The sequence below is a fragment of the Rhodococcus sp. NPDC127527 genome (assembly GCF_042672245.1).
Classification (GTDB): Bacteria; Actinomycetota; Actinomycetes; order Mycobacteriales; family Mycobacteriaceae; genus Rhodococcus_G.
Genome location: NZ_JBHXVP010000002.1, coordinates 379079 through 491197, shown reverse-complemented (window position 1 = coordinate 491197; position 112119 = coordinate 379079). Strand labels below are relative to the sequence as shown.

Genomic DNA, 112119 nt, shown 5'->3' with positions numbered 1-112119 from the left:
CCCAACCGGATCATCTCCGCCAGCCCCCGGGTGATGATCGAGGCGTTGGTGTTCTCCCCCAAGCCGAGGCCCGACGCCATGCCGCAGGCCAGCGCGATGACGTTCTTGCACGCCCCCCCGACCTCGCAACCCACCACGTCCGTATTGGTGTAGGGCCGAAAATAGCCTGTGGCACAAGATTTCTGAATCTCCACCGCACGAGACTCGTCGGTGCACGCGACGACCGTCGCGGCAGGTTGGCCGGCCGCGATCTCGCGGGCCAGGTTGGGCCCGGACAGCACCGCGACCCGGGACGGGTCGGCGCCGGTGACCTCGCTGATCACCTCACTCATCCGCAGCAGAGTGCCGCTCTCGATGCCCTTGGCCAGCGACAGCAGCGACGAGTCGGGGCCGATCGAGGGCGTCCACACGGCCAGGTTCTCGCGCAGCGACTGCGAGGGGACCGCGAGCACCACGATGTCCGCGCCGTCGAGGGCCCGCTCCGGATCACTGGTGGCCGTGAGTGCGGCCGGTAACTCGATTCCGTCGAGATAGAACGGATTCACGTGACCGTTCGAGATCGCCTCCGCCACTTCCGCTCTACGCGCCCACATCGTGACGTCGGTACCTGCGTCCGCCAGCACCTTCGCGAACGCAGTTCCCCACGAACCCGCTCCCAGGACCGCCGCTCTCCCCATCTAGCTCCTCCGCCCGCTCCGTCCACAACTCTCCGCATTCTGTCAGCAATCGACGGCAAGGGGGGCTGCGGCCGACCGACCGACTCACCGGTGCTGGCAGGATTGACCCATGGACGTCGCGCACCCCACACCGCCGAGCGGGCGGGCGCACGTGCTCATCGCCGTCAAGGGCCTCGAACGGGCCAAGAGCAGGCTGGCGCCGCGCCTCGGGCCCACGGACCGGACCGCACTGGTCCTGGCCATGCTGCGCGACACCCTGGCCGCCGCCCGCTCGGCACCCGCGGTCGGCGATGTCACCGTGATCACACCGGACCCGACGGTCGCCGAGGTCGCCGAGGCCACCGGGGCCCGCTGGCACCGCGACCCGGAGGAACCCGGCCTGGACCGGCTCAACGCGGCGCTGCGTGCGGCGTCGAGGACGGCGGCCCTCGACGCCGAGGGTCCGCTCGTCGCGCTGCAGGGCGACCTGCCCTGCCTCTCCGGGACCGAGCTGTCGGAGGCACTCGATCGAGCACGGCCGCATCCACGCGCGTTCGTGGTGGACCACCACGGCACGGGGACCTCCGCGCTGATCATCAGCGACGCGCGGGCGGCGCTCGACCCACGCTTCGGCTCGAGCTCGGCCCAGCGCCATCTCGACTCCGGCGCAACGGCATTGGCCGGGAACTGGCCCGGGTTGCGGCTCGACGTGGACACGGCGGCCGACCTCGACGCGGCGGCGGCGCTCGGACCCGGTCCCGCAACCGCCGAGACCCTGCGCCGAATCGGCTGGCGGGCCGAGTCCGCGCGGAGAACAGAATTCATCTGACATCGACGTTGTCGATTGTCGCCGACCTTCGATCTGAGGGATGATCGACCGGTGAGCAACGGCGAGAGCGTGAGACAGGACATCGGAGAACAGGCGGCGACGAATGGGGTGCGCGACGCCGGCCGCGCGACGATCAACCACCTGCCGGTGATCCCCACCGCGCCCCCCGCCGCCACCCCGCTCGCCGTCGACGGTTCCGTGACCGCGCTGCCCGAGGACCGTTACCTCAATCGTGAACTCAGCTGGCTCGACTTCAACTCCCGAGTGCTCACGCTCGCCGAGGATCCCTCGCTCCCCCTGCTCGAACGCGCCAAGTTCCTGGCGATCTTCGCCTCGAACCTCGACGAGTTCTACATGGTGCGCGTCGCCGGTCTCAAGCGACGCGACGAGACGGGCCTGTCCGTGCGCTCCGCGGACGGCCTGACGCCGCGCGAGCAGCTGACCCTGATCAATCGGCGCTCCCAGGAGATCGCCGAACGCCACGCCCGCACCTTCCTCGACAAGGTGCTCCCCGAGCTCGCCGCGGAGGGAATCTCGATCATCAAGTGGTCCGACCTCGACGCCACCGACGAACGCCGGCTGTCGGAGTACTTCATCGACCAGGTGTTCCCCGTGCTCACGCCGCTCGCCGTCGATCCTGCGCACCCGTTCCCCTACATCAGCGGCCTGAGCCTGAACCTCGCGGTGACCGTGAAGGACTCGTCGAACGGCGGGGAGCACTTCGCCAGGGTCAAGGTCCCCGACAATGTCGATCGATTCGTCCGGGTCGACCGAGCCGACTCGCCGTCCGCCATCCCGGCGTTCCTACCGATGGAGGCCCTGATCGCGGCGCACCTCGGCGTCCTGTTCCCCGGCATGGAGATCGTCGAGCACCACGCGTTCCGGATCACCCGCAACGCCGACTTCGAGGTCGAGGAGGACCGCGACGAGGACCTGCTCCAGGCTCTCGAACGCGAACTCGCCCGCCGCCGGTTCGGTTCGCCGGTCCGGCTCGAGGTCGCCGACGACATGACCGACCACATGCTCGAACTCCTGCTGCGCGAGCTGGACGTGAACCCGGGCGACGTGATCCAGGTGCCCGGGCTGCTGGACCTGTCGTGCCTGTGGCAGGTCTACGGGGTCGACCGCCCCAACCTGAAGGACGCTCCGTTCGTGCCCGCCACGCACCCGGCCTTCGGTGAACGCGAGACACCCAAGAGCGTCTTCTCGACATTGCGCGACGGGGACGTCCTGGTGCACCACCCGTACGACTCCTTCTCCACGAGCGTGCAGCGATTCATCGAGCAGGCCGCCGCGGACCCGCACGTGCTGGCCATCAAGCAGACGTTGTACCGGACCTCCGGCGACTCACCGATCGTCAACGCACTCGTCGACGCCGCCGAGGCCGGCAAGCAGGTGGTCGCGCTGGTGGAGATCAAGGCACGCTTCGACGAGCAGGCGAACATCAAGTGGGCGCGCAAGCTGGAACAGGCCGGCGTGCACGTGGTGTACGGACTGGTCGGTCTCAAGACACACTGCAAGACGTGCCTCGTGGTCCGACGCGAGGGTTCGACGATCCGTCGCTACTGCCACATCGGGACCGGCAACTACAACCCGAAGACCGCCCGACTCTACGAGGACGTCGGTCTGCTGACCTCTTCACCCGAGATCGGCGCGGACCTCACCGACCTGTTCAATTCGTTGACCGGGTATTCGCGAAAAGCCAAGTACCGCAACCTTCTGGTCGCTCCGCACGGGGTACGTGCCGGCATCGTCGCGCGCATCCAGGCGGAGACCGAGGCCAAGCTCGCCGGCAGGCCCGCCGGAATCCGGCTCAAGGCCAACGCCCTCGTCGACGAGCAGGTGATCGACGCCCTCTACCGCGCCTCGCAGGCCGGGGTCCCCGTGCAGGTCGTCGTCCGGGGCATCTGCGCCCTCAAGCCGGGCGTCCCCGGACTGAGCGAGAACATCGAGGTGCGTTCGATTCTCGGCCGCTTTCTCGAGCACTCGCGCATCCTGCACTTCGTCGGTGCGAACGAGTTCTGGATCGGCAGCGCCGACATGATGCATCGCAATCTCGACAGGCGGGTCGAGGTCATGGCTCAGGTGAAGGATCCGCGCCTGACCCGTCAACTCGGCGACATCTTCGACTCCGCACTCGACCCGACCACTCGGTGCTGGGTGCTGCAGTCCGACGGCAGCTGGGCGGCCTCGCCCGCGCGGGGCGAGCAGGTACGCGAGCACCAGCAGGAATTGATGCGCGGCCGCCGCGGCGGCGCGTAGGCCCTTCTCCCGATCGCAGGAAGGCAACTTGTGACCTCGAATTCGGATCGCCCGATCAAGGCCAACATCTTTGCGGCGGGGGCAGTCCTGTGGCGCAAATCGCCGACAAATCCGTACGAGATCGAGATCGCACTGATCCACCGCCCGAAGTACGACGACTGGTCCTTTCCGAAGGGCAAGCTCGATCCTGGTGAGACACCGGTGGTTGCTGCGCTGCGCGAGGTGGAGGAGGAGACCGGCCTCGAGGTGCAACTCGGCAGGCACGTCACCCGCGTGAGTTACGAGGTGCCGGGCCACCGCAGGCGCAAGCGGGTCGACTACTGGGCTGCGGAGGCCCGGGGTGGGGAGTTCGTCCCCAACAACGAGGTCGACGTGCTGCGCTGGCTCGCGCCGGACGACGTGTTCGGCGCGCTGTCCTACTCGGTGGACCACAAGGTCCTGCGCCGTTTCCTCAAGGTCCCCGCCGACACCACGACCGTGCTGATGGTCCGGCACGCGAAGGCGGGGCGCAGCGATCGGTCCTCCGGTGACGACACGCTCCGCCCACTCGACAAGAACGGCAGGACGCAGGCCGCCGCGTTGAGCACACTGCTGCAGGCATTCGGGGCGACGGAGATCCACTCCGCGGATCGCACCCGATGCATCCAGACGGTCGAGCCGCTCGCACAGGCGATCGGGGTGGACATCGCGGTCGAGCCTGCACTCTCCGAGGAGGCCTACGCGAAGGATCCCGCGGCCGCCCAGGCGGTGGCCCGAAAGATCGCCGCGCGCGGCGGAGTTCAGGTCGTCTGCAGCCAGGGCAGGGTGATACCGCCGCTGTTGCAGTGGTGGGCCGAACGCGACGGGGTGGAGCTCCCGGCCGCGCGCAACCGGAAGGGCAGCACGTGGGTGCTGTCGTTGTCGGGCGGCAAACTGGTCGCCGCCAACCACATCGACAGCGCGTTGCCGGACATCTGAGCCGGCGCTGGCGCCACCAAGTAACGAACCTCCGACACGAACGAACAGGGGCGGCGACGGGAAATCCCGTCGCCGCCCCTCTTTCGCGCAGTCGGTGTCAGCGCTTGCGGGCCGGAGCCTTCTTGGCCGGAGCCTTCTTGGCCGGAGCCGCCTTCTTCGCAACCGTCTTCTTGGCGGGTGCCGCCTTCTTCGCGACGGTCTTCTTCGCCGGGGTGGCCTTCGCGACCGTCTTCTTCGCGACGGTCTTCTTCGCCGGGGTGGCCTTCGCGACCGTCTTCTTCGCGACCGTCTTCTTGGCGGGTGCCGCCTTCTTCACGACCGCCGCCTTCTTCGCGGGAGCCGCCTTCTTCACGACCGCCGCCTTCTTCGCGGGTGCCGCCTTCTTCGCGGGTGCCGCCTTGGCCACGGTCTTCTTGGCTGCCGCCTTCTTCGCGACGGTCTTCTTGGCTGCCGCCTTCTTCGCCGGGGCGGCCGCCGAGCCGCGCTTGACGGCGGGTCCGCTGGCCGGCAGCTTCTGCTTGCCCGCGATCACGGCCTTGAACTGAGCACCGGGACGGAACGCCGGCACCGACGTCGGCTTGACCTTGACGGTCTCACCGGTGCGCGGGTTGCGCGCGACGCGCGCCGCTCGGCGACGCTGCTCGAAGACACCGAATCCGGTGATCGTCACGTTCTCGCCCGCATGCACCGCGCGAACGATGATGTCGACGATGTGCTCCACGGCTTCGGTCGCACCGCGGCGGTCCGAATTCAGTCTCTCGGTGAGCTGATCAATGAGCTCCGCCTTGTTCATTGGATGTACCTCCGCATACCAATGGCCCATTGTCGGACCGACTAGCAAATACGGTAAACCGGAAAAGCGCAAGAGTCTATGTGCCACGCCAATTCTCATGCCGTTCTCAGCGGCGTGGCACCCCTTGTCCGGCTACCGATCTGCTTCGTTCGCCTACCGGTCGCCCTCGGCGACTCGCTCCGGAAGTGTCACAGGTTTCCATGACGGCCTTGACTTTTCGAACTCGGAAATCGCCTCTACCTGGCGCAACGTCAATCCGATATCGTCGAGGCCCTCCAGCAGACGCCATCGCGTGTAGTCGTCAATGGTGAAGGGCACCACTAGAGTTCCGGCGCTGATCGTCCGATTCGTGAGATCCACGACAATTTCGAGTCCGGGCTGTTCCTCGAGCAACTTCCACAGCAACTCGACGTCCGTCTGCTCGACCTGAGCGGCGAGCAGACCCGCCTTGCCGGCGTTGCCGCGGAAGATGTCCGCGAATCGAGAGGCGATCACCACCCGAAAACCGAAGTCCGAGAGCGCCCACACCGCGTGCTCGCGGGACGAGCCGGTACCGAAGTCCGGGCCCGCCACCAGAACGGAGCCCTTGTCGTAGGGCGGAATGTTGAGAACGAACTCCGGATCGTTACGCCAGGCAGCGAACAGCCCGTCCTCGAAACCGGTACGTGTCACTCGCTTTAGGTAGACCGCGGGAATGATCTGGTCCGTGTCGACATTGGATCGCCGCAGGGGGACGCCGATGCCCTTGTGAGTGGTGAAGGCTTCCATCGATTTATCTCCTGTCGCTTCCGAGTCTCAGTCCAGGTCCGCAGGCGCGGACAGCGTTCCGCGCACGGCGGTCGCAGCTGCCACCAGCGGCGAGACGAGGTGCGTCCGGCCGCCCTTACCCTGTCGACCCTCGAAGTTCCGGTTGGACGTCGAGGCCGAACGCTCTCCCGACGCCAGCTGATCCGGGTTCATGCCGAGGCACATCGAGCAGCCCGCCTGGCGCCATTCGGCGCCTGCCGCGACGAAAATGTCACCCAGACCTTCCTTCTCGGCCTCCGCACGGACACGCATCGAGCCGGGCACCACGAGCATGCGCACGCCCGGCGCCACCTTGCGACCCTTCAGCACACTCGCCACGGCCCGCAGATCCTCGATCCGCCCGTTGGTGCAGGAACCGACGAACACCGTGTCCACGGCGATCTCACGCAGCGGCGTTCCCGCCTCCAGTCCCATGTAGCCGAGCGCCTTCTCCGCCGCGGCCCGCTCGCTCTCGTCGACGATGTCCGCGGGATCGGGCACGTTCGCGCCGAGCGGAGCGCCCTGACCGGGATTCGTGCCCCAGGTCACGAACGGGGTCAACGTCGACGCGTCGATGGTCACTTCGTTGTCGAAAACTGCGTCGGCGTCGGTCTTCAACTGCTCCCAGGACGCCACCGCCGCGTCCCAATCCGCGCCCGACGGGGCGTGCGGACGGCCCTTGATGAATTCGTATGTCGTCTCGTCGGGGGCGATCATGCCCGCCCGCGCGCCCGCCTCGATCGACATGTTGCAGATCGTCATTCGGGCTTCCATCGACATGTTCCTGATGGCCTCGCCGCGGTACTCGAGCACGTAGCCCTGACCGCCACCGGTCCCGATCTTCGCGATCACGGCGAGGATCAGGTCCTTGCTCGTGACGCCGGGCGCCAGGTCGCCCTCGACGTTGATCGCCATGGTCTTGAACGGGCGCAGCGACAGCGTCTGCGTCGCCATCACGTGCTCGACCTCGCTGGTTCCGATTCCCATTGCGAGAGCACCGAAAGCGCCGTGGGTGGAGGTGTGGCTGTCACCACACACGACGGTCATACCGGGCTGGGTCAGCCCCAGCTGCGGACCGACCACGTGCACGATGCCCTGGTCCAGGTCGCCCATCGGGTGGAGCCGGACGCCGAACTCCTCGCAGTTGCGGCGCAGCGTGTCGACCTGCGTGCGCGAGACCGGGTCAGCGATCGGCTTGTCGATGTCGACCGTCGGCACGTTGTGGTCCTCGGTCGCGATGGTGAGGTCGGGACGCCGAAGCGGACGGCCGGCCAACCGGAGTCCGTCGAACGCCTGCGGACTGGTGACCTCGTGCACCAGATGCAGATCGATGTAGATGAGGTCTGGCTTGCGTGCCGATCCCTCCCCCTCTCCCTTGACGACGACGTGCTCGTCCCACACCTTCTCCGCCAGGGTGCGCCCTGTGCTGGCCATGTTCTCCACCTCTTTGTGATTCGTCCCGTCCCGGGGATCAGACGGGCCCGGTCGGCGCCCGACTTCCATCATCTCTCGGTTCGTGTCGATCGCACCGTCCCGAATTTCCATCTCACAATACGAGACGATAGTATCGACCTATGAGACAGCATAGCGGCTCCACCGCCACCAGCGGGATCGGGGTGCTCGACAAGGCCATGTCGGTTCTGTACGCCGTCGCCGAGCAACCGTGCAATCTCGGCGAACTGTGCGCCCGCACCGGATTGCCGCGTGCGACAGCGCATCGTCTCGCCGTCGGACTCGAGGTGCACCGACTTCTCGCGCGTGACTCGGACGGCCTGTGGCGACCGGGCCCCGGACTGTCCGAGCTGGCGCCCGCAGCGAACGACAGTCTGCTCGAGGCCGCCGCACTGGTGTTGCCGCGACTGCGTGAAATCACCGGAGAGAGCGTCCAGCTCTATCGCCGGGAAGGGCTGCAGCGGGTCTGCGTCGCGTCGATGGAGCCGCCGACCGGGCTGCGCGACACCGTGCTCGTCGGCGCCCGGATGCCGATGACCGCCGGCTCCGGAGCCAAGGTGCTGCTCGCCTGGGCCGATCCCCAGGTGCAACGACTCGTCCTGCCGGACGCCTTGTTCAGCGAACGGGTGCTGGTGGAGGTCCGCAAGCGCGGTTGGGCGCAGAGCGCCGCCGAACGCGAACCCGGCGTCGCCAGCGTCGCAGCCCCGGTACGCGATCGCACCGGAGCCGTGGTCGCGGCCATCTCCGTCTCGGGCCCGATCGACCGCATGGGCCGACGCCCGGGCGCTCGGTGGGCCGCGGACCTCCTCGCGGCCGCCGAGGCTCTGCACAAGCGCCTCTGACATCTCCTCCCGCCCACCCGCCCGAACGTGGCACAGTGCTTGCGACAACAGGTTCCGATCCCAATGGGAGGACGTCGCAGTGGGCACCAACCAACGGTCTCAGATCACGATGACCGAGACCGAGATCACGGAGTTCGTTCAACGCAGCAGGGTGGCCACCATGGCGACCGTCGGCCACAACGGAGCGCCGCACCTCATCGCGATGTGGTACGCGCTCATCGACGGCGAACTCTGGTTCGAGACGAAGGCCAAGTCGCAGAAGGCCGTCAACCTCCGTCGAGACGACCGGATCACCGTCATGATCGAGGACGGGCAGACCTACGACACGCTCCGCGGGGTCTCGTTCGAGGGCACGGCGGAGATCGTCGACGACGCCGACGCCCTCTGGCAGGTCGGCGTGAGCATCTGGGAGCGCTACACCGGCCCGTACTCCGCCGACGTCGACCCTGCCATCGAGATGATGCTGAACAAGCGCGTCGCGGTGCGTGTGCGACCCGACCGGGTGCGCTCCTGGGATCACCGCAAGCTCGGCCTGCCGCAGATGCCGATCGGCGGCAGCACCGCGCAGTATCTCTGACCGCGCCGGGAAATCAGCGCGACTCGACGCCTCGACAGCGGTACGGTCACGATGCGACCGACAATGGGAGGAACGCATCGTGACCGACTCCGAGAACGAACAGATCAAGCAGCAGTTCCGTGAGGCGCTCGACCGCAAGAATCAGAAGAACGCGGCGCCGGCGTCCAGTACGGCCGGCGACTCGAAGATCCATCACACCCACGGACCGGCAGACCACAAACGCGAGTTCCGCCGCAAGAGCGGCTGAGCTCACACCGAGAACGACGAAGACCCTCCGGAGAACCGGAGGGTCTTCTCGTTGTAGCCCCGACGGGATTCGAACCCGCGCTACCGCCTTGAGAGGGCGGCGTCCTAGGCCGCTAGACGACGGGGCCAGGAACATGACAGTCACAAAGTGACGATCACTGGTTCGGCACGCTCTCCGTGGTAGCCCCGACGGGATTCGAACCCGCGCTACCGCCTTGAGAGGGCGGCGTCCTAGGCCGCTAGACGACGGGGCCAGGGAACGTGCCGTGTACTGCTTGGACAGTCCGGCGAAAAATCACTGAACTCACCGCTGGGGTACCAGGACTCGAACCTAGAATGGCGGTACCAGAAACCGCTGTGTTGCCAATTACACCATACCCCAATGACCTCGGCGGCTCGCTCAACCTTGCGGCTTCGCTCTCCGTTTCGGACGAGGAGAACAATAGCAAAGCCCTAGGGTCATTCTCCAAATCGGCTGGTCAGAGGGCCGAAATCGACCCCCTGACCGACGACCGCAGGTATTACTGGGCGACCTGCGCGCGGGCGGCGCGCAGCCGGGCCATCGTTTTCTCCCGACCGAGCAGCTCCATCGACTCGTACAGCGGCGGGCTGATGTGCGAGCCGGTGACCCCCACACGCACCGGCGCAAAGGCCTTGCGCGGCTTGAGTTCCAGGCCGTCGATGAGGGCGGCCTTGAGGGCCTCCTCCAGATCGGCGGTTGCCCAGGTCGCCACACCCTCGAGTGCGGCGACTGACGCGTCGAGCACCGGCCCCGCGTCGGCTCCCAGGTTCTTCGCCGCGGCGGCCGGATCGATCGCGAAGTCCGCCTCGTCGACGAACAGGAACTTCAACAGGTCCCAGGCGTCGGAGAGCACGACGATGCGGGTCTGCACGAGCTCGGCCGCCACCGCGAAGTCCTGCGCACCGAGGGCGTCCACGGGATGGTCGTGTGTGGTGAGGAACTCCCGGAGCCGGGCCGCGAAGTCGTCCGGCTCCAGCAGCCGGATGTGCTCGGCGTTGATCGCGTCGGCCTTCTTCTGGTCGAAGCGCGCGGGATTCGAGTTCACCTTCGAGATGTCGAACGCCTCGACCATCTCCGCGAGGGAGAACACGTCGTGGTCGTCGGCGATGCTCCAGCCCAGCAGCGCGAGGTAGTTGAGCAGACCCTCGGGGATGAATCCGCGGTCGCGGTGGATGAACAGGTTCGACTCGGGATCACGCTTGGACAGCTTCTTGTTGCCCTGACCCATCACGAACGGCAGGTGGCCGAACTCGGGGGTGAACTCGGCCACGCCGATGCGCTGGAGCGCCTCGTAGAGCGCCAGCTGACGCGGCGTGGAGGACAGCAGGTCCTCGCCGCGCAGCACGTGGGTGATCTTCATCAGCGCGTCGTCGACCGGGTTGACGAGCGTGTAGAGCGGGATCCCGTTTCCGCGGGTGAGCGCGAAGTCCGGCACGGTGCCCGCCTTGAAGGTGGTCTCGCCGCGCACGAGATCCACCCAGGACAGGTCGTGGTCCGGCATCCGCAGCCGCACGACGGGCTTGCGCCCCTCGTCGAGGTACGCCTGGCGCTGCGCCTCGCTCAGGTCGCGGTCGAAGTTGTCGTAGCCGAGCTTGGGGTCGCGGCCGGCGGCCTTGTGCCGAGCCTCGACCTCCTCAGGCGTGGAGAACGACTCGTAGGCCTCGCCCGCCGCGAGCAGCTTCGCGACCACCTCGAGGTGCTGGTCCCGGCGCTGGGACTGCCGGTACGGCTCGTAGGGGCCGCCGACCTCCGGGCCCTCGTCCCAGATCAGCCCGAGCCACCGCAACGCGTCGAGGATCGCCTGGTACGACTCCTCCGAGTCGCGGGCCGCGTCGGTGTCCTCGATGCGGAAGACGAACTTGCCACCGTGATGCCGTGCGTAGGCCCAGTTGAACAGGGCCGTACGGATCAACCCGACGTGCGGGGTTCCGGTGGGTGACGGGCAGAAACGAACACGCACTTCGCTGGTGGTCATGGCTCACTTGGCTCTAGGGGGTCGAATCGGTCCCCTACAGGTTAGTCCCCCACCGCTGGCCCCGTTCGGAACGGACGGCGCGCCGCTCAGCCCTTGGCCGCGACCGGATTGGTGAGGGTGCCGATGCCCTCGACCGTCACGCTGACGGTGTCGCCTGCCACGATCGGGCCGACGCCCTCGGGGGTGCCGGTGAGGATCACGTCACCCGGCAGCAACGTCATCACCGCGGAGACCCATTCGATGATCTTCGGGATGTCGTGCAGCAGAAGCGATGTCCGGCTGCGCTGCTTGAGCGCGCCGTCGACCTCGGTCTTGATCTCGAGATCGGACGCGTCCAGCGACGTCTCGATCCAGGGTCCGAGCGGGCAGAAGGTGTCGTGGCCCTTCGCCCGCGTCCACTGCCCGTCGTGACGCTGGTGGTCGCGCGCGGAGACGTCGTTGGCCACGGTGTAGCCGAGCACCACGTCGAGCGCCTTCGCGGCGGGCACGTCCTTGCACGGACGGCCGATCACGATGGCCAGCTCACCCTCGTAGTGCACCTCGTTGGAGCTGGGCGGCAACAGGATCGGCGCCCCAGGTCCGACGATCGAGGTGTTGGGCTTGAGGAAGATGACCGGATCCTCGGGTGCCTCGCCGCCCATCTCGGCGGCGTGCGCGGCGTAGTTCTTGCCGACGCAGACCACCTTGCTGGCCAGGATCGGCGCCAGCAGCCGGACGTCGACGAGCGGCCAGCTGCGGCCCGTGAAAGTCGGCGTGCCGAAGGGATGCTCGGCGATCTCCTTCGCGGTCTGCGCCTCACCCTCCCCCTCGATGGACACAAAGGCGACCCCGTCCGGGCTGGCAATTCGACCTAGGCGCATGCCGGAATCCTAAGCCCGTCCAAATTATGAGATCCATATTTCAGTGGCTGAGACAGTTCTCGTAACGTGGGGGAATGACCACAACCGCGCCGCCCACCGTCAGTACCACCCGACGCTGGTCGATGCTCGGCCTCGGCGTGTTCGCACAGACCGCGGGCGGCGTGTTCGCCAACGCCCCCGCCTTCCTCATCCCGACGCTGCACGACCGGGCCGGACTGACTCTCGCGCAGGCGGGCGTCATCGCCGCGATGCCGACGGTGGGGTACCTGGTCAGCCTCATCGCCTGGGGCGCAGTGGTCGACCGCATCGGCGAGCGCCGAGTGCTCGGCATCGGCCTCGGTGCGGCCGCAGTGGCCTCCGCCGCGGCCGCAGCCACCTGCGACATCTCACTGGTCCTGCTCGGCGCCTTCCTGTTTGTCGGCGGCACCGCTGCGTCCAGCGCGAACGCCGCCAGCGGGCGGGTTGTCGTCGGCTGGTTCCCGGCGCACCAACGCGGACTCGCCATGGGAATCCGGCAGATGGCGCTGCCACTGGGCGTCGCGGTGGCCGCACTGACCGTCCCGAGGATCGCCGCCGATCACGGAATCGCTTGGGCCATGGCACTTCCCGCCGCATTCTGCGCACTCGCCGCGGTGTGCTGCCTGACCCTCGTGATCGACCCGCCCCGGCCGAGCCGGGCCGATGCCGCGGATCAGGGACTGCTCGACAATCCGTACGTCGGACGTAGCGTGCTGTGGCGGATCCACGCGGTGTCGGTGCTGCTGGTGGTCCCGCAGTACCTGGTGTGGACGTTCGCGCTGGTGTGGCTGATCACCGACCGGCACTGGTCGGCGACGTCGGCGGGGGTGCTCGTCACCGTCGCGCAGCTGCTCGGGGCGGTCGGACGCATCGGCGCCGGCGCGTGGTCGGACCGGGTTGGCAGCCGGATGCGCCCGCTGCGTCAGGTCGCGTTGGCGGCCGCGGTCGCCATGGCCGCGCTGGCCGTGACCGACTGGCTGGACTCGCCGATCTCCGTCGCCGTCCTGCTCGTCGCGTCGGTGATCACGGTGGCGGACAACGGGTTGGCGTTCACCGCCGTCGCCGAGATCTCCGGGCCCTACTGGAGCGGCCGGGCACTGGGCGCGCAGAACACCAGCCAGTACCTGGCGGCCTCGGTGGTGCCGCCGCTGTTCGGCGCCGTGATCGGGGTGTTCGGATTCCCGGCCGCTTTCGCGCTGTCCGCACTGTGCCCCGTGGTCGCCGCTCCCCTGGTCCCCCAGGACCCCACCGACCCCACCAATCCCATGCAATGAACGGAAGTTCAGTTGCGTCAGAGCGAGTGAACGGAAGCGTTCACTCGATCTGACGCAACGAACGTGCCGTTCACTCCGGTCACTCCGGCGGGCGGCGGGCGGCGGGCGGCCGGCGTCCGAGGTGCTCCGCCGACGTCCGAGGGTGCTCAGTGCGACTGCGGTTCAGACACCACCGCCCGCGAACCTGTCACGGTTCGCGGGCGGCGATGTACGAAAGCTGCGCAGTCCGGGTCAGACGGCGGCGGCGATCCGGTCGCCCACCTCGGTGGTGACGATCGGGCCGTCGCCGCGGGAGGCGAGGTCGGCCTCGACGGCGCGCTCGACGCGGGCGGCGTCGTCCTCACGGCCCAGGTGACGCAGCAGCATCGCGGCCGACAGGATCGCGGCGGTGGGATCGGCGATGCCCTGGCCTGCGATGTCGGGAGCCGAGCCGTGGACGGGCTCGAACATCGACGGGTTCGTGCCCGACGCATCGATGTTGCCGCTCGCGGCCAGACCGATGCCACCGGTGACGGCGCCCGCGAGGTCGGTGATGATGTCGCCGAACAGGTTGTCGGTGACGATCACGTCGAAGCGCGTCGGATCGGTGACCATGTAGATGGTCGCCGCGTCGATGTGGCAGTACGCAGTCTCGACGTCGGGGTACTCGGCACCGACGGTCTCCATCGCACGGGTCCAGATGCGACCTGCGTTGGAGAGCACGTTGGTCTTGTGGATCAGCGTCAGGTGCTTGCGGCGGGTCTGCGCCAGCTCGTACGCGGCGCGGACGACGCGCTCGGCACCGAACCAGGTGTTGACCGAGACCTCGGTGGCGACCTCGTGCGGGGTGCCGACGCGGATCGAGCCACCGTTTCCGGTGTACGGGCCCTCGGTGCCCTCACGGACCACGATGAAGTCGATGTCCGGGTTGGCGGCCAGCGGCGAGCTCGAGCCCGGGTAGGTGCGTGCCGGGCGCAGGTTCACGTGATGGTCGAGCAGGAACCGCATGTTCAGCAGCAGGCCGCGCTCGAGGATGCCCGGCGCGACGAACCGCGGGTCGCCGATAGCGCCGAGCAGGATCGCGTCGTGCTGACGGATCGCGTCGAGCTCCGCGTCGGGGAGCAGGTCGCCGGTCTCGTTGTAGCGCTTGGCACCGAGGTCGAACTCGGTGGTCTCCACGTCGGGAACCAGCTTCCGCAGCACCTTCAGCGCTTCCGCCGTGACCTCGACACCGATGCCGTCGCCGGGGATGACCGCAAGCTTCATGGACACACTCTCTTCCTCGATGATTCGACGGTGGCCGCGACCGTGCAGTCACGATCGCGGCCACCGGGCAATGCTTGTTACTCGAACGTCAGGACAGGTCGACCTGGGCGACACGCGCGTCGAGCTGAGCGACGATCTGCTCGACCTCGGCGTCCCCGACGACCTGGTCGACGCGCAGGATGACGGTGGCGCCCTCGCCCTCGACGTCCTGGCTCAGCGCGGCGGCCTGAATGTCGATCCCCGCGGTGCCCAGCACGGTGCCGAGAACACCGAGCACGCCCGGACGATCCGCGTAGTGCACGACGATGTTGTGGCCCTCGGCGCGCAGGTCGAAGCTGCGGCCGTTGACGTTGACGATCTTCTCGACCTGCTGCAGACCGGTCAGCGCGCCGGCGACGGCGGTGACGGTGCCGTCGGCCGCGACCGCGCGCACCTCGACGGCGCTGCGGTGCGTCTGCGCCTCGCTGTGCTTGTCGACCTCGACGCCGACACCGCGCTGCTCGGCGAGCTGCGGAGCGTTGACGAAGGTGACGGCCTCGTCGCTGCTGGCGGAGAACAGTCCGCGCAGCGCGGCCAGGCCCAGGATCTCGACGTTCTCGGCGGAGAGCTCACCGCTGACGACGACCTGCACGTTCTGCACGGCCTCGGGCGACAGGGTGCCGGCGATCAGGCCGAGCTTGCGGACGAGCTCGAGCCACGGCGCCACCTCTTCGCCGACCGGTCCGCCGGAGACGTTGACGGCGTCGGGCACGAACTCGCCGGCCAGGGCCAGCAGGACGCTCTTGGCGACGTCGGTGCCGGCGCGGTCCTGCGCCTCGGACGTGGAGGCGCCCAGGTGCGGGGTGACGACGACGTTGTCGAGGTCGAACAGCTTCGAGTCGGTGCACGGCTCGGTGTTGAACACGTCGAGGCCGGCGGCGCGGACCTTGCCGTTCACGAGCGCGTCGTACAGCGCGTCCTCGTCGATGAGTCCGCCGCGGGCGGCGTTGACGATGATCACGCCGTCCTTGGCCTTGGCCAGGCGCTCGGCGTTGATCAGGCCGGCGGTCTCCTTGGTCTTGGGGAGGTGCACGGAGATGAAGTCGGCGCGCTCGACCAGCTGGTCGATGTCGACCAGCTCGATGCCCAGCTGCGCGGCGCGAGCCGCGGGCAGGTAGGGGTCGTACGCGATGACGTTGGTCTCGAACGCGGCGAGGCGCTGCGCGAACAGCTGGCCGATGCGGCCCAGGCCGACGACGCCGACGGTCTTGCCGAGAATCTCGGTGCCGTTGAAGCTCGAGCGCTTCCAGGTCTTCTCACGCAGGGTGCGGTCGGCGGCCGGGATCTGACGCGCGGTCGAGAGCAGCAGCGAGACCGCGTGCTCGGCGGCCGAGTGGATGTTCGAGGTGGGCGCGTTGACGACCATCACGCCGCGCTCGGTGGCTGCCGGGATGTCGACGTTGTCGAGGCCGACGCCCGCGCGACCGACGATCTTCAGCTTGGACGCCGCGGCGAGGACCTCAGCGTCGACGGTGGTGGCGGAGCGGACCAGCAGGGCGTCGGCCTCGGGGACCGCGGCGAGCAGCGCGGGACGGTCCGGGCCGTCGACCCAGCGGACCTCGACGCCGTCACCGAGCGCATCGACGGTCGATTGCGCGAGCTTGTCGGCGATCAGAACAACGGGACGGCCTGGCTGGCTCACGAGTGAACTCCCCTGCGGTTTAGGTGTGGGCGGATCGTGCCCGGTCCGAGGCGCCGCGGCGGCGCCCACGTGAACCGTGACCCGAACAGCTTAGTGCGCGCGGGCCGCCGAACCCACCTCGCGGGTCTCCGATACCACATGGTGGACGCCGCAGGAAGGGCCGGAGCTACCGGGAGGTCTCGCTCCGGAACGCCTCGACCGCGGTGTCGAGGGTCGGAAAGAAGTGGTCCGGGCCGAACCGCTCCCCCAACCCCAGCTGCCGCAGCTTGTCCTTGACCGGATCCTTCATCTCCGCGAACACCAGCCGAATTTCGTTGCCGGACAGGTACTGATCGAGTTCGACGAGCTCGTCCATCGCCGTCGTGTCGAGCCCGGTGATCGGTTCGGCCGCGACAATCACCCAGCGGACCGGATCGGGCGCGTCGGTGACGAGCCCACGCACGTAGTCGTCGAAGAGCGCCCCGTTCGCGAAGAAGAGCTGTGCGTCGAACCGGGCGACGACCAGTCCGGGGATCCGGTGCCCCTCGGGGTGCCGGGCGAGGTCGTGGTACCCGTCGAGGCCCGGCACCACCACCAGTTCCGCCCGGTACGGCTGCCACGCGTGCACGACCACCGCCACGAACGACAGCCCGATCGCGATGACGATGCCCTCGAGGACGCCGACGAGCGCGACCCCGAGGAACGCGGCGATCGCCAGCCCGGTCTCGATCCTGCTCATCGACCACATCGAGGTGAGGCTGCGGATGTCGACGAGTGAGGTCGCCGCGACGATCACGACCGCGGCGAGCGCCGCCGTCGGCAGGTAGCCGGTCAGGCCAGGCGCGACGAGGATGAACACGACGATCAGGACCGCACCGACGACTCCGGTGAGCTGCGTCTTGGCGCCGTTCTGTTCGGCGACCGGGGTGCGGGAGGAACTCGCCGACATCGGGAATCCGCCGAGGACGCCGCTCGCGACGTTGGCGGTGCCGATCGCGCGCATCTCCTGGCTCCCGTCGACGGACTCGCCTCGCCGTGCCGCGAAGGTGCGCGAGAGCACCCCGGTGTCGGCGAACGCGACCAGGGCGATACCGGCCGCGGGGCCGATGAGGTCGAGCACGTCGGACCACTGCAGCCCGCCGAGCGCCGGCGCGGGCAGTCCGTGCGGCAGCGCTCCGACCATCGGGATCTCGTCGTCGAGGCCGAACGCGTAGGCGACGGCAATGGATCCGATCACGGCGACGAGCACACCGGGGATGCGACTGTGGAACAGCTTGAACGCCAGGATCACCACGATGCCGCCGACGCCCACGGCCGCCGCGGTGGCGTCGATCTCGCCGCCGGCGATCGCGGACACGGTCTGCCGGACCTCGTCGATCAGGTTGACGCCGTCGACGGAGAACCCGAGCAGTTTGGGGATCTGGCTGATGATCACGACCAGGGCGATGCCGTTGAGATAGCCGAGCCGGATCGGCTTGGACAGCAGGTCGGTGACGAAGCCGAGTTTGAGCAAGCCGCCGGCGATGAGGATCGTGCCCATGATGATCGCGAGCAGTCCGGCGAGGGCGACGGCCCTGGCCGGGTCCCCGGCCGCGAGCGGGAGGACGGCCGCACCGATGATCGGGGCGAGCGAGGAATCCGGTCCGAGTACCAGGATCTTCGACGGACCGACGAGGGCGTAGACGATCAGCGGCACGATGGTGGCGTAGAGGCCGGTCTCCGGCGGCAGGCCCGCCGCCTGCGCGTAGCCCATGCCCGCCGGGATGAGCAGTGCGGTGAGCGCGATACCGGCGGTGATATCGGTCCGCAGCCAGGACCGCTCGTAGTTCCGGGCCACCGCGATGCCAGGAAGCCACGACCGCAGCGTCGACTGTTGTGCCATCCACCACCTACCCGGACAACGCACAGGGCCCGATGCCCTCCGTGACAGTGTGCACCGTCACGGGGTGACATCGGGCCCCGAATTGCGCTTCGCGCCCCGTGAGTCTTGTCGGCCCCGGACGGGACCGAAGGACTCACGGGTGGCGCAGCCGCCTAGGCGGTTTCGGTGATCGGGCGATCGACCCAGCTCATCAGGTCGCGCAGCTTCTTGCCGGTGACCTCGATCGGGTGCTCGGCGTTGGCCTTGCGCAGGCCCTCGAGCTCGGTGTTGCCGTTCTCGACGTTGGCGACCAGGCGGCGGGTGAACTCGCCGGACTGGATGTCGGCCAGGATCGCCTTCATGCGCTCCTTGGTGCCGGCGTCGATGACGCGCGGGCCGGAGAGGTAGCCGCCGAACTCCGCGGTGTCGGACACCGAGTAGTTCATCCGGGCGATGCCGCCCTCGTACATCAGGTCGACGATGAGCTTGAGCTCGTGGAGGACCTCGAAGTAGGCCATCTCCGGCGCGTAGCCGGCCTCGACCATGACCTCGAAGCCGGTCTTGACGAGCTCCTCGGTGCCACCGCAGAGCACGGCCTGCTCACCGAACAGGTCGGTCTCGGTCTCTTCCTTGAAGGTGGTCTTGATGACGCCGGCGCGGGTGCCGCCGATCGCCTTCGCGTAGGACAGCGCGAGCGCCTGGCCCTCGCCCTTCGGGTCCTGGTCGATGGCGATCAGGGCGGGAACGCCCTTGCCGTCGACGAACTGGCGACGCACCAGGTGGCCGGGGCCCTTGGGGGCGACCATGCCGACGGTGACGAACTCCGGGGCCTTGATCAGGTCGAAGTGGATGTTGAGTCCGTGTCCGAAGAACAGCGCGTTGCCGTCCTTCAGGTTCGGCTCGATGTCGTTGGTGAAGATCGACGCCTGCGCGGTGTCGGGCGCGAGCACCATGATCACGTCGGCCCACTCGGCGACCTCGGCCGGGGTGCCGACGGTCAGGCCCTGCTCCTCGGCCTTCGCGCGGGACTTCGAGCCCTCCTTGAGGCCGATGCGGACATCGACGCCGGAGTCGCGCAGGCTCAGCGAGTGCGCGTGGCCCTGGCTGCCGTAGCCGATAACCGCGACCTTGCGGCCCTGGATGATCGACAGGTCGGCGTCATCGTCGTAGAACATCTCGACTGCCACTGGTATTACCTCTCCTCTGGTTTAACTTCAAAGCCTGGCTGAATTTGTCTAGAAGGTACTACCGGGCTGCGGTGATGGACTTCGGACCACGTCCGACCGCCACCACCCCGGACTGCACGATCTCCCGGATTCCGTAGGGATCGAGCATCCGCAGTAGCGCGTCGAGCTTCGACCGGGTACCGGTCGCCTCGACGGTCACCGACTCGGGCGAGACGTCGATCACCTTGGCGCGGAACAGGTTCACCGTTTCGATGACCTGAGTCCGCACGCTTGCATCGGCCCTGACCTTGATCAGGACCAACTCGCGTGCCACCGACGCCTCGTTGTCCTGCTCGACGATCTTGATGACGTTGATCAGCTTGTTGAGCTGCTTGGTCACCTGCTCGAGCGGGAACTCGTCGACGGTCACGACGATGGTCATGCGGGAGATTTCGGGCAGCTCGGTGCCACCGACCGCGAGGGACTCGATGTTGAAGCCCCGGCGCGAGAACAAGGCGGCCACACGGGCCAACACTCCCGGCTTGTCCTCGACGAGAACACTGAGGGTGTGGCTGGTGCTCACTGGTTGTCCTCCGCTTCCGTGGCAGCAGCGGCCTCGCCGTCGCGCTGCTCGCGTTCCATCGCCTCGTGGATGACGGCCGGCTCGGCGGCCGCCTCATCGTCGTCGAACAGCGGGCGGATTCCGCGCGCCGCCTGGATCTCGTCGTTGCTGGTGCCCGCGGCCACCATCGGCCACACCTGGGCGTCCTTGCCGACGATGAAGTCGATGACGACGGGCTTGTCGTTGATCGACTGCGCCTCGCGGATCGCCGCCTCGACGTCCTCCTCGCGCTCGACACGGATTCCGTGGCAGCCCAAGGCTTCCGCGAGCTTGACGAAGTCCGGGATGCGGACCGCGCCGTGCGTGCCGAGGTTGGTGTTGGAGTACCGCTGGTCGTAGAACAGGGTCTGCCACTGACGGACCATGCCGAGGTTGCCGTTGTTGACGAGCGCAACCTTGATCGGCACGCCCTCGACGGCGCAGGTGGCCAGCTCCTGGTTGGTCATCTGGAAGCAGCCGTCGCCGTCGATGGCCCACACTTCCTTGTCGGGCATGCCCATCTTGGCGCCCATCGCGGCGGGCACCGCGTAGCCCATGGTGCCCAGGCCGCCCGAGTTGAGCCACGTGCGCGGCTTCTCGTACTTGACGAACTGTGCGGCCCACATCTGGTGCTGGCCGACGCCCGCGCAGTAGATCGCGTCGGGTCCGGCGAGCCGGCCGACGGCCTCGATCACGAACTCGGGCGAGAGCGCGCCGTCGGACGGCTTGCCGTACGCGAGCGGGTACGTCTTGCGGATGTCGTCGAGGTAGGCCCACCACTGCGTCAGGTCCAGTGTGGTGCCGGTCGCCTTGTCCGCCTTGATCGCCTCGATCAGTTCGGTGATGACCTCACCGCAGTCACCGACGATCGGGACGTCCGCGTACCGGTTCTTGCCGATCTCGGCGGGGTCGATGTCCGCGTGGATCACCTTGGCGTCCGGCGCGAACGAGTCGAGCTGCCCGGTGACCCGGTCGTCGAAACGGGCACCCAGGGTGATCAGCAGGTCGCTGCGCTGCAGGGCCGCCACCGCCGCGACGGTGCCGTGCATGCCGGGCATGCCGCAGTGCAGCGGGTGGCTGTCGGGGAAGGCACCGCGGGCCATCAGGGTGGTCACGACGGGGATGCCGGTCAGCTCGGCGAGCTCGAGCAGCTCGGCCGAGGCGTCTGCCTTGATGACGCCGCCACCGACGTAGAGCACCGGGGACTTCGACTCGGCGATGAGCCGGGCCGCCTCGCGGACCTGCTTGCCGTGCGGCTTGCTGACCGGGCGGTAGCCGGGCAGCCGCATCTCCGGCGGCCACGAGAACGTCGTCTGGGCCTGCAGCACGTCCTTGGGAATGTCGACCAGGACCGCACCCGGGCGACCGGAGGACGCCAGGTAGAAGGCCTCGGCCATGATCCGCGGGATGTCGATGCCGTCGGTGATCAGGAAGTTGTGCTTGGTGATCGGCATGGTGATGCCGGAGATGTCGGCTTCCTGGAACGCATCGGTGCCGATCAGACCGCGTCCGACCTGACCCGTGATCGCGACGACCGGGACGGAGTCCATCTGCGCGTCGGCCAGCGGGGTGACCAGGTTGGTGGCGCCGGGACCGGAGGTCGCCATGCAGACGCCGACCCGGCCGGTGGCCTGGGCGTACCCGGTGGCGGCATGGCCGGCACCCTGCTCGTGCCGGACCAGCACGTGTCGGACCTTCTTCGAGTCGAAGAGCGGGTCGTAGACGGGGAGGACAGCGCCACCCGGAATGCCGAACACGGTGTCGACCTCGAGCTCCTCGAGGGCCCGCACCACGGACTGGGCGCCGGTGACCCGCTCCGGGGCGACCTGACGACGGGTGCCGGGCTGGGGTGCCGCCGTCGCGGGGCTTGGCTGACCTTGGCCCCCCGACTTGCGCGGCGTGGGCTGCGGCCGTGCTGTTGGTGCGCTCACTGGTAATCCTCTGGTCATTGACGGTCTCTAGCTGACTCCGGGCAATAAAAAACCCCCGTCAGCATTCACTGCTGTACGAGGGTGGCGCGTCGTGCTTGCGAGTTGACTACGAATCGACTCAGGCGACGACGCGCCGGCCGATTACGAGCAACTCATTCTGCTTCACGCGCTCGAAGGTAGGCGCGTCAAGGGTAAACAGTCAACTTTGGTGAGTATGCTGTCCCAGAATGTGAGAAGCGCTGGCGTCGATGCGAAGATGGTGCTGTGTCATCCCCATCGCAGCCCGTGCCACCACGACCATCCTCCCACACCGCCGATCCGGCCGAGCAGTCCATCCACATCTCGAAGCTCGGACTCCTCGCCGTCGCACTGCTCGCGTTCGGTTTGACCTTCGTCATCTTCCCGAGCCCGCCGTACGTCTCGGCGCTCTGGCTGATTCCGGTCCTCGTCGCGGTGTGGATGCTCCGGGTCCGGACCGTCGCCGACTCGGACGGACTGCGCCTGCGCCGGATGTTCTCCACCCGGAGCCTGACCTGGAGCGAGATCAAGGGCTTCCGGTTTCCCAAGCGTGGCTGGGCCCGCGCCGAGCTCACCGACGGCAGCGAGGTGACCCTGCCGGTGGTGACCTTCGGGCGGCTGCCCCAACTGGCCGCCGCGAGCGGCGGCCGCGTCACCGATCCGTATGCGGCCGCCGACCGCGCGGCCCGCGAACAGCGGGAGCGCGAACAGTCCGAGCAGCACGACACCGGAGCGGAGCCCACGGAGCGACCCGACGACACCGGAGCGGAGCCCGCGGAGCGAGCCGAAGACGCGGATCGGGACGCGAACTAACACGCGAGTACCGTTGGCGGCAAGCACCCGACGACAGTCGGGCGGTCCGCCCACCCTCTGCGACCGCTCCTCCGCGGCAGCCCCCGCGCGTCGGGTTCCCCCGATCACGGCACGCTCGACCGTGCCCCGAAGTTGAAGGACACGCCCATGCCCCCGTTGAGGTCACGCACCACCACCGTCGGACGCAACGCGGCCGGAGCGCGCTCGCTGTGGCGCGCCACCGGCATGACCGACTCCGACTTCGGCAAGCCCATCGTCGCGATCGCGAACTCGTACACCCAGTTCGTGCCCGGCCACGTGCACCTCAAGAACGTCGGCGACATCGTGGCCGAGGCCGTGCGCGCCGCGGGCGGCGTGCCGCGCGAGTTCCACACCATCGCCGTCGACGACGGCATCGCGATGGGTCACGGCGGCATGCTCTACTCGCTGCCGAGCCGCGAGATCATCGCCGACTCCGTCGAGTACATGGTCAACGCGCACACCGCCGACGCGCTGGTGTGCATCTCGAACTGCGACAAGATCACGCCCGGCATGCTCAATGCCGCCATGCGCCTGAACATCCCGACGGTGTTCGTCTCCGGCGGTCCGATGGAGGCGGGCAAGGCGGTCGTCGTCGGCGGCGTCGCCCAGGCCCCCACCGACCTGATCACCGCGATCTCCGCGAGCGCCAACGATTCCGTTTCCGACGAGGGACTCGACGAGGTCGAGCGCAGCGCCTGCCCGACCTGTGGGTCGTGCTCGGGCATGTTCACCGCCAACTCGATGAACTGCCTGACCGAGGCCCTCGGCCTGGCGCTGCCCGGCAACGGCTCGACGCTGGCCACGCACGAGGCGCGCCGCGCGCTGTTCAGCAGGGCCGGCACCACGGTCGTCGAGGCCGCACTGCGCTATTACCGCGACGAGGACGATTCGGTGCTGCCGCGGAACGTCGCCACCCCCAAGGCATTCCGCAACGCGATGGCGCTCGACGTGGCCATGGGCGGCTCCACCAACACCGTGCTGCACACGCTCGCGGCCGCGCAGGAGGGCGAGGTCGACTTCGACCTCGACACCATCGACGAGATCAGCCGTCGAGTGCCCTGCCTGTCCAAGGTCTCCCCCAATTCGGACTATCACATGGAGGACGTGCACCGGGCCGGCGGCATCCCCGCGCTGCTCGGTGAGCTCCGTCGCGCCGGACTGCTCGAGACCGACGTCTCGACCGTGCACACCGCGAGCTTCGACGAGTGGCTCGACACCTGGGACATCCGCTCCGGCAAGGCCTCCGAGGAGGCACTCGAACTGTTCCACGCCGCACCCGGCGGCGTGCGCACCACCGAACCGTTCTCCACGAACAACCGGTGGAGCGCACTCGACACCGACGCGGTGGGCGGCTGCATCCGCGACAAGGAGCACGCCTACACCGTCGAGGGCGGCCTGGTCGTGCTGCGCGGCAATGTCGCGGTCGACGGTGCCATCCTCAAGACCGCAGGCATCGACGAGGAACTGTTCACCTTCCAGGGCCCGGCGCTGGTCGTCGAGTCGCAGGAGGAGGCCGTCTCGGTGATCCTGCAGAAGAAGATCAAGCCGGGCGACGTGCTCGTGGTGCGCTACGAGGGACCTAAGGGCGGCCCGGGCATGCAGGAGATGCTGCACCCCACCGCATTCCTCAAGGGCGCCGGCCTCGGCAAGGAGTGCGCGCTGATCACCGACGGCCGGTTCTCCGGCGGCACCTCGGGTCTGTCGATCGGCCACATCTCCCCGGAGGCCGCGGCCGGCGGCGTGATCGGTCTCGTCGAGAACGGCGACCAGGTCCGCATCGACGTCGCGACCCGCACCCTCGAGATCCTCGTCGACGACGTCGTGCTCGCCGAGCGCCGCGCCAAGATGGAGGCCTCCGAGCGGCCGTGGCAGCCGGTCGACCGTCAGCGCACCGTCACCACCGCGCTGCGTGCGTACGCCGCGCTGGCCACCTCCGCCGACAAGGGTGCCGTTCGGCAGGTCCCGTAGCCGCCCTCACGTCCCGAGTGAACGTGCCGTTCGTTCGATCTGATCGAGTGAACGGTTCAGTTCACTCGGGACGGGGCCGGCAGGCTCAGGCCGCGGCGCGCACCTCCGCGATCCGCTTACGCGCCAATGTGATGGCCGCGGCGTCGGGGTCCGTCCCGGTCGCCGCCGCGTGCCGAAGGATCTCGTCGACGACCCCGCCGATCCGGTCGACCCGATCCAGGAATTCCGTCTCGCCGCTGACCTCTGCGGCGCAGGAGATCAGCCCGCCGGCATTGGACACGAAGTCGGGGACGTGGACGACGCCACGAGCGGTCAGTGTCGCCCCGACCCCCGGATCGGCGAGCATGTTGTTCGCCGCCCCGACAACGGCGCTCGCCCGCAGACTCCCCGCGATCGCCTCGGTCACGACCAGACCGGGTCCGGCGGGGCACACGACGTCGACGTCTGCGAGCAGGATCTCGTCGAGCGCGGTGGCGCTCGCCCCGTGACGCTCGACCGCCAGCTGGACCCGGGCGGGATCCGGATCGGCGACCAGCACACGGGCGCCGCGCTCGGTGAGCTGCTCGACGATCCCGAGGCCCACGTTCCCGATCCCCTGCACGGCAACCCGAAGCCCGTCGAGTCCGTCGTGCCCGATCCCGTTGCCGGACAGTCGGTTCGCCACGGTGAGGATCGAGGCGACCACGCCACGCGCCGTGTACGGCGACGGGTCGCGGCCGTCGCTCGACACCTGCGGCGCGTACCGCCCGATCACCTCGAGGTCGGCCGGACCGGTTCCCATGTCGGCACCCGGAATGTAGCGACCGCCGAGCGCCGCGACGTGCCGCCCGTGCTCCTCGAGCAGGTCACGGGACTTGTCCTCGCGCGGGTCTGCGTTGATCACCGACTTGCCGCCCCCGAGCGGCAGTCCCGCGAGGGCAGCCTTGAACGTCATCGCCCTGGCCAGCCGCAGCGCGTCCGCAGCGGCGAGGTCGTCGCTGGCGTACTTACGAATCCGCACACCCCCGAGTGCCGGGCCCAGCGTGGTGTCGTGCACGGCGATGATGCTCGCGAATCCGCCGGTCAGTCGCCGGATGGACAGTTGCTCGAAGTCCTGTTCGGCGAGGGTGTTGACGGCGCTCATTGCTGCTCCTTCACTGACGGCACCCACCACGACGCCACCCTCGTGGGGCGACCGCGCTGTGGGGCAATGGATACGGGGATTCCCGCGGTCTGAACTGTAAGCCGCGTCACACGATTGTCAACAGGTGTGGGCAAGACGCAGCCCCGCCCGCGGATCGAGTGATCACCGTGCTCAGCTGGACACCGACGCCCACGGCCGATGCTGAGCAAGGCGCACAACTGCGCCGCTCGGTGTTGCACGGATCTGCGGCCGGTGCTTTTCTCATCTCGCCAGTGAGACCCACGTCACACCTGGTGGCCACGATCACCGGCCCACGAGGCCGTACGGAGCGAACCGAGGAGCCCACCCATGCCCGGAAGCGGTATCTGGCGCACGAAATCAGTCGAACAGTCGATAGCGGACACCGACGAACCCGGCACACGGCTACGGCGCGAATTGACAGCCCGTGACCTGACGGTGTTCGGCGTGGCCGTCGTGATCGGTGCAGGCATCTTCACGCTGACCGCACGAACCGCGGGAAATGTTGCCGGGCCGTCGATTTCGCTGGCATTCGTGCTCGCCGCCTGCGCCTGCGGCCTGGCGGCTCTCTGTTACGCCGAGTTCGCCTCCACCGTCCCGGTGGCCGGCAGTGCCTACACCTTCTCCTACGCGACCTTCGGCGAATTCGTCGCGTGGATCATCGGCTGGGACCTCATACTGGAGTTCGCCCTCGCCTCCGCCGTGGTCGCCAAGGGGTGGTCGCTGTATCTCGGCAATGTCTTCGGGGCCAGCGGTTCGACCACGGCTCACCTCGGCCCGATCGACTTCGACTGGGGCGCACTGCTGATCATCGGCGCCCTGACCATCGTGCTCGCGGTCGGAACCAAGGTGTCCTCGCGAGTCTCGGCGATCGTCACCGCAATCAAGATCATTGTCGTGCTGCTCGTGATCGTGGTCGGCGCCTTCTACATCAACAAGGACAACTACGCGCCGTTCATTCCGCCCGCCGAGGGCGCGGCCAGCACCGCCGCAGGCATCCATCAGTCGCTGCTCTCGTTCTTCACCGGCGCAGGCGGCAGCACCTACGGCTGGTACGGCCTGCTCGCCGCCGCCGGCCTGGTGTTCTTCGCATTCATCGGGTTCGACGTCGTGGCCACCACCGCCGAGGAGACCAAGAACCCGCAGAAGGCCCTCCCGCGGGGCATTCTCGGCTCCCTGGCCATCGTCACGGTCCTCTACGTGGCGGTCACCCTCGTACTGACCGGCATGGTCAAGTACACCGACCTGCGCACCGGCAGTCCCCTGGTCGGCGACAGCAGTGCGACCCTGGCCACCGCCTTCGAGGCGCACGGAATCACCTGGGCGCAGATGGCCATCAACTTCGGCGGCCTCGCCGGGTTGACCACCGTCGTCATGGTGATGATGCTCGGGCAGACCCGGGTGCTGTTCGCGATGTCCCGCGACGGGCTGATGCCGCGGGGCCTCGCCAAGACCGGAGCCAAGGGCACCCCCGTCCGCATCACGCTGCTCGTCGGTCTCGTCGTCGCGGTACTCGCCGCGGTCTTCCCCATGGGCACCCTCGAGGAGATGGTCAACATCGGCACCCTGTTCGCCTTCGTCCTGGTGTGCCTCGGCGTGCTGGTGCTCCGCCGGACCCGGCCCGACCTGCCGCGGGGCTTCCGGGTACCGCTGGTCCCGCTCGTCCCGCTGCTCGCCGTGGCCGCCTGCGGATGGTTGATGCTGAACCTGTCGGTGGAGACCTGGATCCGGTTCGTGGTGTGGATGGTCATCGGGGTCGCGGTGTACTTCGCCTACGGGTACCGCAAATCGGTCCTGGGCAGGCGGCTGGCCGCACCCCGTGAGCCCTCGCCCCAGCCTGCGCCCGCGCCGACGACGCTCACCGTCTGACCTTCCGACCGTCCGACGGCTCGAATCCCCCGACTCAGGTCAGGGGGTTCGAGCCGTTGAGGAAGACCCACAGGCACACGCCGCCCGCCACACCCAGAATCAGTGCCAGCGAGGATCCCACGTGCGGGCGGGTCGCCCACCTGCGCCGCCCGTCCACCGAGATCCGCCCCGGGCCGGTGAGGATCAGCGCCACCAGCGCCGCGCCGAGCACGGTCTCCAGCTCGACGCCGCCGGGCGCGAAGAACTGGAATCCGGGTTCGGCGGCCTGGCGCACGCACCACGCGTTGATCATCAGCGCCAGCAGACCCGCCGCGGCCAGCGGGGTCAGCAGCCCGACGACCAGGCAGATTCCGGCCGCCACCTCGCCGACCGCGCCCACCACCGCCAGGAGTCGCGCCTGCTGGAAGCCGGCGTCGAGCAGGTAGGTCTCGAACCCGTCCATGCCGGGTCCGCCCCAGACGCCGAAGAGCTTCTGCAGTCCGTGCGCCACCGCGACAGCACCGAGCGCCACCCGCAGCACCAGCAGTCCGAGATCCAGGGTGCCGCGTGGCGTTGCGGCGACCGGAGCAGGCGCAACCACCTCGGGCACCGCCTGGGCGGCGGCGAACGTCGCAGCCAGTTCGCGGTCGTACGAGTCCGCCGTGCGCAGTTCCTCGGTGACGTTGTCGCGCCGCATCACCTCGGTGTCGTTGTCGGCGCGGCCGTCGTCGACACCGTGGTCGTCGAATCGCATCTGCTCGACCACCGGCTCTACCGCACCGATCGGCGGCAGCGAAGCGCCGCGGTACGTCGGAATCTGCTCGGTCGGCAGCAGCCCCAGGTCCTCGTCGGTGGTCGGGATCCGCTCTGTCGCTCGGTCGAACGGGCTCGAGACCGATCGCTCGGCGGCGTCACGGTCGGGGGTCTGTCGCGGCTTGTCGGTCACGGACCCAGGGTAGAGCGCGAGGAAGTTCGACGCGGGGGTCGAGGGTCGGCGCGCCGAACCCGCCCGCGGCTGCGTACCGTTCGAAGGCATGGGACTGCAGTCGATTCGCCGCGCCACTGCCGCATCGCTGTCGGTGTGCCTGGCGGGCCTGGCCGTCGTCGGCTGCGCGAGGTTCGACGACGCCGCCTCGACACCCTTCAGCACCGTTCCGACATTCTCCGCGGGCGGCGAGGTGCAGCCCCGTCAGCAGGCTCCGACGTCGAGCCCCACCACCGGCCCCGACGAGCCGCCGCGGCCTCTCGTGCCCTGCGAGGACCCCGATCCGAACGTCGTGGCCACCTGCCTGGACTCCACCGGCGGACTGGCGATGTTGCCGGGCGGCCAGTCTGCCCTGGTCACCGAACGAACCACCGGACGTATCCTGCGGGTCGCGCCCGGCGCCCCGCCCGAGGAGATCGCCCGCCTCGACGTCGACGGCTCCGGCGACGGGGGCCTACTCTCGATTGCCCTGTCACCTTCCTACGTCGAGGACAACCTGCTCTACGCCTACGTGAGCACCCCGAGTGACAACCGGGTGGTGCGGCTCGCGCCCGGTGACACCCCGAAGGCCGTGCTCACCGGCATCCCTCGCGGCGCCTCCGGCAACGCGGGCTCCCTGGCATTCACCGCACCGAACGAACTGATGGTGCTCACCGGCAACACCGGGAACCCCTCCGCTGCAACCGATCCCGCCTCGCTGGCCGGAAAGCTGTTGAGGGTCACCGCGCTGACCCCCGACCTGCCCGGTGGCCAGCCGCAGCCGCAGATCGCCCTGTCCGGCATCGGTACCGCGGGTGGCGTCTGCGTCGATCCGCACGGCGGCACGGTGTGGGTGACGGACCGGACACCGCTCGAGGACCGGCTGCAGCGCGTCGCCCCGAACGGCGCCGCCGGCGCTCCGGTGTGGTCGTGGCCGGACCGTCCCGGCGTCGCCGGCTGCGTCGCGGACTCCAGCGCGGTCGCGGTGGCGTTGACGGCGGGAAAGGCACTGGCGGTGGTCGCGCTCGATCCGCACACCGGCTCCGCCACCGCTGCACCGTCCCTGTTGGCGCAGAACAAGTACGGACAGCTCGGCGGCGCCGCCCTGGGCGACAAGAACGAAGTGTGGGTCGCCACAGTCAACAAGTCCGGGAATACGGCCGGACCCACCGACGACCGGGTCGTCAAGATTCCGGCACCCCAGGGCGGCGGCGGATTCGACTGAACGCTAGAGCGCCGCGCCCTCCTTGGCCTTCGGCGCGAGTAGCGAGGCGGCCAGCGGCAGCAACAGCACCGTGATGGCGCCCGCCGCAACGAGAATCGAGGCGTTGGCGGTGGACATCTGGCCCGCGTCGACCGCCACCTGGGTCACCGCCACGATGAGGGGCAGGCCGGTCGCAGCGTAGAGCGCCACCTGCCCCCGTTCGCGGGTGGTCGGTGGGGCCTGGGTGCCGTCCGGCCCCCGGTCGAACCGTTCGGCGAAGAAGACCGGGAGCCCGCGCACCACCAGGATCAGCACGAAGAAGGCCACCAGCACACCGGGTTTCGCGGCGACTGCGGAGACGTCGATCGCCATCCCGGAGGTGACGAAGAAGATCGGGATCAGCAGCCCGAACGCCAGTCCGTCGAGCTTGGCCTCGAGACGCTCGTTGCCGCCGGGGAAGGCCCTGCGCAGGATGAAGCCGGCAGCAAAGGCGGCGAGGATGCCGTCGACGTCGAAGACGCTCGCCAGCGCGCCGAGCGCGACGAGCAGCAGGATCGTCAGCCGCACCGTCGTCTGCGCCGTGGTCTCGGAACCGAGCCGGATGATCGACAGCAGTTTCGATCCCTCGCGGCGCACTCCCGCCGGGATGAACGCGACGCCGACCGCGGCGGCCGCGAACGCCGCCAGCACTATCACCGAGCCGATCGTGCCGCGCGATCCGAGCAGCACCGCCATCGCGACCACGGGACCGAGCTCGCCGAACGCACCGTGATTGAGAACCGCCCGGCCGAGCGGGGTCTTGACCACCCCACTGTCCTTGAGGATCGGCAGCAGCGTCCCGAGCGCGGTCGAGGTGAGGGCGATCGCGATCTCCGCGTTGATCACCCCGGTCAGTCCGAGCAGCCCGACCACCGTGAATGCCGACGCCAGGCACACCAGCCAGGTGATCAGGGCGCGGCGACCGCCGCGCCCGGTGACCTCGTCGGTGTCGATCTCGTAGCCCGCGAGCAGGAACAGCATGCCCAGTCCCAGTTCGCGCAGCAGCCCGATCTCCGGTCCCGCCGCCGCGAGATCGAGGACGTGCGGGCCGATCACGATGCCGGCGATGAGCAGCAACACCACCTCGGGTACCAGCTTGCGCGGCACCAGACCGGCGATCAGCGGTGCGATCACCGCGCAGAGCGCTATCCAGAACAGGGAGGCACCGACCGAAGGCATTTCCTGATTCTGCCTGGGCGCACGTCCCGATACGCGTGAAGGTCCGCGCCGTGTCGGGCGCGGACCTTCGGTGGTCGCGTTCGCGGGGCGTCGGACCTAGGAGCAGGCCTCGATGACCAGTTCCTTGACCCGAGCCGGGTCGGCCTGCCCCTTCGTGGCCTTCATCACAGCACCGACGATGGCGCCGGCGGCCTGCACCTTGCCCGCGCGGATCTTGTCCGCCACAGACGGATTCGCGGCGAGCGCCTCGTCGACCGCGGCCTTGAGCAGGCTCTCGTCACGGACGACCACCAGCTCGGGGTGGTTGGCGACGACCTGCTCGGGGTCGCCCTCACCGTCCAGCACGTAGTCGACCACCTGGCGTGCGACCTTGTTGTTGAGCTTGCCGCTTTCGATCAGCGCGACGACCTGCGCGACCTGTGCGGGGGTGATGGGCAGCTCACCCAGCTCGACGCCGCGGGTGTTCGCCTGCTGCGCGAGATACGAGACCCACCAGGACCGAGCCGCCTCCGGGGAGGCGCCCGCCTCGGCGGTCGCGATCACCAGGTCCAACGCGCCCGCGTTGACCAGGTCACGCATCACCTCGTCGGAGACACCCCAGTCGGCCTGGATGCGGGCGCGGCGGATCCACGGCAGCTCGGGCAGGGTGCCGCGCAGCTCCTCGACCCACTCGGCGCTCGGTGCGACCGGCTCGAGGTCCGGCTCCGGGAAGTATCGGTAGTCCTCAGCAGTCTCCTTGCGGCGGCCTGCCGAGGTGGTGCCGTCGGCCTCCTGGAAATGCCGGGTCTCCTGGATGACCTCGCCACCGGAGCTGAGAACCGCCGCCTGCCTGCGCATCTCGTAGCGCACGGCCACCTCGACGCTCTTGAGGGAGTTCACGTTCTTGGTCTCGGTACGGGTGCCGAACTCCTTGGCGCCGATCGGCATCAGCGAGATGTTGGCGTCGCAGCGCATCGAGCCCTGGTCCATCCGGACGTCGGACACGTCGAGGGACTTGAGCAGATCCCGCAGCGCGGTGACGTATGCGCGAGCGACCTCGGGGGCGCGTTCGCCCGCGCCCTCGATCGTCTTGGTGACGATCTCGACGAGCGGGACACCGGCGCGGTTGTAGTCGAGCAGCGAGTGGCTGGCACCGTGGATGCGTCCGGTCGCGCCGCCGACGTGCAGCGACTTCCCGGTGTCCTCTTCCATGTGCGCGCGCTCGATCTCGACCCGGAAGGTGGAGCCGTCGTCGAGGACCACGTCGAGGTAGCCGTCCGTCGCGATCGGCTCGTCGTACTGGGAGATCTGGTAGTTCTTCGGCTGGTCCGGGTAGAAGTAGTTCTTCCGCGCGAACCGACCCCACGGGGTGATCGAGCAGTTGAGCGCGAGGCCGATGCGGATAGCCGACTCGACGGCCTTCTCGTTGACCACCGGCATCGACCCGGGCAGGCCGAGGCACACCGGGCAGACCTGGGTGTTCGGCTCGGCACCGAAGGTCGTCGGACACGGGCAGAACATCTTGGTCGCGGTGTGCAGCTCGACATGCACCTCCATGCCCATCACCGGCTCGAACTTCGCGAGCACCTCGTCGTAGTCGAGAAGTTCTGTCGTGGTCGCCACCCGGCCGGCTGCAGTCATGGTCACGAGTTTATGCGTCGCGTACCGGGAGCAGCAGATCGGCCAGGTTGTCGATCTGCTCGTGCACCTCCGGCCAGGGGTCGCCGGAGCCGTCGACCTTCGCCAGCCGCAGGGCGACCATGCCGTGCACGGCGCTCCACAGGTGCATCGCGAGCATGACGGTGTTCGGGTCGTCGACGGGAAGGCCCAGGTAATTGCCGATCTCCGCGGTGATCAGTGCGATCGCCCGCTGTGCATACGAGCCCGTCACCGAGCGCCCGGGCACGGGTGTCAGGTTGGCGACGAAGAACACCCGGTAGTGGCCGGGATTCTCGAGGCCGTAGGCGACGTACGCGTGCCCCATCGCGCGCAGTCGGGCGGCTGGATCGTCGCCGGCCTGCCGGGCCGCGGCCACCACGGTCTCCGAGAACTCCTCGAATCGCAGTTCACGCACGGCTCGGTGCAGCTCGTCGCGGTCCGCGAAGTGCAGGTAGATCGAGGTGGGAGTGACGCCGACACGACGCGCGACACCGCGCAGGGAGACCTCGTCCACGTTCCCGGTCTCGCCGAGCATCTCGCTGGCGGCCGCCAGAATCTCGGCGCGCAGCGAGTCGCCGTCCCCACGACGGGAGGGCGTGCGGCGGGGTTTCTTCCTGGTGGAGATCACCCCGACCACCTTAGATATGACCCGGAACCGGGTGCGGCCGGACGCCGAGAGCGACCCGGCTCACATTGACACCCTTAGGGCTACGGCTGTTACTTTACGCCCGTAGCCCAAACATTCCGTACTCGATCCGCGCGCCCGCGCAGGAGGCCCGATGGCGATCACCGACGCGCCCGCATCGTCCGAGGCCACCACCCGATACCCCACCGCCACGCTGGTGACCGTGTGCATCGGCATGTTCATGCTGATGCTGGACATGACGATCGTCGCCGCCGCGCTGGCGAACATCCAGTCCTCACTGGACGCCTCGCTCAGCGGACTGCAGTGGGTGGTCGACGCGTACACGCTGCCGGTCGCCGCGCTGCTGCTGACGGCCGCGACCCTCGGTGACCGGATCGGCAGGCGCAGGCTCTACATCGCGGGCATGACCGTGTTCACCCTCGCCTCGCTCGGGTGCGCGCTCGTGGGCAGCGTGGCGGTGCTCAACACCGTGCGCGCGGTCCAGGGTGTCGGCGCCGCACTGCTCTTCGGCGTTTCACTCCCCTTGGTCGCCGCCGCATTCCCGGAGCCCACCAAGCGGGCCAAGGCAATCGGTGTCTACGGCGCGGTGATGGCGGCGGCGACCGCGGCCGGCCCCCTCGTCGGCGGGGCGCTGGTGACGGCGTTCGGCTGGGAGTGGATCTTCCTGATCAACGTGCCCATCGGCATCGGTGCGATCGCCCTCGCCTGCCGCTATGTCACCGAATCACGTTCGGCCAGTGCGCAGCCCGCCGACTGGATCGGCACCGGCCTGCTCACCCTCGGCCTATTCCCCGGCGTCCTCGCACTGATCCAGGGCAACGACTGGGGCTGGTCGTCGCCGCGGGTGCTCGTCCTCGGCGCGGTCTCCGCACTGTCGACGGTCGCGTTCGTGATTCGCGAACTTCGGGCCAAGTTCCCGATGCTCGACGTGCGCCTGGTGGTCCGGCCCGCGTTCGCGGCCAATGCCCTCGCCGCGGCCGCCTCTGCCGGAACCTTGGTGGCCGCCACCAACTTCCTGGCGCTGTACTTCATCAACACGCTCGGCCACGATCCTTTCCAGGCCGGGCTGCGGGCGCTGCCCCTCACGCTGGCGGGCCTGCTCGTCGCGCCGCCGGTCGCAATCCTGCAGCACCGGTGGCCGCCGCGCTGGTCGCTGCCGATCTCGCTGGGCGCGGTGGCGATCGGCCTGTGGCTGTGCACCGGGTCGGACGCCGGAACCACGTGGACCCACTTCGTCGCCGGCTCGATCGTCGGCGGCGGCGGCCTCGGTGCGGTGACGGTGATCGCCTCGCAGACCGCGCTCACCTTCGTGTCCGACGATCGGGCGGGGATGGCGACCGGTGCCGTCAACACCGCCCGCCAGATCGGCACCGTGATCGGGGTCGCGGGACTCGGCGCGGTGTTCTCGCACGCGGTCGCGAGCGAAGCACGCGCCGGGCTCGCCCACCTCGCCGTCGGGTCGATGACCGTGAACGTCCCCGCGCCGCAGGCTCAGGCCGTCACCGAGGGCCTGGCCGCGGGTGGCGGCCTGCGCATCCTCGAGTACGTGCCCGAGCAGTTCGCCGCCGCGACGCCGGCGTTGTCGGTGCTCGCCCGAGGTGCCACCGCGCACGGCCTCGACGCCGTCATGGCCACCGGATCGGCGATTGCCGCAGTCGCCGCCGCCGCGGTGTTCGTGCTCTGCCGGGTCGGCCGCCCGTAAGGTCCTGCTTCGTGAGCGAACAGCGAGAGCACATGTCGCGAGGAGGCCTCTACCCGCGACAACGATGACGAACTGGTCGCCGATCGCAAGGCGTGCCAACGTCTCCTCGAGTAGCGTGGCGAGGACGCGCTCGGGTCCACCCTGCCGTAGACGTCCGGGCTGATCACCGGAGGCTGCTTCGCACGACGCGGTCGATCAACTCGCTCTCGTTCACACCTGCGACGGCGAGCTCGAGCGATCCGGTCGACGAGAGCACTGCGATTCCATGGATTCCGACCCACAGCGCGGCGGCGGTCCCTTCCGGATCTGACGTGGTTGCGGACTGTTCGACCAGGTGGACCACCCAGTTGAACATCGGTTGGGAAACGGTTCGCAGTTCGGCTCCCGACCCTTCGAGCAGGTCGTGACGGAAGATCAGGGTGAACATTGCCGGCCGACGACGGGCGAACCCGACATAGGAAGTGGCCACCTCCGCGACGTCGTTTCCTGACCGCTCCGCCGCCGCTGCGAGAGCGGCACCAAGGTCGTGCAGGCCCTGTTCTGCGATCGCCGCGAGGAGGCTGCGATGCGTCGGGAACCACCGTCGTGGCGCGCCGTGAGAAACGCCCGCCTTCCGCGCGATCGCACGCAGGCCGATTTCTGCCGAACCGGTCTCTTCGAGCAGTTCGACTCCAGCTCTCACCAGCGCCGACCTCGTGTCTGTCGCCTTCATGTAGACAGTGTCTCCTATCGTTGTGTAGACACTGTCTATGTCCAAGTGGGGTACCTGTTTCTATCGGCTGTGCCGACACGTCTTGGTCGGTCCGGCGCTGCATCTGCGAGGACGACCGAAGGTCTTGGGGCGCAGGAACATTCCGCGGCGCGGGGCAGTCATCGTGGCGGCCAACCATCTCGCGGTCCTCGACTCGTTCTATCTGACCCTGGCAGCGAGGAGGCAGGTCACGTTCCTGGCGAAGAGTGACTACTTCACCGGCGGCGGCGTCACGGGTCGTCTCAAACGTTGGTTCTTCTCTGCTGTGGGCCAGATCCCGGTCGATCGACGGGGCGGGGGCGCAGCGTCGCCGGCGCTCGAAGCCGCGGCCCGGATCGTCGAGCGCGGCGGGGCGTGGGGCATCCATCCGGAGGGGACACGATCGCCCGATGGGCGTCTCTATCGGGGACGGACAGGCGCTGTCCGCATCGCGATGGACACCGGAACACCCCTCGTGCCGGTGGCAATCACGGGCACCCGGCCCGATCGACGTGGGCCGTGGTGGCGACACAGGGTTGTGGTCGAGTTCCTCGAGCCGTTGGACCTGACGCCATATCGGAATGCCGGCGGCGACGGCGTCCGCGCAGCCACGGATGCCTTGATGCTGGCAATCGGATGCAGAACAGGCCAGGAGTACGTCGACACATACGCGAAGGCGTGGACGACCCCGACATCCGGACCCGAGGCTGCGGTGAGCCACGTGGTCGGAGCCTGGGCAGGCTCCGACTAGGCGTGGGATGCGATCGTTGTCTCGCCGGCGCCACGGGACGGTTCGATGTCGCGCCGCTTGACGAGGAGGATGATCGCGAGGATCGGGTAGGCCAGCAGAGGCGCGAAAGTACCGACGTACGCCTGCTGGTCCACAAGGATGACGGCCCCGGTGAGCAGCGAGAAGTCGAAGAGTCCGTGCATGACGGAGTTCAGTGCGTTGCTGCCCGAGACGCGCCGGGTGAGGTAGAAGAAGTATCCCGCGAGGCTGACGATGATCGCCTGCGGGATCGCGGAGGCGCCACCGCCCGTGAACGCGTTCGACAGGTGCACCACGCCGAAGACGAGGCTGGACCACAGGGCGACCCGGCCCTCACTGAGGCCGTGCCGGCGCAGCACCGTGACACCGATGCCGCGGAACATGCCCTCCTCGCCCCAGCCGACGAACTGCGTGGCGACCAGGAGACAGACGACGAACAGCCAGCCCTTTTCCGACAGCGCGCTGTAGTTGATTCCCAGCAGGATCGCGGCGAGGAGAATCCCGGGCACGACCCAGACCCATCGGTTGACCGGGCGGTCGTCCTTCATCACCGGCCGCCACCACCCCAGCGCGGCGATGACACCGTAGGTGAAGATGACGGAAAGTCCGAGCGGGATCAGCATCGTGAAGACCACCCCTCGGGTGGTCAGGGTGTCGTCCTCGTCGGCCCAGCCGCCGATCAGCGTGCCACTGATCTTGATGACCGCCAGGTACGCGACGACGATCACGGCGAAGGCCAGGTAGGAGAGGCTGCGCCCGGTGACAACTGCCGGCGCCTCGTGCTTCGGAGTACTCACAGCGCCAGACTAGAGTCCCAAAGGCCAAGGCGCAGAGGAAGACCTATCCGAAGATGATCCGCATCTCCTGGTAGCGGTGCTCCGGCACCGACTTGTGGTCGACCAGCGCCTCGTCGAACCCCACCTCGACGATCTCGGTGCCGTGCAGTGCCACCATGTGTCCCCACCGCTGCGCGGCAACCAGATCGGTCACGGCCATGCCCAGCCGGGTGGCGAGGACGCGGTCGAAGGCGGTGGGCACGCCGCCGCGTTGGATGTGACCGAGCACGGTCGCCCGAGTCTCGATTCCGGTGCGTTCCTGGATCAGCGGGGCGAGGACCTCGGCGATGCCGCCCAGCCGCGGGCGGTCGAACCCGTCCGGCCCCTTGGTCGAGTGCGCGGTAGCCATGTCCGGCAGCGTGAAACCCTCCGCGACGACCACCATCGGGGCCCGGCCGCGGTCGCGGACGCTGGTGACCCAGGCGCAGATCTGTTCGAGGCTCTCGGGATGCTCCGGGATGAGGATCGCGTGCGCGCCCGCGGCGGTGCCCGAGTGCAGCGCGATCCAGCCGGCGTGCCGGCCCATCACCTCGAGCACCATGCAGCGCTTGTGGGAGTTGCCCGTGGTGCGGAGTCGGTCGATCGCCTCGGTCGCGATCTCGACGGCGGTGTCGAACCCGAAGGTGTAGTCGGTCTGGTCGAGGTCGTTGTCGATGGTCTTGGGCACCCCGACGATGTGCAGGCCCTCCTCGAAGAGGCGCTGGGCCGCGGCGGCGGTACCCTCGCCGCCGATCGCGACCACGGCATCGACACCGAGCCGGTCCAGCGTGGCGGCGATGTTCGCCGCTCCCCCGTTCGGACCCTGGAACGGTCCGATCCGGCTCGTGCCGAGGATCGTCCCGCCCTCGTGTGAGAGGCCGCGGACGCGGCTGCGGTCGAGCGGGATGGCCTCGCCCTCGACCAGTCCTCGCCACCCGTCCAGGAACCCGACGAAGTCCTGCCCGTGCACCTCGGAACCCTTGAGCACGGCTCCGCGGATAACCGCGTTCAGTCCGGGGCAGTCACCACCGCTGGTGAGAATGCCGATCGTCGTCATCGCGCCCCCGTTCGCTCGGGTGACCGTGCTGGTGTCCCTCAATACTGCACGCGGTCGGGCGCGGCGGCATCCGGTGACCGGGCGATCACCCGGGAGTGACCACCCCGGTCTCGTAGGCGAGCACCACCGCCTGGGCCCGATCGCGCAGGTTCAGCTTCGCGAGCACCTTGCCGACGTGGGTCTTGACGGTCTGCTCCGCGACGAAGAGCGACTCGGCGATCTCGGTGTTCGACAGGCCGCGGGCGATCAGCTCGAGCACCTCTCGCTCCCGGGGAGTCAACGCAGACAGACGCGCGGGTTCGGGCCGCCGCGCCGCGCGCCTACTCGTGACGTCGGCGATGAGCCTGCGCGTGACGGTCGGCGCGAGCAGCGCCTCGCCGTCCGCGACCACCCGCACCGCGCGCACCAGTTCCTCGGCGGGCGCGTCCTTGAGCATGAAGCCACTCGCCCCCACCCGCAGCGCCTCGTAGACGTAGTCGTCGATGTCGAAGGTGGTCAGCATCAACACCCGCACCGGCGGGTCGAGCCGCGCCGACAGGATCCGTTCGGCGGCCTCGAGCCCGTTCATCTCCGGCATCCGCACGTCCATCAGGACCACGTCGGGCCGCAGCCGCAGCACCTCGTCGACGGCGACCTTCCCGTCGGGGGCGTCGCCGACGACGCTGATGTCGGGTTGGGCTGCGAGCAGCGCCCCGAATCCCTGCCGCACCATCGCCTGATCGTCCGCAATGAACACCGTGATCGCCACCCGGCCACCCTATGCCGGTGCGGTGTTCGCCTCGAATCCCGCCGGTGCCGCGGGGATCCGGGCCCGGACCTCGAATCCACCGTCCGGGGTGGTGATCGCGGTCAGAGTGCCGCCGACCGACAGCGCCCGGTCCTGCATACCGATGATGCCGTGACCTCCGGAGCGGCCCGTCGCTGGTGCAGCCACGCTCGGCGGGCAGTCGTTGGTCACGGTCAACACGGTCGACGCGTCCTCCCCCGTCAGCATGACCCGCACCGCCGCGCCGGGTGCGTGCCGAGCCGCGTTCGACAGCGACTCCTGCAGGATCCGGTAGATCGCGAGTCCGGCGGTGTCGGTCATCCCGGTCGGCAGCCCGGACCGCTCGATCGACACCGTCATCCCGGCCCGCCGGCCGCCCTCGATCAGTTCGTCGATGCGGCCGATGCCCGGGACGGGAGCGTTCTCGGCGAGCTGCCCGTCGCTGCGGAGCACGCCGAGCATGCCGCGGATCTCGTTGAGCGCCTCGCGGGCCGTGGCGCCGATCGACTCGAACTCCGCCTTCGCCTCCGGAGACACGCCGTCGATCCGGTAGGGCGCACTCTGCGCCTGCACCACCACCAGCGACATGTGGTGGGCGACCACGTCGTGCAGGTCTCGGGCGATGCGCGCCTTCTCCTCGAGGATCGCGCGCCGGGCGCGCTCGACCTCGTTGACCTCCTCCTGCTGGGCGAGCTGGCGCCGGGAGAGCACGAGCCAGCGGATCAGCAGTCCGAACAGGACCAGGACGGTCAGTCCGAACGCCCAGCCGCGCCCGTCCTGGCCCGGGGCGTCGGCGAGGAACAGCAGCGCGGTCGACATCCACGCGACCGCGACGACGGGGAGAGGCGAACGCATGCTCACGGCGAGCAGCAACGCCATGATCACCATCACGTGCACGACCTGCCACGGGAAGTCGTAGTCCGCGGCGCGCTCGTACACGATCGGGATCACCAGTGCGCCCCCCGCCGAAATCGCCCACCCGAGAGCGGGATTCGCTCGGATCAGCAACAGGGGCAAGGCGGCGAGGCCGGCGATCACCGGTTGCACCCCGGCCGGGACGTGATGCGTGACCTGCAGTGTCGGCCACGCGATCGCATACAGGACGAGGCTGACGAAGATCACGAGGAGATCCAGCCGCTGACCGGTGGTCAGGCGCCTCAGTTTCGGCGCTACCGACGCGGCGGCGTCGCGGGCGGCCCTGTCGAGCACCTTGTTCTTCTTACTCACACCGAAAACACTAGGAATCCCGGACCGAAATGTCCTCATACCTCAGGGTGAGATGCGCAGTGGCACCCAGGTACGAGACCCACCCGACGCCGCCTCCCGGGTGGGACCCGACTACCGCGCCGCAGGGTGATGTGCCCGTGTGCAGGCGATTCATAGCGTCGAAGACATGCGGAAAACCACCTGGACAGTGCTCACCGTCGGCGGCGCCATCGCCCTCACCGCCGCGCTCGCGCCGCACCCCGCCGGCGCCACGGCCCGCCCCGCGCTCGACACCGCCGCACAACAGGCCCGAGCCTCGGCCGCGCGGGCGATCGAGACGGTCACCGCCACCGACCCCGTGAGCGCCGCCGCCACGATCCCCGCCGACTTCGACGCCGTGATGGGCTACCGGCCGGTGCAACTCGACGGGATGCTCGTCAACCCGAACGGCGACTGCTCCTCACCGGTCCCCCTCCCCGCCGAGTTCGACACCGCCTGCAAGGGCCACGACCTCGGCTACGACCTGTTGAGGTACGCGGACGTCACCGGCGCACCGCTCGGGCCGTGGGCTCGCCAGAGTCTGGACCGGCAGCTCGACGAGCGCATGCACGCCGCGTGCGCCGCGCGACCGAACGACGAGTCCCGGACATCGTGCTACCTGATGGCCAATGTCGCTGTCACCGCGGTGAACTCGAACTCGTGGCGGCAGGGCTACGACGCTCCGCGGCCCGAACCGATCGGTGCGTACGCGCTCGCCGGCGGGGCCGGCCTTCTGCTGCTCGGTGGTGCCGCCTTCGTGTCCCGGCGCCGGCAGGGACCCGTTGCCGCGCCGGCCGGGACGGCGGTGCCGGCATGATCTTCGACTCGCACACAACGGCATTCGATCAGGCCCTGACCGGCCGGGCATCCGGCCTGGCACTCGCCGCACCGCGGGTGTCCACCACGGTCGCGCTCACCGCCGGCGCGGTGGTCTCGGTCGCACCGTCGCTGCTGCCCCGCGGCGTGACGACGCAGGCGCTGCTCACCGGCGGGCTGACGGCTCTCGGCTGGGGGCTGGCCGTCCTGTGGCGCCAGGTGTCCCGGCGCCACCCGCGGCCCGCCGCGGGCGGGCCGGCGCGGCCACTCGCCGCGCTGATCGGTGCGGCGGTGCTCGGCGGGGCGATCGTGCTCGCGGACCGTTGGCAGAACGGGCTGCGCGCGGCCATGGGGGCACCGGCGGTCGGGCCCGGGCACTGGCTCGCGGTCCTCGCCGGCGGCGCGGCGGTGTGCGCCCTGCTGGTCACCATGGGCAGAGCGGTTCGGGCGGCCGGGCGCAGGCTCGGCCTCGCGCGTTCGGTCGCGGGACTGGTCGCGGTCGGGGCGGCGATCGTGTTCTGGGCCGGACCGGCGGCGTGGAACGGGTTCGCCCGATTGAACGCGACGGCCAACTCGATCGTGGACCACGCCCTGCCGCAACCTACTTCGCCCTCGATCTCGGGCAGTGCCGCCTCGGCGACACCCTGGGACACCCTCGGCGCCGAGGGCCGCAGGTTCGTCTCGGCGCCGGTCGTCGCCGGGGTGGTGCGGACCTACGTCGGCGTGGACACGGCCCCCGACCTCGATTCCCGAGTCCGCCTGGCAATTCGCGAGCTCGACCGGACGGGCGGGCTGACGCGATCGAACGTCGTCATCGCGGTGCCGACGGGGTCGGGGTGGATCGACGCCAACGCCGTCGCCGGCATCGAGGAGCGCTTCGGCGGGGACGTCGCCGAGGTCGCGGTGCAGTACTCGACGGCACCGAGCTGGGCCACCTTCGTCTTCGACCGCGACGGCGCGCAGGAATCCGCTCGGGCACTGTATTCAGCGGTGAAGCAACGCGTCTCGCTCCTACCCCCCGATCGTCGCCCGCACGTGTACCTCTACGGGCAGAGCCTCGGTTCGGTCGGCGCCGGCGCCGCCTTGGCCGACGGCGATGCCGGGGCGGTGTGCGGCGCGCTCTTCGCCGGGCCACCGGCCGGAACCGTGCACACCGCGGGTGCCACCGTCCTGGCCAACGCCTCCGACCCCGTCGTGCGCTGGTCGCCGCGGCTGCTCCTGCTCCCGCCGCGACTGGACGGGGCCAGGCCGGACGCACCGAGCCCGGGTTGGCTGCCGGTGGTCAGTTTCGTGCAGACCACCGTCGACCTGCTCGGCGCGCTGGACGCCCCCGCCGGGCACGGGCACCGGTACGGCACCGATCAGGGCACCGCGCTGCCCGACTGCGCGCCACAGTCCCGCGGCTGAGACCCTTCCGCCTGCCGGGGCAGGCGAGGACACTGGACGCATGCACACCGTGGTGGTCCTCGGTGCCGGTTTCGGCGGGCTGGAGCTGGCCGCATGCCTGTCCGAATCGGTCGCCGACGTGGCCCGAGTGGTCCTGATCGACCAGAACGACTCGTTCACCTTCGGCTTCTCCAAGATCGACGTCCTGTTCCGGGACCGCACGCCGGAGTCCGTCCGGATCCCCTACGCGGAGATGAGCCGGCCCGGCGTGGAGTTCCGCCAGGAACGAGTCACCTCGATCGACCCCCGAACCCGCCGCGTCGTCACCGACCGGTCGGAGTACCAGCCCGACACCCTCGTGGTCGCGCTCGGCGCCGAGTACGACTCCGCCGCGACCCCGGGGTTCGTCGAGGACGGCCAGGAGTACTACTCGATCGAGGGCACCTGCCGACTGCGGGACCGCCTCGACGGCTTCACCGGTGGCACCGTACTGATCGGGATTCTCAGCGTGCCGTTCAAGTGTCCGCCCGCCCCGTACGAGGGCGCCCTGCTGCTGCACGACTCGCTGACCCGACGGGGCGTGCGCGCGAACACCCGCATCCACCTCGTCTCCCCCATGCCCGCCCCGATCCCGGTGTCCGCCGAGACCTCGGCCGCCCTGGTCGCGGCGCTGAGCGACCGCGACATCGGATACACGCCGGGACAACGCGTCCACTCCCTCGACCCGGTCCGGCACGTGGCGAGCACCGGGAACGGCGAACTCGACTACGACCTGTTCATCGGTATCCCGCGGCACCGGGTGCCCGAGGTCGTCCAGGCGTCGGGCCTCACCGAGGGCGGTGCGGACGGCTGGATCCACGTGGATCCAGCCACCCTCGCCACGCCGTACCCGGGCGTGTTCGCCGTCGGCGACTGCGCGGACGCCCCCGTTCCCCGGGCCGGGGTGTTCGCCGAGAACGCCGCCAGGACGGTCGCGGAGGGCATCGTCGCGCGACTGCGCGGCACTCCCCCGCCCGGGAAGTATCTCGGCCGGGGCTCGTGCTACATCGAGTTCGGCGGCGGGCTGGTCGGCAAGGTGGACGCCGACTTCCTGTCCGGGCCGGCACCGGTGGCGCCGTTGTACGGGCCGTCGACCGAACTCGCCAGGGAGAAGGCCGAATTCGCCGTCACCCGGCGTCGTCGGTGGTTCACCGGGTGACCAGTGCGGCGAGCGCCAGGTCGAGCAGCGAGTCCGCGTATGCCTGGGTGAGTCCGCCCATTCCGAGAGACCAGCGCATCTGCATCGGCCCCACCAGCAGGTCCACCGCCAGCTCGAGATCGACGTCGTCGCGCAGCTGACCCGCCTCGACGCCCCGCTGCAGGCGGTCGCGGACGACCTGCCGCTGCGGCTCGAGGAGTTGGGTGCGATAGCTCTCCGCGAGCGCCGGGTCCTGCTGGATCTCCACGTACAGCGCCCGGAGGAACGCGTCGAACCTCGGCTCCGCCATCTCGGTCGCAGTGGACCGGAGGAACAGCCGCAGATCGGCCACGATGTCGCCGGTATCGGGCAGTCCGCCGCCCTCGGGACCACCCGAGAGCTCGAGTATCGCGTCGAACACCACCGAACCCCGGCTCGGCCACCATCGGTAGATGGTCTGCTTCCCCACCCCCGCGCGCGCCGCGATCGCCTCGATCGTCAGTCGCGGATACGGGACCTCGGACACCAGCTCCGCGGTGGCGGCCAGGATCGCCGAGCGCGCGCGTTCGCTCCGCCGGGCGCGGGCGGGCTCCTGTTCGGCCGACATGCCCACACCGTACCAAACCAAGACGAGACGTTCCGTCTTGACAGACCCGAGGCGCACTGCCACAGTCTTTAACGAGACGCAACGTCTCGTTGAAGCACTCGACCACGAGGGGGATCCATGACCACTGCCGAACCGAGGACCTGGTTCATCACGGGGGCCAGCCGCGGGCTGGGCCGGGCCTTCGCGGCCGCCGCCCTGGACGCCGGCGACCGGGTCGCCGCGACCGCACGGGACGTCTCGGGTCTCGCGGACCTCGCCGCCTCCCACCCCGAGTCCGCCGCGGCGATCACCCTCGACGTCACCGACCGCGCGGCGGCGGCGCGGGCGCTCGCCGAGGCGCACACCCGATTCGGCCGCGTCGACGTGGTGGTCAACAATGCGGGCTACGGGCTCGTCGGTGCCGTCGAGGAGTTCTCCGAGGAACAGGCCCGCGCGCAGATGGACACGAACTTCTTCGGGGCAATGTGGGTTACGCAGGCCGCGATCCCGTACCTACGGGCCCAGCGGTCCGGGCGCATCGTGCAGGTGTCGAGCGTCGGCGCCGTCGGCGCGTTGCCCCTCTTCGGGCTGTACAACGCGAGCAAATGGGCGTTGGAGGGATTCAGTGCGGCGGCGGCCGAGGAATTGCGGCCGTTCGGGGTGTTCGTGACGATGGCCCAGCTCGGCGGGTTCGCCACCGAGTGGGCGGGGTCGAGCATGCGGTTCGCCGCCGCGAACGGCGCCTACGACGAGACCCGCCGAACGATGCTCGGCGTCTCGGACTATCCGGACCCGAACGCTGCCGTGCCCGACGTGGACGATTCGGCCGAGGCCGAGTGGGTGGACGCGCCGCCGGAGGAGGCCGCGGCCGCCCTCCTCGCGCTGGTCGACAATCCGAATCCGCCGATCCGGCAGATCATCGGCACGGGCGCGCACGAGATGGTGGCCATGGCGCTGGCCGCCCGCCGCGCCGACTACGAGTCGGACCCGGCGTTCAGCTGGCCGTGACGCGGCCGCGCCGCCTGTGCGTGAATTTCACCCCGGTCCGGGTGAAATTCACGCACGGGCGCGTCAGCGCGTGATCGGGCCGCGGGCGGCCTCGTACGCCGCACCGACCCGGTACAGCCTCTCGTCGGCCATCGCCGGCGCCATGATCTGCAGGCCGACCGGCAGCCCGTCGTCCGCGGACAACCCGGACGGCACCGACATCGCGCAGTGCCCGGCCAGGTTCGTCGGCAGGGTGCACAGGTCGGACAGGTACATCGCGAGCGGGTCGTCGACCTTCTCGCCCAGCTTCCACGGGGTGAACGGGCTGGTCGGCGAGACCAGCACGTCGGCCTGCTCGTAGGCCCTGTCGAAGTCGCGCGCGATCAGGGTGCGGACCTTGAGCGCCGAACCGTAGTACGCGTCGTAGTAGCCCGACGAGAGCGCGTAGGTGCCGATCATGATGCGGCGCTTGACCTCTTTGCCGAATCCGGCGGCGCGCGTCGCGGCCATCACCTGGTCTGCGCTCATGTTGCCGTCGTCGACGCGCAGGCCGTAGCGCATCGCGTCGAAGCGGGCCAGGTTCGAGGACACCTCGCTCGGCAGGATCAGGTAGTAGGCGGCGAGGGCGTACTCGAAGCTCGGGCAGGACACCTCGACCACCTCGGCGCCGAGCGCGGTGAGCTGTGCGACCGCCGCATCGAACGAGGAGATCACGCCGGGCTGGTAGCTGTCCGAGTGCAGCTCCTTGACCACGCCGACGCGCACGCCCTTCAGGTCACCGGTCGCGCCCTGACGGGCCGCCTCGACCACCGGACGGACCGGCGCGTTGATCGAGGTGGAATCGCGCGGGTCGTAGCCGGCGATCACCTCGTGCAGCAGCGCGGTGTCGAGCACCGTGCGACCGCAGGGACCGCCCTGGTCCAGGGAGGAGGCACAGGCGACGAGACCGAACCGCGAGACCGTCCCGTAGGTCGGCTTGGTGCCGACGGTCGCGGTGACGGCCGCGGGCTGACGGATCGAACCGCCGGTGTCGGTGCCGATCGCCAGCGGGGCCTGGTTGGATGCCAGCGCCGCCGCCGAGCCACCACCCGAGCCGCCGGGGATCCGGGTGGTGTCCCAGGGGTTGCGGGTCGGCCCGTAGGCGGAGTTCTCGGTGGACGAGCCCATCGCGAACTCGTCCATGTTGGTCTTGCCCAGCACCGGGATGCCGGCCTCGCGCAGCCGGGCGGTCAGGGTCGCGTCGTAGGGCGCGACCCAGCCCTCGAGGATCTTCGAGCCGCAGGTGGTCGGCATGTCGGTGGTGGTGAACACGTCCTTGAGCGCCAGCGGCACGCCCGCAAGCGCGGACGCCGGGGCGTTGCCGGCCGCGAGCGAGTCGTCGACGTCCTTCGCGGCGGCGAGCGCCTGCTCCCCCGCCACGTGCAGGAAGGCGTTGAGCTCGCCGTCCACGGCGACGATCCGGTCCAGGTGCGCCTGGGTCACCTCGACCGAGGACACCTCCCTGGCGTGGATCCGGGTCGCGAGAACGGACGCGTCGAGCGCGGTGAGGTCGGCGGTCACTGCTCTTCTCCCAGGATCTGCGGCACGGCGAAACGGTCCTGCTCGACGGCGGGCGCACCGGAGAGCGCCTGCTCGGGCGTCAGCCCGGGCGCGATCACGTCCGGCCGGGTGACGTTGTTGAGGGCGCTGGGGTTCGCGGTGGGGGGCACGTCGTCCGCGGCGACCTCCGCGACGGTCTTGACGTGGCTGAGGATCGAGTCGAGCTGACCGGCGAACTCGTCGAGTTCGGCGTCGGTCAGCGCGAGCCGGGACAGCCGGGCGAGGTGGGCGACCTCGTCACGGGAGATGGCAGGCACCGCGTGGGCCCCTTTCAGGTCAACGGACAGCGATCGCCCGTCAGCCTATCGGCTGCGGCCGATCCCGCTGCGGGCAGCGCCGTCGAGCGCGGCCCGCATTTCCATTCCGCGGCGGCCACGTGTCGGGGAGATCACCATTCGGGAGCGAGCTGCGGGTTCCGGCGGACCCACTGTGGTGGCGCCCCATTGCTGACCACCACAGGCGATCGATGGTGAAAGGATGAGTCCTACGGGGGCAACGACGACCTCCGTCGACCTGCGCGACGAAGGAATCGGTGTGTCCTATCTACTGCGTGTCCAGCTCCCCGACCGACCCGGCAGCCTGGGTTCCCTGGCGGTCGCGTTGGGTTCGGTCGGCGCGGACATCCTCTCCCTGGACGTGGTCGAGCGCGGCGCGGGCATCGCCGTGGACGACCTCGTCGTCGACGTCGCGCAGGGGTCCCTCCCGGACACCCTCATCACCGCGGCCGAACAGTTGAACGGCGTGCACGTCGACTCGATCCGCCCCTATTCGGGGCTCCTCGACGCGCACCGCGAACTCGAACTCATCGACCACGTCGCCAGCGCGCGCGACGACCGACTGCAGGTGCTCGTGGACGGCGCCGCCCGGGTACTGCGGGTCGGGTGGACCACCGTGGTGGGTATCGGCCCGCACGGCGCCTTCCGGGTGGTCGGCAGCGCGGGCGCCCCCGAGACCCAGGCCGGCGACGTGCCGTGGATGCCGCTGCAGAAGCCGACCGCCCTCGACGGCGAGGCCGACTGGGTCCCCCAGTTCTGGAAGGACATGAACACGACGCTCGCGGCCGCCCCGCTGGGGCACTCCGGACGTGCGCTGCTGCTGGGCAGGCCGGGTGGTCCGGAGTTCCGGCCGTCCGAGATCGCCCGGCTCGGCTACCTCGCCGGCATCGTCGCGACGGTGCTGGGCTGACGCCGACGAGGAGGGCTCGGGTCTACGCGATCTCGCGGACCAGCACGGTGAGCGGCGTGCCCGGCATCGGCTCCCAGTCCCGGTCGGGCGAGGGGACGAACTCGTAGCGGTCGTAGATGCGTCGGGCGTCGACCATCTCCGGCTCGGTCGAGATGACGACCGCGTGCAGACCACGGTCGTAGGCCTCGTCGAGGACGTGCCGCACCAGGGCCGAACCCGCGCCCTTGCCCCTCGCCGCGGGTGAGACGGCGAGCATGCGGAACTCGAGTTCGCCGGTCCCGGCGACGTCCGCGAACGGCGTTCCCGGCTCGGCGATGGTGACCGATCCGACGACCTCGCCGTTCAGTTCCGCGACCACGACCTCGGCCTGGTCCGCTCGGCCAGCAGTGTCCCGCAGTCGGGCGACGTAGTTGCTGGACTCGGAGACGAATCCGCCACCCACGTAGGTGTCCACCGTGAGGTGCGCGACGGCGTCGAAGTCAGCGGGGTCGACGGGGCGAATCGTGATCATGGGGTCACTATCGCAGCAACAACGCGCTGTCCCCAAACTCGTGCCAGAGGTAGCCGTGAGTTAGCGCGGCCTCGTAGGCCCGTCGCACGACCGCCGCCCCCACCACGGCTTCGAGCAGCATCAGGTGCGATGCGCCGGGCGCATGCCATCCCGTAACCAACCCGTCGACCACCCTGGCCGGGCGCCCTGGACCGAGCACCAGATCGGTCCATCCGGCATCCGCGACGGCTCGCCCGTCCGCGGTGGCCGAGGCCTCCAGCGCCCTCGTCACCGTGGTCCCCACGGCGATCACCCGACCGCCGGCGGCGCGGGTCTCGTTGACGACTCGGGCGGTGTGCGCGGACACGGCGTACCGCTCCGGCATCGGCGGCTCGCCCGCCTCCGGGGAGGAGACCGCGGTGTGCAGGAGGACGGGTGCCAGCGACACCGACCCGGTCACCAGCTCGGTGACCAATCGGTCCGTGAACGGTCTTCCCGCACTGGGCATTTCCGCACTGCCTGGCACTCGCCCGAACACGGTCTGGTAGTACGACAGCGGCCACCGCCCGCTCACGTAGGCATAGGTGATGGGCCTGCCCGCCGCGGCGAGCAGATCCGACTCCACGTCCGCCACCCCTTCCACCCGCGCCCGCCACAGCCGCCGCGACCCGGACGGCCACGGCTCCAAGAGCATCACGAATACGTTGCGCGGCAGTCGGATCCGCGACCCCACGCCGATCCAGGACAGCGGCCCGGTGACCGGACCGGGCCCGCGAACCTCGACCGCCCAGTCCTGGCCGCCCCACGGACTGGGGCCCAGCGGGGTGGAGAAGTGCACCACCACCGGGCCCGCGCCGTCGATCTCGGCATCCACCGCCGCGGGCAGGGTCGCAGAGGTGTTCACCACCAGGAGGTCGCCGGCGCGCAGGAACCTCGGCAGGTCACGAAAGACGCTGTGTTCGAGCTTCTCTCGATCGGATACGAGCAACCGGACGCCGTCTCGCGCCAGGCCCCTGGCCTCCGGCGGCCCGTCGGCCTCCTGCCGGTGCGACAACTCGAACCGGGTCCAGGATTCGGACGTCCGGTCGGCGGTGGTCATTGCCCTGCCCCCACCGCGTCGGCCGACCGCACCGCCGCGAGGTCGACCGCCCGGTACCGTCCGCTCGGCGGCCGTTCGTCGAGCAGTCGGAGCAGCACAGGCACCACCCTCTCGGGCTCCGGCCGGTCGGAGATGTCCTCCCCGGGGAACGCGGCCTGGTGCATGGCGGTGCGCATGTCGCCGGGGTCGAAGGCATACACCGCGAGGTCGGGTTCCTCCACCGCGAGGACCGCGCTCGCGTGGTCGAGTGCGGCCTTCGCCGCGCCGTAGCCACCCCAGCCCGGGTAGGCCTCGGACGCCGCGTCCGAGGTGATGTTCACCACGGCGCCACCCGCCGCGCGAACCCACGGCAGCAGGGCGGCGGTGAGTGCGAGCGGGGCCAGCACGTCGGTGGCGAACACCTCCGCGAGCGCCGGCTCCGGGTAGTCGCGCAGCGCGGGCATCGGACTGGGTCCGAGTGCGCTCGCGTTGTTGACCAGCAGGTCGAGTCGACCCCGGCGCGTCACCTCGGCCACGAGCGCGGCGCGGTGCCGCGCGTCGGTCACGTCGCCGACGACGGGCGTCAACGCAGGCGATCCGGCCGCGACGGTCCTCAGTCGCGCCTCGACCCGCCCGGTGACGACCACCTCCCAGCCGCGGTCGGCGAGCCCGCGGGCGAGCGCACGGCCCAGTCCTGCCGATCCCCCGGTCACCAGTGCCGTTCGAGTTGTGTCCATGAGAGCTCCTTGCCGTCAACGGCTCCTGAGTCCATCCTGGAAGTTGAAGTTCACTTGATGTCAAGGGAGGCGGCGTGCGGACCACGGACCTGCTGACGGTCGGCGAGGTGACTCGGCGCAGCGGACTCGCCGCCTCGGCACTGCGCTACTACGAGAGCGAGGGCCTGATCGAGTCGACCCGCACGTCGGGCAATCAACGCCGGTACCAGCGCAGCGTGCTGCGACGGATCGCCTTCATCCGGGCCGCGCGCAGCATCGGACTGCGCCTCGACGAGATCAGCGAGGTCCTCGCCGACCTGCCCGGCGGACGCACCCCCACCCGGGCGGACTGGACACGGGTCTCACGGCACTGGCGCACCCGGCTCGACGAGCAGATCGAGGCGCTGGTGGCGTTGCGCGACGGTCTCGACTCGTGCATCGGCTGCGGGTGTCTCTCGCTCGCGACCTGCGCGCTCTCGAATCCCGGTGACGCCGCCGCCAGCTACGGACCGGGCGCGGCCTTCCTGCCGAAGGCTCTGCATCCCGAGGACTCCCCCCACGGCTGACGGGTCAAGTCCGGCCGCGGAGCACCGATTTCAGCTCGTCCCTGGTGTCGACGCCGGTCAGCCGCAGGACTCGGTAGATGTGCCCCTCGACGGTCCGCACCGACACAACCAGTCGGTCGGCGATCTGTCGGTTCGACAAACCGTCGGCCGCCAGCGACGCGATCTCGAGCTGCCTGCCGGTCAGCGTGACCGGCTGCGTCGCCGCACGCAGGGCAGGGGTGTCCGCGCCCTCACAGGCGACTGCCAGTCGCCGCGCGGTGGCCGCGGCGGTCAACGCCGATCCCCGCCGGTCCGACCGGCGGAACTCGATGCTCGCCTGTGCCGCGGCATCGGCGGCAGCGAGCCGATCTCCGAACGCCTCGTACCGGCGCGAGGCGACCTCGAGCGCTGGACCGGCCGCCGCTGCGAGCGCCGCCGCGTGAGCGCTGGCGGCCTGAACGCGGGGGCCCTGCACGGCGCGCGCGAGTTCCGCGAGGCGGGGAGCCGTCGAGGAGTCACCGAACTGGGTTGCCGCCTGCAGGCACGCGACCTCGTAGCCCCGGTGGCCGCGGGCGGCGGCGCGATCCCCCGCCGCCCGGGCGGTCTCGATCGCGGAGCTGGTCGCGCCCTCGGCCGCCGACGCCCATGCGCGGGCCAACGAGGCCCCCGAATCCATGAACGTGAAGCTCGAATGCCGGGCGCTGTCCAGCTCTGCCAAGGTCGTAGCGGCGGCGGCTTTGTCTCCGGCCATGCCCAACGCCTCGGTCAACCACATCAGCGAGGCCGGACGCAATCCCGTCGAGGTGTCGTACGTCTCGGCTCCGGCCAACGCCTCCCGAAGCCATCGGACGGCGGCGTCGAGACGGCCCAGTCCGAGCTCTGCGTGGCCGACGAGGAGCGCCGTCATGGCTTGCGCGAGCCCCGGCGCCCCCGCCGAATCGCAACGCAACCGCCGCGCGAGGGCCATGGAGGCGTCCAGGAGCCCGCCGACGCGGAAGGCCCGCGCCTCCAGCGCCCCGAGCCAGAATCGGCGCGGGGAGGCTTCGGACGACCCGTCCGCGACCTCGTACCCACGGTCCGCGACCGCCCGTACCTCGTCCACGCGGCCCAGCCCGCCTAGCGCCAGCACCTGTACACCGACAGCCATGATCGCGTGAAAGCCGGACAGCTCGGACGATGTCAGTGCCGACGCGGCCTCGGCCGCGGCCGCCTCGAACCGCCCCTGTACGGCATGGACCGAAGCGCGGGCGGCGCGACATGCCGCATCGGCACCACGGCGGCCCGCGCGCCGTTCGCCCGAATCAAGTACCCGCACCGCACGTTCCGGCTCGCCGAGCATCCACACCAGGTTCGACGCGCGCAACGCCGTCACGCGGACCCCGTCCGGGCCGACGGGTGCGTCCGAGTCCAACCGGGCGAGAACGGCTTCCGCATCGCCGGCGCGGCCGAGCAGAACCAGTGTCATCGCGTGTGCCAGTCGCGCGGCCACGCCGCCGCCTGCGGCGGACGCCGCGGTGGCCAATGTGCCGGCAAGGGTGGGATCGTAGAACTGCATCGCGGCGCGAGAACCGTCGACGAGCAGATCCGGGTCCGGCGCCTCGTCCGAATCCAGTGCCAGGACTGCGCGTCGCAGCACCGCACGCGAGTCGCGGTCACCGGCGCTCGCGAGCTGGTGCGCCACCCGTCCCCGGAGCCGGCACAGCCGCATGTCACTCGAGCGCGACCGGCGTACCTCGCCGAACAACGGATGCGCCAACCGAACCCGCCGCTCCGCCCCGTCGTGCTCGACGGTGACCAACGACTGTTCCTCCGCCTGTTCGACTGCGGTCGGATCGGTCAAGCGGCTCAACACTTCCACTTCGAGCGGCTCACATACCGACAGACAGTCGACCACGTCCCCTACCGACCCCGAGAGCCGCCCCATCCGCGCGTCGACGAGTTCGCTCAGGCTGGGCGAGACGACGGGATTCCCCTCCCAGATCCACACTTGGGCACACTGTTTCATCCGATCGGCGGACACCTCGTCGGCGACCAACTGGCTCAGGAAGAGGATGTTTCCCCGGGTCAGCTCCCACAGCCGGCGCGCGCTGTCCGAATCGACCTGACCGGACAGAGCAGCTTCCAGCAGTCCGTGGGTCTCCTCCAACGAGAGTGCCTGCAGCTCGAGTCGCTCGAGATGCCGGTCCTTCCACAGCGCAGTCACCGCGTCCGGGGCCGGCGCACCGCTGCGAACCGTCACGACCACGGTGGCCTTGCGTCGCATCACCAACTGCTGCACCACGAACGCCGACATGTCGTCGAGCAGGTGTGCGTCGTCGACACCGAGCACACGCCGCTGCCCTCGGCCGCCGTCGGCGAGGGACTCGATCACTCGTTGCACCCGCCCCGTGGGATCCGGCCCGAGCCCGCCGGGCAGGTCGGAGAACGGTCCGAGCGGCAGGGCCCGTGCCGATGCCGTCGCCACGACCCATCGAGTCCTGAATCCGTGTGCCCGCGCCCACGTGAGAGCCTCGGTCGCCAGTCTGGTCTTGCCGACTCCGGCCGCGCCGGCGAGAACGATCCCGGCGCGGTCTGCGGATCCACCGATCGCCTCGGTCGTCAACCGAAGTTCCTCGACCCGTCCCGTCAGCGGCCATCCGCCGATCATGTTCGAATACTACGGCGTACGGCGTGCGTCAATCCAGTGACGAAACAGCGGGCCGGCGCAACGCCGTCGCGAGTTTCTCCGCCCCCACCCTGAGTAGGAGGCCGACCCCCTCCGGTTCGATTCCGACCGCGTCCGCAATGAACTCGTCCGGCAGTCCCGCCTCCCGCAGCCGCAGGGCCGTCGAGTACGGCGTGGGCAGCCGATTCATCGCCGCCTCACGTTCGTCGTCCGCTCTCATGGATCCAGCATCGGCCGACGAGCCTCGCTCGCGACGAGTGGTCGGATACTCCAATGCCGGACCATCGCGAGTACGGCGTACGAATCACCGAACCGGCCACCCCTTTCGACGGACGCGCGTCAGGCCTCGGTCTCGCCGTCGGCGTCCTCGGCGGTCGGCGCCACGGCATCCGGGCCATCCTCGAGCAGCGCCCGGAAACCGTCCTCGTCGAGGATCGGCACCCCGAGTTGCTCGGCCTTGTCGGCCTTCGACCCGGGCGCCTCCCCCACCACCACGAAGGCGGTCTTCTTGGACACCGAACTCGCGGCCTTGCCGCCACGGATCAGGATCGCCTCCTTGGCCCCGTCCCGGGTGAACCCGACCAGCGACCCCGTCACCACGATGGACAGACCCTCGAGGTTCCTCTCGACCGACTCGTCGCGGGCGTCTTCCATGGAAACACCTGCGTCGCGCCACTTCTCGACGATCTCCCGATGCCAGTCCACCGCGAACCACTCGACGACCGCGGCGGCGATGGTGCCGCCGACGCCGTCGACCGCCGCGAGTTCCTCCACCGACGCGTCCTCAATCCGCTCCAGGCTGCCGAACTCCGAGGCCAGTGCCCGGGCCGCGGTGGGCCCGACGTGCCGGATGGACAGCGCCACCAGCACGCGCCAGAGCGGCTTCTGCTTGGCCGAGTCCAGGTTGTCCAGCAGTCGTCGCCCGTTCGCCGAGAGCGCGCCGGCCTTGGTGGTGAACAGGGCGGTCTTCATCAGGTCGTCGGCGGTGAGCGAGAACAGGTCGCCCTCGTCGACGATCACCCCGGCCCTGAGCAGTTCCGTGGCCGCCTCGTAACCGAGCACCTCGATGTCGAACGCGCCACGACCCGAGACGTGGAAGACCCGCTCGCGCAGCTGGGCCGGGCAGGACCGCTGGTTGGGACACCGGATGTCGGCGTCGCCCTCCTTCGCCGGCGCCAGCGCCGTGCCGCACTCCGGGCAGTGCGTCGGCATCACGAACTCACGTTCGTCGCCGGTGCGCACGTCCACCACCGGCCCGAGCACCTCCGGGATCACCTCGCCCGCCTTGCGGATGGTGACCATGTCGCCGATCAACACGCCCTTACGTTTGACCTCGGACCCGTTGTGCAGGGTCGCGAGCGAGACCGTGGATCCGGCCACGGTCACCGGCTCCATGTACGCGAACGGGGTGACCCGGCCGGTTCGACCGACGCTGACCCGGATGTCGAGCAGACGGGTGGTCGCCTCCTCCGGCGGGTACTTGTACGCGATCGCCCAGCGCGGCGCCCGCGAGGTCGCGCCGAGACGGCGGTGCAGTGCCATCTCGTCGACCTTGACGACCAGGCCGTCGATCTCGTGCTCCACGTCGTGCCGGTGCTCACCCCAGTAGGCGACCTTCTCGACCACCGCGTCGGCGCCGTGGACCCGGGCAGTGTGGGTGGAGACCGGCAACCCCCAGGCCGCCAGCGCGGTGTAGGCATCGTGCTGGCTCACCGGATCGAAACCCTCGATCCGGCCGAGGCCGTGGCAGATCATCCCGAGCCGGCGCTTGGCGGTGACCGCGGGATTCTTCTGTCGCAGCGAGCCCGCCGCCGAGTTCCGGGGATTCGCGAACGGCGCCTTGCCCTCTGCGACGAGGGAGGCGTTGAGCGCCTCGAAGTCCTCGAGTCGGAAGAACACCTCGCCGCGTACCTCGAGCAGCGTCGGGATCGGGAACTCGTCGCTCGGCGTCAGCACGTGCGGGATCTCGTCGATGGTGCGGGCGTTGAGCGTGACGTCCTCGCCCGTGCGGCCGTCACCCCGAGTGGCACCGCGGACCAGCCTGCCGTTCTCGTACACCAGGTTCAGCGCGACACCGTCGATCTTGACCTCGCACAGGTAGTGCAGGTCGGGGCCGGCCCCTGGATCGGAGCCGGCGGAGCGACCGTCGACCTCGGCCTCGACCTTGGCGATCCAGGCGCGCAATTCGTCCTCGTCGAAGACGTTGTCCAGACTCAGCATTCGCTCGAGGTGGTCGACCGCGGTGAACTCGGTCGCGAAGCCGCCACCGACCAGCTGGGTCGGGGAGTCCGGCGTGCGCAGATCGGGATGCGATTCCTCGAGCGCGATCAACCGGCCCAGCAGCGCATCGAACTCGCCGTCGGAGACGATCGGTGCGTCGCGGACGTAGTAGCGGAACTGATGCTCGCGCACCTCCTCCGCGAGTCGCTGCCACTCGTCGCGTTCGTCGGCCGTCGCTGCCACGTTCTCGGTCACGCGAAAAAGGCTATCCCAGCCCACCGACCGAATCCGTCGAGAGCATCGCCCGCTACTTCGCGAACAGTGCCGCGGCCTTGGCGGACAGCCGACCGTCCCCCTTCCTGCGGAACACCTCGGCGGGACGGCCGGCCCCGTCGGTCTCCTTGCGCTCGGTGGCCTCGAGGGCGTCCCTGACGTGCCTGCGGAACGAGTCCTTCTGCAACGTCGACCCGAACACCACCTCGTAGAGTCTGCGCAGTTGGAGCACCGTGAACGACTCGCCGAGCAGGTGGTCCGGATCCACCCGCTCGGCATATCGGGCTCGGAGGTCGTCCACCGCCAACCGCACCATCTCGGCGTGGTCGAAGGCGAGACCTTCCGCCGCCTCCCCGTCGTGCACGTCGACGAGCAGGGCATCCTCGGGCAGGTCCCGAAACGGCATCGCGGCGGTGTGCGCCATCGAGATCACCCAGCCCCGGTCGTCGCGATCCGGGTCGTCGAACAGTGCGAGTTGGCGAAACCGCGTGCCCGTCAGGTGCGCCTTGTCCCGCAGGGCCCGCACGGCGGCGTCGGCCAGCCGCTCCCCCTGGTGCAGGAAGGTTCCGGGCAGGGCCGACAGACCACGCCGGTGTTCGACCACCACCACCTGCAGGGCATCGCCACTGCAGGTCAGCACCGCCACGTCCACCGCTACCGAGGGCCGGGGGTATGCGGTCAGCGGTGAGCCACTCGGATCAGTCCATTCAGCCACGCTTGCATATTAGCTCAATCGCGCGCTATCTTTAGCGCAGCAATGATCTAACGCGCCAAGGAGCACAGTCGTGAAGTTGAATGCACAGCAGAGTGATCGCGCAGCGGGTGTCCTGCTCGCCACAGCGGCGGGTGACGCGCTCGGGGCCGGCTACGAATTCACGCATCCCACGGCCGAGACGCCCATCGAGATGATCGGCGGCGGACCCTTCCGGTGGGCACCTGGCGAGTGGACGGATGACACCGCGATGGCGATCGCGGTCGCCGAGGTCGCCGCCACCGGCGTCGACCTCGGCCGCGACGCGGGCCTCGATGCCGTCGCTGCGCAGTTCGTCCGCTGGTTCGACTCGAAGCCCAAGGACATCGGAAACCAGACCGGTGCCGTGCTCGCCGCCCGCCCCGCCGACGCCGCCGCGATGCAGGCCCGGGCCGCGGCACTGACCGGACGCAAGGCGGGCAACGGCTCGCTGATGCGCACCGCACCCGTTGCGCTTGCCTACCTCGACAACGAGAAGGGTTGCCTGGAAGCCGCTTTCCAGATCGGTGCGCTCACACACGACGACCCGACCGCCGCACAGGCCTGCCAGCTGTGGAGCCACGCCATCCGACACGCCGTCCTGCACGGCACCTTCGACGGGGTCCACGGGTACCTGAAGACCGCTCCTCCGGAGGTCGCGAACTTCTGGCAGCCCCTGCTCGATCAGGCCGAGAGCGGTTCGCCCGCGGACTTCCCGAAGAACGGGTGGGTCGTCCACGCCCTGCAGACCGCGTGGTGGGCGATCACCACCACGGACTCCACGGATGCCCGGCACCTGCAGTTGGCCCTCGAGGCCGCGGTGCGGGCCGGTGGCGACACCGACACGACCGCCGCCATCGCCGGCGGACTGCTCGGCGCCCGATGGGGGGCTTCCGCGGTGCCCGCTCGCTGGCGCCGGATCCTGCACGGGTGGCCCGGACACACCGCACCGGACCTGGTGCGACTCGCGATGAAGACCGCCCTGCGCGGAGGTGACGACCGGCAGGGGTGGCCGTCCGCGACCCGCATCGACTACTCCCGTTTCGGAGGCACGACGCACCGGACCACCCACCCGCACGACGCCGGCGTCCTGCTCGGCGGCGTGGACGCGATCGAGCGCGGCGGGTTCGACGCGGTGGTCAGCCTCTGCCGGATGGGCACCGGGCAGGTACCGGTCGGCATCGAGCACATCGAATTCCGGCTGATCGACAACGGCCGGGAGGACAACGCCAATCTCGACTTCGTCGTGGACGACGCCGCCCGCACCGTGCTGGCGCTGCGCGGCGAGGGTAAGCGGGTCCTGCTGCACTGCGTCCAGGCCGACAGCCGCACCCCGTCGGTCGCCGCCCGGTACTCGATGCTGTTGGGACGCAACCCCGGTCGCGTACGCGAGGCGATGCCCTGGTCGCGTCCGAAGGAGGAGCTCTGGCGCGCCGCCACCCGACCGGTGGCCACGTCGGCGGACACGAGGGCTCCGCTCACGATCCGGGTGGTGCACGGCGACATCACCACGGTGCACGTCGACGCCGTCGTGAACGCCGCCAGATCCTCGCTGCTCGGCGGCGGCGGGGTGGACGGCGCCATTCACCGTGCAGGCGGACCGGCCGTGCTCGAGGCATGCGAGACGCTGCGGGCCACCACCCTTCCCGACGGTCTCACCGTGGGCGCGGCCGTCGCGACCACGGCCGGAGATCTTCCCGCGCAGTGGCTCATCCACACTGTCGGCCCGCGTTGGTCGCGCACCGAGGATCGCTCGGACCTGCTGCGAGCGGCGTACACACGAAGCCTGAGGCTGGCGGACTCGCTCGGCGCGCGCACGATCGCCTTCCCGCTGATCTCCGCGGGCTCGTACGGATGGCCGAAGCAGGACGCCGTGCGACTGGCCGTCGAGGCGGTCACCACCGCGGACACCGATGTCGAGATCGTCACCCTGGTGGCCTACAGCGACGACACCGCGACCCTGATGCGACGGGCCGTGCCGTAGGACGTCCCGAGGTCGAGACCGCACATCACCGAGCCCGACTCTTCCGAATCGGACTGCAGATCAACCGAACTCGGCGCCCTCCGCGAAGGCCCGCGCGACCTCCGCCGAACGACGGAGTGCCTCGCGGGCCCACCCGTCACTCGCGCCGGCCAGACCGCACCGGGGCGTGACCACGACGCGCTCGGCGAGCACGGTACGCGGAAAGCCGAGGCGATCGACGAGGGTGACCGCCGGTTCGGCGAGCTCGCGCCAGCCGGGCACCCGGTCGGGGGCGGCGGTGGGAACGAGCCCCAGCGCCAACGACAGACCGGCCTCGAGCGCCTCGCCGACCCCGTCCAGGTCAGCGGCACGCAGCAGGCTCACGTCCAGCGCGATCATCTGTGCACCGCTGCGCCGCAACAGGTCCAGCGGTGCGCCCGCGGCGCAGCAGTGCACGAGCACCGGGCCGGCGACCCGCGCGACCACCGACTGCAGCACCGCCAGCGCCTCCGGCTCGGGCATCGCGCGCGGCGCCTGCAGGATCGACACCCCCGACAGCGAGCCGTCCAGCACCGCGGGCAGGCTCGGCTCGTCGAACTGCACCACCACCGGCGACCCGAGCCTGCGGCCGAGTTCTGCGACGTGCGCGCGTACGCCCTCGGACAGCGACTCGGCGAGGTCCCGGACCGCGCCGGGATCGGTCAACGCTCGGTGGCCGCCGAACAGTTCCAGCTGCGCGGCCAGGGTCAGCGGACCCACCGACTGCGTCTTGACCGGCTGGTCGGTGCCGCGCAGCCCGGCGACCTCCCACGCCTCCTCGAGCGCGTCCAGGTCCCGCGCGAGCAGGTCCCGCGCCGTGCGGGTGACCTTGCCGGGCCGCTGCGCGACGCGGTAGCCGGTGGTCGAGGTGTCGAGCGGCAGGTCGACCAGCAGCGCCGCGGCCCGGCCCACCAGGTCCGCCCCGAGTCCGCGGGCGGGCAACTCGACCAGGTGCGGCAACGCAGCAAGCTCGCCGACCGCGACCGCCGCGGCCTCCCGGGGATCCGTGCCCGGCCACGAACCGATCCCGGTCGCGACCCCGACCGGAATCGACGAAGCGGTCACCGCCGGCCCGAGCCGGTGCCGGCGATGGTGCCGCTGCCCAGGACCACGTCGCCGGCCGGGTCCGGCCGGTACAGCACCACTGCCTGACCGCGCGCCACACCGGTCAACGGCTCGCGCAGCTGCACGTCCAGGCCGCCGTCGACCGCCGTCACCACGGCCTCCGCGAGCCCTCCGTGCGCACGCACCTGGACCACGCACTCGACCGGACCCGTCGGCGCGACGCCGGAGGTCCAGATCGCACGGTCCGCGGTGATCGACCAGACCTGCAACCGTTCGGCCGAGCCGACCTTCACGGTGCCGGTCTCGGGCTCGATCTCGGTGACGTAGCGCGGCTTTCCGTCGGCCGCCGGTCCCTCCACCCCGAGCCCCTTGCGCTGCCCGATGGTGAAACCGTGCACGCCGTCGTGATCGGCGAGTTCCTCGCCCGAGTCGGCGTCGACGACCTTGCCGGGCCGGATCCCGATCTTCGCGCCGAGGAACGCCCGGGTGTCCCCGGACGGGATGAAGCAGATGTCGTGGCTGTCGGGCTTGTCCGCGACGGCGAGACCGCGCTCCGCGGCCTCGGCGCGGATCTGCGGCTTCGGGGTGTCGCCGACCGGGAACATGGCCCGCGACAACTGCTCCGCGGTGAGCACGCCCAGCACGTACGACTGGTCCTTGTCCGCGTCCACCGCCCGGCGCAGCACCCCGTCGGCGAGCTGCGCGTAGTGCCCGGTGGCGACGGCGTCGAAGCCGAGCGCGAGCGCGCGGTCGGCCAGCGCGGCGAACTTGATCTTCTCGTTGCAACGCAGGCACGGGTTCGGCGTCTCGCCGGCGGCATAGGACTCGATGAAGTCCTCGATCACGTCTTCCTTGAACCGGTCGGCGAAATCCCAGACGTAGAACGGGATCCCGAGGACGTCGGCGGCGCGTCGGGCGTCGCCTGCGTCCTCCTTGGAGCAGCAGCCGCGCGAGCCGGTGCGCAATGTGCCGGGCGCGGTGGACAGCGCGAGGTGCACCCCGACGACCTCGTGCCCGGCCTCGACGGCGCGCGCCGCGGCGACCGCGGAGTCCACTCCGCCACTCATTGCCGCAAGTACTCGCATCAGCGTGATCCTCCCGAGCTCTCGAACCGCCGTGATCCGGCGCCGGCAAGTCCGGCGGCCCGCGCCCTGTCCACGACCTGCGGCAGCGCCGCGATCAGCGCATCGACGTCGGCGTCCGTCGAGGTGTGTCCGAGCGAGAACCGCAGCGAGCCGCGGGCCAGTCTCGAGTCGACACCCATCGCGATCAGCACGTGGCTGGCGCTCGCCACGCCGGCCGTACACGCCGACCCGGTGGAGCACTCGATCCCCGCCGCGTCGAGCAGCATGAGCAGCGAATCGCCCTCGCAGCCGGGAAAAGTGAAGTGGGCGTTGCCCGGCAGTCGGTCGGACCCGGACGGTCCGTTGAGCACCGCGTCGGGAATCACCGACACCACGCCTCCGCACAGCCGGTCGCGCAGCCGGCTCAGCTCTGCCGCCCGGAAATCCAAGTCGGTCACGGTCTTTCGCAGCGCAGTCGCCATCGACACCACCGCCGCGGTGTCCAGGGTTCCGGCCCGCAGGTCCCGTTCGTGGCCACCCCCGTGCAACAGCGGAACGCACGGCACGGTCCGTCCGAGCAGCAACGCGCCGGTGCCCTGTGGACCGCCGAACTTGTGCGCGGCCACACTCAGCGCGGACAGCCCGCTGCCCGCGAAGTCCACCGGCAGCTGCGCGGCCGCCTGCACCGCGTCGCTGTGCATCGGGACGCCGAATTCGGCTGCGACGGAAGCCAGTTCCGCCATCGGCATGATCGAGCCGACCTCGTTGTTGGCCCACATCACGGTGACCAGCGCGGTCTCGTCGCCGTGGCGTTCGAGCTCGGCACGCAGGACGGCGGGGTCGACGCGGCACTGCGCGTCCACCGGCAGCCAGGTCACCTCGGCGCCCTCGTGCAGGGCCAGCCACTCGACGGCGTCGAGGACGGCGTGGTGCTCGACGGCGCTCGCGACTACCCGGCGTCGGCGCGGGTCGGCGTCGCGCCGGGCCCAGTAGATGCCCTTGACGGCGAGGTTGTCGGACTCGGTCCCACCGGAGGTGAACAGCACCTCCGACGGCCGGGCTCCGAGGTCGGCCGCGATCGACTCGCGGGACTCCTCGACCCGGCGCCGAGCCGTCCGCCCGGAGCCGTGCAGCGACGACGCATTACCCACCGTCGACAGCACCTCCGCCATGGCGGTGACCGCCTCCGGCAGCATCGGCGTGGTCGCGGCGTGATCGAGGTACACCGGGGCGGACCGCGTGGAGTCACTGCGGTCGGGAGTGCGGGGGCGAGGCGAAGTCATGACCCGACCAGGATAGCCCGTCGCCGCACCCGGGCCCGACGGCGACTGCGCTGGTAGGCGCGTCAGGATGCGAGGGCTGCGCGCCCCGCCATGGACCGTTCGAACATCTCGTGCGCAGCCGTGTCGTCACCGACCAGCGCCCGGACCTGCGCCTCGCAGCGTGCCGCCAGTTCACGGCGGTCGGTACCCGGTTCCTGCAGCGGGGCCAACCGGACCTCGACGTTGACCCGGCGCAACCGCACGATCCGGCGCAGCGAACCCGCCATGGTCTGGTCGCCGACGAAGCAGACCGCGGTGTCGAGTTCGCCGTCGGCGCGGCAGTACCGGACACCGACCGGGGCCACCGGCGCTCCCGCGTCGATCGCGGACTGGAACATCGCGGGCCGCAATCTGCCGTAGGCCCGGCCGCACCACGTGGTGCCCTCGGGGAAGGCCACCACCCGGGTCCCCCCTCGCATCCGCTCGGCCGCCTCGTCCACCGCACCGGGCAGTTCGCTCAGCCGGCCGCGGTCGATCGGGATGACCCGCATGCGTCGTGCGAGCGTGCCGAGCATCGGCCACTCCAGCAGGTCGGCCCTGGCCACGAAGTCCGCGGGTTCGAGGGCGCTGAGGACCAGCACGTCGGTCCAGGACACGTGCCCGGCCACCACCAGGACGCCGCGGCCGAGGGGCCACTCGGCGCCGCTGTCGTCGCGCACGCGCATCCGCAGGCCAATCCCGCGCAGCGCCGCTCGCGCGTAGCCCCTCTGCACCGTCCGCCGCCACCGTCCGGGCAGGAGCCCGCCCGCCAGCAGGACCGGCAGCGTCACCACCATGGCGGCGAGCATCGCGTACCGTCCTGCGACGCGGAGCGACCCAGCCCGCTCGGAGTCTGCGAGCACGCAGCCGTCGCCGCACGGACTCGACGGCATCCACTGGTGGTTCATCGGGTGATCACCGGAACCCGCGCCGCGATCGATCGCAGCCTGCTCAGGTACCGCTCGTCGGCCTCGTCCATCCCGAGCAGCGCGACGAAGTCCGCGACACCGAAGTCGGGGTCGTGCGCGGGCTGCCCGCAGATCTTCGCGCCGAGCCGCAGGTAGCCGCGCAAAAGCGGCGGCAGGCTCGCCGGCGCGTCGGGACACGTCGAGTCCAGGTCCGGCACCGGTCTGATCGGGTGCACGCGGCGGTCCGTGCCGGTCGCGTGCCCGTCGAGCAGCGTGTCGCGGACGGCGCGAACGTTGGCGCCGGGCACGTCGCCGGGGTGTGCGCGCATCGGCACCGACACGCAGCCCATCGCCCAGCGGTAGCCGGTGAGATCGAGGTAGTTCAGGATGCCGGCCCACATCAGTCCGAGCACCGATCCGGTGCGATGCTCGGGGTGCACGCAGGCTCGTCCCATCTCGACCAGTCCCGGCCGGAGCGGGTCGAGGGCGCTGACGTCGAACTCGGTGGCGGTGTACAGGCCGCCCGCCGCGGTCGCGGCGTCCGGGGTGAGCATCCGGTAGCAGCCCACCACCTCGTCCGTCAGCTCGTCGCGCACCAGCAGGTGGTCGCAGTGCTCGTCGAAGCGATCGGCGTCGCGGCCGTCGGTGATCTCGCGGACCGCGGACTCGAAGCCCGGTTCGGCCGCGAAGACCTGGTAGCGGAGTCGCTGGGCCGCCGTCCGATGTTCACGATCGGAGGACAGCAGCAGGGTGTAGCGCGGGGTCGTGAGCGTGTCGAACCGGGCCGGGGCGAGAACCTCTGTGGGGGTCACGCAACGAAGCGTCGGGCACCCGGGATGCCGGCCGGCGTCAGCGCAATGACACGTCGGCGGCGGTTCGGTGAACGATCCCGGACCCGAACGCGGGGAGTGCAACGACAGCGGCCCCGCTCCCAGGAGGGAACGGGGCCGCCGAGGGATGGCGCGAGATCAGCCCTTGTGAGCCTTCACGGCCTCGGTGAGCTGCGGTGCGACGTTGAAGAGATCGCCCACGACGCCGTAGTCCGCGATCTCGAAGATCGGGGCCTCTTCGTCCTTGTTGACCGCGACGATGGTCTTCGAGGTCTGCATGCCGGCCCGGTGCTGGATGGCGCCGGAGATGCCGAGCGCGATGTACAGCTGCGGGGAGACCGTCTTGCCGGTCTGACCGACCTGGAACTGGCCCGGGTAGTAGCCCGAGTCGACGGCGGCACGCGAGGCACCGACGGCGGCACCGAGCGAGTCCGCGAGCTCCTCGACGACCGAGAACTTGTCGGCCGAGCCGACGCCGCGACCACCGGAGACGACGACGGACGCCTCGGTGAGCTCGGGGCGGTCGCCGCCGACGATCGGCTGACGCGAGGTCACCTTGACGGCGCTCTCGTCCTGAGCCGGCACCTCGACGGTGACCTGCTCGGCGGCACCGGCCTGCGGCAGGGCCTCGACGGCACCCGGACGAACCGAGATGACCGGGACCTCGCCGTTGGCCTTGGCCTCGACGGTGAACGCGCCACCGAAGATGGAGTGCACGCCGGTGCCGTCCGCCTTGACCTCGATGACGTCGGAGAGCAGACCGGAACCGATCCGCGCGGCAAGGCGGCCGGACACCTCCTTGCCCTCGGTGCTGGCGGCGGTGATGACGGCGGCCGGGCTCGCGGTCTCGACGAGCGAGGCGAGGACGTCGACCTTGGGGGTGATCAGGTAGCCGTCGATGTCGTCGGACTCGGCGACGTAGATCTTGGCGGCGCCTGCCGCGGCGAGCGCGTCGGCGAGCTTGGCCGCGGTGCCGGCCGGGCCGGCGACGACGGCGGCCGGCTCACCGAGAGCACGGGCTGCGGTGATGAGCTCGGTGCTGACCTTCTTGAGCGCACCCTCGTTGTGCTCGACGAGCACGAGTACTTCTGCCATGGCTTACTTCTCTCCTACGTGTGTGTCTGCTGGTTGAGGGGCGCGGTCAGATGATCTTCTGGCCGACGAGGTAGGCGGCGATCTTGGTGCCGCCGTCGCCCTCGTCGGTGACGCGCTCGCCAGCGGTACGCGGGGGCTTGGGGGTCGAGGAGGTGACGGTGGTGCCCGCGTTCGCGACGCCCACGGTCTCCGGGTCGACGCCGAGGTCGGCGAGGGTGAGGACCAGAACTTCCTTCTTCTTCGCGGCCATGATGCCCTTGAAGGACGGGAAGCGGGGCTCGTTGATCTTCTCGGTGACCGAGACGATGGCCGGCAGCGAGGCCTCGAGGCCGAAGATGCCCTCGTCGGTCTCGCGCTCGCCGGTGGCCTTGCCGTCGGCGATGGTCAGCTTGCGCAGCTGGGTGAGCTGAGGAATGCCCAGGTACTCGGCGATGATGGCGGGCACGGCGCCGACGCGACCGTCGGTGGCCTCGTTGCCGGCGATGACCAGGTCCGCGGCCTCACCGTTCTCGAAGCTGATCTGGCCGAGAGCGGCGGCCAGCGTCCAGCCGGTCTGGATGGCGTCGGATCCGTGCAGGGCCGGGTCGTTGACGTGGACGGCCTTGTCGGTGCCCATGGACAGCGCCTTGCGGATGGCGTCGGTGGCACGGTCGGGACCGGCCGACAGCACGATGACCTCGCCGCCCTGGGCCTCCTTGATGAGCAGCGCCTCCTCGACCGCGCGCTCGTTGATCTCGTCGAGCACGGCGTCGGCGGCCTCGCGGTCGAGCGTGAAGTCACCATCGGTGAGCTTGCGCTCGGACCAGGTATCGGGGACCTGCTTGATCAAAACGACGATGTTCGTCATGGGTCTTCGTCGACCTCCTGTGTCTGTCTTCTCAGCGAGCGGCGCCGGATGGGCCGAGCTCGGCGTATTCATCTGTTCGCACGATGACCGTGCGTGACATTACCCCACACTAAGTTACCCGCTGGTAACTTAGGTCGAATCTCGTCCACCATAACGGCCAGAAGGGGCATTCACGCCTGTGATGTGGACCACCCCGCCACCGAATAGAACACGTGGCACTAATCTCGAACCGGTGAGTAACCCATCAGTGCCGACTTCGGCCGACGCGACCCTGCCGCTGACCGGCGAGCGCACCGTCCCCGGCGTGCCCGAGGAGAACTACTGGTTCCGCCGTCACGAGGTGGTCTACCAGCAGCTCCTTCCGCGCTGCGCCGGACGCGTCGTCCTCGAGGCCGGATCCGGAGAAGGCTACGGCGCCAACATGATTGCCGATGTAGCCGAGAGGGTGATCGGCCTCGACTACGACACCTCCGCGGTCGAGCACGTGCGCGCCCGTTACCCGCGCATCGACATGCGCCAGGGCAACCTCGCCGACCTCCCGATCGAGGACGCCGGCGTCGGGACCGTGGTCAACTTCCAGGTGATCGAGCATCTCTGGGACCAGGCCCAGTTCCTCGCGGAGTGCTACCGAGTACTCACCCCCGGCGGCGAGTTGCTCATCAGCACCCCCAACCGGATCACCTTCTCCCCCGGCCGCGACACCCCGCTCAACCCGTTCCACACCCGCGAGCTCAACGCGGCCGAGCTGACCGAACTGCTCGAGCAGGCGGGGTTCGTCGTCGACCTCATGACCGGCGTGCACCACGGTCCCCGGCTGCGCGAGCTCGACGCCGAGCACGGCGGGTCGTTCATCGACGCCCAGATCGACCGCGCCCTCGCGGGTGAGCCATGGCCCGCCGACCTCGTCCGAGACGTCGAGTCGATCACCGTCGACGACTTCGCCCTGGTCGAACCCGACATCGACGCGAGCCTGGACCTCGTCGCGATCGCCAGGAAGCCCCTGCCATGAGCAACGCATCCGCACGGCAGGAATCGGGCATGTTCTGCCTGGTCCTGCACTCGCACCTGCCCTGGCTGGCCAACCACGGCAGGTGGCCGGTCGGCGAGGAATGGCTCTACCAGTCCTGGGCGGCGTCGTACCTGCCGCTGACCCGGGTCCTGCGCACCCTCGCCGACGAGGGCCGGCAGAACCTGCTCACGCTCGGGATCACGCCGGTGCTCGCAGCGATGCTCGACGACCCGCACTGCCTGGCCGGCATGCACCACTGGCTCGGCAACTGGCAGCTGCGCGCCCACGAGGCCGCACTGATGCCCGACCAGCCGCGCCGCGACCTCGGGGCCCGCGAACATCGGCTGTCCGCTCAGGCGCTCACCGAGTTCGAGGAGCTGTGGGCACACGGCGGTTCGCCGGTGCTGCGCCGCCTCGTCGACGCCGACACCATCGAACTGCTCGGCGGCCCGCTCGCCCACCCGTTCCAGCCCCTCCTGCATCCGCGCCTGCGCCGGTTCCAGCTGGCCGAGGGCCTGGCGGACGCCCGATCCCGTTGGGGCACAAAGCCTTCCGGAATCTGGGCACCCGAGTGCGGCTACACCCCCGGAATGGAACGCGAATACCAGGCCGCGGGCGTCACCCACTTCATGGTGGACGGTCCGTCGCTGCGCGGCGACTCCTCCCTGGGGCGGCCGGTGCGCGAGTCCGACGTGGTGGCCTTCGGCCGGGACCTCCAGGTCTCGTACCGGGTCTGGTCCCCGAAGTCCGGCTACCCGGGCCACGGCGCCTACCGCGACTTCCACACCTACGACCACGACACCGGCCTCAAGCCGTCCCGGGTGACGGGGCGCACGGTCGACTCCGCGAACAAGGCCCCGTACGACCCCGAACTCGCCGCGGCCGCGGTCGATCGGCACGTCCAGGACTTCGTCGACACCGTCAAGAACCGGATCCGCGCCGAACGCGACCGGATCGGGCGGCCCGCCCTGGTCGTCGCGGCGTTCGACACCGAACTGTTCGGGCACTGGTGGTTCGAGGGTCCGCAGTGGCTCGAGAAGGTGCTGCGCGCGCTGCCCGAAGCGGGCATCGAGGTCGGCACCCTGTCCCAGGCCCGCGCCAAGGGGTACGTCGGCGAGCCCGTCCAGCTGACCGACTCCTCCTGGGGCAGCGGCAAGGACTGGCGGGTGTGGGCGGGTGACCAGGTCTCCGACCTGGTGCAGCTCAACTCCGAGGTGGTCCAGACCGCGCTCGACACCGTCGACAAGGCCCGCGGCTCGCAGCGCGCCCCCGGCAGGCCCGAACTACGCGACCGGGTCAACGACCAGATCCTGCGCGAGGCGATCATGACCGTGCAGAGCGACTGGGCGTTCATGGTGAGCAAGGACTCCGCCGCCGGCTACGCGCGCGAACGCGCGCACAAGCACGCCCACGCCACCCGCGAGATCGCCGAGGCCGTCGCGTCCGGGCAGAGCGAGCGGGCCCAGCGCCTCGCCGACGGGTGGCACCTGGCCGACGGGCTCTTCCCTGGCCTCGACGCGCGACGCCTGCCCGACGACGCCGAGAGTTCGACATGAACCGGGAGTGCCCAATGAAGGTCCTGATCGTCTCCTGGGAGTACCCGCCGGTGGTCGTCGGCGGACTCGGCAGGCACGTCCACCACCTGGCCACCGAACTGGCCGCGGCCGGGCACGAGGTGGTGGTGCTCTCGCGCCGCCCCACGGGCACCGACGCGTCCACCCATCCGACGATCACGCACGTCGCCGAGGGGGTGCTCGTGGTCGCGGTCGCCGAGGACCCCGCGCACTTCGTCTTCGGCGAGGACATGCTGGCGTGGACCCTGGCGATGGGGCACGCGATGGTCCGGGCCGGCGTCGGTCTCGCGAAGCCGGGACTCGGCGAGGGCTGGCGGCCCGACGTCGTGCACGCGCACGACTGGCTGGTCGCGCACCCGGCGATCGCGCTCGCCGAGTTCTACGACGTGCCGCTGGTGTCGACCCTGCACGCGACGGAGGCGGGCAGGCACAGCGGCTGGATCTCCGGGACCATCAACCGTCAGGTGCACTCGGTGGAGTGGTGGCTGGCGAACGAGTCCGACTCCATCATCACCTGCTCGGCGTCGATGGAGGACGAGGTCACCGAGCTGTACGGCGCGCAGTTGGCGCCGATCACGGTGATCCGCAACGGGATCGACGTCGCGACCTGGAACTACCGCGAGCGGGCCCCGCGGTCCGGCCCGCCGCGACTGCTGTTCGTCGGCAGGCTCGAGTACGAGAAGGGCGTGCAGGACATCATCGCGGCGCTGCCCCGGATCCGGCGCAGCCATCCGGGCACCACGCTCGCCATCGCGGGCGAGGGCACCCAGTACGAGTGGCTGCGCGAGCAGGCCCGCACGCACCGGGTGGTCCGATCGGTGAGTTTCCTCGGCTCGCTCGACCACACGGAACTGCTCGGGTGGCTGCACGGAGCGGACGCCATCGTGCTGCCGAGCCGGTACGAGCCGTTCGGCATCATCGCGCTCGAGGCGGCGGCCTCCGGGACGCCACTGGTCACCTCGACGGCGGGCGGCCTCGGCGAGGCGGTCGTCGACGGCGTCACCGGCATGTCGTTCCAGCCGGGCGACGTCGACGGGCTGACCTCCGCGGTGCGCGAGGTGCTCGACGACCCGGCCGCTGCGCAGCGCCGCGCGGCCGCGGCGCGGGAGCGACTGACGTCCGACTTCGACTGGCACCAGGTCGCACGGGACACCGCCCAGGTGTACCTGAGCGCCAAGCGTCGCGTGCGGCACCCGCTCGCCCGCCCCGACATCCCGCTCCGCCCGCTCCCGGGCCGGTAGGCGGCTCCGCCGCCCGTGCGCGGTTGACGAGTGCATGGACTCCTCAACCGCGCACGGGCGCGCAGCGCCTCAGCCCGCGGCTGCGGCCTTCTTGCGCGCGATGTCCTCGAGCGCGGCGATGTACTTGGCCCGGTCCGCGGCGCCCGCCTCCCAGGCCTCCTTGCGGTTCTTGACGACCTTGGCGGGTGCCCCGACCGCGATGCTGTAGTCGGGCACCTCCCCCTTGACCACCGCGTGCGCGCCGAGCACGCAGCCACGGCCGATCTTGGTGTTCCGCAGCACCGTCACCTTCGCCGCGATCCAGGTGTCGGGACCGATCCGGACCGGGCCCTTGACGATGCCCTGGTCCTTGATGGGGGTGTTGACGTCGTCCATCCGATGGTCGAAGTCGCAGATGTAGCACCAGTCCGCCACCAGCGTCGAGGCGCCGATCTCGATGTCGAGGTAGGTGTTGACGACGTTGTCCTTGCCGAAGACCACCTTGTCGCCGATGCGCAGCGACCCCTCGTGGCAGCGGATCGCGTTGCCGTCCCCGATGTGCACCCAGCGACCGATCTCGAGCCGGGAAAGCCCCGGCGTGGAGTGGATCTCGACGCGCTTGCCCAGGAAGACCATGCCCCGCAGGATCACGTGCGGGTTCGCCAGCTTGAACTTCGCGAGCCGGTAGTACCGGACGAGGTACCACGGTGTGTACGCCTTGTTCGCGATCACCCAACGCAGCGAGTCACGGGTCAGGAATCGGGCCTGCTCGCTGTCGGTTCGACGGGATCCACGCCACCTCGTGCGCAACGGTGCGCCCCACATGCTGGTCATGGGTCGACAGCCTACGTATCAGTGCCAGCGAAGTCCGCCGCGCCCCATCCCGCCGTGACCTCCGCGCCACCCCGTCCCGCCGAGCAGCAGCGCGGCGCCGAGTGCGCCGACGAGAACGACTCCGACCGCGAGCAGCGACGCGGTCATCGCCCCGATCAGGGTCGCGCCGCCGATGACGAGGGCGAGCACGATGTAGACGCCTGCTGCGGGCGACCCCAGCAGGTACCCCTCCTCGCTGCTGGGCACCGAGGGGGAACGCACCTCGTGCGCGGTGTGACGTGTGGAGTCGCTCTGCCGCCGTCCCATATCCGTATTTGAACACAATTGAGCGTCGAATTTGCATTATTCATTCAACGGACTGCTTTTCAGGATCGAATGTCCACCAATTGCGGATTCGTAACGTCACGTATCGTTACCGTTATTGAGCCGAAATTACATTCGCGAGATTTCCACGAATTGAGATATCGCGATTGCACGCTCACCGGGCGCACGGCCGTCAACCCCTCCCCGGGGCGGGTGCCGAGGGCGATGCCGCCGTCCAGATAGTGTGCATCGAGCGAAATCCACACGAGGAGTATCGAATGCGGCGTGTCCTACGGTCGGCGGCAGTGTCGCTGGCGACGATCTCGGCACTGGTCGTCGGCGGCTGCAGCAGCGATTCGCAGGTCGACAGCATCTACTCGACCGGCGGTTGGCCGGGGATGCACGCCGACGCCCGCAACAGCGACACCAGTCCCGTCACCGGATCGAGTTCGCTGGCCTTCGCGTGGTCGCGTCCCCTCGGGGCCCCGACCGCCACCGCGGCTTCCGTCTCGGCCGGCGGTCAGATCTTCGTCACCACCCGCAGCGAGGCTGGCTGCAACCTGTACTCCTTCGAGATCGAGAGCGGCCGCAAGCGCTGGTGCACCCGCCTCGGTCCGGGCGTCGCGGCCGCCACTCCCCTCGTCGATCACGACACCAATGTGTACATCGGCGAGGACGGCGCGATGAATTCGTTCAACGAGCACGGCCAGCTGCGCTGGCGCACGGTCGTCAGCGGTACCCCGATGTCGGCGCAGTTCACCGATGACGGCAACGTCCTGTTCGTCACCCAGTTCGGCGTCGTGTCGGTGCTCAGCCCGCAGACCGGCAAGGAAATCGTGCCGTCCTACCAGCTGATTCCGGCGCCGACCGCCGACCAGGCCCAGGACGTGCCACTGCCACCCGCCGCGCAGGGCCTCGACCAGTGCTTCCTCGGCTCCCCCGAATGCCCGGTCGCGCACCCACCCGCCGTCGATCTGGGATCGAGCCGGTTCTACGTCAACGTCTGGCGTCCGGGCCGTCCGCAGTCGGAGATCGTCGCGATGCGCTATGCCGACGGCGCGCTCACCGAGGAATGGTCCAGCGCCGCGGTGCCCGGGGGCAGCTCCTCCAGCCCGGCCCTGTCCGCCGACGGGAGCACGCTCTACGCCAACGACGCCAAGGGCACGATGTGGGCGCTCGACACCGGCACCGGCAAGCCACGCTGGAGCCACGACATCGGGTACGTGGCCGCCGACGGCCCGTCGGTGACCGCGGACGGGCTCCTCGTCCCCGCCGGCGGCCGGGACGGGCACCTGCTCGCCTTGCGCGACAAGGGCGACCACGCCGAGCTCGCGTGGGAGCGCAAGGACGTGCTCCAGCTGGGTGTGCCCGCACAGACCGCGGGCGGGACCGGCTTCACCGTCGTGCGGGACGGGACGGCGGGCCTGGCGGTGCTAGCGTTCGACACCGGCAACGGCGAGACCGCGAGTCAGACCGTGCTGCCTGGGGCGGCAGGGTTCACCGTCGGCACGTCGATCGGCCCCGGCGGCGAGGTGCTCACCCCGACCCTGCTCGGCGAGCTGTTCGTGCTCAAGCCCTGACGCCGGCCTCGCACACGAACGCGACCGGCGTCCGCCCGATGCGGGTGAGGACCACGCTCAGCGAGGCCGACCCGCGCAGCTTGAGCTTGGGCCGCAGGACGGCCGGGTCCACGTCGACCCCTCGAACCAGGATCTCCGCAACTCCGCAGTCGAGGCGCGCCAACTCCTGACGCAGCGCCTTCTCCGTGTACTTGAGCTGCTCGAGGACGCGGAATCCGCGCACGCCCGCGGGCACGGTGTCGCCGGTGAGGTAGGCGATCCGCGGATCCAGCTGCCACAGGCCGTGCCGGGCCGCGTAGTGCCGCACCAGACCGGCGCGGACCACCGCCCCGTCCGGGTCGACGATCCACCGACCCGGTTCGCGCTCGGGCAGGTCGTCGGGCTCGGCGTCGGTCAGCTCCCAGCCGCCGCCGTCGGAGCGCAGCACGGTCGCGCGGCGGCGGACCCCCGGTCCCGCGAGACCCGGCGACCACAGGCACGCCTCACGGACGCCGCCGTCGAGCGAGACGACCTCGACCTCGCCGTCCCAGTCCAGCGCGTCGTAGTCGAGGCCGGGGGCGCACTTCACCGACAGGTCACGGCCGCGGTAGGCGTCGAGCAGGTCCGGCAGGGGCGGCTGCAACGCGGCCGGGTCGTGCCGGCGCTTGCCGCCCGACCGCCGAGCCGGGTCGGCGAGGACGACGGTGTCCCGGGTGCACGGGATCAGCGCGTCGGCACGAATCACCGTGGCGCCGGGCGCGTTCCGGGCCGCCATCGCCAACCGGACCGGGTCGAGGTCGCTGCCGACCACCACGTCCGCGACGCCGGTCAGCGCGAACAGTTCGGCTCCGATCGAGCAGGTCACGTCGTGCACGGCGCGACCCGCGACCCGCCGAGCCCGGTGCCGGGCCACCACTGTCGGCGTGGCCTGCTGGAGCGCGTCGTCGGTGAGCAGCCAGTCGCCCGAACCGTCGAGCTTCGCGGCGGCGCGGCGGCGCAGCAGCACCGTCTCGACCAGGGCTGCCGTCCGGTCGCCGAAACGGGCACGCACCCGGCCGATGTCGGCCAGGTGCGTGCGCGCGGAGAGTTCGAGCCGGTCCACCTCGGCGAGGTCGTCGGCGGCGGAGCTCAGGTACCGGACGTCCTCCCGGGTGAACTCGTATCCCACTACTTCGGTTCGGGCTTCACGCCGGTGATCATCACGTTGTAGAAGAAGCCACGCGGGACAACGTGCTTGAGGACCTTCTCGTCCACCCAGCTCAGCGTCTTCCAGCCGTTGAAGGCGAACTTGCCCCAGCCCCAGCCCAGCTTCTCCGGCGGCACGGCGGCCTCGAAGGTGCGCACGGGCCAGCCGAGCAGCGCTGCCGCGAACTCCTCGGTGGCGGCGTGCACCTGGGTCGCACCCGCCGACTTGGCCATGTTCTCCAGGTCGGTCGGGTCGAAGGTGTGCAGGTCCACGACGGCCTCGAGCGCGGCGGCCCGGGAGGACTCGTCGAGCTCTGCCTGCGGGCGACGCCAGTCGGCCAGGAACGGCAGCTTGGTGACCCGGGTGGTGGTCTCCCAGGTGATCCGACCGAGCCAGCGGGCGTAGAAGTTGCCGACGGTGGTCGGCTCGCCGGCGAAGACGAACCGGCCGCCCGGCTTGAGCACCCGCAGCACCTCGCGCAGCGACTGCTCGACGTCCGGGATGTGGTGCAGGACCGCGTGACCGACGACCAGGTCGAAGGTGTCGTCCTCGTACGGGATGGTCTCCGCGTCGGCGACCCGACCGTCCACCGGCAGCCCCAGGCCCTCCGCGTTGCGCAGCGCCACCTTGACCATGCCGGGCGACAGGTCGGTCACCGAACCCGTCTTCGCGACGCCGCCCTGCATCAGGTTGAGCAGGAAGAAGCCGGTGCCGCAGCCCAGTTCGAGCGCGCGCTCGTAGGGCAACGGCTGGTCGCCGGCCACCGCGTCGAAGCGGCCGCGGGCGTAGTCGATGCAGCGCTCGTCGTACGAGATGGACCACTTCTCGTCGTACGTCTCGGCTTCCCAGTCGTGGTAGAGGACCTGGGCGAGCTTGGTGTCCTTGAGCGCGGCTTCGACCTCTTCGGCCGTGGCGTGCGGGTTCGGCGCGGGATCGATCCCGTCCTTCGGGCTTGCAGTCATGGGTGAGAGCCTACTAGGTGGTAAGGAGTGTGAACAGGTTCTAGTTTCGCACGGAACTCAGGGCCGCTACTTGCCCGTGAACTGCGCCTTACCCGGGCCGTTGGCGACGAAGGACTCCATGCCGATCTTCCGGTCGTCGGTCGCGAACAGCTGCGCGAACTGCTGGGCCTCGATCTTCAGACCCGTGCCCAGATCGGTGTCGAGGCCCTGATCGATGGCGGCCTTCGCGGCGGCCAGCGCACGGCTCGCGGCGCCGGTGAACTGCGAGGCCCACTTCCGGGCCGCGTTGTACACCTCGTCCGGGGCGACCATCTCGTCGATCAGACCGATCGCCAGGGCCTCCTCGGCGCCGACGAACCGCCCCGTGAACACCATGTCCTTGGCCTTGCTCGGGCCGATCAGCCGGGCCAGTCGCTGGGTGCCGCCGCCGCCGGGGATCACGCCGAGCAGCACCTCGGGGACACCGACCTTCGCGTTGTCGCCGGCGATTCGCCGGTCCGCGCCGAGCGCGATCTCGAGGCCGCCGCCGAGGGCGTACCCGGTGATCGCGGCGACCGTCGGCTTGGGGATCTCGGAGATGCAGCCGAGCGCCGACTGCAGTTCGCCCGCGATCGGAGCCATTTCGGCGAAGGACATCTCCGCCATCTCCTTGATGTCCGCACCAGCCGCGAACACCTTCTCGCCGCCGTAGACGACGACGGCCTTGACCTCCGAGTTGACGGTCGCCTCGCGGGCCGCGGCCCGGAGCTCCTCCTGCAACTGTCGGTTCAGGGCGTTCATCGGCGGACGGGCCAACCGGATCGTGCCGATGCCGTCGGATACCTCGAGAGTCACAAACTCAGCCATGCGCGAAGGCTACCGCTTGCCCCAGGGGTGCGCCCCGGCGGCGTAGTACGGCTCCTGGCCGGGGAACCGCACCCGCCACGAGCCGTCGTCCTCCTGATACAGCGTCGGAAGGATCACCGGGATCTCCGGCTGCGCGGCGAGAATCTCTGCAACGCTTCCGTATTCGCCGATCGACCGCAGCTGGCTCCAGGTCGGCGGGAGCAGCATCGCGCGGCCCTCGATCCAGTCCGCGACGGCCTGCTCCGGGGTCTGCCAGGTGACCTCGGCTGCCTCCGAGGTCTCGCCGTCGGCGACCTGACCGGCGGGGGCCGCGGCCACGAAGAACCGGGTGTCGTAGCGCCTGCCCTCACCGATCGGGGTGATCCAATTCGCCCACGGCCGAAGCAGATCCGCGCGCAGCACCAGGTTCTCGCGCGCGAGGAACTCGCTGAACGAGAGCTCGCGTGCCTCCAACTGCTTGCGCGCCTGCGCATATCCGGCAGTGTCCGCGACGACGGTGTCCGCGGTCGGCCCGGCCAGCAGGACACCGCACTCCTCGAAGGTCTCCCGCACCGCCGCACAGACCAACGCCTTCGCCCGGCCCTCGTCGACACCGAAGCGCTCCGCCCACCACGAGACCGGCGGCCCGCTCCAGGCGACGGCGGCCTCGGCGTCCTGCGGGTCGACGCCGCCGCCGGGGAACACGGTCATCCCGCCGGCGAAGGCCATCCCGCCGACACGGCGGAGCAGGAACACCTCGGGTCCGGACGCGGAGTCACGCACCAGGATGACGGTGGAGGCGTCCTTCGGGGGAACTTCGGGATGTGCTTCGAATGTGGCCATGTGTCGGACGTTACAACCATCCCGAAGTGGGGTCAGCGGCGGTGCTGGCCGGGCAGTCGCGCCCGCCTGGCGAAGAACCGTCCGTCCACCCGGTCCAGGGCGATGGACTGACTGAACGCCTCGGTCAGGTTCTCCGCGGTGATCACGTCGTCGATCAGGCCCTGCGCGACCACCTGCCCCTCCTTGAGCAGCAGCGCGTGGGTGAAGCCCGGCGGGATCTCCTCGACGTGGTGGGTGATCAGCACGGTGGCCGGCGCATCCGGATCGGCCGCCAGGTCCGACAGTCGCGCGACGAGTTCCTCGCGGCCGCCGAGGTCCAGACCGGCGGCCGGCTCGTCGAGCAGCAGGAGTTCTGGATCGGTCATCAGGGCGCGCGCGATGAGCACCCGCTTACGTTCGCCCTCGGACAGGGTGCCGTAGGTGCGGTCCGCCAGGTGCTCGGCGCCGAGGCTCTCGAGCATCTCCACGGCGCGCGTGGTGTCCATCTCCTCGTACTGCTCGCGCCAGCGTCCGAGCACCGCGTAGCCGGCCGAGACGACGAGATCGCTGACGACCTCGTCGGCGGGCACCCGGTGCGCGAGCGCGGACGAGGACAGCCCGATCCGGGGTCGCAGTTCGCTGACGTCGACGCGTCCCAGCGTCTCGCCGAGCAGGTTCGCGTGACCGGAGGTCGGGTGCACCTCGGCGGCCGCGATCCGCAGCAGCGAGGTCTTGCCCGCGCCGTTGGGCCCGAGCACAACCCACCTCTCGTCGAGTTCCACCTTCCAGGTGACGGGACCGACCAGGGTGACACCGCCGCGGCGGATGAGCACGTCGTCGAAATCGATGAGCAGATCGGGATCAGGTTCGGGCACGGCAGCCATCCTCTCTCACCGGCGCCGCCCGCACACAACGGGAGCCGTCCGCGTGTCGGGCATGCCCGACCGCACTTGCGGGTCAGCGCGTCAGATCGTCCCAGAACTGCACCTCGAACTCGGCGACCCGGCCGAACGCCGCCCGCTGCGCCGGCGTGGGCTCGCCCGCACCCAGCAGCTCGCCGAGGTCGGCGACGTAGTCCGCGAACGGCGGCGCGCTCCAGTTGTCGATGAAGGAGCGGTACCGCGAGTCGGCGGCCGCGGCGCGCTCGCGGACGGTGGTCCACGCGTCGAGGTACGCCTTCTCCACGCCGTAGAGCACCGCCGAGGCGATCTCGTAGCCGTCGTGCAGGCTGGCGAGCATGAACGAGGTGTACGACGCGCAGCCGAGGCTGGGCCGGTACCCGTCCCGGTCGAGTCCCCGGGCGTCGAGTTCGTCGCGGAAGAGGCCGAGTTCCGGTGTGAGAGCGGCGATCCCACCTGCGAGGACGTCGCGGGACCGTTCGTCGGGTGCGAGGGTCAGCACGCCGGCGAGGAAACGGCGGAACTCCACCACGAACGCGTGGTCCTCGAGCAGCCAGCGGTCGAACGACTCGGCGGCGAGCGTGCCGTCGGCGGTGGCCAGGACGAAGGGGTGCTCGGCCAGGCGCCGCCAGCGCTCGGCCTCGCCGTCGACCAGTACGCGGGCCCGGCTCATCGCGCGTCCCAGAACGCGAGTTCGTGGCGCATCGCCGACATGAAGGCCGCCTCCGCGACCGCCGGGTCGGGGTCCGCCTCGTCGAGCATCGCCGCACACCGGTCGGCGAGCGCCGCGAATCCCGGATCCGCGTAGGTGTCCACCCAGCGGCGGTAGCGGGGATCGGCGGGCGGGTGCTCCGCGAGCGCGATACCGAGCTGCGAGTACCCCCACATGCACGGCAACAACGCCGCCAGCCCGCGACCGTAGTCGGACGCCGCGTCGAGCAGGAAGCCCGTGTAGGCCTCGCACTGCGGACTCTTGACCGCGGAGTCGAACCGCGCGCCAAAGGGTTCGGACAGCTCGCGGTGCAGGCTCAGCTCCTCGTGCAGGGTCGAGTGCGCGAGATCCACCAGGTAGCCGAGGTGACCGTCGGGCGCCTGCCAGGCCAGCCGCGTGAACACCCGGGTGTAGTCGAGCAGGTACAGGTAGTCCTGTTCGAGCCAGCTGCGGAACACCGCCGGGTCGAGGTCGCCGCGCGCGATCCCGGCCACGGTGGGATGCGCCAGCTGCTGCGCCAGCAGCGGCCGACCGAGCTCCTGCAGTCGTGTCGAGAGACTCACGCCCGCACCGCCTTTCGGGCACCGATGAGGCCGATCACCGCGGTCAGCACGCCGGCCACGATCAGCGAGGCCAGCGACGCCGACCAGCCGGCGGACGGAATCCCCAGCGAGGACTGCAGATTCGTCCACCATTGCGTCCATCCCGCACCGAATCCGGTGAAGTAGGTCGGCGTGACGAGCTGGTACACCACGAACCCGACCGCCCAGGGCACGAGCATCCCCCACCGCGAGGGCGCCGACTCGGACACGTCCCAGACACCCCGCTTGATCAGGTAGAACGAGACCAGGAAGGTCGCGGTCAGCGGCACGAACACGGCACCGATCAGGAACAGGAACGGCTCGTAGCTGTAGGCGTCCACGCTCAACGCGAGCAGGGTCGCGACGGCGCCCACCCCGACGACCAGGTACCGGCGGTCCAGCGAGGGCCGCAGGTTCTGCGCGCTGATCGCGGTGGAGTAGATGTTCGCGAACGCTTCGTCCATCTCGTCGGCGACCAGGATCAGCAGCGCGACACCGGCGAGCGGGAGCACGAGCAGACTGCCGATGATGTCGAATCCCGGTTCGAGGCCGAACGCCACGAAGGCCAGCACACCGAGCGCGAAGAACGCCACGGTCGCCCCGCCGTATCCGATCGTGGCGCCGAGGAACGCGGCCCGCGGGGAGCGGGAGTGCCTGGCATAGTCGGCGGCCAGCGGCACCCAGGAGATCGGCATCGCGATCACCAGATCCACGCTGGTCCAGAATCCGGAGAAGTTGCCGTCGGTGAGCGAGGGCAGGTCCCTCATCAGCACGTTCACCAGGAGGTACACCGTCGATCCGATCGCGGCCCACACGGCATACCTGGCGAGGATGTGCACGACCTTGAGCGGGCGCAACGCCATCAGCGTGGCGAGCACGCCCGCCACGAGCACGAACGGCCAGCGCTGCCACCCCGTCAGCCGGGCTGCGGCCTCCGCCATGACGAACACCTCGAAAGTCGCCCAGCCGACACACTGGACGAGGTTCAGCACCGTCGGCAGGGCGGACAGCTTGCTTCCGAGCAGCCCGCGCATCATCACCATTGCGGGGGCGCCGACGGATGCGCCGGCGGACGCGGTCAGACCGAGCAGCGTCGAACCGATCAGCGCGCCGACGACCACCGCGAGCAGGGTCGCCAGCAACGACTGTCCCTGCAGCACGGTGTAGGTCGCCGCGACCGGGAGCAGCAGCGAGATGCCGAGATTCCCCCACAGGCCGACCTGGGCTCCGAGACCCAGAGTGCGAGTGGGGTTCTCGTCGAGAGTGAAGGACGGCTCCGAGGACTCGACCGAAACCGAACCCGGGGACGACTCCCCGGGTTGTGAACGCACAACAGACATCGCGCTGCTCCCTACGCCGGAATGACCCGGATCAGGTGTGACGGTCGGAGCAGCCGTGCTCCCTCTCAGCCCTACGACGCCAGGGCTCCCGTGCTGGACGCGCTCACCTTAAGCCGATCCGCAGCTCTTTACCAAGCCCGCCCCCTGCCCGCGTCAGACGTGCGCGATCACCGTCGTCGACCCGGGCGCCACCTCGGTGAAGCCGGCGTCGCGCACCGCGACCGCCCGACCCGCCGCCAGCTCGCCGACGAGCGTCGACCACCGGTCGGGGTCGGCGTCACGCACCGCGCACCGGAAGCCGTCGCGGGCCCACAGCCAGGCCCGCTCGGCGGTCATCGCGCCCGCCAGGATCATGGCGGCGTGACCGACCTGCGCGGCGGCCTTGCCGACGGTCATGCCGAGCGAGCCGTCGACCCACAGCACGACCGTCCCGTCGTGTGGATCGTCGGGACGGTCGTGGTCGAGGTCGGTGCCGCCGATCTGCAGCTTGCGAATTCGGGGGTCGAGCGCACCGACCGGTCCCGGCACCAGGGCACGTGCCTGCGCCCCGCCGACGTCGGCGGTGACCCCGTCCACCGCCTGCGCGGCCAGCCATTGCGCACCCCGGGCCCGTCGCGCGACCTTGCGGATGCGCGCACCGGTCCAGGAACGGTAGTCGGCGCTCCACGGACCGGGCTCGCCGTCCTCGCCTGCACCGACCCGCTCGTCGAGGCAGAGCGCGACCGTCGCCGTCGCCGCGGCCGCCAGCAGGGCACTGCGGGCGGGCGGGGCGGCCTTGGGGATGTGCAGCACCAGGGGCATCGCGAGCACCAGCGACGGGTCCTCGGGATCCGGGCGGTCGCCGTAACCGGCGGCCAGCACCGCGTGGCGGGCCCGGAAACCGGCGTCTGGCCGGGTCTCCGGAACCCCTTGTGTCACAGTGGGACCCGACGTACCAGACCGTCCGCTGCGTCGGCCGCCTCGACCTCGTCCCGGGTCACGCCGAGCACGAAGAGGACCGCGTCGAGGAACGGGTGGGACAGGGCCGTGTCGGCGACCTCTCGCAGGGCGGGCTTCGCGTTGAACGCCACGCCGAGACCCGCGGCATTGAGCATGTCGATGTCGTTGGCGCCGTCGCCGACCGCGACGGTCTGCTCCATCGGCACTCCGACCTGGGCGGCGAACTTGCGCAGCGCCACCGCCTTCGCGGCCCGGTCGACGACCGCGCCGATCACACGGCCGGTGAGCTTGCCGTCCACCACCTCGAGCGTGTTCGCCTCGACGAAGTCCAACTCCAGGTCGTGCGCGAGCCCCTCGATGACCTGACGGAAACCCCCGGAGACGACCCCGCAGTGGAAGCCGAGCCGGCGCAGGGTGCGAATGGTGGTGCGGGCACCCGGGGTCAGCTCGAGGTCGCGGCCGACCTCGTCGATGACGGAGGCGTCGAGGCCGGCGAGCACGGCGACGCGCTGGTGCAGCGACTCGGCGAAGTCGATCTCCCCGCGCATCGCCGACTCGGTGACCGCACGGACCTCGTCCTCCTTACCCGCGCGGGCGGCGAGCATCTCGATGACCTCACCCTGCACGAGCGTGGAGTCCACGTCGAACACGATGAGCCGCTTGGCTCGCCGGGCCAGGCCCGCGAGCTCGATGGCGATGTCCACGCTCTCCTCGACCGCGACCTCCGCGAGGGCGGTGCGCAGGGCTCCGTTGGCGTCCGCTCCGCTGTCGGCGGCGGTCACCATCAGCTCGAGCCCGGTGAGCGGGTAGTCCGCGATGCCGCGGATGGAGTCGATGTTCGCGCCCTGCTTGGCCAGTTCGCGGGCGATCTGCCGCAGTGCGCGGGCGGTCACCGGGCTGCCGAGCACGACGACGGCGTGGGTGGACGGCGCGGGCTTGGCGCCGGCGTCGGACCCGATCTCGACGTCGACCGACATCCCGACGGTCGCCATCGCGTCCTCGAGGGCCTCCTGCAGGGCCTCCGGGTCCGACGGGCAGGACACCAGCACGCCGAGCGTGAGGCGCCCCCGGATCACCACCTGCTCGACGTCGAGCAGGCTCACACCGTGGCGCGCGAGCGCCGCGAGCAGAACCGAGGTGACGCCGGGACGGTCCGGTCCCGTGACCGTGACCAGGACCGTGGTGCCTGAACCCACCGAGAACTCCCTCCATCCCGCGAATGCCGCCGCGGGGTCGTGATCCATTGTGCCAACCACAGTATTTCCCAAACGCAAGGCCCCGCCCGAAGCTCGGGCGGGGCCTTGTGTGTGGTTGTGACTAGTGCGCGTCCTCGAGCACCTTCGCCGACTTGTCGCCGTGGCCGGGTCCGACGTGCGCCTCGGCGCGCATCCGCTCGACCATGTGCGGGTAGTGCAGCTCGAACGCCGGGCGCTCCGACCGGATCCGGGGCAGCTCGGTGAAGTTGTGCCGCGGCGGCGGGCAGGAGGTGGCCCACTCGAGCGAGTTGCCGTAACCCCACGGGTCGTCCACGGTGACGATCTCGCCGTAGCGGTAGCTCTTGAAGACGTTCCACAGGAACGGCAGCGTCGAGGCACCGAGGATGAACGCGCCGATCGTGGAGATGGTGTTCAGGGTGGTGAACCCGTCCGAGGGCAGGTAGTCGGCGTAGCGACGGGGCATGCCCTCGTTACCGAGCCAGTGCTGGACCAGGAACGTGGTGTGGAAGCCGATGAAGGTGGTCCAGAAGTGCCACTTCGCGAGGCGCTCGTCCATCAGGCGCCCGGTCATCTTCGGGAACCAGAAGTAGATGCCGGCGTAGGTCGCGAACACGATGGTGCCGAAGAGCACGTAGTGGAAGTGCGCGACGACGAAGTAGGTGTCGGTGACGTGGAAGTCGATCGGCGGGCTGGCGAGCAGCACGCCGGACAGGCCACCGAACAGGAAGGTGACGATGAAGCCGACGGAGAACAGCATCGGCGACTCGAAGGTCACCTGCCCCTTCCACATGGTGCCGATCCAGTTGAAGAACTTCACACCGGTCGGGACCGCGATGAGGAACGTCATGAAGGAGAAGAACGGCAGCAGCACCGCGCCGGTGGCGTACATGTGGTGCGCCCACACCGCGATCGACAGGGCGGCGATACCCAGCGTGGCGTAGACCAGACCGCTGTAGCCGAAGAGAGGCTTGCGGCTGAAGACCGGGAAGATCTCCGAGACGATGCCGAAGAACGGCAGCGCGATGATGTACACCTCGGGGTGACCGAAGAACCAGAACAGGTGCTGCCAGAGCAGGACTCCACCGTTGGCCGGGTCGAAGATGTGCGCGCCGAGGTGCCGGTCCACGAACACACCGAGCAGTGCCGCGGTGAGCAGCGGGAAGGCGAGCAGGATCAGGACGCTGGTCACCAGGATGTTCCAGGTGAAGATCGGCATCCGGAACATGGTCATGCCGGGGGCACGCAGGCAGATCACCGTGGTGATCATGTTGACGCCACCGAGGATGGTGCCGAGGCCGCTGACCGCGAGGCCCAGGATCCACAGGTCCGCGCCGACGCCGGGCGAGTGCACCGCGTCCGTGAGCGGGCTGTAGGCGGTCCAGCCGAAGTCGGCCGCGCCACCGGGGGTGATGAAGCCGGCGGTCGCGATGGTGGAACCGAACAGGTACAGCCAGTAGCTGAACGCGTTCAGCCGCGGGAACGCGACGTCGGGGGCGCCGATCTGCAGCGGCAGGATGTAGTTCGCGAAGCCGAACACGATCGGCGTCGCGTACATGAGCAGCATGATCGTGCCGTGCATGGTGAACAGCTGGTTGAACTGCTCGTTCGACAGGAACTGCATGCCCGGGACCGCGAGCTCCGTACGCATCAGCAGGGCCATCAGACCGCCGATGAGGAAGAACGCGAACGCGGTCACCATGTACATGATCCCAAGCACCTTGGGGTCTGTCGTGGTGACCATCTTGTAGATGTACGAGCCCTTGGGTCCCAGTCGCGCCGGGTAGGGCCGCTTGGCCGCTATCTCGGGGACTGGCTGGGGCGCTACGGCAGTCACTGATCCTCCTGAATGTGCCCTTGGTCGCTCCGCAGGCTCCGCTCTGGACATCCAGCCCCGGGGCAGCGAGGCGAACGTCCTCATGGCTTGCGCTCTGAGGAATCGTAGACCGTCGCCCCACGATCCGCGGAGTCGGTCCTACCCACTGTCGTACTTCGTGTCGCGTATCCCCGTCAGCCCATCTCTGACCAGGGAGTACGGGGACGTTCGATCGGCGTGCCGTCGACGACGAGGTCGAGTCGCTCTTGATAGAAGGCGACCAGGCCGGCTATCTGCGGGCAGTCCGGCAGCGGCCGTTCGTAGCTCCACGCGATGTCGGTTCCGGCGTCGCCGAACCCGTCGACGGAGTAGTACGACGCCTCGCCCTTGTAGGCGCAGTAGGTTCGGGTCGCGCTGGGCACCAGCGGAACGCCGACGTCCTCGCGCGGCAGGTAGAAGCGCGTCACCGGCAGCAGGGTCTCGAACACCACGGACGGTCGGTCCGACTCGGCGAGCACCAGGCCCTCGAGCTCCAGGCGAACCCTCCGCGAGGAGCGACGAACGTCGACCCGGTGGAAAGGATCGCGCGGGTGGCCGAGGATCGGCTCGTCCTCCTCCCACCAGTCGAACGCCTCGAAGTCCAGCAGCACCAGCCTGGACAGCACCTCGTCCGCGGGCCGGAACGCGGCACCCTGGTACACCTCGTCGTCGGTGGCGATGTCGAGCGCGGTTCCGTGGCAGGTGTGCGCGGCGAAACCGACACCAGGGCCGAGCGCCGGGCCGGTCTGCTCGTCCAGGAACACCGGCATCTGCCTGCCCTCACCGCCCGCGGCCGGGGACAGCGTGCCCTGCACGTCGCGGATCGGCACCGCGTAGACCGGGACCACCCGGCGGGGCTCCCACACCAGCACCGCGCCGAGGGAGTCGGCCACCACCCGGTCGCCACTGCGAGCGCGGATCCGCTTCCCGGTAGGCAGGTACCGAAGCTCGCCCAGGTCCTGCAACACCCTCTTGTGCATCGAGACGGCCATGCCCTCCATGGTGCGCGCCGCGGCCGCCGGAGGGCCACGAATCGGCACCGGAGTATTTGCTAAGGTTTCGCTTACCTAACTGACTCGGGAGCCGTCGTGGGGCGTTCGGGGTCGACCCGCACCGCGTCTAGTCTCGAATCGCCCATTCGTCAGGAGGATCCACCCATGCGCAAGACCGCGCTCATCCGCCGCCTCGCCCCAGCGGCCCTGCTCACGGCCTCGGCGGTGGTGCTCGCCGGCTGCGGCGGGTCCACCACCGACAACGCCGCGAGCAGCATCGTGCGCAGCACTACCAGCGTGGCGGGCGCGGGCGTGCTCGGCAATGCTCGGGCGACCGAGAATGTCTGCGGCCCAACCACTCCCGTCGATCCCGAGGGCGTCACCGGGACCGTCCGCAAGGTCGTGCACGCCGCAGGCGAGACCGAGGTTCCCGCCGACCCGCAGCGCATCGTCGTCCTCGACACGGACAAGCTCGACACCGTCTGCGCCCTCGGACTGCAGGACCGCCTGGTCGGCGCCGCGGTGACCGGTGCGGTCGGGTCGCAGCCGAAGTACCTGGGCCCCGAGATCGCCGGGCTGGAGCCGGTCGGCACCGTGCAGCAGCCCGACATCGAGAAGATCGCGACGCTGCACCCGGACCTGATCCTGGGCTCGAAGTTCCGCACCCCCGACCTCTACCAGCAGCTCAGCGCCATCGCCCCGACCACGTTCACCGAGAATGTGGGCACCACGTGGAAGGCGAACATGGCGCTCGACGGCACCGCACTCGGCCGCGGGGCCAGCGCTCGCCAGTCGCTCGACGCCTACCAGGCCGAGGCCGGCGAGACCGGGAAGTCACTGAACTCGTCGGAGACTCAGGCGTCGGTGGTGCGATTCATGCCCGGCGTCATCCGAATCTACGGACCGGACAGCTTCTCCGGCCAGGTGCTCGCCGATGCCGGCGTGCAGCGCCCGCCGTTCCAGCGCCTCGAGGGCGCCAAGGACCGCCGCTTCGCCGAGATCAGTGAGGAACAGCTGTCCAAGACCGAGGGCGACATCATCTACGTCAGCTTCTACGGCGACGAGGCCCAGGGGCAGGGCATGAAGGTGATGGAGGGCGGCATGTGGGAGAGCCTCGGCGCGGTCAAGGACAGGCGGGTGTTCAAGGTCGACGACGAGATCTGGATGACCGGCATCGGCGTCGTCGCCGCCCGCGGCATCCTCGACGACCTGAAGGCGTCCCTCAACGGCTACGCCAACTAGGGCATGTCTCCCCAATCTGACCAAGCCTGTGCGGCACCATATTCGGTGACCGATCCCCGGTGATCCCGCCGGACACGTTCATCGCGAGACAGCGCCCCCGCCCGGCCGTGGGCGCGTATCTTCCACCGCGTGACCACAGCAGAGTTTGCAGCACGCGCCCCGCACAGCCGACGATCCGTCCTTCGCGGGGCGGCCCTGAGCCTCGGAGCCATCGCCGCGGGATCCATCGTCGGACCGTTGGCCAACGCGCAGGTCGGGGCTGCACCGACGGCGCTGCGCGGTAAGACCGCGATCGTCGTCGGCAGTGGGTTCGGGGGCGCGGTCGCTGCACTGCGCCTTGGCCAGGCCGGTGTGCAGACCACGGTCCTCGAGCGCGGTCGTCGGTGGCCCATCGCTCCGGCTGGCGACACCTTCTGCACCATCAACGAACCGGACCGCCGGTCCGCCTGGTTCGCCGACCAGCCTCCGATCAACCCGCTGACCAAGTTCACGCACATCGACCGCTACCCGGGCCTCATCGACCGGGTCAAGGGGAACGGCATCGACGCGCTGTACGGGTCGGGGGTCGGCGGCGGCTCACTGGCGTTCGGCGCGTTCACCCCGCAGCCTCGGCGCAACGACTTCACCCGGGTCTTCCCCGCCCAGATCGACTACGACGAGCTGGATCGGACCTACTACCCGCGGGCTCGGAAGATGCTGGGCACCTCGCCGCTGCCGGCGGATCTGCTCGCTCATCCGAACTACCGGGGCGCGCGGGCCTGGCTGGACTACATCCAGGACTTCGGCGGCGAACCCGTCCTGCACGACTTCTGCGTGGACTGGGACGTCGTCCGCGGCGAGCTCGCGGGGCGCAGGCCCGCGTCCTACTCGATCGGCGAGGGCCCGTACGGCAGCAACTCCGGCGCCAAGAACAGCGTCGACCACAACTACCTGCCTGCCGCCGAGGCCACCGGAAACGTGACCATCCTGCCGTTGCACGAGGTGGTCGAGATCCGCGAGGTGTCCGGGCAGGACCGCTTCGAGGTGTCGGCCAAGCGGATCGACGAGGCCGGCGCCGTGCTCGAACACAAGACGTTCGTCGCCGACTTCGTGTTCATGGCCGCCGGCTCGTTCTACACCAGCTCGCTGTTGGCCACCGCCAAGGCGAAGGGCACCCTGACCAGGCTGAACGACAAGGTCGGCAAGGGATACGGCAACAACGGCGATTTCCTGATGTCGCGAGTCCTGTTGCGCCGCGACTGCGGTGCCAGGCAGGGCGGACCGGGCGTCGCCGTTATGTACGACGACGACAACCCGGACGGGCCGGTCTCCATCTCCTGGGAGGCCTCGCCGTTCCCGGACGTCGCCGGTGGCGGCACCATGGCCAACCTGATCCAGGTGATCACCGACGAACGCGGCAGCGTCGACTACAACCCGGCGACGGGCCGCGCCGAACTCAACTACCCGTTCGGCGAGGCGAACAGTGACGTCGACGCGCGTGGTAGGAATTTCGCCGGCCGCTTCCACGAGCGCACCGAGACTCGGCTGGGTTCGCCCGCGACCGGGATACCGGTCTACACAAGGCTGAGCGACTTCGGCTCGGGCTGCACCTGGCACGGACTCGGCGGCGCGGTGATGGGGCAGGCTTGCGACTTCGAGGGCAAGGTCGAGGGGTACTCGAACCTCTTCGTCGTCGACGGCGCCCTCCTGCCCGGGTCGACGGCGCTGGTCAACCCGGCGCTGACGATCACCGCAGTGGCCGAACGTTGCCTGGACCGCTTCGTGCAGTCCCGATCGTGACGCGCCACCGATTCGACAGCGTCGAGGGCCGCACCACACCAAGTGGGAACCAGGGCATGTCTCCCTGATCTGACCAAGCCTGTGCGGCACCATATTCGGTATGGCGCCGCACGAATGTGATCAGCGACGAACAGTGGGCGATCGTCTGACCCCTGTTGCCGTCCTCGGACGGCAACAGGGGTCACCCCCGAGGGCACGTTCCCGTTCGCCGAGACGTCCGACGGCAACATGGTCGGCACCGACGCGATGACCCGAATCCAGTTCGCGCAGTTGGACACACCGGCGAAGGCGGGGACCTCCGACTTCACCGACGTGCCCGCCCGGTTCGCGGCGCCGCTGCAGCTGAGCGTGCTGTTGCCGTACTCGGGCCAGCAGGCGGCCCCGGTCAGCTTCCGGTACTGATGCCGGTCCCCGATTTCGTCGCGGCTCTGCGTGCGCACGTCGGACACGCCCCGTTGTGGCTGTCCGGCGTCAGTGCGGTCGTCGTCGACGATTCCGGCCGAATCCTGCTGACCCGCAGGGCCGACAGCGGACTGTGGGCGGTGGTCTCCGGCATCCTCGAACCCGGCGAGGAACCGGGACCGGCGGCGCTGCGGGAGATCCGGGAGGAGACCGGCGTCGTGGCGGAGCTGGTCCGCATCACCAGCGTCGACACCGCGGGTCCGATCACATACCCGAACGGCGACGTCGCCAGCTATCTCGACGTGTGCTTCCTCGCTCGCGCACTGTCGGGCGATCCGTACGCCGCCGACGAGGAGAACCTCGAGGTCGCCTGGTTCGCGCCGGACGAGCTGCCGGCGGAACTGACCGACAGCTCGTCGCGCCGCATCGAGAAGGCCCTGCGGGGCGAGAGCGAGGCTTGGTTCATCCGCCGGCCAACTCCCACAGGCCCATGATGTTGCCCTCGGTGTCCTTGAAGTACGCCGCGAAACCCATCTCGCCGACCGGCTGCTTGGCCTGAATCGTCTGGCCGCCAAGCGACTCGATCTTCGCCAGTGCGGCGTCGATGTCGGCGACGTCGACGGTGATCACCGGACCCTGCGGCGAGTCCGCACTGCGCTCGAACATGCCACCGCCGATGTAGCCGGGTTCGGCGGGCATCCCCGACTCCGCGGCCGGCCCGGTCGAGACGATCGTGTAGTCCATCTCGGGCATCTCGACGACGTTCCAGCCGAATGCCTGCTGGTAGAACTCCCGGGCGCGGGCCCCGTCGCCGAACGGGACCTCGAAGTGCACAACCTTGCCGCTCATAGTCTCTCCTCACCAGAAGTGAAACTTCGGACGATGCCGACGCTAGCCCCACCCATCGGTACCCACAACGCCCGAATGTCGCATTGGTTCAGCTGAAGTGAACCAATGCGACATTCGGGCGGTCGCGCGTGTGGTGCAGCGGAGCGGGTCGGTCAGAAGTCCCAGTCCTCGTCCTCGGTGTTGACGGCCTTGCCGATCACGTAGCTCGAGCCCGACCCCGAGAAGAAGTCGTGGTTCTCGTCCGCGTTCGGCGACAGCGCCGACAGGATCGCCGGGTTCACGTCGGTCTCGTCCTTCGGGAACAGCCCCTCGTAGCCGAGGTTCATCAGCGCCTTGTTGGCGTTGTACCGCAGGAACTTCTTGACGTCCTCGGTGAGCCCGACCTCGTCGTAGAGGTCCTGGGTGTACTCGACCTCGTTGTCGTAGAGCTCGAAGAGCAGCTCGAAGGTGTAGTCCTTGAGCTCCTCGCGCTCGGCCTGGGTGAGCTGCTCGAGGCCCTTCTGGTACTTGTAGCCGATGTAGTACCCGTGCACCGCCTCGTCGCGGATGATCAGCCGGATCAGGTCCGCGGTGTTGGTGAGCTTGGCGCGCGAGGACCAGTACATCGGCAGGTAGAAGCCGGAGTAGAACAGGAACGACTCGAGCAGCGTCGAGGCGACCTTCCGCTTGAGCGGCGAGTCACCGTTGTAGTACTCGAGCACGATCTCGGCCTTGCGCTGGAGGTTCGGGTTCTCCTCCGACCAGCGGAACGCGTCGTCGATGTCGCGGGTGCTGCACAGCGTCGAGAAGATCGAGCTGTAGCTCTTGGCGTGCACCGACTCCATGAACGCGATGTTGGTGTACACCGCCTCCTCGTGCGGGGTCAGTGCGTCCGGGATGAGGCTGACGGCGCCGACGGTGCCCTGGATCGTGTCGAGCAGCGTCAGGCCGGTGAACACCCGCATGGTGAGCTGCTTCTCGTTGGCGGTCAGCGTGTTCCAGGACGGGATGTCGTTGGACACCGGGACCTTCTCCGGCAGCCAGAAGTTGCCGGTGAGGCGGTCCCAGACCTCCGCGTCCTTCTCGTCGGGGACGCGGTTCCAGTTGATCGCCGACACGCGATCAATCAGCTTGATCTTCTGGCTCACGATTTCCTCACTCCATTCGAACGAACGACCACCGGCGCTACAGCATGCACGAGACGCAGCCCTCGACCTCGGTGCCCTCCAGCGCCATCTGACGGAGCCGGATGTAGTACAGCGTCTTGATGCCCTTGCGCCACGCGTAGATCTGCGCCTTGTTGATGTCGCGGGTGGTGGCGGTGTCCTTGAAGAACAGCGTCAACGACAGGCCCTGGTCGACGTGCTGGGTCGCCGCCGCGTAGGTGTCGATGATCTTCTCGTACCCGATCTCGTAGGCATCCTGGTAGTACTCCAGGTTGTCGTTGGTCAGGTAGGGCGCCGGGTAGTAGACGCGGCCGATCTTGCCTTCCTTGCGGATCTCGATCTTCGACGCCACCGGGTGGATGGAGCTGGTGGAGTTGTTGATGTACGAGATCGAACCGGTCGGCGGGACGGCCTGCAGGTTCTGGTTGTAGATGCCGTGCCGCTGCACCGACGCCTTCAGCTCGCGCCAGTCGTCCTGGGTGGGGATGTGCACGCCCGCGTCGGCGAACAGCTGCCGCACGCGCTCGGTCGCCGGCTCCCACACCCGGTCGGTGTACTTGTCGAAGTACTCGCCCGAGGCGTACTGGGACTCCGGGAACCCGGCGAAGTACGTGCCGCGATCCTTCGCGATCTCGTTCGAGGCCCGGATCGCGTGGAACACCACCGTGTAGAAGTAGATGTTCGTGAAGTCGATGCCCTCGTCGGAGCCGTAGTGGATCCGCTCGCGGGCCAGGTAGCCGTGCAGGTTCATCTGCCCGAGACCGATGGCGTGACCCTCGTCGTTCGCCCTCCGGATCGACGGGACGGAGTCGATGGAGGTCTGGTCGGCGACCGCGGTCAGCGCACGGATCGACGTCTCGATGGTCTGCGCGAAGTCCGGCGAGTCCATCGTCTTGGCGATGTTCAGCGAACCGAGGTTGCAGGAGATGTCCTTGCCGATGTGGCTGTAGGACAGGTCGTCGTTGAAGGTCGACGGCGTGGAGACCTGCAGGATCTCCGAGCACAGGTTCGAGTGGGTGACCTTGCCCGCGATCGGGTTCGCCCGGTTCACGGTGTCCTCGTACATGATGTACGGGTAGCCGGACTCGAACTGCAGCTCGGCGACCGTCTGGAAGAACTCGCGCGCCTTGATCTTCGACTTGCGGATCCGCTTGTCGTCGACCATCTCGTAGTACTTCTCGGTGACGTTGATGTCCGCGAACGGCACCCCGTAGATGCGCTCGACGTCGTACGGCGAGAAGAGGTACATGTCCTCGTTCTTCTTCGCCAGCTCGAACGTGATGTCCGGGATGACCACGCCGAGGGACAGCGTCTTGATGCGGATCTTCTCGTCCGCGTTCTCGCGCTTGGTGTCGAGGAAGCGGTAGATGTCCGGGTGGTGCGCGTGCAGGTACACCGCGCCCGCGCCCTGGCGCGCACCGAGCTGGTTCGCGTACGAGAACGAGTCTTCGAGCAGCTTCATGATCGGGATGACGCCCGAGCTCTGGTTCTCGATCTTCTTGATCGGGGCACCGTGCTCGCGAACGTTGCTGAGCAGCAACGCAACTCCGCCGCCGCGCTTGGACAGCTGCAGCGCCGAGTTGATGGAGCGGCCGATCGACTCCATGTTGTCCTCGATGCGCAGCAGGAAGCAGGAGACGGGCTCGCCGCGCTGCTTCTTGCCGGAGTTGAGGAACGTCGGGGTGGCCGGCTGGAAGCGGCCGGAGATGATCTCGTCGACGAGCCGCTCCGCGAGGCTCTCGTCGCCGGCGGCGAGGGTCAGCGCGACCATGCAGACGCGATCCTCGAATCGCTCGAGGTAGCGCTTCCCGTCGAAGGTCTTGAGCGTGTACGAGGTGTAGTACTTGAACGCGCCGAGGAACGTCGGGAAGCGGAACTTGTGCGCGTACGCGCGGTCGATCAGGTCCTTGACGAAGTTACGGGTGTACTGATCGAGAACCTCGCGCTCGTAGTAGTTCTCCTTGATCAGGTAGTCCAGCTTCTCGTCCTGGTTGTGGAAGAAGACGGTGTTCTGGTTGACGTGCTGGAGAAAGTACTGGTGCGCCGCCTCGCGGTCCTTGTCGAACTGGATCTCGCCGTTCGGGCCGTACAGGTTGAGCATCGCGTTCAAGGCGTGGTAGTCGAGCTCCCCCGCGGACGCGTCGGGTCGTGCCGCAGCGCGCTCTACACTCCCAGCCGGGGCTGTGTCTGTGATTGTCGGTGCCACTGTTCACTCTCCATGAATTGTTCGAGCCCGTCTCGGACGGCCACTACGTCTTCGGCGGTTCCCATGAGTTCGAAGCGGTACAGGTACGGGACCTGACACTTCTGTGAAATCACGTTTCCGGCATAGCAGTACGACTCGCCGAAGTTCGTATTGCCGGCAGCGATCACTCCGCGAATGAGGGAGCGATTGTGCTTGTTGTTGAGGAATCTGATGACCTGCCTGGGCACGTAGCTCGTGTCGCGTCCGGTCACTGTCGTCCCACCCCCGTAGGTGGGCAGGATCAGGACGTACGGTTCGTCGACCTCGAACGTGCCCTCGCGGTCGTGGAGCGGAATGCGGGTCGCAGGCAGGCCGAGCCTCTCAACGAAGCGGTGCGTGTTCTCCGACGCGCTGGAGAAGTAGACCAGCGATGTCACAGCCGATCATCTCCGCACGGTCTTCAGGCGGCGGCCGCGGCGAGCGACTTGATCCGGTCCGGACGGAAACCCGACCAGTGATCGTCACCTGCCACCACGACGGGGGCCTGCAGGTAGCCGAGCGCCATCACGTAGTCGCGGGCCTCCGCGTCCTCGGTGATGTCGACGACGGAGTACTCGATACCAGCCTTGTCGAGCGCCTTGTAGGTCGCATTGCACTGAACGCACGCCGGCTTGGTGTAGACGGTGATGCTCATCTAAGTCCCTCTCTCCCCTGGCTTACGGAACCGATCAGAGAACTGTGTCGCTCGGTACTGCGGGTAACTCGGTACTGCCTCAACACGGTGAAACGGCCTCGCTGTCGTTTCGGGCTTCCCCGCCCGACTCGACTCGCTGGTTAACCAGCGAAATCTTGACGAAACTGTGATGTCTATCTCACCTACTGGAACAGCGCTCTGGCCTGCAGTTCTCGACCGTTCCGGCTCTGCCCTCTCGGTGTTCTAGACACTACACCTAGTGTCCGACATATCCATAAGGCGCGAGATGTTGTGAACCACAAAGCTGGAATTCCCAGGTCGTAAGCCCCCGACCGGGTCGCAATCACCCCCACCTCGGCGTGTCGCAGCTCACATTTCGGCCGCTCGGCGGCCGGGCCCGGCGACATGTGCTGTCGAGCCAGCAAACACCTATGGTGGGGCGGTGCCGACCCCCGACGAACCACAGTTTCGCGCCCACGTGGCCTCGACCGGCCTGCTGTCCCCGAGCCTGCGCCGGATCCGATTCGCGGGTGCCGGGCTGTCCGACTTCTCGTCCAGCGGCGACCCCGACGAGCGGGTGCTGATCGAGCTCGACGGCCACCGGCGCAGCTACACCGTCCGGTACTGGGACGCCGCCACCGGCACCCTCGACGTCGACTTCGCGATCCACGCCGGCGGGGCCGCCGCGGCCTGGGCCCGCACGGCGACCGTCGGGTCACCGGTCCTGCTCTCCCGCGCCAAGGGCTGGTATCACCCGCCCGCGGACGCACACTGGCAGCTGCTGCTCGCCGACCTGAGCGCGCTGCCCGCCGCGGCCCGCATCGTCGAGAACCTGACGCCCGGCACGGCGGTGCACGTGATCGCCGAGGTCCCCGACGCCGGCGACGAGCAGCGCTGGGCCACGGCGGCCGACCTGACCGTCACCTGGCTGCACGGCACCGGCAACGGGTGCGGTCCCAGCGCACTGCCCGGCCACCTGGCCGCCCTTCCGCTGCCGCCCGGACGCGGGTACGTCTGGTCGGCGGGCGAGAGCGGGGCCTCCCGCGCGATCCGCGCGCACCTGCGCCGCGAGCTCGGTTGGGGCGCCGACCGGTTCGACGTGATGGGCTACTGGCAGGCCGACAAGGAACGCTGGCTGGCCCGTTACCGCGAGGTCGAGTCGCGGATCGAGGAGCTCGCGGCCCGGGAGCTGTCGTCCGGCAAGAGCTTCGACGAAGTGCGGGACGCGGTGGACGCGGCGCTCGACGAGGCCGGGCTCTGACGGCACCCGCCGGACACGACGGTGCCCGCCGGATCCCGGGTTCGACACCGGATCCGACGGGCACCTGCGTTTCGACGTCGACCGTCAGTCGAGTTCGGGCGAGACCTGCCTGCCCGCCGGGGCGGCGTGCCGGCCCGACGGCGCGTCGGCCGCGGCCAACCGGTCCTCGATCTCGTCGACCTCCGCGATCAGTTCGCTGTCGACGACGGCGCCGGAGACCGAGGCCACCTCGGCGGCGCCCTGCGCCGCGCGCTCGGCGTCGAGTTGCTGCATCGCGCTCTTGTCCTTGAGCGCGACCTCCCGGATGAAGGCGATCGCGATCAGGCTGAGTGCGGCCAGGATGCCGGAGATCAGGAACACCCGGCCGGTCGCGTCGCCGTAGGCGGCACGCACGATGGTGCCGATCTGCTCGGGCAGTTCCTTGAGGTTCGACAGCCCGGCACCGGAACCGCTCGACTGACTCATGTCCACGCCCGCCGCGGTCAGGCCCTCCGTGGTCAGCTCCGTGACGTGCGAGGACAACACCGCACCGAGCACCGAGACGCCCGCCGCGCCGCCGAGCGACCGGAAGAACGCGACGGTCGCGCTGGCCGAACCCAGGTCGGACGGTGCGACGTTGTTCTGCACCGGCAGCACCAGGTTCTGCATGGTCATGCCCATGCCCGTGCCGAGCACGAACAGGTAGATACCGATGAGCACCATGCTGGTCGCGTGGTCCGTCGTCGAGAGCAGCAGGAAGCCGGTCGCCATGCCGATCGCACCGATCACGAGGAAGCGCTTCCACTTGCCGTACTTGGTGATCAGCGAGCCCGAGACCGTCGACGAGATCATCGAGCCGAACACCATCGGCAGGGTGAGCAGGCCGGCGGCGGTCGGCGAGTAGCCACGGGCGATCTGGAAGTACTGGCCGAGGAAGACCGCGCCACCGAACATGGCGACGCCGACGGCGATACTGGCGAGGGTGGCCAAGGTCATGGTGCGGTCGCGGAAGAGCCGCAGTGGCACGACGGGGTCCTTGGCCTTGGTCTCGGCGAAGATCGCCAGGCCGAGCAGCACGACTCCCGTCGCGACCAGCTCGTAGGACGTGGCCGATCCCCAGGCGAAGTTCTTGCCCGCCAACGTGACCCAGATGAGAATCACGCTCACCCCCGCGGCGATGAGGGTGGCACCGACGTAGTCGACCTTCACGTCACGCTTGACCACGGGCAGGTTCAGGGTGCGCCCGATGACGATCAGCGCGATCACTGCCAGCGGCGCCCCGACGAAGAAGCACCACCGCCAGCCGAGCCAGCTGGTGTCGACGATGACGCCGCCGATGAGGGGGCCGGCGACGGTCGCGATGGACATGACCGCGGCCATCGGACCCTGGTACCGGCCACGTTCGCGGGGGCTGAACATCGCGGCGATGACGATGACGACCAGCGCCTGCAGGCCGCCGAGCCCGAGGCCCTGCACCGCGCGGAAGCCGATCAACATTCCGACGGAGGTCGACAGCCCGGCCAGGACCGAGCCGACGGTGAACACCAGCAGCGCGAGCTGCACCAGGATCTTCTTGTTCACCAGGTCGGCGAACTTGCCCCAGATGGGGGTGGTCGCGGTCGAGGCGAGCAGGGTCGCGGTGACCACCCAGGTGTACTGGTCCTGGGTGCCGTGCAGATCCGTGATGATCGTGGGCAGCGCGTTGGAGACGATCGTCGACGACAGGAACGCGACGAACATGCCCAGTAGCAGGCCGACGAGCGCCTCGATGCGCTGCTTGTGCGTCATCGGGCCGGGGCCCTCCGACGCTGAAGTATTGGGCGGAATGTCCTGGGACACGGGTGAACTCATGCGGTGTTACTCCTAGAGAACGGAAGCCGGCAGCGGGGCGGATTCGGCGTCGAGCGCGGAATGCAGGCGGTCGAGCCGACCGACGAGGTCGGCGACCTCCTCCTCGCTCCAGTCGGCGATCGCCGTGCGCAAACGGTCGAGTTGGGCTTCGCGATGGATTCGCAGGGCTTCGGCCCCCGACTCGGTGAGCGAGAGCAGTGTCGCCCGCCCGTCGACCGGGTCGGGCATGCGCCGAACGTAGCCGAGCGATTCGGCGTGGGAGACCTGGCGACTGAGTGCGGACTGCGTGACCCGCAACTCCTCCGCCAGCGCACTCGGCCGGTGCCCCTGCGAGCACTCGACGTGCCCGAGCAGCGCCCCGAGCGGCGGCGGCAGCATGCCCAGATGCTGCGACCGCGCGGACACCCGGCGAGACTGTCGAACCAGTCCCCGCAGGGTGTCGATCAGATTCGCCGCGGTTTCCGGACTGACCATCTCACCCTCCATTAGTTGATACCTGCAACCATAACTCAATTGATTGCATGTAGCAACTATCGATATGGGGGTGGTCAGTCCGGGTCGACGGCGGTGCCGAGGCGGCGCAGCAGCGAAGTCAGGGTCCGCAGGTCGTCCGGATCCCACTGGGACAGGTCCCGGCGCCAGGCCGCGACGGCCTCCGCTCGCTGGGCGGTCAACAGGCTCCGCCCCTCCTCGGTCAATGCCACGAGCCGGGCGCGGGCGTCGTCCGGGTCGGGGATGCGCAGCGCGAGACCGAGCCGGCTCAGCGCGTCGATCTGCCTGGTCAGCGTCGACTTCTCGACGACGAGTTCGGTGAGCAGGGTCGACATCGGCACGGCCGCGTCCTGCCGCGTGAGCAGCATCAGCAAGGGGTAGCAGGCGGGGTCGAGCTTGGGATGGATCCGGTGCGCGCGCTCACGGGTGCGGATCGTGCCGCGCCGCCACATGTCCACCAACTCGGCTTCGAGGTCGGCAATCGGATCGGTTGTCACTACGCGCAATCCCTTCGCTCGGCGTGCGCGAGTCATCAAACCAGGTCGCGGCGCGACGTGCGTCACGGCGGGCGGCTTCCCGCCCGCCGTGACGAGGATCAGCGGGTGCCGCTGATCCCACCGTCCACCGGGATCACGGTGCCGGTGAGGTAGGCACCCGCAGGCGAGGACAGGAAGATCGCGACGCCGGCGATGTCCTCGGCTCGACCGACCCGGCCGAGCGGGACCCGGGCCTCCATCGCACTGCGCAGCTCGGGATCGTCGAGCACGAACGCCGTCATCTTCGTCGGGAACGGTCCCGGCGCAATGGCATTGACCGTGATGTGGTCCGGCGCCAGGGTGGCCGCCACTTTGCGGGTGAGCATGTGCACCGCGGCCTTGCTCGCACCGTACGAGTAGTTCTCGCTCCCGGACACGACCAGCCCGTCGATCGACCCGATGTTGACCACCCGGGCCGGGTCGTCGGCGGTCGCCGCGGCACGCAACTGCGGCAACAGCTTCTGCGTCAACGCGAACACGGCCTTGACGTTCACGTCGAAGATCTTGTCGAATCCCGACCCCGGAAATTCGTCGATCGACGCGCCCCAGGTGGCCCCGGCGTTGTTGACGAGGACGTCGAGCTTCGGCGCGAACTCTGCGACTCGCTCGGCCAGGCTCGCGACGCCGTCGTCGGTGGACAGGTCCGCGGGCATCGCGACGCAGGTGCCGAGCGCCGAGAGTTCCTCGGCCGCAACCGCGCACGCATCGGCCTTCCGGGAGCGGACGATCACCGTGGCCCCCGCCTCGACGAAGCCGCGGGCGATCATCAGGCCGATGCCACGCGAGCCGCCGGTGACCAGCACCGTCTTGCCCGCGACGTCGAACAGTCCGGCCGTCATGCGATCCCGAACACGACGCGGCCGACGGTGCTGCCGTCGCCGAGCCTGCCGACGCCGTCCGCGACGTCGGCGAGGCCGAGCCGCTCACTGATCAGCGGCTTGACCGCACCCTCCGCGGCGAGCCTGGTCAGCTCGACGTGGCAGTCGTCGATGGCCTGTTGGTTGTACGCCTTGTACAGACCCCAGTGCAGCCCGATGATCGAATAGTTCTTGATCAGGGCATGATTGAGCGCCGGCTGCGGAATCGTGCCACTCGCGAATCCGATGACGACGATCCGTCCCTCGAACGCGATGCACTTGGTGGATCCGGCGTAGGCGTCGCCGCCGACCGGATCGAACACCACGTCGGCGCCCTTGCCGCCGGTGAACTCCTTGACCACGGACACGAAGTCCTCGGCGCGGCGGTCGATCACCAGGTCCGCGCCCAGCGCGCGGGCGTACTCCGCCTTCTCCGGACCGCCGACCACACCGATCACGGTGGCGCCGGCGGCCTTGCCGAGCTGCACCGCCGCGCTGCCCACCCCACCCGCGGCGGCGTGCACCAGCAGCACCTCCCCCGGTTGGATCCGGGTGCGGCGGTGCAGCGCGAACCACGCCGTCTGGTAACCGATGCTCAGCGCCGACGCCTCGGCGTCGTCGAGGGCCTCGGGCGCGGGAAAGGCGTTGGCCTCCTCCAGCACCGCGTAATCGGCGAATCCGCCGCCGGGCAGGCTGGGGTTGCCGATCACCCGGTCGCCGACGGCAAACGCGGTGACCGCATCACCGACGGCCACGACCTCGCCGCACAGCTCGACACCGGGAGTGAACGGCAGCGGCGGCTTGATCTGGTACTCGCCGCGGCACAGCAGCACGTCCGGGAAGTTCGCCGGCGCCGCGAGGACCCTGACCACCAGCTGACCCGACGACGCGGTCGGATCGTCGACGTCCTCGAGCTTCAGGACGTCACGCGGTTCGCCGAGTTCGTTGACGCGCCATGCCTTCATGATGTTCTCCTCACGGGAATAGGTGGGTGGGTGCCGCGGGCGGGTGGTCAGTCCCGAGGTCCGCCGGCTACGTAGACGACCTGACCGGAGACGAATCCGGCCCCGTCGCTGACCAGGTACGAAGCGGTGTGCGCGATGTCCTCGGGCTGGCCGACGCGCGCGACCGCGATCTCCGCCGATGCGGCCTTCTTCATGTCCTCGAAGTCGATGCCCATCCGTGCCGCGGTGGCGACCGTCATCTCCGTCTCGATGAATCCCGGGGCGATCGCGTTGGCGGTGACGCCGAACTTGCCGAGCTCGAGCGCGAGCGTCTTGGTGAGGCCCTGCATGCCTGCCTTGGCGGCCGAGTAGTTCGCCTGGCCGCGGTTGCCGAGCGCGGAGACGCTCGACAGGTTGACCACTCGCCCGAACTTGGCCTCCACCATGTGCTTCTGCACGGCACGGGTCATCAGGAACGCACCCCGCAGGTGCACGTTCATCACCGAGTCCCAGTCCAGGACGGTCATCTTGAACAGCAGGTGGTCGCGGGTGATGCCGGCATTGTTCACCAGGACGGTGGGTGCCCCGAGCTCGGCGGCGACCCTGTCCACCGCGGCGGCGACCGAGTCCTCGTCGGCGACATTCGCACCGATCGCAAGCGCGGAGCCGCCCGCCGCGGTGACGGCGTCGACCGTTGCCGCGCAGGCGGACTCGTCGAGGTCGAGCACCGCCACCGCCAGTCCGTCGGCGGCGAGCCGCTTCGCGACGGCCGCGCCGATGCCGCGGGCACCCCCGGTCACGATCGCGGTTCTGCGTTCCTGGGCCATGTGTCCTCCAAGTGTCGGGTGGTGAGTCGTCAGATGCCCGCGGCGTCGGCGATCTCGCGGGCCTTGTGCACCAGCGCGTCGATCCGCTCGACGGTCCGGGTGCCGGCCGCGGCCTTGTTCGCGGGGGTGTCCATCGCCCGCCGCATGACGCCCTCGGCGATGATCGACACCTTCCACAAGCCCAGGGTGTGCCAGAACTTCAGCGCTTGCGGATCCCGGCCGGTCTCGTCGAGATAGATTCGGGCCAGCTCGGCGCGGCCCGGGAAGCCCTCGAGGGTCGAGGCCGGGAAGTCACCCCCCATCTCCTCGCCCGGCTCGGGCCAGTAGGCGAGCATGGAGCCCATGTCAGCCAACGGATCTCCCAGGGTGGACAGCTCCCAGTCGAGCGCCCCGACGACCTCGCCGTTGTCACGCGAGACGATGACGTTGCGCAGATGGAAGTCGCCGTGCACGAGCGAGAGTTCGGTCTGCTCGGGTACCGCGGCGACCAGCCGGCGGGTCAGGTCGTCGAGCTCGGGCAACTCCCGCATCTTGGACTGCTCCCATTGGCCGGCCCACCGCTTCAACTGCCGGGCCGCGTACGGCTTGTGACTGGCCAGGTCCGACAGACCGACCGCCTCGAGGTCGACCGCGTGGATCTTCGCGAGCGTGCGCGGCAGCGACACCGCGATCTCGCGCCGGCGCTGCGGGGTCAACGATCGGACGATCTCCATCGTGTCCACGACCTGGCCGTCGACGAACTCCATCAGCACCAGCGGCGCCTCGGAGACCGCGGGATCCTGTGCGACACCGAAGATCCGCGGCGCCGGCACGTCGGTGTCGGCGAGGGCGGACATGATCCGCGCCTCCCGGGCCACGTCGTGCGCGGAGGCCAGCAGGTGGCCGAGCGGGGGCCGGCGCAACACCCACCGCCGGCCCCCCTCGTCCCGCACCAGGTACGTCAGGTTCGACTGGCCGAGGCCTATCCGATCGAAGGACAACCGGCCGGCGACGTCGATTCCGAGGTCGCCGATCCAGCGGGTGACCGCGTCCGGGTCGATGCCGACCATCTCCCGCACCGCATCAGGCACCGACCGACACCCCGTTCCGGTAAGGGAGGGCGTCGCCGAGGTGCCGACCCCCGTCGATGACCATCGTCTCCCCCGTGATCCAGGAGGCGGCGTCCGAGGCGAGGAACGCGATCGCGGCGGCGACGTCCACCGGCTCGCCGATCCGGGCGAGCGCGATCGATTCCGCGACCTGCTCCTCGTGTTCCTTCCACAGCGCCTCGGCCAGCTTGGTGCGCACGACGCCGGGGGCGACGGCGTTGACCCGGATCCGCGGCGAAAGCTCCAGCGCGAGTTGCTTGGTCAGGTAGATCAGCGCGGCCTTGGACACGTTGTACATGCCGAGGTTCGGCGCGCGGCCGATCCCGCCGATCGACGCCGTGTTGACCACCGATCCGCCGTGTTCACCCATCCAGGCCTCGGCGGCGAGCCCGGTCCAGAGCAGCGGCGCCCACAGGTTCACGTCGAAGGTCTTCGCGAACCGGCTGTGATCCTGTTCGACCAGCGGGCCGAAGGCCGGGTTGGTGCCCGCGTTGTTGACGAGAATGTCGACGCTGCCGAACTTTTCGAGGGTGAGCTCGATGCAGCGCCGCGCCTGGTCCTCCTCCACCGCATGCGCACCGACACCGATGGCGTTGCCGGTGATCTGCGCCGCGGCCGAATCGGCGGCCTCCTGCTTGCGGGAGGTGAGCACCACGTTGGCACCGGCGGTGGCGAGGGCCTGCGCGGCCGCCAGTCCGATGCCGCGGGAGGCACCGATGACAATCGCGGTCTTTCCGGTCAGGTCCAGATTTGTCATCGTCCCAGTCCCTCAGGTCGGAGGTCGCGGTACTGGCGCAGCTCGCGGCGGGCGATGGCCCGCTTGTGCACCTCGTCCGGACCGTCCGCGAGGCGCAGGGTGCGCAGGTGCGCGTACGCCATGGCGAGCGGGAAGTCGTCCGTCACACCCCCGCCGCCGTGCACCTGGATCGCCCGGTCCACGATCTTCAACGCGATGTTCGGCGCCGCCACCTTGATCGCCGCGATCTCGGTCTGCGCCTCCTTGTTGCCGACGGTGTCCATCAGGTACGCGGCCTTGAGCGTCAGCAACCGGATCATCTCGATGTCGATGCGCGCCTCGGCGATCCAGTCCTGGATGTTCGCATTGTCGGCGATCGGCTTGCCGAAGGTGACCCGCGACTGCGCCCGCCGGCACATCAGTTCCAGCGCCCGCTCGGCCATGCCGATCGCGCGCATGCAGTGATGGATGCGGCCCGGGCCGAGGCGCGCCTGACTGATCGCGAAGCCCTCACCCTCCCCCTTGAGCACGTCCTTGGCCGGGACCCGGACGTCGGTGAAGTCGATCTCCGCGTGACCCTCGCGGTCCTGGTAGCCGAAGACCGGCAGCCCCCGCATCACCGTGACGCCGGGGGCGTCGATCGGCACGACCATCATCGACTGCTGCCGGTGCGGGGCCGCGGTCGGGTCGGTCTTGCCCATCACGATCATCACCTTGCAGTTCTGGTGCAAAGCGTTGGAGGCGAACCACTTCCGGCCGTTCAGGACGTACTCGTCGCCGTCCTTGACCATCGACAGCTCGACATTGGTCGCGTCCGAGCTGGCGACCTGCGGCTCGGTCATCGCGAACGCCGACGCCATGGTGCCGTCGAGCAGCGGCTTGAGGTACTTCTCCTTGTGCTCCTCGGTACCGAAGAGCTCGAGCACCTCCATGTTGCCGGTGTCGGGAGCATTGCAGTTGCACGCCTCGGAGGCGATGTGGCTGCGACCCATGATCTCCGCGAGCGGCGCGTACTCCAGGTTGGTCAGCCCCGGGCCGGTGCCGGGGTGCGGGTGGAAGAGGTTCCACAGCCCGCGACTGCGGGCCTCCGCCTTGAGCTCCTCGAGGACCGGCGGCTGGAAGTGCGGGTCACCGGACTCGCGCATCTGCTCCTCGTACACGGCCTCGGCCGGGTAGACGTGCGAGTCCATGAAGTCCAGCAGGTCCTTCTGGAGCTGCTGCGCGCGGTCCGAGATGTCAAACAGTGACATGAGAACTCCTGAGGGTAGAGAGGAAATTCGGGGGGACGCGGGTCGAGGTGGCTCAGCCCTGGCCCAGCAGTGCGTCCTGGTAGCGCCGCATGCCCCGCAGCCAACGGTCGTAGTCGGCACCCTTGTGCCGGTACATGTCCAGAACCTGCGGGTGCGGCAGGATCAGGAACCGCTCCTCGTCGATCGCGGCGAGCACGTCGGCGGCGACCTGAGCCGGTTCGAGCACGTCGCCCGCGGCGGTCACCGCCCGGGTCGCGGCGGCACCGAGGGTGTCGCCCGAGTCCCGACCGGAGTAGAGCAGCTTGGTGTTCACGCCCATCGGGCACAGGCAGCTCACCCGGATTCCGCGGTCGCCGTAGGTGACGTTGAGCCACTCGGCGAACCCGACCGCCGCGTGCTTGGTGACGGAGTAGGTGGCGGAACCGATCTGGGTCAGCAGACCCGCTGCCGAGGCGGTACTGACGAAATAGCCCTCGCCTCGCTCGAGCCAGCCCGGGACCAGTTGTTGCGCGGCCCGAATGTGCGCGCGCAGATTCACGTCGAGCGAGAGGTCCCAGGCCGCGTCGTCGGCCTCGAGTCCGGGTTTGCCGGTGACTCCCGCGTTGGCGAAGTACATGTCCACCGGCCCGAAGTTCTTCTCCGCCAGCGCGATCAGGCCGCGGATCTGCTCAGTGTCGGACACGTTCCCGCCCGCAGCGACGGCCGCGCCCGGATTCTCCGCGCTGATCTCGTCCACCACCGCCTGCGCAGCGGCGGCGTCGAGGTCGGCGACGACGACCCGTGCCCCGTCGGCAGCGAGAGCCTGTGCGATTGCGCCGCCGATCCCGCCACCGCCGCCGGTGACGATGGCAACCTTGCCTGCAACCTTCACTCGAAGTGCACCTCTTTCCGTGTCGACACTGCCCGGGGTCCGGATCGCACGCGGCATTCCCGCCTGTCGGACGTGATCCAGGTCTCCCCTCACTGTATAGTTGAATCCGGCGTCATATTCAACCTCTGCACCGGGCAGATCCGAGCACATCCACCGCCCCCCCGGACATGCGAAGGGCGCCGGCAGATGCCGGCGCCCTTCGCGTTGGTGATGCCAGGACTCAGACCGCGTCCAGGTACTCGATCTGCGGTTCGGCCGCCAGCAGCGGACCCATCTTCGCGAACGCGGCCTGGAAGTACTCGGTGCCCGCGTGCAACTTTGCGGCGTCGCCGTCGCGGTAGAGCTCCATGAACTTGTAGACGTTCGGGTCCGACTTGGATCGGGTCAACTGGTAGAACTGGGTGCCTTCCTCGTTGGCACGCACCTGAGCGACGAGGTCCGCGGCAACCGCCTCGAACTCGGGGCCGCTTCCGTCCTTGACGGTCATGACGGCGATGATCGCGAGCATCTGATTCTCCTTGCGGTGGACAGGCCGTGAGTGGTCCACGACCGATGGTCACTGTGCACGCTACGGCCGGCCGGCGAGGCCGAATCGGTCGGCGAGCTGACCCGCAGTGTCCGCTCCGTCCGTGTGTAGGATTCCGGCGATCCCCAGCCGGGCCGCGCCATCCAGGTTCTGCTGCAGGTCGTCGACCATGACCGCTCGTTCCGGCGCGACCCCGAGCCGCTCACAGGCGATCCGGTAGATCGCGCGCGACGGCTTCCGGATGCCGACCTCGGACGAGATGACCACCTCGTCCGCAAGCGCGTCGAGATCGAAGCCCTCGTAGATGTCGCGCCCGAAGGCGTTGGACACCAAGGCAATCGGCACTCCGGCAGAACGCAGCCTGCCGAGCAGGGCGATGGTCTCCTCGTCGCGCCGCAGCCCCGCCTGCATGCGCGCCGACAGTCCGTCGGCCTCGACCTGGGCGCCGTGGGCGCGCAGTCGCTCGGCGAAGCCGCGATCGAAGGCGTCGGCGTCGATGCGTCCGCTCTCGTGGTCCGCCAGGAGCCTGCGGGAGGCCTCGTCACGTCCGAGCAGCGCCAACGGCAGGTCGGCGTCGCCGATCGAGGACCCGAACTCCCGGAACGCGGCGAACACACTCGTGGTCACGACTCCCCCGAAGTCGACCAGGACGGCGGTACGCGTGGAATCCGGCGGCGCTGATGTCATGTCGACCATTCTCGACAAAGTTGAATTCGGCGTCAACATCGAATTCCCGGGGCGGACCGAGCCGAGCCGGGCCGCGGCGGACCGGCGCTATGTCGGCGAGGCGGGAATGCGCAGCGCGTTGACCCACAGCCGCGTGGCGGTGTCGATCAGTTCGTCCAACGAGCCGCGGTCGTCACCGAGCGCCTCCCGCTCCACGAAGTAGCCGAAGCCGAGCCGGCTGATCATGCCGGACAGCGCACGGGCGGCGAGCAGTGGATCGAGTTCGGTGTCCGCGAGTCCTCGCCGCTGCAGGTTCTCGATGCTGCGAGCGTTACGCCGAATGAAGGCATCGGCGCGCTGTTGCCGGAGCACCCGGAACTCCGGGTCGATGTTGGCGACCTGCTCGAGCAGGCCCATCAGCTTGGCGTTGCGCTTGTACGCCTCGAAGTACGCCCGGTTGCTCGCCGCGACGATCGCGGCGGGGTCGTCCTCCGCGGCCACGTGCGGCATGCCGGGGTGCATCATGTCCTCCTGCGCGAGCTCGAGGACCGCGGCGAAGATCTCCTCCTTGCTCGCGAAGTAGGTGTAGAACGTCCCCGCCGAGCACTTGGCCGCCTTGGTGATGTCGATCAACCGGGTGTCGAGGTAGCCCGACTTCTCGAATACCCTGCGGGCCGCGGCGATCAGCGCCGACCGCGTCCGCAACCCACGCTCGGTCGCGGGCAGCTCACGCAGCAACGAGGAGCGCGCCATCGATGGGGGCAAGTCCTCGCGGTCGTCGTCGGCAGCGGAGCGTGACATGGATGTATTTATACGTCACCTGGTGTAGCGTGCGTTCGCAGCCGTTCGGCAGTCCCGAAAGACGCTTTCATGTCAGCCTCCCCGTCACCGTTCGATCCCTCCGCCGTCGTCGGCACCCTCCGCGCGGCCGGCTGCGTCTTCGCGGAGGACGAGGCGCGGCTGCTCCTCGCCACCGCGAGCACCCCCGCCTCCCTCGCCGCCATGCTCGAACGCCGTGTTGCCGGACTGCCGCTCGAGCAGGTGCTCGGCTGGGCCCAGTTCTGTGGTCTGCGTATCGCGGTCGAACCCGGAGTCTTCGTGCCGCGCAGGCGAACCGAGTTCCTCGCCGAACGAGCCGCAGCCGTCGCCAGGTCCACCACCGGCCGGCCACCGGTCGTCGTCGACCTCTGCTGCGGCTCGGGTGCCGTCGGCGCCGCACTGGCCGCCATACTCGATCGAATCACCCTGTACGCCAGCGATATCGATCCTGCGGCGGTCGCCTGCGCGCGGCGCAACCTCCCGGACGGTCGGGTGTACGAGGGCGACCTCTACGACGCGCTGCCGGGCACGCTACGCGGCCAGGTCGACCTACTCGTCGTCAATGCCCCCTACGTGCCCACGGACTCCATCGAACTGATGCCACCCGAGGCCCGACTGCACGAGCCACGTGTCGCCCTCGACGGCGGAGCGGACGGAGCGGACATCCAGCGCCGCGTCGCGGCGAGCGCGCCCGCCTGGTTGGCGCCGGACGGCCACCTGCTGATCGAGACGAGCGAGAAGCAGGCCCCGGTGACCGTGGCGGCAATGGCCGACGTCGGTCTGGTGCCCCGGGTGGCCCGTCGCGACGACCTCGGCGCGACGATCGTGATCGCGGCGATGCAGCAGTCGGCGTGATCGACGACAGGCCCCGGTCCGTGCGGACCGGGGCCTGTCGGGCGAATTCGGTTGAGCGTCAGGCGCTGACGAGCTCGCCGGTGGCCGACACCAGACCGGCGACGACCGCCGCCACCTGGCCGGCGACCTCGGCGTTGTCACTCGGGTGACCCTCGCCGAACTTCTCGAAGGTCGCGCCGATGGACAGCGAGACGTCCTCGAGCACCCTGCCACCCGCGACGCCGACAGCCTTGCGGGTGTCCTCGTGCGCCCACTTCGCGGCGTTGCCACTCGGGGACGCGCTGATCACGGCGACCGGCTTGTCCTTGACGGCGCCGACGCCGTAGGGACGGGAGATCCAGTCGATTGCGTTCTTGAGAACGGCGGGGATGGTGCCGTTGTACTCGGGGGTGACGAGCAGCAGGGCGTCGGCCCCGGCCGCGGCGGCGCGCAGCGCGTCCACCGAGGCGATGGTGCCCTCGACGTCGATGTCCTCGTTGTAGAAGGGCACCTCGGCGAGACCTTCGTACACGGTCACCTCGACGCCCTCGGGCGCGGTGCGGGCGGCGGTCTCGGCGAGCTGGCGGTTGACGGAGCCGGCTCGCAGGCTGCCGACGAGGGCGAGAACACGGGTCTGTGACATGGGACTGATTCCTTCGGGTGGTCGCAAACGATGGATGACGGTTGTGGGCTCAACTAGATATAGCAAGACAACCGGACCGCGGTCCACTTGTATTCCCGTCGGGGTACCATTCCGGACGTGCAGCCCACCGAAGTCCCCATGGCGCAGCCCCACGAGGCCGAACGCTGCGACGCCGCGCGCAACCGAGCATTGCTGCTGGATGCGGCCGCGCTGCTCGTCGCCGAGCGCGGCGCCGACGCGGTCACGATGGACGCCGTCGCGACGAAGGCCGGTGTGGGCAAGGGCACAGTCTTCCGTCGGTTCGGCAGCCGGTCCGGACTGATGCAGGCCCTGCTCGACCACACCGAGACCGAGCTCCAACAGGCCTTCATGTTCGGCCCGCCGCCGCTGGGTCCCGGCGCCGATCCGGTCGACCGGCTCGTCGCGTACGGCCGTGCCCGGCTGTCGATGGTCGAAGTCCAGGGCGACGTCCTGCGCGCCGTGGAGACCGCGCCCGAACTCCGGTTCGGCGGGCCCGCCCGCAACGTCGGCCTGACCCACATCGTCACACTGCTCGACGCGGCGGGCACCCACGGCGATCTCCGACTCCTCGCGACGAGCCTGCTCGCCCCACTCGAGGCGGGCCTGGTCCTGCACCAGGTGCGGAACCTGCACATCTCGATCGACCGGATCGCCGACAGCTGGGAAGACCTGGCGCGCCGCGTCACCCGAAAGCCCTGACTTCACTAGGCTCCGGAAATGCGCATTCTCCGGGTGGTCGCTCCCACGCTGTTGGCCGTCGCAGCCCTCACCGCCTGTTCGAACAGCCAGACCCCGGCGTCACCGCCACCCCAGGTCGGCCTGCTGGACCGGACCTTCGTCTCGACCGCCGTCGAGGGCCCGCCCATCCCCGGCGGCGGACCGCTTACCGTCGAGTTCGTCGCACCCGACCGGATCTCCGCGTCAGCCGGCTGCAATCGCGCCTCGGGCACCGCCGACCTGAGCGACGGGAAGCTCACCACCGGACCGCTGGCCACCACGATGATGGCCTGCGTCGGCGACAAGGCCGGCGCCGACGCGTGGATGACCGGGTTCCTCGAGTCCACACCGACCTGGAACCTGACCGACGACACCCTGACCCTGCGCTCGGACACGACCACCGTGACCCTGCTCGACAAGAAGGTCGCGCAGCCGGACCGCCCGCTCGTCGGCACCACCTGGGTGGTCGACACCATCATCGACCCGACCGCCGTCACCACCTCGGTGGCGCTCGAACAGTCCACTCCCACACTGACTGTCGCAGCCGACGGGAAGGTGACCGGCTCGACCGGATGCAACAGATTCACCGGCACCGCGGAGGTCTCCGGCGACACGGTGACCTTCGGGCCGCTGGCCACCACCAGGATGGCGTGCCCCGACGACGTCGCCGAGGTCGAGCGGGCGGTGCTGGCGGTTCTCGACGGACCGACGACCGCGACGATCGACGCCGACCGGCTGCGACTCATGCGCCCCGACGGTCACGGGCTGGGCCTGCACGCCCAGTAGCTGTCGTCAGCAGTGATCGGCGAGCCACGCCCCGAGGACTCGCGCGCTGGCGTCCACCACGGTGGGCCAGTCCAGCGCCGAGTCGTCGGCACGGTCACTGACGTGCTTGACGATCCGGCACGGCGCCCCCATCCGCTCGCACGCAGCGGCGATCGCGAACCCCTCCATGTCCACCAGGTCGGCCCTGGCCGCCAGATCGGCGCGCACCGCCGGATCGGTGACGAACATGTCGCCCGTGGCGAGCACCGACCCGTCGCCCCCGTCGATCGAGATCCGGTCCCGCACCGGGTATCCGAGCGAACCGAGCACCTCCGCACTGATGTCGTGATTGAGCACCGCCGACGGCACGAAGAGACCCGAATGATGGTCGTGCAGCGCGCCCGCGGTCCCGATGTTCACCACCCGAGGCCGCCCGCTCTCCGGGTACCGACCGAGCGCCTCGGCGACCGCGACCGCCGCGTCCACCTTGCCGATTCCGGTGACCAGCACCTCGAATCCGGACGGAACGTGGGCGGCCTCCGCGGCGGTGGCGGACACGACGAGAATCTGCTCGGTGGTCACCTCCAGAACTCTATAGAGTGGCCCGCATGGCCACTCTGCGCGCTCGTATCCTGCAGGAACTCGGTGCGAAGCCGACCGTCGATCCGGCGTCCGAGGTGCGCACCCGCGTGCAGTTCCTCAAGGACTATCTGCGGTCCACCCCTGCGAAGGGCTTCGTCCTCGGCATCAGCGGCGGGCAGGACAGCACCCTCGCGGGCAGGCTGGCCCAGCTCGCCGTGACCGAACTGCGGGCCGAGGGCCACGAGGCCGAGTTCGTCGCCGTCCGGCTGCCCTACGGGGTACAGGCCGACGAGCACGACGCGCAGGTCTCGCTGAAGTTCATCGATCCGGACCGCTCGGTGGTGGTGAACGTCAAGCCGAGCACCGACGCGGCCGCCGGCGAGAGCGCGGACGGCATCGCCGAGGTCATCGGACACAACGGTGGACTGCGAGACTTCGTGCGCGGCAACATCAAGGCACGCGAACGGATGGTGATCCAGTACGCGATCGCGGGCGAGCTCGGTCACCTGGTCATCGGCACCGACCACGCCGCGGAGGCGATCACCGGGTTCTTCACCAAGTTCGGCGACGGCGGCGTGGACCTGACCCCGCTGACGGGGCTGTCCAAGCGCCAGGGCGCGGCGCTGCTCGCCCATCTCGGGGCGCCCGAGAGCACGTGGTCCAAGGTCCCGACCGCCGACCTCGAGGACGACCGCCCCGCCCTGCCGGACGAGGAGGCGCTCGGCCTGCGCTACTCGGAGATCGACGACTACCTCGAGGGCCGCGAGGTGACGGACGCGGTCGCCACGAGGCTGGAGGGCATGTTCCTGGCCACCCGGCACAAGCGCGCGGTGCCGGTGACCCCACTCGACGACTGGTGGAAGTGACGCGATGAGCACCGTCCTGGTCGCGGGCGGCACGGGCACCGCGGGTAGCGCGGCGGCCGCCGAACTGCACGCCCGCGGCCACCGGGTCAGGGTGCTCAGCAGGCGTGCGCCGTCGGCCGTCGTTGCCGGAATCGAGCATGCCCCCGGCGACCTGCTGACCGGGGAGGGCCTGACCGCCGCACTCGACGGCGTGGACGTGCTGGTGTCCGCGGTCAACGGCCAGACCCGCAAGACCCGCGCCGTCTTCACCGACGGCGCCCGGAACCTGACCCGGGCCGCCGGGGGCGCGGGGGTGCGGCGCGCGGTGCTGCTGTCGATCGTCGGGGTCGACCGGGTCCGGTTCTCCTACTACGCGGCCATCGCCGAGCAGGAACGGATCTACGCCGCGTCCGGGCTGGAGACGACGATCGTGCGGGCCACCCAGTTCCACTCGCTGTTGCGGTCGGTCTTCGCCGCGACCGCCCGGGTCGGCGTCCTCCCCGCGGTCCGCGGCGCGCGGTTCCAGCCGATCGCGCCGACCGACGTGGGTCGCGCGCTCGCCGACGCGGCACTCGCCGACGCCGCCGGCGACCGGCTCGAGGTCGGCGGACCGGAGGTCGCGACGATGCACGAACTCGCCGAGACCTGGAAGCAGTCGACCGGCAGCCGTTCGCTCGTGCTCGGTGTGCCGCTGCCCGGACCGCCCGGCCGCTTCCTGCGCGCCGGATTGAACCTGGCGCCCGACAACCGTTGCGGCACAGTTACCTTCGAGCAGTGGTTGGCCGAGAACCGATCCTGATCAGCCGCCGGCGAACGGTGGCAGCACGTCCACCCGGGCGGACGCGGCCGTGGCGAGGTCACGGGTCAGTTCGTCGTACTGCAGGAATGCCGCCACGCCGAGGACACGCTCCATGCCCGGGCCGTGCCGGTCCACCAACACCGCCCGCAGGTCGCCGAGCGTCGCCCCCACGGCGAGCGGAACGAGTTCCTCGGTGCGCCCGGCGGCGTCCGCCGCCGCCGCGAAGTAGCGCACCACCACGGATCGCTCAGCCACCGATCGCCCCCATACTGCGCCTGGGCGGCTCGAAACCCGCCGAGTCGATGCCGTGCCCGGCCCACTTGTTCCACATCGCCCCGCGCCACAGCGCGGCCAGATCCTCGTCGCTCGCCCCCGCACGCATCGCGCCGCGCAGGTCGACCTCCTCGTCGCTGAACAGGCAGGACCGCACCGTGCCCTCGGCGGTGAGCCGAGTCCGGTCGCAGTCCGCGCAGAAGTTCCTGGTCACCGAGGCGATGATGCCGACCGTCGCCGGGCCGCCGTCCACCAGCCACTCCTCGGCGGGCGCCGACGGGTCCTCGCGCCCGATCTCGGCGAGGTCGAACCGCTCCCCCAGCACCGCCAGCAGTCGCTGCGCGTCGACCATCGAGGACCGGTCCCAGGTGTGGTCCGCATCGAGGGGCATCTCCTCGATGAAACGCAGGCGGACCCCCTCCTCGAGGCACCACGCCAGCAGATCGGCTGCGCCACTGAGTGTTTCGGGCATCAATACCGCGTTCACCTTGAGCGGGGCCAGACCCGCCCGTGCCGCCGCGCGGATACCGGCGAGCACCGACGGCAGGCGGTCGCGTCGGGTCAGCTCGGCGAAGTGCGCGCGATCGATCGAGTCGAGCGAGATGTTGACCCTCGTCAGACCCGCATCCACCAGCCCCTGCGCGCGGTGTTCGAGCCCCACCGCGTTCGTGGTC

General features: G+C 69.6%; 109 protein-coding genes, 3 tRNA genes and 1 riboswitch (2 of these 113 only partly in view). Of the genes, 34 read left to right on the top strand and 78 right to left on the bottom strand.

Going from position 1 to position 112119, the window contains the following annotated elements:
* On the bottom strand, positions 1-677 hold the 5' portion of the coding sequence (locus ACFVH2_RS05275) for an NAD(P)H-dependent glycerol-3-phosphate dehydrogenase (RefSeq protein WP_378422968.1). It extends 322 nt beyond the left edge of the window; the window shows 677 of its 999 coding nt (coding positions 1-677); its start codon is at positions 675-677; the stop codon falls past the left edge of the window.
* Between the two features lie 109 nt (positions 678-786).
* Here ACFVH2_RS05275 and cofC point away from each other — a divergent pair, with 109 nt between their 5' ends.
* The 3 genes from cofC to ACFVH2_RS05260 are packed head-to-tail and all read left to right on the top strand — an operon-like array spanning position 787 to position 4704.
* The gene (gene cofC, locus ACFVH2_RS05270) at positions 787-1485 is read left to right on the top strand and encodes a 2-phospho-L-lactate guanylyltransferase (protein WP_378422967.1); all 699 of its coding nucleotides are present in this window, start codon (positions 787-789) and stop codon (positions 1483-1485) included.
* Positions 1486-1536: 51 nt separating this feature from the next.
* A complete protein-coding gene (locus tag ACFVH2_RS05265) occupies positions 1537-3747 on the top strand; it encodes an RNA degradosome polyphosphate kinase (RefSeq protein WP_378422965.1) in 2211 nt (736 codons plus the stop codon).
* Between the two features lie 30 nt (positions 3748-3777).
* Positions 3778-4704 (top strand): NUDIX domain-containing protein, encoded by a 927-nt coding sequence (locus ACFVH2_RS05260; protein ID WP_378422963.1) that lies wholly within the window; start codon positions 3778-3780, stop codon positions 4702-4704.
* A gap of 97 nt (positions 4705-4801) precedes the next feature.
* Here ACFVH2_RS05260 and ACFVH2_RS05255 read toward each other — a convergent pair whose 3' ends face one another.
* From ACFVH2_RS05255 to leuC, 3 genes are all read right to left on the bottom strand, one after another.
* Positions 4802-5497, bottom strand: a complete 696-nt coding sequence (locus ACFVH2_RS05255; protein WP_378422961.1) for an HU family DNA-binding protein — start codon at positions 5495-5497, stop codon at positions 4802-4804.
* A 153-nt stretch (positions 5498-5650) separates the two neighbouring features.
* The gene (leuD, locus tag ACFVH2_RS05250) at positions 5651-6265 is read right to left on the bottom strand and encodes a 3-isopropylmalate dehydratase small subunit (RefSeq protein WP_378422959.1); all 615 of its coding nucleotides are present in this window, start codon (positions 6263-6265) and stop codon (positions 5651-5653) included.
* Between the two features lie 27 nt (positions 6266-6292).
* Entirely contained in the window at positions 6293-7717 is a 1425-nt protein-coding gene (leuC, locus tag ACFVH2_RS05245) for a 3-isopropylmalate dehydratase large subunit (RefSeq protein ID WP_378422957.1), read from the bottom strand.
* 140 nt (positions 7718-7857) lie between these two features.
* Between leuC and ACFVH2_RS05240 the strand changes: the two genes are divergently transcribed.
* The 3 genes from ACFVH2_RS05240 to ACFVH2_RS05230 all read left to right on the top strand — a co-directional run bounded on the left by ACFVH2_RS05240 (position 7858) and on the right by ACFVH2_RS05230 (position 9401).
* Complete coding sequence (locus ACFVH2_RS05240; RefSeq protein ID WP_378422955.1) at positions 7858-8577, top strand: IclR family transcriptional regulator; 720 nt, start codon at positions 7858-7860, stop codon at positions 8575-8577.
* Positions 8578-8656: 79 nt separating this feature from the next.
* Complete coding sequence (locus ACFVH2_RS05235) at positions 8657-9154, top strand: PPOX class F420-dependent oxidoreductase (protein WP_378422953.1); 498 nt, start codon at positions 8657-8659, stop codon at positions 9152-9154.
* 79 nt (positions 9155-9233) lie between these two features.
* On the top strand, positions 9234-9401 hold the full coding sequence (locus ACFVH2_RS05230) for a DUF5302 domain-containing protein (RefSeq protein ID WP_378422951.1): 168 nt from the start codon (positions 9234-9236) through the stop codon (positions 9399-9401).
* 54 nt (positions 9402-9455) lie between these two features.
* On the opposite strand, the gene ACFVH2_RS05225 is transcribed toward ACFVH2_RS05230, so the two are convergent.
* The 5 genes from ACFVH2_RS05225 to ACFVH2_RS05205 all read right to left on the bottom strand — a co-directional run bounded on the left by ACFVH2_RS05225 (position 9456) and on the right by ACFVH2_RS05205 (position 12257).
* Positions 9456-9528, bottom strand: a tRNA-Glu gene (locus ACFVH2_RS05225).
* Between the two features lie 50 nt (positions 9529-9578).
* A tRNA-Glu gene (locus ACFVH2_RS05220) sits at positions 9579-9654 on the bottom strand.
* Between the two features lie 56 nt (positions 9655-9710).
* Positions 9711-9782, bottom strand: a tRNA-Gln gene (locus ACFVH2_RS05215).
* 139 nt (positions 9783-9921) lie between these two features.
* Entirely contained in the window at positions 9922-11397 is a 1476-nt protein-coding gene (gene gltX / locus ACFVH2_RS05210) for a glutamate--tRNA ligase (protein ID WP_378422949.1), read from the bottom strand.
* A gap of 86 nt (positions 11398-11483) precedes the next feature.
* Entirely contained in the window at positions 11484-12257 is a 774-nt protein-coding gene (locus ACFVH2_RS05205; protein WP_378422947.1) for a fumarylacetoacetate hydrolase family protein, read from the bottom strand.
* A 74-nt stretch (positions 12258-12331) separates the two neighbouring features.
* Here ACFVH2_RS05205 and ACFVH2_RS05200 point away from each other — a divergent pair, with 74 nt between their 5' ends.
* Positions 12332-13549 (top strand): MFS transporter, encoded by a 1218-nt coding sequence (locus ACFVH2_RS05200; RefSeq protein ID WP_378422945.1) that lies wholly within the window; start codon positions 12332-12334, stop codon positions 13547-13549.
* A 231-nt stretch (positions 13550-13780) separates the two neighbouring features.
* Here ACFVH2_RS05200 and ACFVH2_RS05195 read toward each other — a convergent pair whose 3' ends face one another.
* The 6 genes from ACFVH2_RS05195 to ACFVH2_RS05170 all read right to left on the bottom strand — a co-directional run bounded on the left by ACFVH2_RS05195 (position 13781) and on the right by ACFVH2_RS05170 (position 22013).
* Entirely contained in the window at positions 13781-14794 is a 1014-nt protein-coding gene (locus ACFVH2_RS05195; RefSeq protein WP_378423186.1) for a 3-isopropylmalate dehydrogenase, read from the bottom strand.
* Between the two features lie 88 nt (positions 14795-14882).
* Entirely contained in the window at positions 14883-16475 is a 1593-nt protein-coding gene (gene serA, locus ACFVH2_RS05190; protein WP_378422943.1) for a phosphoglycerate dehydrogenase, read from the bottom strand.
* A 166-nt stretch (positions 16476-16641) separates the two neighbouring features.
* Complete coding sequence (locus ACFVH2_RS05185; RefSeq protein ID WP_378422941.1) at positions 16642-18336, bottom strand: SulP family inorganic anion transporter; 1695 nt, start codon at positions 18334-18336, stop codon at positions 16642-16644.
* A gap of 152 nt (positions 18337-18488) precedes the next feature.
* Positions 18489-19490, bottom strand: a complete 1002-nt coding sequence (ilvC, locus tag ACFVH2_RS05180) for a ketol-acid reductoisomerase (RefSeq protein WP_378423184.1) — start codon at positions 19488-19490, stop codon at positions 18489-18491.
* Between the two features lie 70 nt (positions 19491-19560).
* Positions 19561-20064, bottom strand: a complete 504-nt coding sequence (gene ilvN / locus ACFVH2_RS05175) for an acetolactate synthase small subunit (protein ID WP_142101225.1) — start codon at positions 20062-20064, stop codon at positions 19561-19563.
* A complete protein-coding gene (locus tag ACFVH2_RS05170) occupies positions 20061-22013 on the bottom strand; it encodes an acetolactate synthase large subunit (RefSeq protein ID WP_378422938.1) in 1953 nt (650 codons plus the stop codon). The genes ilvN and ACFVH2_RS05170 overlap by 4 nt, the downstream gene beginning before the upstream one ends.
* 285 nt (positions 22014-22298) lie before the next feature.
* On the opposite strand from ACFVH2_RS05170, the gene ACFVH2_RS05165 reads away from it, so the two are divergent.
* Together ACFVH2_RS05165 and ilvD are read left to right on the top strand one after the other, a co-directional pair.
* On the top strand, positions 22299-22844 hold the full coding sequence (locus tag ACFVH2_RS05165) for a PH domain-containing protein (protein ID WP_378422936.1): 546 nt from the start codon (positions 22299-22301) through the stop codon (positions 22842-22844).
* Positions 22845-22991: 147 nt separating this feature from the next.
* Positions 22992-24833 carry a dihydroxy-acid dehydratase gene (gene ilvD, locus ACFVH2_RS05160; RefSeq protein ID WP_378422934.1) on the top strand — a complete coding sequence of 614 codons (1842 nt, stop codon included), beginning with the start codon at positions 22992-22994 and terminating at the stop codon, positions 24831-24833.
* 85 nt (positions 24834-24918) lie between these two features.
* On the opposite strand, the gene ACFVH2_RS05155 is transcribed toward ilvD, so the two are convergent.
* Complete coding sequence (locus tag ACFVH2_RS05155) at positions 24919-25956, bottom strand: Glu/Leu/Phe/Val dehydrogenase dimerization domain-containing protein (RefSeq protein ID WP_378422932.1); 1038 nt, start codon at positions 25954-25956, stop codon at positions 24919-24921.
* Between the two features lie 348 nt (positions 25957-26304).
* Between ACFVH2_RS05155 and ACFVH2_RS05150 the strand changes: the two genes are divergently transcribed.
* Complete coding sequence (locus ACFVH2_RS05150) at positions 26305-27843, top strand: amino acid permease (RefSeq protein ID WP_378422930.1); 1539 nt, start codon at positions 26305-26307, stop codon at positions 27841-27843.
* A 34-nt stretch (positions 27844-27877) separates the two neighbouring features.
* On the opposite strand, the gene ACFVH2_RS05145 is transcribed toward ACFVH2_RS05150, so the two are convergent.
* Positions 27878-28768, bottom strand: a complete 891-nt coding sequence (locus tag ACFVH2_RS05145; protein WP_378422928.1) for a DoxX family protein — start codon at positions 28766-28768, stop codon at positions 27878-27880.
* 88 nt (positions 28769-28856) lie between these two features.
* On the opposite strand from ACFVH2_RS05145, the gene ACFVH2_RS05140 reads away from it, so the two are divergent.
* Entirely contained in the window at positions 28857-30011 is a 1155-nt protein-coding gene (locus tag ACFVH2_RS05140; protein WP_378422926.1) for a PQQ-dependent sugar dehydrogenase, read from the top strand.
* A gap of 3 nt (positions 30012-30014) precedes the next feature.
* Here ACFVH2_RS05140 and ACFVH2_RS05135 read toward each other — a convergent pair whose 3' ends face one another.
* From ACFVH2_RS05135 to ACFVH2_RS05125, 3 genes are all read right to left on the bottom strand, one after another.
* Positions 30015-31208: a cation:proton antiporter gene (locus ACFVH2_RS05135; RefSeq protein WP_378422924.1), complete on the bottom strand. Its 1194-nt coding sequence runs from the start codon at positions 31206-31208 to the stop codon at positions 30015-30017.
* Between the two features lie 96 nt (positions 31209-31304).
* Complete coding sequence (gene gatB, locus ACFVH2_RS05130) at positions 31305-32828, bottom strand: Asp-tRNA(Asn)/Glu-tRNA(Gln) amidotransferase subunit GatB (RefSeq protein WP_378422922.1); 1524 nt, start codon at positions 32826-32828, stop codon at positions 31305-31307.
* A gap of 10 nt (positions 32829-32838) precedes the next feature.
* Positions 32839-33474: a TetR/AcrR family transcriptional regulator gene (locus ACFVH2_RS05125; RefSeq protein WP_378422920.1), complete on the bottom strand. Its 636-nt coding sequence runs from the start codon at positions 33472-33474 to the stop codon at positions 32839-32841.
* Positions 33475-33625: 151 nt separating this feature from the next.
* On the opposite strand from ACFVH2_RS05125, the gene ACFVH2_RS05120 reads away from it, so the two are divergent.
* Complete coding sequence (locus ACFVH2_RS05120) at positions 33626-35194, top strand: MFS transporter (RefSeq protein WP_378422917.1); 1569 nt, start codon at positions 33626-33628, stop codon at positions 35192-35194.
* 163 nt (positions 35195-35357) lie between these two features.
* On the opposite strand, the gene ACFVH2_RS05115 is transcribed toward ACFVH2_RS05120, so the two are convergent.
* Positions 35358-35906 carry a TetR/AcrR family transcriptional regulator gene (locus ACFVH2_RS05115; RefSeq protein ID WP_378422915.1) on the bottom strand — a complete coding sequence of 183 codons (549 nt, stop codon included), beginning with the start codon at positions 35904-35906 and terminating at the stop codon, positions 35358-35360.
* Positions 35907-35943: 37 nt separating this feature from the next.
* On the opposite strand from ACFVH2_RS05115, the gene ACFVH2_RS05110 reads away from it, so the two are divergent.
* On the top strand, positions 35944-36675 hold the full coding sequence (locus ACFVH2_RS05110; protein WP_378422913.1) for a lysophospholipid acyltransferase family protein: 732 nt from the start codon (positions 35944-35946) through the stop codon (positions 36673-36675).
* On the opposite strand, the gene ACFVH2_RS05105 is transcribed toward ACFVH2_RS05110, so the two are convergent.
* From ACFVH2_RS05105 to ACFVH2_RS05090, 4 genes are all read right to left on the bottom strand, one after another.
* Complete coding sequence (locus ACFVH2_RS05105) at positions 36672-37490, bottom strand: CPBP family intramembrane glutamic endopeptidase (protein ID WP_378422911.1); 819 nt, start codon at positions 37488-37490, stop codon at positions 36672-36674. The genes ACFVH2_RS05110 and ACFVH2_RS05105 overlap by 4 nt on opposite strands.
* Before the next feature lie 43 nt (positions 37491-37533).
* Complete coding sequence (locus tag ACFVH2_RS05100; RefSeq protein WP_378422909.1) at positions 37534-38565, bottom strand: ATP-dependent 6-phosphofructokinase; 1032 nt, start codon at positions 38563-38565, stop codon at positions 37534-37536.
* An 85-nt stretch (positions 38566-38650) separates the two neighbouring features.
* Entirely contained in the window at positions 38651-39313 is a 663-nt protein-coding gene (locus tag ACFVH2_RS05095; RefSeq protein ID WP_378422907.1) for a response regulator, read from the bottom strand.
* 9 nt (positions 39314-39322) lie between these two features.
* Complete coding sequence (locus ACFVH2_RS05090; protein ID WP_378423182.1) at positions 39323-40465, bottom strand: sensor histidine kinase; 1143 nt, start codon at positions 40463-40465, stop codon at positions 39323-39325.
* Positions 40466-40724: 259 nt separating this feature from the next.
* Here ACFVH2_RS05090 and ACFVH2_RS05085 point away from each other — a divergent pair, with 259 nt between their 5' ends.
* The 3 genes from ACFVH2_RS05085 to ACFVH2_RS05075 are packed head-to-tail and all read left to right on the top strand — an operon-like array spanning position 40725 to position 43976.
* On the top strand, positions 40725-41393 hold the full coding sequence (locus tag ACFVH2_RS05085; RefSeq protein WP_378422905.1) for a hypothetical protein: 669 nt from the start codon (positions 40725-40727) through the stop codon (positions 41391-41393).
* On the top strand, positions 41390-42799 hold the full coding sequence (locus ACFVH2_RS05080) for an alpha/beta-hydrolase family protein (protein WP_378422903.1): 1410 nt from the start codon (positions 41390-41392) through the stop codon (positions 42797-42799). Before ACFVH2_RS05085 ends, ACFVH2_RS05080 begins: the two co-directional genes overlap by 4 nt.
* Before the next feature lie 40 nt (positions 42800-42839).
* On the top strand, positions 42840-43976 hold the full coding sequence (locus ACFVH2_RS05075) for an NAD(P)/FAD-dependent oxidoreductase (RefSeq protein WP_378422901.1): 1137 nt from the start codon (positions 42840-42842) through the stop codon (positions 43974-43976).
* Here ACFVH2_RS05075 and ACFVH2_RS05070 read toward each other — a convergent pair.
* On the bottom strand, positions 43966-44562 hold the full coding sequence (locus ACFVH2_RS05070; RefSeq protein WP_378422899.1) for a TetR/AcrR family transcriptional regulator: 597 nt from the start codon (positions 44560-44562) through the stop codon (positions 43966-43968). The two genes, ACFVH2_RS05075 and ACFVH2_RS05070, sit on opposite strands and share 11 nt — an antisense overlap.
* Positions 44563-44679: 117 nt before the next feature.
* Between ACFVH2_RS05070 and ACFVH2_RS05065 the strand changes: the two genes are divergently transcribed.
* On the top strand, positions 44680-45549 hold the full coding sequence (locus tag ACFVH2_RS05065) for an SDR family NAD(P)-dependent oxidoreductase (protein ID WP_378422897.1): 870 nt from the start codon (positions 44680-44682) through the stop codon (positions 45547-45549).
* 63 nt (positions 45550-45612) lie between these two features.
* Here the strand turns inward: ACFVH2_RS05065 and gatA are convergent, their stop codons facing one another.
* Both gatA and gatC read right to left on the bottom strand, forming a co-directional pair.
* Positions 45613-47088 carry an Asp-tRNA(Asn)/Glu-tRNA(Gln) amidotransferase subunit GatA gene (gatA, locus tag ACFVH2_RS05060; protein WP_378422895.1) on the bottom strand — a complete coding sequence of 492 codons (1476 nt, stop codon included), beginning with the start codon at positions 47086-47088 and terminating at the stop codon, positions 45613-45615.
* Positions 47085-47384, bottom strand: a complete 300-nt coding sequence (gene gatC / locus ACFVH2_RS05055; RefSeq protein WP_378422893.1) for an Asp-tRNA(Asn)/Glu-tRNA(Gln) amidotransferase subunit GatC — start codon at positions 47382-47384, stop codon at positions 47085-47087. The genes gatA and gatC overlap by 4 nt, the downstream gene beginning before the upstream one ends.
* Positions 47385-47661: 277 nt before the next feature.
* Between gatC and ACFVH2_RS05050 the strand changes: the two genes are divergently transcribed.
* Complete coding sequence (locus ACFVH2_RS05050) at positions 47662-48312, top strand: amino acid-binding protein (RefSeq protein WP_378423180.1); 651 nt, start codon at positions 47662-47664, stop codon at positions 48310-48312.
* Positions 48313-48334: 22 nt separating this feature from the next.
* On the opposite strand, the gene ACFVH2_RS05045 is transcribed toward ACFVH2_RS05050, so the two are convergent.
* The 3 genes from ACFVH2_RS05045 to ACFVH2_RS05035 are packed head-to-tail and all read right to left on the bottom strand — an operon-like array spanning position 48335 to position 50617.
* A complete protein-coding gene (locus ACFVH2_RS05045) occupies positions 48335-48823 on the bottom strand; it encodes a GNAT family N-acetyltransferase (protein ID WP_378422891.1) in 489 nt (162 codons plus the stop codon).
* 7 nt (positions 48824-48830) lie between these two features.
* On the bottom strand, positions 48831-49901 hold the full coding sequence (locus tag ACFVH2_RS05040) for an S-adenosylmethionine:tRNA ribosyltransferase-isomerase (protein WP_378422889.1): 1071 nt from the start codon (positions 49899-49901) through the stop codon (positions 48831-48833).
* Complete coding sequence (locus ACFVH2_RS05035) at positions 49898-50617, bottom strand: SDR family NAD(P)-dependent oxidoreductase (protein ID WP_378422887.1); 720 nt, start codon at positions 50615-50617, stop codon at positions 49898-49900. Before ACFVH2_RS05035 ends, ACFVH2_RS05040 begins: the two co-directional genes overlap by 4 nt.
* 74 nt (positions 50618-50691) lie before the next feature.
* On the opposite strand from ACFVH2_RS05035, the gene soxR reads away from it, so the two are divergent.
* Positions 50692-51162 (top strand): redox-sensitive transcriptional activator SoxR, encoded by a 471-nt coding sequence (gene soxR / locus ACFVH2_RS05030; protein WP_378422885.1) that lies wholly within the window; start codon positions 50692-50694, stop codon positions 51160-51162.
* 4 nt (positions 51163-51166) lie between these two features.
* On the opposite strand, the gene ACFVH2_RS05025 is transcribed toward soxR, so the two are convergent.
* The 4 genes from ACFVH2_RS05025 to ACFVH2_RS05010 form a co-directional block, all read right to left on the bottom strand.
* Positions 51167-53788, bottom strand: a complete 2622-nt coding sequence (locus tag ACFVH2_RS05025) for a LuxR C-terminal-related transcriptional regulator (RefSeq protein WP_378422883.1) — start codon at positions 53786-53788, stop codon at positions 51167-51169.
* Between the two features lie 28 nt (positions 53789-53816).
* Entirely contained in the window at positions 53817-54026 is a 210-nt protein-coding gene (locus ACFVH2_RS05020; protein WP_378422881.1) for a hypothetical protein, read from the bottom strand.
* A 119-nt stretch (positions 54027-54145) separates the two neighbouring features.
* On the bottom strand, positions 54146-56281 hold the full coding sequence (gene ligA, locus ACFVH2_RS05015) for an NAD-dependent DNA ligase LigA (protein ID WP_378422879.1): 2136 nt from the start codon (positions 56279-56281) through the stop codon (positions 54146-54148).
* A gap of 52 nt (positions 56282-56333) precedes the next feature.
* Complete coding sequence (locus tag ACFVH2_RS05010; protein WP_378422877.1) at positions 56334-57014, bottom strand: NUDIX domain-containing protein; 681 nt, start codon at positions 57012-57014, stop codon at positions 56334-56336.
* A 70-nt stretch (positions 57015-57084) separates the two neighbouring features.
* Here ACFVH2_RS05010 and ACFVH2_RS05005 point away from each other — a divergent pair, with 70 nt between their 5' ends.
* Positions 57085-59013: an O-acetyl-ADP-ribose deacetylase gene (locus ACFVH2_RS05005; RefSeq protein WP_378422875.1), complete on the top strand. Its 1929-nt coding sequence runs from the start codon at positions 57085-57087 to the stop codon at positions 59011-59013.
* A 60-nt stretch (positions 59014-59073) separates the two neighbouring features.
* Here ACFVH2_RS05005 and ACFVH2_RS05000 read toward each other — a convergent pair whose 3' ends face one another.
* The 7 genes from ACFVH2_RS05000 to ACFVH2_RS04970 form a co-directional block, all read right to left on the bottom strand.
* A complete protein-coding gene (locus ACFVH2_RS05000) occupies positions 59074-60096 on the bottom strand; it encodes a methionine synthase (RefSeq protein WP_378422873.1) in 1023 nt (340 codons plus the stop codon).
* A complete protein-coding gene (mnmA, locus tag ACFVH2_RS04995; protein WP_378422871.1) occupies positions 60093-61181 on the bottom strand; it encodes a tRNA 2-thiouridine(34) synthase MnmA in 1089 nt (362 codons plus the stop codon). Before mnmA ends, ACFVH2_RS05000 begins: the two co-directional genes overlap by 4 nt.
* Positions 61181-62443 carry a cysteine desulfurase family protein gene (locus tag ACFVH2_RS04990; RefSeq protein WP_378422869.1) on the bottom strand — a complete coding sequence of 421 codons (1263 nt, stop codon included), beginning with the start codon at positions 62441-62443 and terminating at the stop codon, positions 61181-61183. Before ACFVH2_RS04990 ends, mnmA begins: the two co-directional genes overlap by 1 nt.
* Positions 62444-62505: 62 nt before the next feature.
* Positions 62506-63369, bottom strand: a complete 864-nt coding sequence (locus ACFVH2_RS04985; protein WP_378422867.1) for a lysophospholipid acyltransferase family protein — start codon at positions 63367-63369, stop codon at positions 62506-62508.
* Positions 63366-64181 (bottom strand): GNAT family N-acetyltransferase, encoded by an 816-nt coding sequence (locus ACFVH2_RS04980; protein WP_378422865.1) that lies wholly within the window; start codon positions 64179-64181, stop codon positions 63366-63368. Before ACFVH2_RS04980 ends, ACFVH2_RS04985 begins: the two co-directional genes overlap by 4 nt.
* Positions 64182-64337: 156 nt before the next feature.
* Entirely contained in the window at positions 64338-65294 is a 957-nt protein-coding gene (locus ACFVH2_RS04975; protein ID WP_378422863.1) for an electron transfer flavoprotein subunit alpha/FixB family protein, read from the bottom strand.
* Between the two features lie 46 nt (positions 65295-65340).
* Positions 65341-66141: an electron transfer flavoprotein subunit beta/FixA family protein gene (locus ACFVH2_RS04970; protein ID WP_378422861.1), complete on the bottom strand. Its 801-nt coding sequence runs from the start codon at positions 66139-66141 to the stop codon at positions 65341-65343.
* A 178-nt stretch (positions 66142-66319) separates the two neighbouring features.
* Between ACFVH2_RS04970 and ACFVH2_RS04965 the strand changes: the two genes are divergently transcribed.
* From ACFVH2_RS04965 to ACFVH2_RS04955, 3 genes are read left to right on the top strand one after another with little or no spacing between them, the layout of a single operon-like run.
* Entirely contained in the window at positions 66320-67150 is an 831-nt protein-coding gene (locus ACFVH2_RS04965; protein WP_378422859.1) for a class I SAM-dependent methyltransferase, read from the top strand.
* Complete coding sequence (locus tag ACFVH2_RS04960) at positions 67147-68706, top strand: 1,4-alpha-glucan branching protein domain-containing protein (RefSeq protein WP_378422857.1); 1560 nt, start codon at positions 67147-67149, stop codon at positions 68704-68706. The genes ACFVH2_RS04965 and ACFVH2_RS04960 overlap by 4 nt, the downstream gene beginning before the upstream one ends.
* Before the next feature lie 14 nt (positions 68707-68720).
* Positions 68721-69965 carry a glycosyltransferase family 4 protein gene (locus ACFVH2_RS04955; RefSeq protein WP_378422855.1) on the top strand — a complete coding sequence of 415 codons (1245 nt, stop codon included), beginning with the start codon at positions 68721-68723 and terminating at the stop codon, positions 69963-69965.
* Positions 69966-70034: 69 nt separating this feature from the next.
* Here ACFVH2_RS04955 and ACFVH2_RS04950 read toward each other — a convergent pair whose 3' ends face one another.
* Together ACFVH2_RS04950 and ACFVH2_RS04945 are read right to left on the bottom strand one after the other, a co-directional pair.
* Entirely contained in the window at positions 70035-70778 is a 744-nt protein-coding gene (locus ACFVH2_RS04950; RefSeq protein ID WP_378422853.1) for an acyltransferase, read from the bottom strand.
* Positions 70779-70796: 18 nt separating this feature from the next.
* On the bottom strand, positions 70797-71024 hold the full coding sequence (locus ACFVH2_RS04945; RefSeq protein WP_378422851.1) for a hypothetical protein: 228 nt from the start codon (positions 71022-71024) through the stop codon (positions 70797-70799).
* A 335-nt stretch (positions 71025-71359) separates the two neighbouring features.
* Between ACFVH2_RS04945 and ACFVH2_RS04940 the strand changes: the two genes are divergently transcribed.
* Positions 71360-72661, top strand: coding sequence for a PQQ-binding-like beta-propeller repeat protein (locus tag ACFVH2_RS04940; RefSeq protein WP_378422849.1), 1302 nt, complete (start codon positions 71360-71362; stop codon positions 72659-72661).
* Here ACFVH2_RS04940 and ACFVH2_RS04935 read toward each other — a convergent pair.
* The 12 genes from ACFVH2_RS04935 to ACFVH2_RS04880 form a co-directional block, all read right to left on the bottom strand.
* The gene (locus tag ACFVH2_RS04935) at positions 72651-73808 is read right to left on the bottom strand and encodes a class I SAM-dependent methyltransferase (RefSeq protein ID WP_378422847.1); all 1158 of its coding nucleotides are present in this window, start codon (positions 73806-73808) and stop codon (positions 72651-72653) included. The genes ACFVH2_RS04940 and ACFVH2_RS04935 overlap by 11 nt on opposite strands.
* Positions 73808-74788 carry a class I SAM-dependent methyltransferase gene (locus tag ACFVH2_RS04930; RefSeq protein ID WP_378422845.1) on the bottom strand — a complete coding sequence of 327 codons (981 nt, stop codon included), beginning with the start codon at positions 74786-74788 and terminating at the stop codon, positions 73808-73810. The genes ACFVH2_RS04935 and ACFVH2_RS04930 overlap by 1 nt, the downstream gene beginning before the upstream one ends.
* Before the next feature lie 66 nt (positions 74789-74854).
* Entirely contained in the window at positions 74855-75634 is a 780-nt protein-coding gene (locus tag ACFVH2_RS04925) for an enoyl-CoA hydratase/isomerase family protein (protein WP_378422843.1), read from the bottom strand.
* A 9-nt stretch (positions 75635-75643) separates the two neighbouring features.
* The gene (locus ACFVH2_RS04920) at positions 75644-76456 is read right to left on the bottom strand and encodes an NUDIX hydrolase (RefSeq protein WP_378422841.1); all 813 of its coding nucleotides are present in this window, start codon (positions 76454-76456) and stop codon (positions 75644-75646) included.
* Positions 76457-76488: 32 nt separating this feature from the next.
* A complete protein-coding gene (locus tag ACFVH2_RS04915) occupies positions 76489-77319 on the bottom strand; it encodes an ABC transporter ATP-binding protein (protein ID WP_378422839.1) in 831 nt (276 codons plus the stop codon).
* A gap of 73 nt (positions 77320-77392) precedes the next feature.
* A complete protein-coding gene (locus ACFVH2_RS04910; RefSeq protein ID WP_378422837.1) occupies positions 77393-78007 on the bottom strand; it encodes a hypothetical protein in 615 nt (204 codons plus the stop codon).
* Positions 78004-78609 (bottom strand): TenA family protein, encoded by a 606-nt coding sequence (locus tag ACFVH2_RS04905; protein WP_378422835.1) that lies wholly within the window; start codon positions 78607-78609, stop codon positions 78004-78006. Before ACFVH2_RS04905 ends, ACFVH2_RS04910 begins: the two co-directional genes overlap by 4 nt.
* On the bottom strand, positions 78606-79967 hold the full coding sequence (locus ACFVH2_RS04900; protein ID WP_378422833.1) for a purine-cytosine permease family protein: 1362 nt from the start codon (positions 79965-79967) through the stop codon (positions 78606-78608). The genes ACFVH2_RS04905 and ACFVH2_RS04900 overlap by 4 nt, the downstream gene beginning before the upstream one ends.
* Positions 79959-80069, bottom strand: a riboswitch (TPP riboswitch). Its footprint overlaps the gene before it by 9 nt.
* Before the next feature lie 51 nt (positions 80070-80120).
* The gene (locus ACFVH2_RS04895; protein ID WP_378422831.1) at positions 80121-80885 is read right to left on the bottom strand and encodes a peptidyl-tRNA hydrolase; all 765 of its coding nucleotides are present in this window, start codon (positions 80883-80885) and stop codon (positions 80121-80123) included.
* Positions 80882-82102 carry a phosphoserine phosphatase SerB gene (serB, locus tag ACFVH2_RS04890; RefSeq protein WP_378422829.1) on the bottom strand — a complete coding sequence of 407 codons (1221 nt, stop codon included), beginning with the start codon at positions 82100-82102 and terminating at the stop codon, positions 80882-80884. The genes ACFVH2_RS04895 and serB overlap by 4 nt, the downstream gene beginning before the upstream one ends.
* A gap of 121 nt (positions 82103-82223) precedes the next feature.
* A complete protein-coding gene (gene ctaD / locus ACFVH2_RS04885) occupies positions 82224-83957 on the bottom strand; it encodes a cytochrome c oxidase subunit I (protein ID WP_378422827.1) in 1734 nt (577 codons plus the stop codon).
* Positions 83958-84130: 173 nt separating this feature from the next.
* Positions 84131-84967 (bottom strand): DUF427 domain-containing protein, encoded by an 837-nt coding sequence (locus ACFVH2_RS04880; protein WP_378423179.1) that lies wholly within the window; start codon positions 84965-84967, stop codon positions 84131-84133.
* Positions 84968-85132: 165 nt separating this feature from the next.
* Here ACFVH2_RS04880 and ACFVH2_RS04875 point away from each other — a divergent pair, with 165 nt between their 5' ends.
* The 4 genes from ACFVH2_RS04875 (at position 85133) to ACFVH2_RS04860 (ending at position 88884) form a co-directional block, all read left to right on the top strand.
* Positions 85133-86209 (top strand): ABC transporter substrate-binding protein, encoded by a 1077-nt coding sequence (locus ACFVH2_RS04875; protein WP_378422825.1) that lies wholly within the window; start codon positions 85133-85135, stop codon positions 86207-86209.
* A 129-nt stretch (positions 86210-86338) separates the two neighbouring features.
* Positions 86339-87988: a GMC oxidoreductase gene (locus tag ACFVH2_RS04870; RefSeq protein ID WP_378422823.1), complete on the top strand. Its 1650-nt coding sequence runs from the start codon at positions 86339-86341 to the stop codon at positions 87986-87988.
* 228 nt (positions 87989-88216) lie between these two features.
* The gene (locus tag ACFVH2_RS04865) at positions 88217-88390 is read left to right on the top strand and encodes a hypothetical protein (RefSeq protein WP_378475689.1); all 174 of its coding nucleotides are present in this window, start codon (positions 88217-88219) and stop codon (positions 88388-88390) included.
* Positions 88390-88884: an NUDIX domain-containing protein gene (locus ACFVH2_RS04860; RefSeq protein ID WP_378422819.1), complete on the top strand. Its 495-nt coding sequence runs from the start codon at positions 88390-88392 to the stop codon at positions 88882-88884. The genes ACFVH2_RS04865 and ACFVH2_RS04860 overlap by 1 nt, the downstream gene beginning before the upstream one ends.
* Here the strand turns inward: ACFVH2_RS04860 and ACFVH2_RS04855 are convergent.
* The 5 genes from ACFVH2_RS04855 to ACFVH2_RS04835 all read right to left on the bottom strand — a co-directional run bounded on the left by ACFVH2_RS04855 (position 88853) and on the right by ACFVH2_RS04835 (position 93263).
* Positions 88853-89239, bottom strand: coding sequence for a VOC family protein (locus ACFVH2_RS04855; protein WP_378422817.1), 387 nt, complete (start codon positions 89237-89239; stop codon positions 88853-88855). The two genes, ACFVH2_RS04860 and ACFVH2_RS04855, sit on opposite strands and share 32 nt — an antisense overlap.
* 152 nt (positions 89240-89391) lie before the next feature.
* Entirely contained in the window at positions 89392-90366 is a 975-nt protein-coding gene (gene nrdF, locus ACFVH2_RS04850; RefSeq protein ID WP_378422815.1) for a class 1b ribonucleoside-diphosphate reductase subunit beta, read from the bottom strand.
* Positions 90367-90403: 37 nt separating this feature from the next.
* Positions 90404-92590, bottom strand: a complete 2187-nt coding sequence (gene nrdE, locus ACFVH2_RS04845) for a class 1b ribonucleoside-diphosphate reductase subunit alpha (RefSeq protein WP_378422813.1) — start codon at positions 92588-92590, stop codon at positions 90404-90406.
* On the bottom strand, positions 92548-93006 hold the full coding sequence (nrdI, locus tag ACFVH2_RS04840) for a class Ib ribonucleoside-diphosphate reductase assembly flavoprotein NrdI (protein WP_378422811.1): 459 nt from the start codon (positions 93004-93006) through the stop codon (positions 92548-92550). The genes nrdE and nrdI overlap by 43 nt, the downstream gene beginning before the upstream one ends.
* A gap of 23 nt (positions 93007-93029) precedes the next feature.
* Positions 93030-93263: a redoxin NrdH gene (locus ACFVH2_RS04835; protein WP_378422809.1), complete on the bottom strand. Its 234-nt coding sequence runs from the start codon at positions 93261-93263 to the stop codon at positions 93030-93032.
* Between the two features lie 442 nt (positions 93264-93705).
* On the opposite strand from ACFVH2_RS04835, the gene ACFVH2_RS04830 reads away from it, so the two are divergent.
* On the top strand, positions 93706-94524 hold the full coding sequence (locus ACFVH2_RS04830; protein WP_378422807.1) for a siderophore-interacting protein: 819 nt from the start codon (positions 93706-93708) through the stop codon (positions 94522-94524).
* An 84-nt stretch (positions 94525-94608) separates the two neighbouring features.
* Here the strand turns inward: ACFVH2_RS04830 and ACFVH2_RS04825 are convergent, their stop codons facing one another.
* The 13 genes from ACFVH2_RS04825 to ACFVH2_RS04765 all read right to left on the bottom strand — a co-directional run bounded on the left by ACFVH2_RS04825 (position 94609) and on the right by ACFVH2_RS04765 (position 105948).
* Positions 94609-96291 (bottom strand): MFS transporter, encoded by a 1683-nt coding sequence (locus ACFVH2_RS04825; protein WP_378423177.1) that lies wholly within the window; start codon positions 96289-96291, stop codon positions 94609-94611.
* A gap of 75 nt (positions 96292-96366) precedes the next feature.
* Positions 96367-96828, bottom strand: coding sequence for a MarR family winged helix-turn-helix transcriptional regulator (locus tag ACFVH2_RS04820; protein WP_378422805.1), 462 nt, complete (start codon positions 96826-96828; stop codon positions 96367-96369).
* A 74-nt stretch (positions 96829-96902) separates the two neighbouring features.
* Positions 96903-97343, bottom strand: a complete 441-nt coding sequence (locus tag ACFVH2_RS04815; RefSeq protein ID WP_378422803.1) for a MarR family winged helix-turn-helix transcriptional regulator — start codon at positions 97341-97343, stop codon at positions 96903-96905.
* Positions 97344-97441: 98 nt separating this feature from the next.
* Complete coding sequence (locus tag ACFVH2_RS04810) at positions 97442-98221, bottom strand: SDR family oxidoreductase (RefSeq protein ID WP_378422801.1); 780 nt, start codon at positions 98219-98221, stop codon at positions 97442-97444.
* The gene (locus ACFVH2_RS04805; protein ID WP_378422799.1) at positions 98218-99204 is read right to left on the bottom strand and encodes an NADPH:quinone oxidoreductase family protein; all 987 of its coding nucleotides are present in this window, start codon (positions 99202-99204) and stop codon (positions 98218-98220) included. Before ACFVH2_RS04805 ends, ACFVH2_RS04810 begins: the two co-directional genes overlap by 4 nt.
* A gap of 47 nt (positions 99205-99251) precedes the next feature.
* A complete protein-coding gene (gene fabG, locus ACFVH2_RS04800) occupies positions 99252-100010 on the bottom strand; it encodes a 3-oxoacyl-ACP reductase FabG (RefSeq protein WP_378422797.1) in 759 nt (252 codons plus the stop codon).
* 29 nt (positions 100011-100039) lie between these two features.
* The gene (locus tag ACFVH2_RS04795; RefSeq protein ID WP_378423175.1) at positions 100040-101059 is read right to left on the bottom strand and encodes a phosphotransferase family protein; all 1020 of its coding nucleotides are present in this window, start codon (positions 101057-101059) and stop codon (positions 100040-100042) included.
* Positions 101060-101072: 13 nt separating this feature from the next.
* On the bottom strand, positions 101073-101855 hold the full coding sequence (locus ACFVH2_RS04790; RefSeq protein WP_378422795.1) for an SDR family oxidoreductase: 783 nt from the start codon (positions 101853-101855) through the stop codon (positions 101073-101075).
* Complete coding sequence (locus ACFVH2_RS04785) at positions 101852-103084, bottom strand: acyl-CoA dehydrogenase family protein (protein ID WP_378422793.1); 1233 nt, start codon at positions 103082-103084, stop codon at positions 101852-101854. The genes ACFVH2_RS04790 and ACFVH2_RS04785 overlap by 4 nt, the downstream gene beginning before the upstream one ends.
* A 52-nt stretch (positions 103085-103136) precedes the next feature.
* Complete coding sequence (locus tag ACFVH2_RS04780; protein WP_378422791.1) at positions 103137-103955, bottom strand: SDR family oxidoreductase; 819 nt, start codon at positions 103953-103955, stop codon at positions 103137-103139.
* 220 nt (positions 103956-104175) lie between these two features.
* Positions 104176-104463, bottom strand: a complete 288-nt coding sequence (locus ACFVH2_RS04775) for a putative quinol monooxygenase (RefSeq protein WP_378422789.1) — start codon at positions 104461-104463, stop codon at positions 104176-104178.
* Positions 104464-104523: 60 nt separating this feature from the next.
* On the bottom strand, positions 104524-105168 hold the full coding sequence (locus ACFVH2_RS04770; RefSeq protein ID WP_378422787.1) for an HAD family hydrolase: 645 nt from the start codon (positions 105166-105168) through the stop codon (positions 104524-104526).
* 87 nt (positions 105169-105255) lie between these two features.
* The gene (locus ACFVH2_RS04765) at positions 105256-105948 is read right to left on the bottom strand and encodes a TetR/AcrR family transcriptional regulator (RefSeq protein ID WP_378422785.1); all 693 of its coding nucleotides are present in this window, start codon (positions 105946-105948) and stop codon (positions 105256-105258) included.
* 69 nt (positions 105949-106017) lie between these two features.
* Here ACFVH2_RS04765 and ACFVH2_RS04760 point away from each other — a divergent pair, with 69 nt between their 5' ends.
* Positions 106018-106821 (top strand): putative protein N(5)-glutamine methyltransferase, encoded by an 804-nt coding sequence (locus tag ACFVH2_RS04760; protein ID WP_378422783.1) that lies wholly within the window; start codon positions 106018-106020, stop codon positions 106819-106821.
* A gap of 58 nt (positions 106822-106879) precedes the next feature.
* On the opposite strand, the gene ACFVH2_RS04755 is transcribed toward ACFVH2_RS04760, so the two are convergent.
* On the bottom strand, positions 106880-107443 hold the full coding sequence (locus ACFVH2_RS04755; protein WP_378422781.1) for an NAD(P)H-dependent oxidoreductase: 564 nt from the start codon (positions 107441-107443) through the stop codon (positions 106880-106882).
* A 138-nt stretch (positions 107444-107581) separates the two neighbouring features.
* Here ACFVH2_RS04755 and ACFVH2_RS04750 point away from each other — a divergent pair, with 138 nt between their 5' ends.
* Together ACFVH2_RS04750 and ACFVH2_RS04745 are read left to right on the top strand one after the other, a co-directional pair.
* The gene (locus ACFVH2_RS04750; protein ID WP_378423173.1) at positions 107582-108163 is read left to right on the top strand and encodes a TetR/AcrR family transcriptional regulator; all 582 of its coding nucleotides are present in this window, start codon (positions 107582-107584) and stop codon (positions 108161-108163) included.
* A gap of 18 nt (positions 108164-108181) precedes the next feature.
* A complete protein-coding gene (locus ACFVH2_RS04745; RefSeq protein ID WP_378422779.1) occupies positions 108182-108967 on the top strand; it encodes an META domain-containing protein in 786 nt (261 codons plus the stop codon).
* A 6-nt stretch (positions 108968-108973) separates the two neighbouring features.
* On the opposite strand, the gene ACFVH2_RS04740 is transcribed toward ACFVH2_RS04745, so the two are convergent.
* Positions 108974-109528 carry a nucleosidase gene (locus tag ACFVH2_RS04740; protein WP_378422777.1) on the bottom strand — a complete coding sequence of 185 codons (555 nt, stop codon included), beginning with the start codon at positions 109526-109528 and terminating at the stop codon, positions 108974-108976.
* Between the two features lie 26 nt (positions 109529-109554).
* On the opposite strand from ACFVH2_RS04740, the gene nadE reads away from it, so the two are divergent.
* Both nadE and ACFVH2_RS04730 read left to right on the top strand, forming a co-directional pair.
* A complete protein-coding gene (gene nadE / locus ACFVH2_RS04735; protein ID WP_378422775.1) occupies positions 109555-110394 on the top strand; it encodes an ammonia-dependent NAD(+) synthetase in 840 nt (279 codons plus the stop codon).
* Positions 110395-110398: 4 nt separating this feature from the next.
* Positions 110399-111172: an SDR family oxidoreductase gene (locus ACFVH2_RS04730; RefSeq protein ID WP_378422773.1), complete on the top strand. Its 774-nt coding sequence runs from the start codon at positions 110399-110401 to the stop codon at positions 111170-111172.
* On the opposite strand, the gene ACFVH2_RS04725 is transcribed toward ACFVH2_RS04730, so the two are convergent.
* Together ACFVH2_RS04725 and moaA are read right to left on the bottom strand one after the other, a co-directional pair.
* Positions 111173-111427 carry a MoaD/ThiS family protein gene (locus tag ACFVH2_RS04725; protein ID WP_378422771.1) on the bottom strand — a complete coding sequence of 85 codons (255 nt, stop codon included), beginning with the start codon at positions 111425-111427 and terminating at the stop codon, positions 111173-111175.
* A protein-coding gene (moaA, locus tag ACFVH2_RS04720; RefSeq protein WP_378422769.1) for a GTP 3',8-cyclase MoaA crosses the window boundary here: on the bottom strand, positions 111420-112119 show its 3' portion. The gene runs 371 nt beyond the window's last position; the window shows 700 of its 1071 coding nt (coding positions 372-1071); its start codon lies beyond the right edge, outside the window — the gene reads right to left on this strand; the stop codon is at positions 111420-111422. The genes ACFVH2_RS04725 and moaA overlap by 8 nt, the downstream gene beginning before the upstream one ends.

Excerpts from the sequence above, each read along its gene's own strand:
- cofC (WP_378422967.1), top strand. The coding sequence starts at position 787 with ATGGACGTCGCGCACCCCACACCGCCGAGCGGGCGGGCGCACGTGCTC.
- ACFVH2_RS05255 (WP_378422961.1), bottom strand. The coding sequence starts at position 5,497 with ATGAACAAGGCGGAGCTCATTGATCAGCTCACCGAGAGACTGAATTCG.
- leuD (WP_378422959.1), bottom strand. The coding sequence starts at position 6,265 with ATGGAAGCCTTCACCACTCACAAGGGCATCGGCGTCCCCCTGCGGCGA.
- leuC (WP_378422957.1), bottom strand. The coding sequence starts at position 7,717 with ATGGCCAGCACAGGGCGCACCCTGGCGGAGAAGGTGTGGGACGAGCAC.
- ACFVH2_RS05240 (WP_378422955.1), top strand. The coding sequence starts at position 7,858 with ATGAGACAGCATAGCGGCTCCACCGCCACCAGCGGGATCGGGGTGCTC.
- gltX (WP_378422949.1), bottom strand. The coding sequence starts at position 11,397 with ATGACCACCAGCGAAGTGCGTGTTCGTTTCTGCCCGTCACCCACCGGA.
- ACFVH2_RS05205 (WP_378422947.1), bottom strand. The coding sequence starts at position 12,257 with ATGCGCCTAGGTCGAATTGCCAGCCCGGACGGGGTCGCCTTTGTGTCC.
- ACFVH2_RS05200 (WP_378422945.1), top strand. The coding sequence starts at position 12,332 with ATGACCACAACCGCGCCGCCCACCGTCAGTACCACCCGACGCTGGTCG.
- ACFVH2_RS05195 (WP_378423186.1), bottom strand. The coding sequence starts at position 14,794 with ATGAAGCTTGCGGTCATCCCCGGCGACGGCATCGGTGTCGAGGTCACG.
- ACFVH2_RS05185 (WP_378422941.1), bottom strand. The coding sequence starts at position 18,336 with ATGGCACAACAGTCGACGCTGCGGTCGTGGCTTCCTGGCATCGCGGTG.
- ilvC (WP_378423184.1), bottom strand. The coding sequence starts at position 19,490 with ATGTTCTACGACGATGACGCCGACCTGTCGATCATCCAGGGCCGCAAG.
- ilvD (WP_378422934.1), top strand. The coding sequence starts at position 22,992 with ATGCCCCCGTTGAGGTCACGCACCACCACCGTCGGACGCAACGCGGCC.
- ACFVH2_RS05155 (WP_378422932.1), bottom strand. The coding sequence starts at position 25,956 with ATGAGCGCCGTCAACACCCTCGCCGAACAGGACTTCGAGCAACTGTCC.
- ACFVH2_RS05150 (WP_378422930.1), top strand. The coding sequence starts at position 26,305 with ATGCCCGGAAGCGGTATCTGGCGCACGAAATCAGTCGAACAGTCGATA.
- ACFVH2_RS05140 (WP_378422926.1), top strand. The coding sequence starts at position 28,857 with ATGGGACTGCAGTCGATTCGCCGCGCCACTGCCGCATCGCTGTCGGTG.
- ACFVH2_RS05135 (WP_378422924.1), bottom strand. The coding sequence starts at position 31,208 with ATGCCTTCGGTCGGTGCCTCCCTGTTCTGGATAGCGCTCTGCGCGGTG.
- gatB (WP_378422922.1), bottom strand. The coding sequence starts at position 32,828 with ATGACTGCAGCCGGCCGGGTGGCGACCACGACAGAACTTCTCGACTAC.
- ACFVH2_RS05120 (WP_378422917.1), top strand. The coding sequence starts at position 33,626 with ATGGCGATCACCGACGCGCCCGCATCGTCCGAGGCCACCACCCGATAC.
- ACFVH2_RS05115 (WP_378422915.1), bottom strand. The coding sequence starts at position 35,906 with ATGAAGGCGACAGACACGAGGTCGGCGCTGGTGAGAGCTGGAGTCGAA.
- ACFVH2_RS05110 (WP_378422913.1), top strand. The coding sequence starts at position 35,944 with ATGTCCAAGTGGGGTACCTGTTTCTATCGGCTGTGCCGACACGTCTTG.
- ACFVH2_RS05100 (WP_378422909.1), bottom strand. The coding sequence starts at position 38,565 with ATGACGACGATCGGCATTCTCACCAGCGGTGGTGACTGCCCCGGACTG.
- ACFVH2_RS05085 (WP_378422905.1), top strand. The coding sequence starts at position 40,725 with ATGCGGAAAACCACCTGGACAGTGCTCACCGTCGGCGGCGCCATCGCC.
- ACFVH2_RS05080 (WP_378422903.1), top strand. The coding sequence starts at position 41,390 with ATGATCTTCGACTCGCACACAACGGCATTCGATCAGGCCCTGACCGGC.
- ACFVH2_RS05075 (WP_378422901.1), top strand. The coding sequence starts at position 42,840 with ATGCACACCGTGGTGGTCCTCGGTGCCGGTTTCGGCGGGCTGGAGCTG.
- ACFVH2_RS05070 (WP_378422899.1), bottom strand. The coding sequence starts at position 44,562 with ATGTCGGCCGAACAGGAGCCCGCCCGCGCCCGGCGGAGCGAACGCGCG.
- ACFVH2_RS05065 (WP_378422897.1), top strand. The coding sequence starts at position 44,680 with ATGACCACTGCCGAACCGAGGACCTGGTTCATCACGGGGGCCAGCCGC.
- ACFVH2_RS05045 (WP_378422891.1), bottom strand. The coding sequence starts at position 48,823 with ATGATCACGATTCGCCCCGTCGACCCCGCTGACTTCGACGCCGTCGCG.
- ACFVH2_RS05040 (WP_378422889.1), bottom strand. The coding sequence starts at position 49,901 with ATGACCACCGCCGACCGGACGTCCGAATCCTGGACCCGGTTCGAGTTG.
- ACFVH2_RS05035 (WP_378422887.1), bottom strand. The coding sequence starts at position 50,617 with ATGGACACAACTCGAACGGCACTGGTGACCGGGGGATCGGCAGGACTG.
- ACFVH2_RS05025 (WP_378422883.1), bottom strand. The coding sequence starts at position 53,788 with ATGATCGGCGGATGGCCGCTGACGGGACGGGTCGAGGAACTTCGGTTG.
- ACFVH2_RS05020 (WP_378422881.1), bottom strand. The coding sequence starts at position 54,026 with ATGAGAGCGGACGACGAACGTGAGGCGGCGATGAATCGGCTGCCCACG.
- mnmA (WP_378422871.1), bottom strand. The coding sequence starts at position 61,181 with ATGCGAGTACTTGCGGCAATGAGTGGCGGAGTGGACTCCGCGGTCGCC.
- ACFVH2_RS04990 (WP_378422869.1), bottom strand. The coding sequence starts at position 62,443 with ATGACTTCGCCTCGCCCCCGCACTCCCGACCGCAGTGACTCCACGCGG.
- ACFVH2_RS04985 (WP_378422867.1), bottom strand. The coding sequence starts at position 63,369 with ATGAACCACCAGTGGATGCCGTCGAGTCCGTGCGGCGACGGCTGCGTG.
- ACFVH2_RS04975 (WP_378422863.1), bottom strand. The coding sequence starts at position 65,294 with ATGGCAGAAGTACTCGTGCTCGTCGAGCACAACGAGGGTGCGCTCAAG.
- ACFVH2_RS04970 (WP_378422861.1), bottom strand. The coding sequence starts at position 66,141 with ATGACGAACATCGTCGTTTTGATCAAGCAGGTCCCCGATACCTGGTCC.
- ACFVH2_RS04960 (WP_378422857.1), top strand. The coding sequence starts at position 67,147 with ATGAGCAACGCATCCGCACGGCAGGAATCGGGCATGTTCTGCCTGGTC.
- ACFVH2_RS04955 (WP_378422855.1), top strand. The coding sequence starts at position 68,721 with ATGAAGGTCCTGATCGTCTCCTGGGAGTACCCGCCGGTGGTCGTCGGC.
- ACFVH2_RS04950 (WP_378422853.1), bottom strand. The coding sequence starts at position 70,778 with ATGACCAGCATGTGGGGCGCACCGTTGCGCACGAGGTGGCGTGGATCC.
- ACFVH2_RS04940 (WP_378422849.1), top strand. The coding sequence starts at position 71,360 with ATGCGGCGTGTCCTACGGTCGGCGGCAGTGTCGCTGGCGACGATCTCG.
- ACFVH2_RS04930 (WP_378422845.1), bottom strand. The coding sequence starts at position 74,788 with ATGACTGCAAGCCCGAAGGACGGGATCGATCCCGCGCCGAACCCGCAC.
- ACFVH2_RS04925 (WP_378422843.1), bottom strand. The coding sequence starts at position 75,634 with ATGGCTGAGTTTGTGACTCTCGAGGTATCCGACGGCATCGGCACGATC.
- ACFVH2_RS04920 (WP_378422841.1), bottom strand. The coding sequence starts at position 76,456 with ATGGCCACATTCGAAGCACATCCCGAAGTTCCCCCGAAGGACGCCTCC.
- ACFVH2_RS04915 (WP_378422839.1), bottom strand. The coding sequence starts at position 77,319 with ATGGCTGCCGTGCCCGAACCTGATCCCGATCTGCTCATCGATTTCGAC.
- ACFVH2_RS04910 (WP_378422837.1), bottom strand. The coding sequence starts at position 78,007 with ATGAGCCGGGCCCGCGTACTGGTCGACGGCGAGGCCGAGCGCTGGCGG.
- ACFVH2_RS04900 (WP_378422833.1), bottom strand. The coding sequence starts at position 79,967 with ATGTCTGTTGTGCGTTCACAACCCGGGGAGTCGTCCCCGGGTTCGGTT.
- ACFVH2_RS04880 (WP_378423179.1), bottom strand. The coding sequence starts at position 84,967 with ATGGCCGTCTCGATGCACAAGAGGGTGTTGCAGGACCTGGGCGAGCTT.
- ACFVH2_RS04875 (WP_378422825.1), top strand. The coding sequence starts at position 85,133 with ATGCGCAAGACCGCGCTCATCCGCCGCCTCGCCCCAGCGGCCCTGCTC.
- ACFVH2_RS04865 (WP_378475689.1), top strand. The coding sequence starts at position 88,217 with ATGGTCGGCACCGACGCGATGACCCGAATCCAGTTCGCGCAGTTGGAC.
- ACFVH2_RS04860 (WP_378422819.1), top strand. The coding sequence starts at position 88,390 with ATGCCGGTCCCCGATTTCGTCGCGGCTCTGCGTGCGCACGTCGGACAC.
- ACFVH2_RS04855 (WP_378422817.1), bottom strand. The coding sequence starts at position 89,239 with ATGAGCGGCAAGGTTGTGCACTTCGAGGTCCCGTTCGGCGACGGGGCC.
- ACFVH2_RS04835 (WP_378422809.1), bottom strand. The coding sequence starts at position 93,263 with ATGAGCATCACCGTCTACACCAAGCCGGCGTGCGTTCAGTGCAATGCG.
- ACFVH2_RS04825 (WP_378423177.1), bottom strand. The coding sequence starts at position 96,291 with ATGACGCACAAGCAGCGCATCGAGGCGCTCGTCGGCCTGCTACTGGGC.
- ACFVH2_RS04820 (WP_378422805.1), bottom strand. The coding sequence starts at position 96,828 with ATGGTCAGTCCGGAAACCGCGGCGAATCTGATCGACACCCTGCGGGGA.
- ACFVH2_RS04810 (WP_378422801.1), bottom strand. The coding sequence starts at position 98,221 with ATGACGGCCGGACTGTTCGACGTCGCGGGCAAGACGGTGCTGGTCACC.
- ACFVH2_RS04805 (WP_378422799.1), bottom strand. The coding sequence starts at position 99,204 with ATGAAGGCATGGCGCGTCAACGAACTCGGCGAACCGCGTGACGTCCTG.
- fabG (WP_378422797.1), bottom strand. The coding sequence starts at position 100,010 with ATGGCCCAGGAACGCAGAACCGCGATCGTGACCGGGGGTGCCCGCGGC.
- ACFVH2_RS04795 (WP_378423175.1), bottom strand. The coding sequence starts at position 101,059 with ATGGTCGGCATCGACCCGGACGCGGTCACCCGCTGGATCGGCGACCTC.
- ACFVH2_RS04790 (WP_378422795.1), bottom strand. The coding sequence starts at position 101,855 with ATGACAAATCTGGACCTGACCGGAAAGACCGCGATTGTCATCGGTGCC.
- ACFVH2_RS04785 (WP_378422793.1), bottom strand. The coding sequence starts at position 103,084 with ATGTCACTGTTTGACATCTCGGACCGCGCGCAGCAGCTCCAGAAGGAC.
- ACFVH2_RS04775 (WP_378422789.1), bottom strand. The coding sequence starts at position 104,463 with ATGCTCGCGATCATCGCCGTCATGACCGTCAAGGACGGAAGCGGCCCC.
- ACFVH2_RS04770 (WP_378422787.1), bottom strand. The coding sequence starts at position 105,168 with ATGACATCAGCGCCGCCGGATTCCACGCGTACCGCCGTCCTGGTCGAC.
- ACFVH2_RS04765 (WP_378422785.1), bottom strand. The coding sequence starts at position 105,948 with ATGTCACGCTCCGCTGCCGACGACGACCGCGAGGACTTGCCCCCATCG.
- ACFVH2_RS04760 (WP_378422783.1), top strand. The coding sequence starts at position 106,018 with ATGTCAGCCTCCCCGTCACCGTTCGATCCCTCCGCCGTCGTCGGCACC.
- ACFVH2_RS04755 (WP_378422781.1), bottom strand. The coding sequence starts at position 107,443 with ATGTCACAGACCCGTGTTCTCGCCCTCGTCGGCAGCCTGCGAGCCGGC.
- ACFVH2_RS04750 (WP_378423173.1), top strand. The coding sequence starts at position 107,582 with ATGGCGCAGCCCCACGAGGCCGAACGCTGCGACGCCGCGCGCAACCGA.
- ACFVH2_RS04745 (WP_378422779.1), top strand. The coding sequence starts at position 108,182 with ATGCGCATTCTCCGGGTGGTCGCTCCCACGCTGTTGGCCGTCGCAGCC.
- nadE (WP_378422775.1), top strand. The coding sequence starts at position 109,555 with ATGGCCACTCTGCGCGCTCGTATCCTGCAGGAACTCGGTGCGAAGCCG.
- ACFVH2_RS04730 (WP_378422773.1), top strand. The coding sequence starts at position 110,399 with ATGAGCACCGTCCTGGTCGCGGGCGGCACGGGCACCGCGGGTAGCGCG.